94 protein-coding genes, 5 tRNA genes, 1 other RNA gene and 1 CRISPR repeat array (2 of these 101 running past the window's edge) are annotated in these 115,343 nt (G+C 51.8%); of the genes, 76 read left to right on the plus strand and 24 right to left on the minus strand.

Translation table 11 applies throughout. The annotated features are described in order from the left end of the window. The 3 genes in view from H2508_RS02850 to H2508_RS02860 are tightly spaced (at most 10 nt apart) and all read left to right on the plus strand, a layout consistent with a single transcriptional unit that may run on beyond the window. Nucleotides 1–886, plus strand: partial view of an AAA family ATPase gene (locus H2508_RS02850; RefSeq protein WP_182168876.1) — the 3' portion only. Its footprint begins 44 nt before the window's first position; only the last 886 of its 930 coding nucleotides appear in the window; its start codon lies off the left edge, out of view; it ends in the stop codon at nt 884–886. Between the two features lie 10 nt (nt 887–896). Further along, the gene (locus H2508_RS02855; protein ID WP_182168877.1) at nt 897–1,961 is read left to right on the plus strand and encodes a DUF58 domain-containing protein; all 1,065 of its coding nucleotides are present in this window, start codon (nt 897–899) and stop codon (nt 1,959–1,961) included. Continuing rightward, a complete protein-coding gene (locus H2508_RS02860) occupies nt 1,958–4,003 on the plus strand; it encodes a transglutaminase TgpA family protein (RefSeq protein WP_182168878.1) in 2,046 nt (681 codons plus the stop codon). The genes H2508_RS02855 and H2508_RS02860 overlap by 4 nt, the downstream gene beginning before the upstream one ends. Before the next feature lie 11 nt (nt 4,004–4,014). Here H2508_RS02860 and H2508_RS02865 read toward each other — a convergent pair whose 3' ends face one another. After that, entirely contained in the window at nt 4,015–5,148 is a 1,134-nt protein-coding gene (locus tag H2508_RS02865; protein WP_182168879.1) for a GNAT family N-acetyltransferase/peptidase C39 family protein, read from the minus strand. Nucleotides 5,149–5,522: 374 nt separating this feature from the next. Between H2508_RS02865 and speA the strand changes: the two genes are divergently transcribed. From speA to cas6f, 9 genes are all read left to right on the plus strand, one after another. Continuing rightward, nucleotides 5,523–7,451, plus strand: a complete 1,929-nt coding sequence (gene speA, locus H2508_RS02870; RefSeq protein ID WP_182168880.1) for a biosynthetic arginine decarboxylase — start codon at nt 5,523–5,525, stop codon at nt 7,449–7,451. 42 nt (nt 7,452–7,493) lie between these two features. Next, a complete protein-coding gene (locus tag H2508_RS02875) occupies nt 7,494–8,714 on the plus strand; it encodes a saccharopine dehydrogenase family protein (protein WP_182168881.1) in 1,221 nt (406 codons plus the stop codon). Further along, nucleotides 8,715–9,890, plus strand: a complete 1,176-nt coding sequence (gene nspC, locus H2508_RS02880; protein ID WP_182168882.1) for a carboxynorspermidine decarboxylase — start codon at nt 8,715–8,717, stop codon at nt 9,888–9,890. It abuts the gene before it with no gap. 327 nt (nt 9,891–10,217) lie between these two features. Beyond that, nucleotides 10,218–11,192: a type I-F CRISPR-associated endonuclease Cas1f gene (gene cas1f / locus H2508_RS02885; protein ID WP_182168883.1), complete on the plus strand. Its 975-nt coding sequence runs from the start codon at nt 10,218–10,220 to the stop codon at nt 11,190–11,192. Continuing rightward, nucleotides 11,189–14,533, plus strand: a complete 3,345-nt coding sequence (gene cas3f / locus H2508_RS02890; protein WP_182168884.1) for a type I-F CRISPR-associated helicase Cas3f — start codon at nt 11,189–11,191, stop codon at nt 14,531–14,533. The genes cas1f and cas3f overlap by 4 nt, the downstream gene beginning before the upstream one ends. Nucleotides 14,534–14,771: 238 nt before the next feature. Further along, on the plus strand, nt 14,772–16,127 hold the full coding sequence (gene csy1, locus H2508_RS02895; RefSeq protein WP_182168885.1) for a type I-F CRISPR-associated protein Csy1: 1,356 nt from the start codon (nt 14,772–14,774) through the stop codon (nt 16,125–16,127). After that, nucleotides 16,127–17,086 carry a type I-F CRISPR-associated protein Csy2 gene (gene csy2 / locus H2508_RS02900; RefSeq protein WP_182168886.1) on the plus strand — a complete coding sequence of 320 codons (960 nt, stop codon included), beginning with the start codon at nt 16,127–16,129 and terminating at the stop codon, nt 17,084–17,086. Before csy1 ends, csy2 begins: the two co-directional genes overlap by 1 nt. Before the next feature lie 25 nt (nt 17,087–17,111). Beyond that, entirely contained in the window at nt 17,112–18,140 is a 1,029-nt protein-coding gene (gene csy3, locus H2508_RS02905) for a type I-F CRISPR-associated protein Csy3 (protein ID WP_182168887.1), read from the plus strand. Between the two features lie 4 nt (nt 18,141–18,144). Beyond that, nucleotides 18,145–18,708: a type I-F CRISPR-associated endoribonuclease Cas6/Csy4 gene (cas6f, locus tag H2508_RS02910; RefSeq protein WP_182168888.1), complete on the plus strand. Its 564-nt coding sequence runs from the start codon at nt 18,145–18,147 to the stop codon at nt 18,706–18,708. A 128-nt stretch (nt 18,709–18,836) separates the two neighbouring features. Further along, nucleotides 18,837–25,050: a CRISPR direct-repeat array (repeat unit 28 nt; unit sequence GTTCACTGCCGCATAGGCAGCTCAGAAA). Between the two features lie 36 nt (nt 25,051–25,086). Here cas6f and H2508_RS02915 read toward each other — a convergent pair. Further along, complete coding sequence (locus tag H2508_RS02915) at nt 25,087–25,845, minus strand: SDR family oxidoreductase (RefSeq protein ID WP_182168889.1); 759 nt, start codon at nt 25,843–25,845, stop codon at nt 25,087–25,089. A gap of 186 nt (nt 25,846–26,031) precedes the next feature. On the opposite strand from H2508_RS02915, the gene H2508_RS02920 reads away from it, so the two are divergent. Beyond that, entirely contained in the window at nt 26,032–27,789 is a 1,758-nt protein-coding gene (locus H2508_RS02920; protein WP_182168890.1) for a DUF885 domain-containing protein, read from the plus strand. Between the two features lie 99 nt (nt 27,790–27,888). Then, nucleotides 27,889–28,470, plus strand: coding sequence for a beta-class carbonic anhydrase (locus H2508_RS02925; protein WP_182168891.1), 582 nt, complete (start codon nt 27,889–27,891; stop codon nt 28,468–28,470). Nucleotides 28,471–28,629: 159 nt separating this feature from the next. On the opposite strand, the gene H2508_RS02930 is transcribed toward H2508_RS02925, so the two are convergent. Beyond that, nucleotides 28,630–29,256: a PEP-CTERM sorting domain-containing protein gene (locus H2508_RS02930; RefSeq protein ID WP_235964762.1), complete on the minus strand. Its 627-nt coding sequence runs from the start codon at nt 29,254–29,256 to the stop codon at nt 28,630–28,632. A gap of 259 nt (nt 29,257–29,515) precedes the next feature. On the opposite strand from H2508_RS02930, the gene catB reads away from it, so the two are divergent. After that, nucleotides 29,516–30,148: a type B chloramphenicol O-acetyltransferase gene (catB, locus tag H2508_RS02935; protein WP_408014921.1), complete on the plus strand. Its 633-nt coding sequence runs from the start codon at nt 29,516–29,518 to the stop codon at nt 30,146–30,148. A gap of 164 nt (nt 30,149–30,312) precedes the next feature. Here catB and acnB read toward each other — a convergent pair whose 3' ends face one another. Further along, nucleotides 30,313–32,928 (minus strand): bifunctional aconitate hydratase 2/2-methylisocitrate dehydratase, encoded by a 2,616-nt coding sequence (gene acnB / locus H2508_RS02940; protein WP_182168893.1) that lies wholly within the window; start codon nt 32,926–32,928, stop codon nt 30,313–30,315. Nucleotides 32,929–33,115: 187 nt separating this feature from the next. Between acnB and H2508_RS02945 the strand changes: the two genes are divergently transcribed. Together H2508_RS02945 and miaE are read left to right on the plus strand one after the other, a co-directional pair. Beyond that, a complete protein-coding gene (locus H2508_RS02945; protein WP_182168894.1) occupies nt 33,116–33,586 on the plus strand; it encodes a DUF1289 domain-containing protein in 471 nt (156 codons plus the stop codon). Then, entirely contained in the window at nt 33,583–34,200 is a 618-nt protein-coding gene (gene miaE, locus H2508_RS02950) for a tRNA-(ms[2]io[6]A)-hydroxylase (protein ID WP_182168895.1), read from the plus strand. Before H2508_RS02945 ends, miaE begins: the two co-directional genes overlap by 4 nt. Nucleotides 34,201–34,229: 29 nt before the next feature. Here miaE and H2508_RS02955 read toward each other — a convergent pair whose 3' ends face one another. Together H2508_RS02955 and H2508_RS02960 are read right to left on the minus strand one after the other, a co-directional pair. After that, nucleotides 34,230–34,946: a UDP-2,3-diacylglucosamine diphosphatase gene (locus H2508_RS02955; protein WP_182168896.1), complete on the minus strand. Its 717-nt coding sequence runs from the start codon at nt 34,944–34,946 to the stop codon at nt 34,230–34,232. A gap of 12 nt (nt 34,947–34,958) precedes the next feature. Beyond that, entirely contained in the window at nt 34,959–35,456 is a 498-nt protein-coding gene (locus tag H2508_RS02960; RefSeq protein WP_182168897.1) for a peptidylprolyl isomerase, read from the minus strand. Nucleotides 35,457–35,649: 193 nt separating this feature from the next. On the opposite strand from H2508_RS02960, the gene H2508_RS02965 reads away from it, so the two are divergent. Further along, nucleotides 35,650–37,320, plus strand: a complete 1,671-nt coding sequence (locus tag H2508_RS02965) for a glutamine--tRNA ligase/YqeY domain fusion protein (protein ID WP_182170721.1) — start codon at nt 35,650–35,652, stop codon at nt 37,318–37,320. A 7-nt stretch (nt 37,321–37,327) separates the two neighbouring features. Then, a complete protein-coding gene (gene cysS / locus H2508_RS02970) occupies nt 37,328–38,704 on the plus strand; it encodes a cysteine--tRNA ligase (RefSeq protein WP_182168898.1) in 1,377 nt (458 codons plus the stop codon). Nucleotides 38,705–38,793: 89 nt separating this feature from the next. Here cysS and folD read toward each other — a convergent pair whose 3' ends face one another. After that, entirely contained in the window at nt 38,794–39,639 is an 846-nt protein-coding gene (gene folD, locus H2508_RS02975) for a bifunctional methylenetetrahydrofolate dehydrogenase/methenyltetrahydrofolate cyclohydrolase FolD (RefSeq protein WP_182168899.1), read from the minus strand. Nucleotides 39,640–39,844: 205 nt separating this feature from the next. On the opposite strand from folD, the gene H2508_RS02980 reads away from it, so the two are divergent. The 3 genes from H2508_RS02980 (at nt 39,845) to H2508_RS02990 (ending at nt 40,193) form a co-directional block, all read left to right on the plus strand. Further along, a tRNA-Pro gene (locus tag H2508_RS02980) sits at nt 39,845–39,921 on the plus strand. A 53-nt stretch (nt 39,922–39,974) separates the two neighbouring features. After that, nucleotides 39,975–40,050, plus strand: a tRNA-His gene (locus tag H2508_RS02985). 66 nt (nt 40,051–40,116) lie between these two features. After that, nucleotides 40,117–40,193, plus strand: a tRNA-Arg gene (locus H2508_RS02990). Between the two features lie 12 nt (nt 40,194–40,205). Here H2508_RS02990 and H2508_RS02995 read toward each other — a convergent pair. Then, nucleotides 40,206–40,634: a transposase gene (locus H2508_RS02995; protein WP_408014910.1), complete on the minus strand. Its 429-nt coding sequence runs from the start codon at nt 40,632–40,634 to the stop codon at nt 40,206–40,208. 618 nt (nt 40,635–41,252) lie between these two features. Between H2508_RS02995 and H2508_RS03000 the strand changes: the two genes are divergently transcribed. After that, nucleotides 41,253–42,941 carry an FAD-dependent oxidoreductase gene (locus H2508_RS03000; protein ID WP_182168900.1) on the plus strand — a complete coding sequence of 563 codons (1,689 nt, stop codon included), beginning with the start codon at nt 41,253–41,255 and terminating at the stop codon, nt 42,939–42,941. Between the two features lie 385 nt (nt 42,942–43,326). Here H2508_RS03000 and H2508_RS03005 read toward each other — a convergent pair whose 3' ends face one another. Beyond that, entirely contained in the window at nt 43,327–44,760 is a 1,434-nt protein-coding gene (locus tag H2508_RS03005) for a sensor domain-containing diguanylate cyclase (RefSeq protein WP_182168901.1), read from the minus strand. Nucleotides 44,761–44,958: 198 nt separating this feature from the next. Here H2508_RS03005 and H2508_RS03010 point away from each other — a divergent pair, with 198 nt between their 5' ends. The 7 genes from H2508_RS03010 to H2508_RS03040 all read left to right on the plus strand — a co-directional run bounded on the left by H2508_RS03010 (nt 44,959) and on the right by H2508_RS03040 (nt 53,383). Further along, nucleotides 44,959–45,618, plus strand: coding sequence for an alpha/beta hydrolase (locus H2508_RS03010; RefSeq protein ID WP_182168902.1), 660 nt, complete (start codon nt 44,959–44,961; stop codon nt 45,616–45,618). A 110-nt stretch (nt 45,619–45,728) separates the two neighbouring features. Then, nucleotides 45,729–48,011, plus strand: coding sequence for a heavy metal translocating P-type ATPase (locus tag H2508_RS03015; RefSeq protein WP_182168903.1), 2,283 nt, complete (start codon nt 45,729–45,731; stop codon nt 48,009–48,011). A gap of 11 nt (nt 48,012–48,022) precedes the next feature. After that, nucleotides 48,023–48,382, plus strand: coding sequence for a cupredoxin domain-containing protein (locus tag H2508_RS03020; protein ID WP_182168904.1), 360 nt, complete (start codon nt 48,023–48,025; stop codon nt 48,380–48,382). Between the two features lie 563 nt (nt 48,383–48,945). Then, entirely contained in the window at nt 48,946–49,467 is a 522-nt protein-coding gene (locus H2508_RS03025; RefSeq protein ID WP_235964772.1) for a DUF411 domain-containing protein, read from the plus strand. Between the two features lie 43 nt (nt 49,468–49,510). Further along, entirely contained in the window at nt 49,511–51,385 is a 1,875-nt protein-coding gene (locus tag H2508_RS03030) for a copper resistance system multicopper oxidase (protein ID WP_182168905.1), read from the plus strand. Between the two features lie 76 nt (nt 51,386–51,461). Then, entirely contained in the window at nt 51,462–52,142 is a 681-nt protein-coding gene (locus H2508_RS03035; protein WP_182168906.1) for a copper resistance protein B, read from the plus strand. Between the two features lie 104 nt (nt 52,143–52,246). Next, nucleotides 52,247–53,383: a PQQ-dependent sugar dehydrogenase gene (locus H2508_RS03040; protein ID WP_182168907.1), complete on the plus strand. Its 1,137-nt coding sequence runs from the start codon at nt 52,247–52,249 to the stop codon at nt 53,381–53,383. Between the two features lie 35 nt (nt 53,384–53,418). Here the strand turns inward: H2508_RS03040 and H2508_RS03045 are convergent, their stop codons facing one another. From H2508_RS03045 to H2508_RS03055, 3 genes are read right to left on the minus strand one after another with little or no spacing between them, the layout of a single operon-like run. Next, complete coding sequence (locus H2508_RS03045) at nt 53,419–54,162, minus strand: pseudouridine synthase (protein ID WP_182168908.1); 744 nt, start codon at nt 54,160–54,162, stop codon at nt 53,419–53,421. Continuing rightward, a complete protein-coding gene (locus H2508_RS03050; protein WP_182168909.1) occupies nt 54,159–57,278 on the minus strand; it encodes an efflux RND transporter permease subunit in 3,120 nt (1,039 codons plus the stop codon). Before H2508_RS03050 ends, H2508_RS03045 begins: the two co-directional genes overlap by 4 nt. A 1-nt stretch (nt 57,279) precedes the next feature. Then, a complete protein-coding gene (locus H2508_RS03055; RefSeq protein ID WP_182168910.1) occupies nt 57,280–58,404 on the minus strand; it encodes an efflux RND transporter periplasmic adaptor subunit in 1,125 nt (374 codons plus the stop codon). Nucleotides 58,405–58,563: 159 nt separating this feature from the next. Here H2508_RS03055 and ffs point away from each other — a divergent pair. The 11 genes from ffs to H2508_RS03110 all read left to right on the plus strand — a co-directional run bounded on the left by ffs (nt 58,564) and on the right by H2508_RS03110 (nt 67,520). Further along, an RNA gene (ffs, locus tag H2508_RS03060) (signal recognition particle sRNA small type) lies at nt 58,564–58,660 on the plus strand. A 130-nt stretch (nt 58,661–58,790) separates the two neighbouring features. Next, on the plus strand, nt 58,791–60,689 hold the full coding sequence (dnaX, locus tag H2508_RS03065) for a DNA polymerase III subunit gamma/tau (RefSeq protein ID WP_182168911.1): 1,899 nt from the start codon (nt 58,791–58,793) through the stop codon (nt 60,687–60,689). A 9-nt stretch (nt 60,690–60,698) separates the two neighbouring features. Continuing rightward, the gene (locus H2508_RS03070; protein ID WP_182168912.1) at nt 60,699–61,022 is read left to right on the plus strand and encodes a YbaB/EbfC family nucleoid-associated protein; all 324 of its coding nucleotides are present in this window, start codon (nt 60,699–60,701) and stop codon (nt 61,020–61,022) included. A 14-nt stretch (nt 61,023–61,036) separates the two neighbouring features. Beyond that, complete coding sequence (recR, locus tag H2508_RS03075) at nt 61,037–61,639, plus strand: recombination mediator RecR (RefSeq protein WP_182170727.1); 603 nt, start codon at nt 61,037–61,039, stop codon at nt 61,637–61,639. Nucleotides 61,640–61,672: 33 nt separating this feature from the next. Next, complete coding sequence (rnd, locus tag H2508_RS03080; RefSeq protein WP_328799300.1) at nt 61,673–62,800, plus strand: ribonuclease D; 1,128 nt, start codon at nt 61,673–61,675, stop codon at nt 62,798–62,800. Then, complete coding sequence (locus tag H2508_RS03085) at nt 62,797–63,069, plus strand: YcgL domain-containing protein (RefSeq protein WP_182168913.1); 273 nt, start codon at nt 62,797–62,799, stop codon at nt 63,067–63,069. The genes rnd and H2508_RS03085 overlap by 4 nt, the downstream gene beginning before the upstream one ends. After that, on the plus strand, nt 63,062–63,499 hold the full coding sequence (locus tag H2508_RS03090) for a YcgN family cysteine cluster protein (RefSeq protein WP_182168914.1): 438 nt from the start codon (nt 63,062–63,064) through the stop codon (nt 63,497–63,499). Before H2508_RS03085 ends, H2508_RS03090 begins: the two co-directional genes overlap by 8 nt. Before the next feature lie 11 nt (nt 63,500–63,510). After that, nucleotides 63,511–63,876, plus strand: a complete 366-nt coding sequence (locus tag H2508_RS03095; RefSeq protein ID WP_182168915.1) for a hypothetical protein — start codon at nt 63,511–63,513, stop codon at nt 63,874–63,876. Nucleotides 63,877–63,893: 17 nt separating this feature from the next. Further along, nucleotides 63,894–65,414 (plus strand): vWA domain-containing protein, encoded by a 1,521-nt coding sequence (locus H2508_RS03100; RefSeq protein WP_182168916.1) that lies wholly within the window; start codon nt 63,894–63,896, stop codon nt 65,412–65,414. Between the two features lie 75 nt (nt 65,415–65,489). Continuing rightward, a complete protein-coding gene (locus tag H2508_RS03105) occupies nt 65,490–66,335 on the plus strand; it encodes an AAA family ATPase (RefSeq protein WP_182168917.1) in 846 nt (281 codons plus the stop codon). A gap of 9 nt (nt 66,336–66,344) precedes the next feature. After that, entirely contained in the window at nt 66,345–67,520 is a 1,176-nt protein-coding gene (locus H2508_RS03110; RefSeq protein ID WP_182168918.1) for a vWA domain-containing protein, read from the plus strand. A 55-nt stretch (nt 67,521–67,575) separates the two neighbouring features. On the opposite strand, the gene H2508_RS03115 is transcribed toward H2508_RS03110, so the two are convergent. Then, the gene (locus H2508_RS03115; RefSeq protein WP_182168919.1) at nt 67,576–68,355 is read right to left on the minus strand and encodes a TrmH family RNA methyltransferase; all 780 of its coding nucleotides are present in this window, start codon (nt 68,353–68,355) and stop codon (nt 67,576–67,578) included. Nucleotides 68,356–68,367: 12 nt separating this feature from the next. Further along, nucleotides 68,368–69,270 (minus strand): IclR family transcriptional regulator, encoded by a 903-nt coding sequence (locus H2508_RS03120; protein WP_328799301.1) that lies wholly within the window; start codon nt 69,268–69,270, stop codon nt 68,368–68,370. A gap of 95 nt (nt 69,271–69,365) precedes the next feature. Here H2508_RS03120 and H2508_RS03125 point away from each other — a divergent pair, with 95 nt between their 5' ends. Further along, nucleotides 69,366–69,641: a glutaredoxin family protein gene (locus H2508_RS03125; RefSeq protein WP_182168921.1), complete on the plus strand. Its 276-nt coding sequence runs from the start codon at nt 69,366–69,368 to the stop codon at nt 69,639–69,641. Here H2508_RS03125 and H2508_RS03130 read toward each other — a convergent pair whose 3' ends face one another. Beyond that, nucleotides 69,642–70,076, minus strand: a complete 435-nt coding sequence (locus H2508_RS03130; RefSeq protein WP_182168922.1) for a universal stress protein — start codon at nt 70,074–70,076, stop codon at nt 69,642–69,644. Nucleotides 70,077–70,166: 90 nt separating this feature from the next. Here H2508_RS03130 and H2508_RS03135 point away from each other — a divergent pair, with 90 nt between their 5' ends. The 4 genes from H2508_RS03135 (at nt 70,167) to H2508_RS03150 (ending at nt 74,247) form a co-directional block, all read left to right on the plus strand. Next, a complete protein-coding gene (locus H2508_RS03135) occupies nt 70,167–70,616 on the plus strand; it encodes a hypothetical protein (protein WP_182168923.1) in 450 nt (149 codons plus the stop codon). Nucleotides 70,617–70,724: 108 nt separating this feature from the next. After that, the gene (topA, locus tag H2508_RS03140; RefSeq protein ID WP_182168924.1) at nt 70,725–73,427 is read left to right on the plus strand and encodes a type I DNA topoisomerase; all 2,703 of its coding nucleotides are present in this window, start codon (nt 70,725–70,727) and stop codon (nt 73,425–73,427) included. Continuing rightward, nucleotides 73,424–73,897, plus strand: coding sequence for a hypothetical protein (locus H2508_RS03145; RefSeq protein WP_182168925.1), 474 nt, complete (start codon nt 73,424–73,426; stop codon nt 73,895–73,897). Before topA ends, H2508_RS03145 begins: the two co-directional genes overlap by 4 nt. Before the next feature lie 98 nt (nt 73,898–73,995). Then, nucleotides 73,996–74,247, plus strand: coding sequence for a hypothetical protein (locus tag H2508_RS03150; RefSeq protein WP_182168926.1), 252 nt, complete (start codon nt 73,996–73,998; stop codon nt 74,245–74,247). An 80-nt stretch (nt 74,248–74,327) separates the two neighbouring features. On the opposite strand, the gene lexA is transcribed toward H2508_RS03150, so the two are convergent. Next, complete coding sequence (gene lexA, locus H2508_RS03155) at nt 74,328–74,930, minus strand: transcriptional repressor LexA (protein WP_182168927.1); 603 nt, start codon at nt 74,928–74,930, stop codon at nt 74,328–74,330. 162 nt (nt 74,931–75,092) lie between these two features. Here lexA and gcvT point away from each other — a divergent pair, with 162 nt between their 5' ends. Next, complete coding sequence (gene gcvT, locus H2508_RS03160; RefSeq protein ID WP_182168928.1) at nt 75,093–76,220, plus strand: glycine cleavage system aminomethyltransferase GcvT; 1,128 nt, start codon at nt 75,093–75,095, stop codon at nt 76,218–76,220. Between the two features lie 11 nt (nt 76,221–76,231). On the opposite strand, the gene H2508_RS03165 is transcribed toward gcvT, so the two are convergent. Beyond that, on the minus strand, nt 76,232–76,546 hold the full coding sequence (locus H2508_RS03165; protein ID WP_182168929.1) for a DUF6763 family protein: 315 nt from the start codon (nt 76,544–76,546) through the stop codon (nt 76,232–76,234). A 280-nt stretch (nt 76,547–76,826) separates the two neighbouring features. Between H2508_RS03165 and H2508_RS03170 the strand changes: the two genes are divergently transcribed. Continuing rightward, nucleotides 76,827–77,969 carry a mechanosensitive ion channel family protein gene (locus H2508_RS03170; RefSeq protein ID WP_328799302.1) on the plus strand — a complete coding sequence of 381 codons (1,143 nt, stop codon included), beginning with the start codon at nt 76,827–76,829 and terminating at the stop codon, nt 77,967–77,969. Next, nucleotides 77,969–78,718 (plus strand): S-methyl-5'-thioinosine phosphorylase, encoded by a 750-nt coding sequence (locus H2508_RS03175; RefSeq protein ID WP_182168930.1) that lies wholly within the window; start codon nt 77,969–77,971, stop codon nt 78,716–78,718. The genes H2508_RS03170 and H2508_RS03175 overlap by 1 nt, the downstream gene beginning before the upstream one ends. A 27-nt stretch (nt 78,719–78,745) precedes the next feature. On the opposite strand, the gene H2508_RS03180 is transcribed toward H2508_RS03175, so the two are convergent. Next, nucleotides 78,746–79,768, minus strand: coding sequence for a CsiV family protein (locus H2508_RS03180; RefSeq protein WP_182168931.1), 1,023 nt, complete (start codon nt 79,766–79,768; stop codon nt 78,746–78,748). Beyond that, the gene (gene mfd, locus H2508_RS03185; RefSeq protein ID WP_182168932.1) at nt 79,768–83,232 is read right to left on the minus strand and encodes a transcription-repair coupling factor; all 3,465 of its coding nucleotides are present in this window, start codon (nt 83,230–83,232) and stop codon (nt 79,768–79,770) included. Before mfd ends, H2508_RS03180 begins: the two co-directional genes overlap by 1 nt. Nucleotides 83,233–83,424: 192 nt before the next feature. Between mfd and H2508_RS03190 the strand changes: the two genes are divergently transcribed. The 12 genes from H2508_RS03190 (at nt 83,425) to H2508_RS03245 (ending at nt 95,541) form a co-directional block, all read left to right on the plus strand. Next, complete coding sequence (locus tag H2508_RS03190; protein WP_182168933.1) at nt 83,425–84,894, plus strand: glyceraldehyde-3-phosphate dehydrogenase; 1,470 nt, start codon at nt 83,425–83,427, stop codon at nt 84,892–84,894. 238 nt (nt 84,895–85,132) lie between these two features. Next, the gene (locus H2508_RS03195) at nt 85,133–86,482 is read left to right on the plus strand and encodes a Na(+)-translocating NADH-quinone reductase subunit A (RefSeq protein ID WP_182168934.1); all 1,350 of its coding nucleotides are present in this window, start codon (nt 85,133–85,135) and stop codon (nt 86,480–86,482) included. Between the two features lie 3 nt (nt 86,483–86,485). Next, nucleotides 86,486–87,685, plus strand: a complete 1,200-nt coding sequence (locus tag H2508_RS03200; protein ID WP_182168935.1) for an NADH:ubiquinone reductase (Na(+)-transporting) subunit B — start codon at nt 86,486–86,488, stop codon at nt 87,683–87,685. Beyond that, nucleotides 87,675–88,451 (plus strand): Na(+)-translocating NADH-quinone reductase subunit C, encoded by a 777-nt coding sequence (locus tag H2508_RS03205; RefSeq protein WP_182168936.1) that lies wholly within the window; start codon nt 87,675–87,677, stop codon nt 88,449–88,451. Before H2508_RS03200 ends, H2508_RS03205 begins: the two co-directional genes overlap by 11 nt. 2 nt (nt 88,452–88,453) lie before the next feature. After that, nucleotides 88,454–89,119, plus strand: a complete 666-nt coding sequence (locus H2508_RS03210) for an NADH:ubiquinone reductase (Na(+)-transporting) subunit D (RefSeq protein ID WP_182168937.1) — start codon at nt 88,454–88,456, stop codon at nt 89,117–89,119. Beyond that, the gene (nqrE, locus tag H2508_RS03215) at nt 89,119–89,727 is read left to right on the plus strand and encodes an NADH:ubiquinone reductase (Na(+)-transporting) subunit E (protein ID WP_182168938.1); all 609 of its coding nucleotides are present in this window, start codon (nt 89,119–89,121) and stop codon (nt 89,725–89,727) included. The genes H2508_RS03210 and nqrE overlap by 1 nt, the downstream gene beginning before the upstream one ends. Nucleotides 89,728–89,736: 9 nt before the next feature. Next, the gene (gene nqrF, locus H2508_RS03220) at nt 89,737–90,960 is read left to right on the plus strand and encodes an NADH:ubiquinone reductase (Na(+)-transporting) subunit F (protein ID WP_182168939.1); all 1,224 of its coding nucleotides are present in this window, start codon (nt 89,737–89,739) and stop codon (nt 90,958–90,960) included. A gap of 91 nt (nt 90,961–91,051) precedes the next feature. Next, nucleotides 91,052–92,038 (plus strand): FAD:protein FMN transferase, encoded by a 987-nt coding sequence (locus H2508_RS03225; RefSeq protein ID WP_182168940.1) that lies wholly within the window; start codon nt 91,052–91,054, stop codon nt 92,036–92,038. After that, nucleotides 92,035–92,271, plus strand: coding sequence for a (Na+)-NQR maturation NqrM (gene nqrM / locus H2508_RS03230; protein ID WP_182168941.1), 237 nt, complete (start codon nt 92,035–92,037; stop codon nt 92,269–92,271). The genes H2508_RS03225 and nqrM overlap by 4 nt, the downstream gene beginning before the upstream one ends. A gap of 84 nt (nt 92,272–92,355) precedes the next feature. After that, a complete protein-coding gene (locus H2508_RS03235; protein ID WP_182168942.1) occupies nt 92,356–93,618 on the plus strand; it encodes a lipoprotein-releasing ABC transporter permease subunit in 1,263 nt (420 codons plus the stop codon). Further along, nucleotides 93,611–94,294, plus strand: coding sequence for an ABC transporter ATP-binding protein (locus H2508_RS03240; RefSeq protein ID WP_182168943.1), 684 nt, complete (start codon nt 93,611–93,613; stop codon nt 94,292–94,294). The genes H2508_RS03235 and H2508_RS03240 overlap by 8 nt, the downstream gene beginning before the upstream one ends. Beyond that, complete coding sequence (locus H2508_RS03245) at nt 94,291–95,541, plus strand: FtsX-like permease family protein (protein ID WP_182168944.1); 1,251 nt, start codon at nt 94,291–94,293, stop codon at nt 95,539–95,541. Before H2508_RS03240 ends, H2508_RS03245 begins: the two co-directional genes overlap by 4 nt. A 105-nt stretch (nt 95,542–95,646) precedes the next feature. On the opposite strand, the gene H2508_RS03250 is transcribed toward H2508_RS03245, so the two are convergent. Beyond that, nucleotides 95,647–96,195: a DUF2062 domain-containing protein gene (locus H2508_RS03250; protein WP_182168945.1), complete on the minus strand. Its 549-nt coding sequence runs from the start codon at nt 96,193–96,195 to the stop codon at nt 95,647–95,649. Nucleotides 96,196–96,320: 125 nt separating this feature from the next. Here H2508_RS03250 and H2508_RS03255 point away from each other — a divergent pair, with 125 nt between their 5' ends. The 12 genes from H2508_RS03255 (at nt 96,321) to H2508_RS03310 (ending at nt 107,714) form a co-directional block, all read left to right on the plus strand. Then, entirely contained in the window at nt 96,321–98,666 is a 2,346-nt protein-coding gene (locus H2508_RS03255) for a DNA internalization-related competence protein ComEC/Rec2 (protein ID WP_182168946.1), read from the plus strand. Between the two features lie 105 nt (nt 98,667–98,771). Further along, nucleotides 98,772–99,362, plus strand: coding sequence for a MotA/TolQ/ExbB proton channel family protein (locus tag H2508_RS03260; protein ID WP_220463563.1), 591 nt, complete (start codon nt 98,772–98,774; stop codon nt 99,360–99,362). Beyond that, nucleotides 99,359–99,775, plus strand: coding sequence for an ExbD/TolR family protein (locus H2508_RS03265; protein WP_182168948.1), 417 nt, complete (start codon nt 99,359–99,361; stop codon nt 99,773–99,775). The genes H2508_RS03260 and H2508_RS03265 overlap by 4 nt, the downstream gene beginning before the upstream one ends. 25 nt (nt 99,776–99,800) lie before the next feature. Further along, a complete protein-coding gene (gene msbA / locus H2508_RS03270) occupies nt 99,801–101,633 on the plus strand; it encodes a lipid A export permease/ATP-binding protein MsbA (protein ID WP_182168949.1) in 1,833 nt (610 codons plus the stop codon). Continuing rightward, nucleotides 101,633–102,628, plus strand: coding sequence for a tetraacyldisaccharide 4'-kinase (gene lpxK / locus H2508_RS03275; RefSeq protein WP_182168950.1), 996 nt, complete (start codon nt 101,633–101,635; stop codon nt 102,626–102,628). Before msbA ends, lpxK begins: the two co-directional genes overlap by 1 nt. 92 nt (nt 102,629–102,720) lie before the next feature. Continuing rightward, on the plus strand, nt 102,721–103,479 hold the full coding sequence (kdsB, locus tag H2508_RS03280) for a 3-deoxy-manno-octulosonate cytidylyltransferase (RefSeq protein ID WP_182168951.1): 759 nt from the start codon (nt 102,721–102,723) through the stop codon (nt 103,477–103,479). Nucleotides 103,480–103,489: 10 nt separating this feature from the next. After that, the gene (locus H2508_RS03285; protein ID WP_182170736.1) at nt 103,490–103,972 is read left to right on the plus strand and encodes a low molecular weight protein-tyrosine-phosphatase; all 483 of its coding nucleotides are present in this window, start codon (nt 103,490–103,492) and stop codon (nt 103,970–103,972) included. Beyond that, entirely contained in the window at nt 103,956–104,993 is a 1,038-nt protein-coding gene (gene murB, locus H2508_RS03290; RefSeq protein ID WP_182168952.1) for a UDP-N-acetylmuramate dehydrogenase, read from the plus strand. Before H2508_RS03285 ends, murB begins: the two co-directional genes overlap by 17 nt. Nucleotide 104,994: 1 nt before the next feature. Further along, on the plus strand, nt 104,995–106,821 hold the full coding sequence (uvrC, locus tag H2508_RS03295; protein ID WP_182168953.1) for an excinuclease ABC subunit UvrC: 1,827 nt from the start codon (nt 104,995–104,997) through the stop codon (nt 106,819–106,821). 21 nt (nt 106,822–106,842) lie between these two features. Further along, nucleotides 106,843–107,397: a CDP-diacylglycerol--glycerol-3-phosphate 3-phosphatidyltransferase gene (pgsA, locus tag H2508_RS03300; RefSeq protein ID WP_182170739.1), complete on the plus strand. Its 555-nt coding sequence runs from the start codon at nt 106,843–106,845 to the stop codon at nt 107,395–107,397. Between the two features lie 101 nt (nt 107,398–107,498). Next, nucleotides 107,499–107,574 (plus strand) — tRNA-Gly (locus tag H2508_RS03305). Between the two features lie 66 nt (nt 107,575–107,640). Beyond that, a tRNA-Cys gene (locus tag H2508_RS03310) sits at nt 107,641–107,714 on the plus strand. Nucleotides 107,715–107,902: 188 nt separating this feature from the next. On the opposite strand, the gene secD is transcribed toward H2508_RS03310, so the two are convergent. Both secD and H2508_RS03320 read right to left on the minus strand, forming a co-directional pair. Then, nucleotides 107,903–110,413 carry a protein translocase subunit SecD gene (gene secD, locus H2508_RS03315; protein ID WP_182168954.1) on the minus strand — a complete coding sequence of 837 codons (2,511 nt, stop codon included), beginning with the start codon at nt 110,411–110,413 and terminating at the stop codon, nt 107,903–107,905. Nucleotides 110,414–110,482: 69 nt separating this feature from the next. Then, entirely contained in the window at nt 110,483–110,869 is a 387-nt protein-coding gene (locus H2508_RS03320; protein WP_182168955.1) for a hypothetical protein, read from the minus strand. Between the two features lie 160 nt (nt 110,870–111,029). On the opposite strand from H2508_RS03320, the gene H2508_RS03325 reads away from it, so the two are divergent. The 3 genes from H2508_RS03325 (at nt 111,030) to H2508_RS03335 (ending at nt 113,410) form a co-directional block, all read left to right on the plus strand. Then, nucleotides 111,030–111,524, plus strand: coding sequence for a thermonuclease family protein (locus H2508_RS03325; RefSeq protein ID WP_182168956.1), 495 nt, complete (start codon nt 111,030–111,032; stop codon nt 111,522–111,524). Nucleotides 111,525–111,715: 191 nt separating this feature from the next. Continuing rightward, complete coding sequence (locus H2508_RS03330; protein WP_182168957.1) at nt 111,716–112,399, plus strand: outer membrane beta-barrel protein; 684 nt, start codon at nt 111,716–111,718, stop codon at nt 112,397–112,399. Nucleotides 112,400–112,531: 132 nt separating this feature from the next. Next, on the plus strand, nt 112,532–113,410 hold the full coding sequence (locus H2508_RS03335) for an LLM class flavin-dependent oxidoreductase (protein ID WP_220463565.1): 879 nt from the start codon (nt 112,532–112,534) through the stop codon (nt 113,408–113,410). A gap of 94 nt (nt 113,411–113,504) precedes the next feature. On the opposite strand, the gene H2508_RS03340 is transcribed toward H2508_RS03335, so the two are convergent. Together H2508_RS03340 and H2508_RS03345 are read right to left on the minus strand one after the other, a co-directional pair. Beyond that, nucleotides 113,505–114,782, minus strand: a complete 1,278-nt coding sequence (locus H2508_RS03340) for an alkyl sulfatase dimerization domain-containing protein (RefSeq protein WP_182168958.1) — start codon at nt 114,780–114,782, stop codon at nt 113,505–113,507. Between the two features lie 299 nt (nt 114,783–115,081). After that, nucleotides 115,082–115,343, minus strand: the 3' end of a protein-coding gene (locus tag H2508_RS03345) for an SDR family NAD(P)-dependent oxidoreductase (protein WP_182168959.1). It continues 506 nt past the right edge of the window; the window shows 262 of its 768 coding nt (coding positions 507–768); its start codon lies off the right edge, out of view; it ends in the stop codon at nt 115,082–115,084.

Genomic DNA, 115,343 nt, shown 5'->3' on the forward strand with positions numbered 1-115,343 from the left:
GCGAGTAGTACTAGGTAAAGAGTTACAGATTCGTTTGGCTCTGTGCTGTTTGTTTGCCCGTGGGCACCTCTTGTTAGAAGACTTGCCAGGTATGGGTAAAACTACTTTGTCCCATGCCTTGGCAGATGTCTTAGGCCTGTCTTATCAGCGGGTACAATTTACTAGTGATCTGTTGCCGGCCGATATCCTTGGGGTGTCGGTCTACGATCGCAATGAGGCCAGTTTCACTTTTCACCCCGGTCCGATCTTCACCCAACTGTTATTAGCCGATGAAATTAATCGCGCTACGCCCCGCACCCAAAGCGCGCTGCTTGAAGCCATGGCAGAAAGGCAGGTAACGATTGAGGGGCAGACGCGCAAATTACCAGAACCTTTTTTTGTTATCGCCACACAAAATCCGATTCATCAATCGGGTACTTACCCTTTGCCTGAATCGCAATTGGATCGTTTTTTGATGCGACTACAGTTGGGCTATCCCACGCCTCAGGCGGAGCGCGAGATGCTTCTGCGTCAGAGTCTTGATGGCTCTCTGGGTGAAGCACTTAAACGCTGTATTAGCGAACAAGAGCTAAATCAAATACGCCAAGCCATTGCTGCAATACACGTCTCAGATAGTTTGCTGGACTACTTGCAACGACTAGTGGCCTATAGCCGTGAGTCCGCTGAGTTTGCCGTGGGCTTATCTCCGCGCGCTGCTTTGGCCTTACTCAATTGCGCCCGTGCTTGGGCCCTGATGAGTGATCGCGGGCATGTCGTGCCAGAGGATTTACAGATGGTGCTGCCAGCGGTGGCTGCTCACCGTGTTGTGCCCAGTGCTGATTATGCCGGTGATGGCATGGCCCTAGTACTGCAAATGCAGCGCAATGTGGATGTCATCCGCCGCTGAGGGCCAATCAATGCGCTCACAGCCTAAGTTTATTACGCGTTACCCTCAGGTATTGGCTCGACGCTTTTCGTCATGGCTGAGTCGCAGAATCCCTCCAGCTCGCAGTGTCACTCTGAATCAGAAAGGTATTTTCATTATGCCTTCCCGGGTTGGCTTTTTGTTCTTTATAGTTCTGTTGGTGATGTTGTTAGCCGCCATCAACTATCAGAATAATATGGCTTACGCCCTGACTTTTTTGCTCGCCACGCTGTTTGTGATTGGCATCTTGCATACCTACGCCAATCTCTCTGGCTTGACGATTCATGCAGTGCAGGCAATGCCTGCCTATCCTGGACAGCGCAGCCGCTTCGACTTGCGACTGGAGCGGGGCAGTGATCGGCCGCGCTTTGCATTGCGCTTGTGCTGGCCAGATAGCAGCGAGCACTTGCTCAACTTACAGGACGCTGAAAGTGTTTCCTTAAGCTTATTTTGCACAGTGGGGAAGCGCGGTTGGCACCATCCGGGCCGGCTGTTAGTGGAGTCAAGTTACCCCTTGGGCCTGCTGCGCTGTTGGACCTGGGTGGATTTAGATCTAAGGGCCATGGTCTACCCTCAGCCCATAGCCAGTCCCGAGCCATCTGAGCGGGTCCCTGGAGGCGGCGCAACAAATAGTGCAGCGCTACTTGATAGTGATGATTTTTTTGGTTTTCGAGATTATCGACTGGGTGATTCTTTGTCTCAGCTGCACTGGAAAGCTTATGCCAAAGGGCATGGCCTAAAAAGTAAACAGTATGCCAGTTACGCCCAGCGCAGCCTGTGGTTGAATTGGGATAGTTTTGCTGGACTAGCTACTGAGCAGCGTCTTTCACATTTGTGTTTTTGGGCACTTGAGTTTGATCGACAGCAAGCGCTCTACGGCCTGCGTTTACCCGGAGTGTTGTTAGCGCCAGCCAGTGGTGAGCGACAGCTGGAAAAGGTGCTGAGCGCATTGGCGCTCTATGGCCAAGATGAGCCGAGTGATTCGCTCTCGGTTGTGAGGCCCGATAGACCAAAGCCTAGCGCCAAGCGGGAATCTCTTGGGGAGCCAGACTGTTGAGCGTTTTGCAGCAAGTGCCGCGCAATGCGCTAGTGTGGCTAATTATCAGCATGTTTGCGCTGCTTATTCCACATCTAGAGCGAATTCCTTTTTGGGTAATAGCGCTGTACATACTCAGCGCGACTTGGCGCTTTATGGTGCATCGGGGCCGCTGGTCCTTTCCCGCTCGCAGCATGCGCTTAGTGCTAGTTGTCCTGTCCTTCGCCGGAATCTATTTTAGCTATGGCAGTTTCCTAGCTCTGGAATCGACGGTAGCCCTTTTACTGACGGCCTATGCCCTGAAGCTGCTCGAGTTAGTGCGGCGGCAAGATGCCTATGTGCTACTTTTTCTCGGTTATTTTGTGTGTACAACTGAATTTCTATTCAGCCAAGATCTGCTGATCGTTTTGTACTCACTATTGAACGTTTTACTTATCACCACAGCACTAGTGGCACTGCATCAACCGGCACAACAAGTATTTCACTTTGGCTCTTTGCGTTATGCCGGGATTATGCTGCTACAGGCTTTTCCATTGATGTTGGTGTTGTTCTTTTTGTTTCCCCGTATTGAGCCACTGTGGACTGTGCCGATTAAAAGCCATGCCGCTCGTACTGGCGTTAGCGACTTTATGCGGCCCGGTGATATTTCGCGTTTAAGCCAATCTGATGAGGTGGCCTTTAGAGTGCAGTTTGATGGCGAGATACCGCCGCCTGCAGAGCTCTACTGGCGAGGCTTAGTGTTTAGCCGCTTACAAGACGGGGCCTGGTCAAGTATACCGAGCTACGCTATTCCGGCCCAAGAGCGAGCTGCGCCCAGGCTTGAAACCAAGGGCGAGGCACTGCGCTACACAGTCTTGATGAGACCTACCCAGCAGCCATGGTTATATAGTTTGCGCTATGCGCGCTCCAGCGATGCCGCTGTCATCGAATCGGCTGACTTTCGTTTATATTCCTCGGTCGATCTTGAAGATCAGTATCGCTACCAGGTGAACTCTTGGCCGCAGACTGTGCTGGATCAGGACTTGTCAGCTTGGCGTCGGCGCAGCGAATTGCAACTGCCTGATGACAGCAATCCACGCAGCCGAAGACTAGCTCAGCAAATGCGTAGCAATAGCGCCAGCGATGCTGAGTTTGTGGCAGAAGTACTAGCGATGTTTCGTCAGCAGCCCTTTGTTTATACCCTGCAGCCGCCTTTGCTCGGCGAGCAGCCGATGGATGATTTCTTATTCAATAGCCGTCGCGGTTTTTGTGAACATTACGCTTATGCCTTTACGCTAATGATGCGCGCTGCGGGTATCCCTGCGCGGGTGGTTGCCGGCTATCAAGGCGGGGAAGTTAATCCACTCAACCGCACTGTTATCGTCCATCAGTTTGATGCTCATGCCTGGGCTGAGGTGTGGTTGGAGGGCGAGGGTTGGCGCCGAGTAGACCCCACAGCTGCGGTTTCACCCGATCGTATCGAGTTGGGCCTGGAACAGGCGATGGCCGCCGAAGGGAGTTTTTTGTCGGACTCACCCTTATCGCCGCTGCGTTATCGGAGTATTTCTTGGCTTAATTCCTTGCGTCTGCGCTACGACGCAATGAGTTACCGCTGGCAGTCTTGGGTTGTTGGCTTTGACAGCGAGCGGCAGTTTAGCTTGCTGGAAAGTGTTATGGGGCGACTGACAGCGCAAAAATTTATCGCTGTCTTTGTCGGCAGTGGACTTCTGGTTTTGCTGCCGACAGCTTGGCTACTGCTGCGCAAGCGGCGGGTATCAGCCACAGACCCTATAGATCAGCTGTATTTGTCCTGTTGCCAGGCGCTGTCTGCTAAGGGACTAGAGCGTTTTAGCGGAGAAGCGCCAGCCGACTTTGCTCAGCGTGCGGCACAGGCTCTGCCCCATGCCGCAGAAGCGATAGAGAGTATGACAAAGGTTTATAGTGGCTGGGTTTATGGGCCTCGGGCCGAGGGTGCTGAGAGTGAGGCACTGCGGCAAATGCGTTTAGCCCGCACAGACTTAATTCGTGCACTGTCAACAAGGTCTCGCGCCGCTGCCGCTCCGAGTGAAGCGCCACAGGGCTAATTAGTACTGGCTCAGCTCTTAGCCGCTGAGCTGATGACCACCACTGAGCGTAGCCGGCTACTGCCAAAGCGGCTCATGGCATTAAAGTTATCTCGAGCAATTGGCAGGTGCTGGCAATCGAGTGCGCTGCGCGCGTCTTCGTCCTGCATCGATGCCGTTGAGGTGTCACCGCGGTCGGGGTCATGGACATATAAGCAGCGATCATCATAACCACTCATTACCACCCAGTGAGGGGCTTTCATGCTGTCCATGCGGTAAGTAGAGATTAGAATCAGCACATTGGCGCCGCTTTGAAAGTGGTCAATGACTTGTTGTTGGTCCATGTCTTCATAGTGCACGGGCAGCGCCGCTGCCTCGCACTGTGATACAAAACTCTCGTGGGCGATGCGCATCACACGCTTCTTGTTTTCATCGCGCACCCCATCTAAAAACAGCGGCCCTGGGTTGTTAATCCAGGCCTGGGCATAAAAACCACGGCGCTGTGCCGCTAGTGCCAAGCCCAGCGGGTGGCAGCCACCGTGACCTGAGGTCATAAACACAGTGGTAGCTTCGCGCCACAGCTGAATTTCATCCTCTGGGCTGGGTTGATAGTCTCCAGGCAGCCCAGCCATGGCCATCATCAGCGCGCTGGGGCCACAGGTAAAAGCAGTGGTCTGGGCTAGCCAGGGTAGCGTGCGGCTATCGCCAGAAGGTGTATAGGGGTGGATGCACTTTTCCATGCGCAGCGCTGGACCGTGATCTTCGTAATAATCCTCGTAGAGACCAAACTGCTTGTAGCCTAGCTTTTTATAGAGCGTGATAGCAGCGTAGTTGGTGCTAGCAACTTCTAGTCGTAAATAGATGGATCCGGCATCACGGGCGCCGTCTTCGGAGGCTTTGATCAGTTTTTCAGCCAGCCCCTGACCTCTAGCTGAAGGCGCCACTGCCAGTGAGTAGAGTCGTGCCAGATGTGTACCGCGGCGCAAGGTTACCAACGCATAGGCAGAGACCTGCTGCTCAATTAGTGCTACGGTAAACACACAGTCGGGGTGGCTTAACCAGCGGCGAAAGCTTCGGCGACTGATGCGGTCAGTGGCAAAGCAGCTTGATTCCAGTTCCAGTAGGGCGCTAAGGTCCTTGCTTTGCGCGGGGCGAATTTCAATCATCTGGCTTGGATTCTGTGGCGGTTAGAGCTTGGACTATAGCCTGTTAGGGTGCTCGGTATCCAGTGAATCCATACTGTAAAAAAGCAGCTTTGTAAGTGCTAATAATTACCGTCATGGAGGCCTAAATAGTGCTTGCCTTATCGTATTCTCAGTCTAGAATTCACGCCGTTTCATACCCTACCAGGATTGTATGTTTCCAATATCATAGCGTTGTGCCCGGAAGCCTTGGCGATACCGGTGCAGTGTACAAAAAATACCGGATTATCGAGGACTTATGGCCGTGCTGAACCCTGCAGTTTTTCCGTGGTCGAACGCTTTATGCGTCAACGGACTGTCTTATATAAATCGAGCTCCCTATCAGGGAGGGCTCTATCATGAATGCTAACATTTCCAAAGCAGCCGAAGCTTGGGACGCGGAAGATAGCAGCGATCTCTATGGTATTGATGCCTGGGGCGCTGGTTACTATTCGGTATCCTCTCAAGGTGATGTTCAGGTCAATGTTGACCACGACGGCGAAACTGTCTCGGTATCGCTAATGGACATTGTGTCCGGAATGCGCGGCCGGCAGTTGGATATGCCTGTGGTGCTGCGGGTGCGCAATGTCCTAGACGACCGTATTGCCACTCTCAATGAGTCCTTTGCTAGTGCCATAGAGCAGGGCGGTTATAACAATGTTTACCGCGCTGTGTTTCCTATCAAGGTGAACCAGCAGTGTCATGTGATTGAAGAGATTGCCGACTATGGGCGCCGTTATAACCACGGTTTCGAGGCTGGCAGCAAAGCTGAGCTTATTATTGCCCTGAGTCAATTGCGCGATGTGGAAACCCTTGTGGTTTGCAATGGCTATAAAGACGCCGAGTTTATCGACCTAGGCCTCTACGCCCGGCGCATGGGCTATCCGGTGTTTTTTGTGCTGGAGTCACTGCATGAGCTGCGTCTCATCATCGAGCGCAGCCGTGCTCTGGACGTCGAGCCGCTGATTGGTGTCCGGATGCGCAGTTCGGTGAAAGTAGATGGCCATTGGAGTCAGGACAGCGGGGATCGCTCGATCTTTGGTCTCTCTACCACGGCCTTGTTGCAAGTGGTCACTGAGTTGCGTGAAGTGGGCATGTTGCACTGTCTACAGATGCTGCACTGTCACTTGGGTTCGCAGGTTCCAAACATTCGCAATGTGCGCAGTGGCGTGCTGGAAGCCTGCCATATTTACGCGGGACTGATTGCTGAAGGCGCCCCTATGGGCTACTTGGACCTGGGCGGCGGTTTGGCGGTGGATTATGAGGGTGCCAGTGCCAATAGCACTCACAGCATGAACTACCAACTCGACGAATACTGCGTCAATATCGTTGAAAGTGTGCGTGAAACCCTCGATCCCTTGAATATTGCGCACCCTGTGTTGGTGTCGGAATCAGGGCGGGCAACCGTGGCCTATTCGTCGATATTGCTGTTTAATATTCTCGACGTGCGCGATAGCCAGCCGGGCGCGATACCCGAGCAACCGCCCGAGGGCAGTTCTGAATTTATCGGACACTTGCTGGACGTGCTGCAGCGTGTATCGCCAGATAGCTTCCAAGAGTGTTACAACGACGCGCTGTTTTACCGCGACGAGTTGCGCGAGCTGTTTTACCGCGGACGGGCCACTTTGCGCGACCGGGCCTTGGCTGAAGATATTTGTTTGGCAGTGATGCAGCGCATCGCCAAACTGCTGCCAGAACTGGAGCGAGTGCCGCCGGAGCTAGAGTCTCTGCCAGAACAGTTATCGGACATTTACTACGCTAACTTCAGTTTGTTCCAGTCGCTGCCGGATATCTGGGCTATTGATCAAGTGTTTCCGATTATGCCGATTCACCGCCTGCAGGAGCAGCCTACCCGAGAGGGGATATTGGCCGACCTCACCTGCGACTGCGATGGGCGGATTGCCAACTTCAGTCTGCCCTCTGGACCGAGCACTACCTTGCCGCTGCACGCTTTGCGTGAAGGCGAAGAGTATTACGTCGGTGTTTTTCTGGTGGGGGCTTATCAGGAAACTCTGGGTGATTTACACAACCTATTTGGCGATACCAATGTGGTCAATGTATCGGTTAATGCGGACGGTAGTTTTGACTTTGTGGGTGAGTTGCAGGGCGATAGCATCGCCGACGTTTTGAGTTACGTAGAGTACGAACCCAAGCACATGCAGGAACAGTTCCGCCAAGTGGCGGAAGAGGCGGTGCGTTCAGGCCGCATCACACTTGAGCAGCGACAGAGCATACTCAGTGCGTTTCGCGATAGCCTGCAAGGCTATACCTATTTTGAACACCACTGATACAGTGTTGATATTTATCAGATTACAAGCTGAGGAGAATTCATGTCTAAGGTCATGATCATAGGCGCCGGCGGAGTCGGTGGAGTTGTTGCGCACAAATGTGCGCAACTGCCAGAGGTGTTTAGCGAAATCGTATTAGCTAGTCGTACCGAAGCGCGCTGTAAGGCGATAGCGGAGCAATTGCCCCGGCCGGTGAAAACCCTGCAGGTCGATGCAGATAATGTCGATGAGCTGAGCGCGGTATTAAAAGCTGAGCAACCAGAGCTGGTCATTAACGTGGCACTGCCTTATCAGGACTTGTCGATCATGGACGCCTGCTTGAACGCCGGTGTTCACTACCTTGATACCGCTAACTACGAGCCACCGGAAACGGCTAAATTCGAATACCACTGGCAGTGGGCTTATCACGATCGCTTTGTAGAGGCCGGTCTGACTGCGCTGCTTGGCAGTGGCTTTGATCCCGGCGCGACCAATATGTTTACGGCCTACCTAGCAAAGCACTATTTCGATGAGATTGAAGAGCTAGACATTATTGACGTCAATGGTGGAGACCACGGTTACCCCTTTGCCACTAACTTCAACCCAGAGATTAATATTCGCGAAGTCAGTGCCGAGTGCCGACACTGGGAAGACGGCGAGTTTGTAACTACCCCAGCCATGTCGAAGATGGCCCGCTTTGAATGTCCGGAAAATGTGGGTAGCTACAATATTTATCGCATGTATCACGAAGAGCTGGAGTCTTTGTCCAAGCATTTTCCTTCGCTTAAGCGCGCCCAGTTCTGGATGAGCTTTGGCGACAGCTACCTGAAACATTTGGAAGTCTTAGAAAATGTGGGCATGACAGGCATCGAGCCAGTGGAATACGAAGGCCAGCAGATTGTGCCAATTCAGTTCTTGGCTAAGTTGCTGCCAGATCCATCGACTTTGGGGCCGCGGACTAAAGGTAAAACCTGCATAGGCACTATTGTACGCGGGCGTAAAGATGGTCAGGAAAAGGTCATGTACTTATACAATATCTGCGACCACCAAGAATGCTATGAGGAAGTTAAATCTCAGGCTATTTCCTATACCACTGGTGTGCCGGCGATGATTGGCGCCAAGATGATCTTGGAAGGTCACTGGAAGCGGCCCGGTGTATGGAATATGGAACAGTGTGATCCAGATCCGTTTATGGCAGATATGAACCGCTATGGCTTGCCTTGGCAGGTGGTAGAGCTGGATCCAAACTTCCGTTTGGACGTGCAAAAAGGACAAGAACTGTAAATGGAAATCCACCAGTTTACTGACTTCTCGCAACTGGACACTTCGCGCCTTCCGTCCCCCTGTTTTGTGGTGGACGAAGTGGCGGTAGAGCGTAATTTACGCATTTTGTCAGAAGTGGCAGAGGCCAGTGGAGCCAAGATTTTGGCGGCGCTAAAAGCCTTTAGCATGTGGCACTTTGCACCGCTGGTCTCACGTTACCTCAGTGGTACCTGTGCCAGTGGTTTGCACGAGGCGCGCTTGGGGCGTGAGCACTACGGCGGCGAAGTGCATGTCTTTGGGGCAGCTTACAGTGAAGAGGATTTGAGCCAGATTTTGCAGATTGCTGACCACGTTGTATTTAACAGCTGTGCTCAGTGGCGGCGTTTCCAGCCATTAGTTCAAGAGGCTCTGGCTAAGCGGCCGCAATTGCGTTTTGGTTTGCGCATCAACCCTGAGCACTCAGAAGGTGATGTAGCGATTTATGACCCTTGCGCGCCGGGCTCACGCTTGGGCATTCCATTATCACAATTGGATGAAAGTGCGCTGGAAGGGATTTCTGGCCTGCATTTCCACACCCTCTGTGAGCAGGATTTCCCGCCACTGCAGCGCACCTTGGCCGCGGTGGAAGAGCGTTTTGGTCATCTCTTGCCGCAAATGGATTGGATTAATTTTGGCGGCGGACACCATATTACACGTCCCGATTACCAGCGCGATGACTTAGTGCAGTGTATCCGCGACTTTTCTGAGCGCCATGCTGTGCAGGTCTACCTTGAGCCAGGTGAAGCCGTCGCCATTGGTACCGGTGTATTGCTTGGTACAGTGCTGGACTTGAGCTGGAATACCATGGATCAGGCCATCCTTGATATTTCCGCCACTTGCCATATGCCAGATGTACTGGAAATGCCTTATCGTCCAGCTATTTACGGGGCAGGGGAGCCAGGCCAATTGGGTCACGACTACCGTTTAGGCGGTCTCACTTGTCTGGCAGGTGATGTGGTCGGTGACTATAGCTTTGCTAAAGCACTCGAGCCGGGACAGCGCATCCTGTTTCAGGATATGGCGCACTACACCATGGTTAAAACCAGTACCTTTAACGGCACTCGCTTGCCCGCGATAGCGGTCTGGAACTCTGAAACAGACGCGCTGCAAGTGATCCGCGAGTTTGGCTACGAGGACTTTCAACAGCGCTTATCCTAGCCTAGCTCTTGATCGCTGAGTACATCTTGTCGCACCAGTAAATCCTGTTCCCTGTATTACCCGGGCTAGAAATAACACTCTAGACTGCTATGTCATTTCGCCAAGCAGAGACGGCTGAAGGCTATTTTCAATAGCCTTCAGCATCTCACCTTTGAAGTGCTCTATAGTACATGTCAGCTTGAGAGCATTGTTTTTTTCAGGGGATTACTAAGTAATTTAATATGCAGTAATATGTTTTTGGTCATCATCGCGTTGACCTATTGTTGTTCCTCTCTGCTTATTGCGCTAGCCCTTGTAGGCAGCATAGTTTTATAGGGGCTGAATGTCATGGAAGACTTATCTCCTTCGGATCTAAAAAGCATCCTTCACTCTAAGCGAGCCAATATTTACTACCTTCAATATTGTCGGGTGCTTGTCAATGGTGGGCGTGTTGAATACGTAACTGACGAAGCTCGTCGAGCTTTGTATTGGAATATCCCCATAGCTAACACTACAACTTTGCTACTAGGCACTGGTACATCGATCACCCAAGCAGCTATGCGTGAGCTTGCTAAAGCTGGTGTATTGGTAGGGTTTTGTGGTGGCGGTGGTACGCCTTTATTTAGCGCGAATGAAGTTGATGTTGAAATAGCGTGGCTGAGCCCGCAAAGTGAGTATCGGCCCACTGAATACTTGCAGCAGTGGGTTAAGTTTTGGTTTGACGATGCTCTACGTTTAGAAGCCGCGAAGATGATGCAACAGGCACGGCTTGATTTTATCGAAAAACATTGGTTTTCAAATCGTCATTTAAAAGAGAATGGTTTTATCATTGAGCCTAATCAGCTTAAGCCTTTATTAGATGACTCTCGCTCAGCAATCGACACTCGACCAGATACCATGTCTTTGCTTACAGAAGAAGCCCGTCTAACTAAGCTTCTTTATAAGATTGCTGCGAATGTTTTGGAATATGGCGATTTTACCCGTGCGAAACGCGGTTCTGGTGTTGATCCTGCAAACCGATTTCTAGATCATGGTAATTACCTCGCATATGGGATGGGAGCTACAGCAACTTGGGTTATAGGTTTGCCTCATGGCTTGGCTGTTTTACATGGTAAAACGCGGCGTGGCGGTTTGGTTTTTGATGTTGCTGATTTGGTAAAAGATGCTTTAGTTTTACCACAAGCTTTCATTTCTGCGGCTAGAGGCGATGAAGATCAAGTATTTCGTCAAAGCTGTATAGATAACTTAACTCGTGCAGAAGCTCTCGATTATATGATCAAAACGGTTCAAGACGTTGCTGCGCATTTAGGTGGCAATAAATGAATATCTTATTGGTGTCTGAGTGCAATAGAGCCGCTTTAAAAGAAACACGGCGAATTTTAGATCAGTTTGCCGAAAGGCGCGGTGAGCGTACTTGGCAAACATCCATCACTAATGATGGGCTTAAAACCTTAAGGCGAATGCTGCGCAAAACCGCGCGCAAAAACACCGCGGTAGCCTGCCATTGGATACGCGGCCTTGATCACAGTGAGTTACTATGGGTTGTAGGTAATAGTCACCGTTTTAATACGGAAGGTGCAGTACCGACCAATACAACTGAGCGTGATATTCTTCGCTTAGCCGATGAAAACGGCTGGCACACAGGTGAGGCAATTTATCTATTCAGTGCTTTTGCTGCGTTGCTACATGACCTTGGTAAATCTTGCGATGCTTTTCAAGCTCGTTTAGCAGGTAAAGTACACCATGAAGGCCCAAATTTGTATCGCCATGAGTGGGTTTCTTTACGCTTATTTCAAGCATTTGTTGGCTTAGATGATGATGCAACCTGGTTGCAGCGTGTTGTTGATTTAGGTGAAGGCAAAGATAGTGAATGGCTAGGTGGATTGCAGCGAGATGGCTTGGATAGAGATACTGATAAGCCATTTAGTAGCTTGCCACCTTTAGCTGCTGCATTGGCTTGGTTGGTCGTTACTCATCACCGCTTGCCGACTAAGCCAGAAGATCAACAAGCCGTTAGGGCTGATAAGTTTGAGTATTATTTTCAACAGATTAATGCACGGTGGAATCAAGATTGTATGGATTCTGACCATGAGCTGATAAAACCTTATTGGACCTTTAGTAATGGCTTACCAACCAGTAACCCAGTGTGGCAAAAAAGAGCAGCTCGCATAGCAGCTCGATTGCTGAAATTACAAAGTAGTGTTAGAGCTCAAGCATGGCTGGATAATCTCTATGTCATGCATTTGTCGCGTTTAAGCTTAATGCTAGCAGATCATCACTATTCTAGTTTGACTGAAAAGTCACAGCGGATTACTCATAAGACGACTACAAAACTTTATGCAAATACTGACCGAAAAACAGGAAAATACAATCAGACATTAGAAGAGCACCTGATTGGTGTTGCTATTAATGCGGGCTATGTTAGCCATAGCTTGCCAGATTTAGAGCGCTCTTTGCCCACTTTAAAAAACCATAGGGGTTTACGTAAGCGTAGTACTTTAGCTCGTTTCCGTTGGCAAGATAAAGCTAGTGATTTAGCCACTTCCTTGCGCGAACGCAGCGCTAAACACGGCGCTTTTATCGTCAATATGGCTTCAACAGGTTGCGGTAAAACTCTAGCCAATGCTCGAATTATGTATGCCTTAGCCGAACCCAGCCAGGGTGCACGCTTTTCTGTCGCTTTAGGATTAAGAACTCTGACTTTGCAAACAGGGCAAGCCTACCGAAATCATAAAATGTACCTCGATGAGGATCAACTAGCCGTTAGAGTGGGCGGTTCAGCAAGTCGCGATCTGTTCGAATATTATCAACAGGAAGCAGTAAAGCACGGTTCTGAGTCGATACAAGATCTCATTGATGAAGATGGTGGGGTACTTTATGAAGGCGATTATGATGCACACCCTTTATTAGCTCGTACGCTACATAAACAAGATATTAAATCCTTAGTTTCTGCACCTGTGCTGGTTTGTACGGTAGATCACTTAACCCCAGCTACTGAAAGTAAGCGGGGTGGGCGTCAAATTGCACCTATGCTGCGATTGATGACTAGTGATCTGGTTCTAGATGAGATAGATGACTATGGTTTAGAAGATTTGCCTGCGCTAGCGCGTCTAGTCCATTGGGCAGGTTTATTAGGCTCACGGGTCATGTTGTCCTCCGCAACACTACCGCCAGCTTTAGTGCAGGGATTATACGATGCTTATCGAGCAGGGCGTGAGCAACATCAAGCGAATCGTGGAGAACCACACACTCCAATTGATATTTGTTGTGCTTGGATAGATGAGCTCCGCAGTGTTGCTAAAGATTGCCCAAGTAGCGGTCAATTTAAAACGGCTCACCTAGAGTTTGCTCAGAAACGCGCTAAAAAGCTGGCAGCAGAAGTTAAGCAGAAAAATGTGAGGCGGGTGGCTGAATTAGTAGCAGTTCAGTGTAATAGCAACAAAAAAGAAGAGGTTTATCGTTCTTTTTCAGAGCAGATGCTTAAAAGCGCCTTAACGTTGCATCAAATAAACCACACTGTTGATGATAAGACAAAAAAGCAGGTAAGCTTTGGTTTAATACGCATGGCCAATATTACTCCGTTAATTGAGATTGCACGGCTGCTTTTTAAATCTAAAGTCCCAACTGATACGCAGGTTCACCTTGCTGTTTATCACTCGCAATTTCCGCTGTTAATGCGCTCAGCAATAGAGCATGAGCTAGACACAACGCTTAATCGTGATCAGCCTCAGACGGTATTTTCACTGCCGCGCATCCACAAGCTATTAAAAGAATCTAGGCAGCAAAACCATATTTTTATTGTTCTAGGGTCGCCTGTCACAGAAGTTGGTCGTGACCATGATTATGATTGGGCAGTGGTAGAGCCTTCATCGATGCGTTCACTTATTCAGTTGGTCGGCCGTGTTAGACGTCACCGACCAGAGCCCTACTTAGAAGTTAATGTTCATTTGCTACGACGTAACGTGCGCTCTTATATAACACCACAAAAAGCTGCCTTTTTAAGGCCGGGCTTTGAAAATGATGAAGAGCAACTGGATAGCAAAGATTTGGCTGATATATTGGAGCAGCATGAGTGGGAAATTATTGATTCACGTCCACGGATTTTGGAGAGTGTAGAGTTAAAACCTAAACAGAGCTTAGTTGATATTGAGCATTATCAGTTACAGAAAAAAATGTTACCGAAGCAAGTACGTACTGGTTCACCACGCCGTCGAGCAAGTCACTCTGAAAACAAGCCCCCTCCGCTTGGTGCGCATAGTTGGTGGACAGCCCCCTACGCCACCTTGCTAGCTGTTTTACAGAGTGAGCAACCTTTCCGAAAGGATGATGGTCGGCAGGCAGATCTCGTACTGCTACCCAATGATGAAGAAGATGATTTTCTGTTGCATAGAATTGATAAGGAAAGAGGCGTCTATAAAAACATTTACACGCTCATTGAAGAGTCTATGTTGCAGCGGTTGCCTGACAGTGAGCTGCAGGGCGAGCGCATAAGCCCTTGGTTTTCAGAGGATTATTTAAGCTTGTTGATTAACCAAGCCGAGAATGAAGGGTTGGAACTTGATCGCTGTGCTAAAAAGTATGGTGTTTTGAGCTTGAACACAGTTCGAAAAGGTAATCAAGTATGGGGTTTTCATGCTGCATTAGGTTTTTTCCAGGCGACATGAAATCCCCTAGTAGCTGCTGCCTACGCGGCAGTGAAATGCTTATAAAAGCGAAGCGCTAATATTTCTGAGCTGCTTATTCAGCAGGCGTCCATTTTAGCAAAGTTTATTCCAGCTTCCTCAATCCTTATATTAATAATAGTTAATATTAAGCTAAGCGTTAATAGGTTGATTAATGCTTTAGGCGGGCTAAGATGGGGTTATTGTTGATAAGGCAGGTGCCTTTACAGCGGAGGGTAGGATGTCATCACCAGAGTTAACCAGTAGAGCTAATACACTACGTCGATTGATTTACGAGTACATAGATGAGCAATTCCAAGAGAAAGTTAAGAGTTTAGAAGTCGGTACTGATGCATATATAAAGCAGCAAGAAAAATATCAGCCCAATAATTGGTTGGCTGAAACAATGAAAAGAATTGCTGGTATTCAGGTCGTTACGCATCCTTTTAGGATGACAAACTCACAAGTTAATATACGTCACGCAAGTAGTTTTTACTGTAACCCTGATGAGTTGTTAGAGCAGAATTACGTGACAAGTCATGTATTGAAAAATGGTTACTTGGATGACCTCACAGGTAATGCCGCATCTTTCCCAGCCTACACATTTCTACAGCTCGAACATGAGGGACAAACACTCCTGCAAATGGCTGTGAGAAAGGACCAGGATCTGATTTCTGCTTTACATGAAGATAAAGAGTTAGCAGCCTTATGGGTAAAAGATATATCAGAAATTTATCTTCCGAGAACAGAAAGTGTCGCTTCACATACATCAGGCAAGCAAATTTTCTGGAACAACGGGGAAGACCCGTACGATAATGATAACTATATTTTATTGGCCCCTCTTTATTCGAGCTCGTTGTCATATGAGTTGTATAAAAAAATAAGCCACGATCGCTACAGTGAAGAAGCTGTTAAGGCTAGGGAAGCTGCTAGAGCAAATAAAATACATGATGGCGTTGCTAGAGATTACCGAAACTTAGCTGTTCTCAAATTGGGAGGATCCAATACACAAAACGTATCTCGACTAAATAACTTAATGGGTGGCCAGAATTATTTATTGCCCTCTTTACCACCCAGTTGGAAGTCTAGAAATCAGCGTCCACCGCTAAAAGTCTCATCAATCTTTTCGTTATTTGAAAAGCGCCGTGATACCAAGCAATGGCTAGACGAGTTGAAAGAGTTTTTATCTAATCAACCCCCCGCAAATAAACACACCCGCAATAAAGTTGACCTCTTAGTTAGTGGCTTACTTGATGAGCTGTATATTTTTGTCACTGCTTTTCAAGAGTTACCCGCAGGTTGGAGCAAGGATGAGTTATGCGATTTGTCAAGCGCTCAGTGTTATTGGTTAGACCCAGCTCGAGGATTAGAAGATGAAGAGTTTGCTGAGTCTTGGCTTAATAGTGATTGGGATGTGACTGTAGAGCACGACTTTGCCCGCTGGTTAAATCATCAACTAGGCAGCAAAGTGAAGCATTTAGGGGATGTTGAGTTCCGTCGCTGGGCCCGTGAGATGCGCAAAGACAGTTACTGGCAGCGTTTTATTAGCGGAAGTTTGAAGGCATTGCAGAAACAACACGTACGGAGGGAAGGCTAATGGAACTAGAACATAATGCTTACTTGGTCTTGCCTCGTTTACATGTGCAGAACTTAAATACTATTTCTAGCCCTATGACCTGGGGTGCGCCTGCAATCACTGCTGCCATGGGCTTTATGCTGGCGTTACAGAGAAAAGTTCCTTTTGATTGGGAGCTGGATTTACTGACAGTCGGCATGGTTATTCATGACTTTGAGCCGCAGGTTAATGGAGGTTTCGTTAAAAAGTTTAGCTTAACCCGCAATCCCTTAGGTAAGGATGGTAAAACGCCAGGTATTATCGAGGAAGGGCGCGCCCATGCCACCATCAGTTTAGTTTTTGGTGTTTATGTGGCAGGAGACACAAGCGATGAGCTTTTGCAGGAACGTGCTAGGACTATCTATAAAGAAGCCAGCGCCATGCGATTTGCTGGCGGATCAATTATTTATAGTTCAAACACTTGGTATAAACCGCAGATTCTTATGCTGCCTGAAGACCAAGCTGAAACGCAGCATACCTTAGCTCTTAAACGCAGTTTGTTGCCAGGTTTTGCACTGATTAGCCGCGATGATGTTTTAGTGTCCCATACAAAAAAACTCCAGGAGGAAGAACCAGAGTTAACTGCACTTGATGCATGGCTTGATTTATCCCGCATCAATAAACGTTGCGTGGTCACTCGAATTGAACAACCAAGCGGTGAAATTAAAGAGACTGTCGGCTGGCAGTCAGACCGTGAAAAGGGCAGTGGCTGGCTTGTCCCCATCCCTGTCGGTTACAGCGCTTTATCCGAGCTTTACAAAGCAGGTGAAGTACAAAATGCTCGAGATCCTCACATTCCGTTCCGGTTTGTAGAAAGTATGTACTCCATTGGCGAATGGTGTAGCCCACACCGCTTATCATCATTAAATGAGCTTTTGTGGTCCTCTCATGCCGACCATGAGGCAGGTATTTACCGCTGTATTAACCATAATTCAAATTAAAAATTAGCTTCAAGGAGCGAAAGTTATGACTAAAAATACTTTGAAAACAGCATCGGTATTGGCGTTTGAACGAAAAATTGACCCATCTGATGCTTTGTTATTCTCCGGAAATTGGTCTGAACGTGATTCTTCTTCGAGTTGGACACCAATTGCAGTGCGTGAAAAATCAGTAAGAGGGACAATTTCTAATCGATTAAAAGCTAAGGATCAAGATCCAACTAAGGTTGATGCGGCAATAGAAAGTCCTAACTTGCAGACAGTTGATATAGCGACACTAGATAGCGAGCACGATACATTGCAAGTTCGCTTTACTTTGCGAGTACTGCCGGGAACTGGCACACCCTCTGCTTGCAATAATGCTGACTACCAAGAGAAACTTGCCGAAACTGTGAATCAGTATGTACAGGCCAATGGATTTACTGAGTTGGCCAGACGTTATTCAGCTAACCTAGCGAGTGGTCGTTTTTTGTGGCGCAATCGCATCGGTTCTGAGCAGGTCGAAGTCAGTATTGCACATTTAGTCGATGGCAAAGCGGCTGCAGTCTACACGTTTAATAGCTTAGATTTCTCCCTGCGTAATTTTGACCACTCAACAGAAGGTTTAGAGCAATTAAGCCATGTGATATCTAATGGCTTATTAGGCAAAGAGCATGTTTTACTCCAGGTAACTGCATTTGCCCGAGTAGGAGCTGGACAAGAAGTATTTCCTTCGCAAGAGCTTATTTTAGATCGTGGTCGTGGTGATAAAAGTAAAACTCTTTACAGAGTAAATGGTGTCGCTGCCATGCATTCGCAGAAAATAGGCAACGCGATTCGCACCATTGATACCTGGTACCCAGTCGAGGATGACGTCATAGATTTAGGACCGATTGCTGTTGAGCCTTATGGCTCGGTGACAACTCAGGGTAAAGCCTATCGTCAGCCAAAGCAGAAAATGGACTTTTACAACCTACTCGATAATTGGTTGCTTAAGGATCAAGTACCAGCCTTAGAGCAGCAGCACTATGTCATGGCGATATTAGTACGTGGTGGTGTGTTTGGTGATGCGGGTTAATGCTATGGATTATTATCTAGATATTAAACTATTGCCCGATCCTGATTTTATTCCTAGCATGCTCATGAATGCGTTGTTTAGTAAATTGCACCGAGTGCTGGTAGAGCGGAGGGAGCTTAACGTAGCAGTCAGTTTTCCTGAGTATAGCCTAAACCCTTTGGGCTTGGGGAATTGCTTGCGCTTATACGGTAAGCAAGGTGATTTGGATAGCTTACAAGACACAGGCTGGTTAACAGGTATGCGAGACCATGTGGTTTATCGTGATGTGCAGCCCGTACCTAGTAACACTGAGTATGTAGAAGTACGACGAGTGCAAGCTAGGTCAAACGTTGAACGTCTAGTTCGACGGAGCGCAAAGCGCAAGGGTATTAGTGAAGAACAAGCTCGGGAAGCCTATCAAAATGCACAACCAAAAATGTTACGTTTGCCCTTTATAAGCCTTAACAGTCAAAGTAGTGGCCGGAGATTCTCTTTGTTTATAGAGCAAGGAAGGCCGCAAAAAGAGTCGAAAGCAGGCGAGTTTAATCGTTATGGAATAAGCCAAACCGCGACTGTTCCTTGGTTTTGACCCTTTTTTTACAAGTTGGCAGCAGGCTAAGTAAATCAATGACTTACGCCGGCTGCTTATAAGAGGGTTTTTTTATCACAAACCTCTCTGGCTCTTTAAAACTGCCGGCATAAGCCTTAAAAGCTCTAGTTCACTGCCGCATAGGCAGCTCAGAAAATCAATCCAGTTTTACGCATAAAGCAGAGCATGTTCACTGCCGCATAGGCAGCTCAGAAATTTCGGAGCCTGTCATTTTCGCTGGCCATGCCGTTCACTGCCGCATAGGCAGCTCAGAAACTATCGGCAATGTGGCCCGTAAAGCGCTTAAAGTTCACTGCCGCATAGGCAGCTCAGAAAACTCTGCTATGTCCTGCAACGCCTTTCGGAGCGTTCACTGCCGCATAGGCAGCTCAGAAAATGCGCAGATTGCTGGCAATGTCGCTAGCGCTGTTCACTGCCGCATAGGCAGCTCAGAAATAGCTTGATATGCGACCACAGCAGAAGGCCGAGTTCACTGCCGCATAGGCAGCTCAGAAAGAATACGTCTATGTTCCTGTCGAAGTTGAGGTGTTCACTGCCGCATAGGCAGCTCAGAAACGGCAGTGCTTCCCCCCTCGTGCATGTCATTAAGTTCACTGCCGCATAGGCAGCTCAGAAATCCGGTTTATTTGTTGTCGTGAATAGGCTCCTGTTCACTGCCGCATAGGCAGCTCAGAAAACTGCCTTGTTAGCTAGCGCCCGCATCCACGCGTTCACTGCCGCATAGGCAGCTCAGAAATCCGGTTTATTGGTTGTCATGTCTGGGCTCCAGTTCACTGCCGCATAGGCAGCTCAGAAAAAGCGTCTATTTCATCACTGAAGCTCACGCTGTTCACTGCCGCATAGGCAGCTCAGAAAAGCACTCAGGCCAAGCTCAGCTATGGCGTCTTGTTCACTGCCGCATAGGCAGCTCAGAAAGAGGAATCCGCCTGCTAGTGTGCTGCCGATACGTTCACTGCCGCATAGGCAGCTCAGAAAGTTCAGCATCCTTACGCAGCTTCTCGCACTCGGTTCACTGCCGCATAGGCAGCTCAGAAATTACATCACGGACGATGAAGCGCTACAGGTCGGTTCACTGCCGCATAGGCAGCTCAGAAAGCTTTGTTTTTGCTGATACAGGGAACGAACATGTTCACTGCCGCATAGGCAGCTCAGAAAATACTGACCGCTCTAGGGCGCTTAGAGACGTGGTTCACTGCCGCATAGGCAGCTCAGAAATCCTAGTGTCGCTCAGCACTTCCACTTCCTGCGTTCACTGCCGCATAGGCAGCTCAGAAAATGCGGATACCGGGCAAAAGTCAGTGATACACGTTCACTGCCGCATAGGCAGCTCAGAAACAAACCCGCTGCAATGTGTTTCCAGTAAATACGTTCACTGCCGCATAGGCAGCTCAGAAAAACAACAAAAGAATATATAGCCATTTACGAAAGTTCACTGCCGCATAGGCAGCTCAGAAAAGCTTGAAGAGTGTTTCAAGCTCGTCCATGCTGTTCACTGCCGCATAGGCAGCTCAGAAATATTAGTCTTACTCGCCCTTGGGCTGTTTCTTGTTCACTGCCGCATAGGCAGCTCAGAAACTACGTTGTTGACGAACCATGGGAGTGCAGGGGTTCACTGCCGCATAGGCAGCTCAGAAAATGTTGCCGTTGGCGGTAAACTCAGCATGATGGTTCACTGCCGCATAGGCAGCTCAGAAAAAGTGTTGCACGCTCGGCCATTCTCGCGTGGCGTTCACTGCCGCATAGGCAGCTCAGAAATAACTAGGTCATCGACTGTTATTTCATGCCGCGTTCACTGCCGCATAGGCAGCTCAGAAACTTCTTGCTTGCACTACAGGTACTCAGGGAGCAGTTCACTGCCGCATAGGCAGCTCAGAAATAGCCTCTCGTGAGACCGCGCAGCGCCATACAGTTCACTGCCGCATAGGCAGCTCAGAAAAATACGGCATTAACAAGCGGTGCCGAAGGGTCGTTCACTGCCGCATAGGCAGCTCAGAAAATCTGCACTGAGTTACCAAACTCTAAATTATTGTTCACTGCCGCATAGGCAGCTCAGAAAAAAGAAGCTAATCAAGTCTTGCAGGCTGATATGTTCACTGCCGCATAGGCAGCTCAGAAACTTTAGCTGAATGTGCTTGTCGGTGATGTTGAAGTTCACTGCCGCATAGGCAGCTCAGAAAATTGGCATTACTGATTCACAACTGTCATTACCGTTCACTGCCGCATAGGCAGCTCAGAAAATCTGAAACTCGCACTATTTGCGCAGTGTTGCGTTCACTGCCGCATAGGCAGCTCAGAAATGAGCGCGTCTTGATCAGATTAATAGGGCTAGGTTCACTGCCGCATAGGCAGCTCAGAAAACTGCACGATATGTCGCGGCGAAGCGGTCACGGTTCACTGCCGCATAGGCAGCTCAGAAACTGTGATAGATCAGATTGTTGGCGCTATGGATGTTCACTGCCGCATAGGCAGCTCAGAAAAACCTCATCAACAGTGAGGATGATGTGGCGATGTTCACTGCCGCATAGGCAGCTCAGAAAGTGAAGCTGAGACGGATTGTGTTAGTGCAATAGTTCACTGCCGCATAGGCAGCTCAGAAAGATGCGGGAACGTCGCGGCCATCTGAAACTCGCGTTCACTGCCGCATAGGCAGCTCAGAAAAAGGTCTTTGATGGGCTGGCGCGGCACATTGAGTTCACTGCCGCATAGGCAGCTCAGAAACCCTCGATAATTGCCTTCAGCTCGGCATCACTGTTCACTGCCGCATAGGCAGCTCAGAAAACTACAGCGAACCCATGTTGTAGACTCATTCTGTTCACTGCCGCATAGGCAGCTCAGAAACTGAAAGGCACCGATCAACAGTTGACGGGGTTGTTCACTGCCGCATAGGCAGCTCAGAAATACATGGGACCCCGAAGGACAGTACCGTCGCAGTTCACTGCCGCATAGGCAGCTCAGAAAAGTAGCTGGTCTATTTCCTCCAGCGCCTTACCGTTCACTGCCGCATAGGCAGCTCAGAAAAATGACCACCTTCCAGGCGGGCTAATCGAGCAGTTCACTGCCGCATAGGCAGCTCAGAAAGACTCGCAAGGGTTTATGGGTAGAGAGCGTCAGTTCACTGCCGCATAGGCAGCTCAGAAACAAAACACACGCGGGCATCGTATAAGCGTCTGGTTCACTGCCGCATAGGCAGCTCAGAAAAAGCTTCAACATGCTTGCACTGCTTGGTGATGGTTCACTGCCGCATAGGCAGCTCAGAAATCACATTGTCTTTTCGCCCCTAATGCTTGCTTGTTCACTGCCGCATAGGCAGCTCAGAAAAGATGATGAGGGGCATGTTGTTACGGTATCGCGTTCACTGCCGCATAGGCAGCTCAGAAAATCACCGCAAACAGCATGGCACTGAATGCCACGTTCACTGCCGCATAGGCAGCTCAGAAAGCGGCTGATCGAGGACGTGCCTTCGGTCACTAGTTCACTGCCGCATAGGCAGCTCAGAAAAAGGTCTGGCCTAGCTGTTCAGTATGGCATCAGTTCACTGCCGCATAGGCAGCTCAGAAAGTAACACAAGGGGCTTAAATGCTAAGCGACATGTTCACTGCCGCATAGGCAGCTCAGAAACACGCAGATACGGCACAGGAATGCCGGACTATGTTCACTGCCGCATAGGCAGCTCAGAAATCTATAAACTTGCTGCTCTTTAACCATTTACGGTTCACTGCCGCATAGGCAGCTCAGAAAAACACCCCCGCATGTTCAAATTACGCATTACAGTTCACTGCCGCATAGGCAGCTCAGAAAACAGGATACGGCGTGCTAGCTAATGGCTTGCTGTTCACTGCCGCATAGGCAGCTCAGAAAAACGCACAAGCCTACAGCCGAGCAGCGCGCGCGTTCACTGCCGCATAGGCAGCTCAGAAATAGCTGGGTCGACACAGGTTTTGATATTGACAGTTCACTGCCGCATAGGCAGCTCAGAAATTCCCGTTCATGATGATGTCTTGGAAGAAGTCGTTCACTGCCGCATAGGCAGCTCAGAAATCATGTAATCAATCTGAGCGCGCTTTTTACGCGTTCACTGCCGCATAGGCAGCTCAGAAAAGCCACCGCTATTTCTCATTGAGCGCTTGAGTGTTCACTGCCGCATAGGCAGCTCAGAAAAGCAGATGATTACACAGTAGCAATACCGACTCGTTCACTGCCGCATAGGCAGCTCAGAAATCAATTAGTGCCGCAGCGTCGCGCCCCGCGAGGTTCACTGCCGCATAGGCAGCTCAGAAAGCGAGCTGATGATTTGCGGGACTTTCGTCCTGGTTCACTGCCGCATAGGCAGCTCAGAAAGACAGGGTCTTCCAATCCCGCAGGGCTAGTGCGTTCACTGCCGCATAGGCAGCTCAGAAAGTACATTAGATGCTCTCTGCCAAGAGCTGGTCGTTCACTGCCGCATAGGCAGCTCAGAAACCCTTCTTCGCGTTGTTCCAAATCGCCTCATGGTTCACTGCCGCATAGGCAGCTCAGAAATTGGGACAACCTGCGTGATGGTGCTATGGGCGGTTCACTGCCGCATAGGCAGCTCAGAAAATTAGTAACAAGCTCAGGCCCAAGCTCAAACAGTTCACTGCCGCATAGGCAGCTCAGAAAGCTCACGATCACCCACCGGGCCGAGCACATGAGTTCACTGCCGCATAGGCAGCTCAGAAATGCAGTCAATCTCACGCTGACCACCACAGGCTGTTCACTGCCGCATAGGCAGCTCAGAAACTGTCGGGGAATCAGTTGCTTTGAAAGAATCAGGTTCACTGCCGCATAGGCAGCTCAGAAACAGATATCAAGTCTACATCGAAGAAAAACCATGTTCACTGCCGCATAGGCAGCTCAGAAAGCGAGCTGCTGCGTGAACCCTTGGTAGGTCTTGTTCACTGCCGCATAGGCAGCTCAGAAACTGTGCTTAGCCTAATCCTCGCCTATGCCTTCGTTCACTGCCGCATAGGCAGCTCAGAAAATTGCTTCGTCATCGGTGATGTACGCGCTAGCGTTCACTGCCGCATAGGCAGCTCAGAAATTAGGGCGCGCGGCGACCGGTACGGGGACTTCGTTCACTGCCGCATAGGCAGCTCAGAAACTAAGTAGTAAAAACTTAGGGACAAACACCCCGTTCACTGCCGCATAGGCAGCTCAGAAAATCAAGACCAAACATTTCCTTAAAGTGGACAAGGTTCACTGCCGCATAGGCAGCTCAGAAAAAGCTAGATCAGTTTATGTGGATACAGCTTAAGTTCACTGCCGCATAGGCAGCTCAGAAATTTCCGCGAAGCTTGAGCAGCCCTTCAGCTTCGTTCACTGCCGCATAGGCAGCTCAGAAAGTCCGGTAGGTTAACCTTCTGCCACAGTAGAGGTTCACTGCCGCATAGGCAGCTCAGAAAATTATAAGACCATTGAATCAACATGCGAGTTTGTTCACTGCCGCATAGGCAGCTCAGAAAAGACCTAATGTCGGGTATCAGCGGAACTACTCGTTCACTGCCGCATAGGCAGCTCAGAAATAACATCGTTCTCAGTTAGTTTTACCGTCATAGTTCACTGCCGCATAGGCAGCTCAGAAACACACTTTAGACTTAACAGATGCTTTTGTACCGTTCACTGCCGCATAGGCAGCTCAGAAATTCAAAGAGGCAGGGCTTACTATGTACTGTATGTTCACTGCCGCATAGGCAGCTCAGAAACTCACTTGTCCGAAAGGTCGGGAGCAAGGGTTGTTCACTGCCGCATAGGCAGCTCAGAAAAAACCTAGCGACATCAACACCGATAACGATTGGTTCACTGCCGCATAGGCAGCTCAGAAATCTACGCCGTCATCAAACTCTACTGCCATTTCTGTTCACTGCCGCATAGGCAGCTCAGAAATCAAGCTTGAACTCAATTTCTGATCTGAACTGGTTCACTGCCGCATAGGCAGCTCAGAAATATAATAGTTGCTAACGACAAATATATTCTCGGTTCACTGCCGCATAGGCAGCTCAGAAAAGTTAAAAATTGGCACATTTAATGCGGGTGACGTTCACTGCCGCATAGGCAGCTCAGAAACAGTGCTGGGCCGACCTTTTTTATCTTGCCCAGTTCACTGCCGCATAGGCAGCTCAGAAACTGGACTGTGACATCAAACTCCACAGCTGCGTGTTCACTGCCGCATAGGCAGCTCAGAAAGACGACCGGGACGTGTGGATTCGCGTCGGAATGTTCACTGCCGCATAGGCAGCTCAGAAAGTTTTCGGTACTGGTCAGGTACCGTTTTCGGTGTTCACTGCCGCATAGGTAGCTCAGAAAGCAAACTGTGGGTGAGAAATGACGGTTTTAACCCGCCTATTCTCGATGAATGGCAAACGGTGACCAGGCTTGTCTGACCGCCATCAATTCAAGTGAATTGACGTTGAGGTGTTTTGGCAGGGATGCCAGCCACCAACAGGTGTCGGCGATATCCTCTGGCTGAATGGGCTCAGCACCAGCGTATAACTTATCGTGAGCGCTTTGGTCACCGCCGGTACGCACTAGGGTGAATTCACTTTCAGCTAAGCCCGGTGCCAGGCAGCTGACGCGCACGCCAGTGCCCTGTAAATCGCAGCGCAGGGCCAGTGAAAACTGTTCCACAAAGGCCTTGGTGCCGCAGTACACATTGCCACCGGGGTAGGGCCAGTGGCCCGCCACCGAACCAATATTGATAATACTACTGCCAGCACCTTGCTCAATGACTTTGGGCAGCAGGGCATGGGTCACGGTGCTAAGGCCTTTGACGTTGGTATCAATCATTTGGTGCCATTGCTCGAGATCGCAGTGCTGGGCGGGGTCAGTACCCAGCGCCAAACCGGCATTGTTGATTAGGCAGTGAATTTGATCAAAAGGGGCAGTGAGTGCCGCGACTGCATCTTTAACAGCTTGGGTATCACAGACATCTAAGGGCAGCGCTAGTACTTTGACCGAGGCAGATAGTTCTTGGGCAATGCTGTCGAGTCGCTCTTTTCGCCGACCAGTGATGACTAAGTTCCAGCCCTCTTGAGCGAAACGTTTGGCGCAGGCGAGCCCGAAGCCCGAGGTGGCTCCTGTGATAAATACGGTTTTAGTCATAGCTCGCTCCTTGTCGTGTCAATTTTGGCTGTGGCTGGGGGGCTTGTTAGGCACCGATACTTGCCCGTCGACATCATAGCGATGATGGCGGTGCTTTGCCCAGCCTAAAGCAGAACTAGTCTTTAAGTGCCTGTCGGACTGAGTCCTGATAGGCTTAGTACAATACAAACACAGTAAGGATGTTGAATGATGCGAGTTTACTTAAGACTTATACAGCTGGCTTTGGCGCCACTGCTGCTAGTGCTGATGACAACTTCAGTACGGGCAGATTGGATCGAAGACAGTAATCGTTATGCCCTCGAGATACTCAAGCAGCAAGCGCAGTTGAGTCCCGAAGGTGTTTCAAACTATGGCCTGAGTGAGTTTGATGCCGAAGTGGCAGACCTTGGGCCCAATATCACACAACGTGAAATTGCACTGGCTCAGCAGCAGCTTAGTCGTTTAAGAGCTGCGCTTGAAAGTGAAAGTGCTGCCAGAGTCCGACAGGATCTACAGATCATGATCGATGCTTTGGAAAGTGAGATTACTACGGCGCAACTAGAGTATGAGCACCTACTGCCGTATTACGATATGCATGGCTTTATGTTCGGCAGCTTTAAGTCTTTGCTAGATCCACGCAACGATGCGGCGCGTTACCCAGCTGCTTTAGAGCGTTTGCGTAAGTACACCGGCCAGAGTGAAGGTTATCAGCCAGCTACTGAGCAGGCGATGGCTTTGACCGAAGCGCGTCTCAAAGTTGATGGCCTGATTGGGCCCTATCGCGGACAGCTAGAAGCCGACCTTGATAATGCGCCGCGTTATATCGCCGGTATCCGCAGTGTCTTTGAGAGCTCCGGATTAACAGCTTGGGAGAGTGATTTCGCAGTACTCGAAGAGCAACTGAATCAATATGAAGCCTGGTTGCGGGCGACCCTTGAGCCAAGAGCGCGAGACAATAACACCCTGCCTGAAGTGCTATACGCTAATGAGCTGCAGAACTTTGGCGTGACTGACAGCCCCGCCGAACTGATTGCTGAAGCCCAGTACAGCTACCAGCTGATTCGTAGCCAAATGAAGGCCCTAGCTCGACAGATTGCCGAGAAACGGGGCTGGAAAGAGCGCGACCTGCTGTCAGTGCTGCATCAGTTGAAGGCCGAGCAAGTGCCTCAGGAAGATCTTTTGGCACTGTATAAGCAACGCTTAACAGTGATCGAAGACATTGTTCGCAAAGAAGATCTGGTTAGCTTGCCAGAGCGCGATGCGGTCATCCGTTTAGCGACTGAAGCTGAATCGGCTGCCATTCCCGCCTCTTTTATGAGCCCACCACAGTTGATTAACAACACCGGCCAGTACGGTGAATTTGTATTAGTGCAGAGTAACCCAGCGCTGGGTGATGACGCGCAAATGGACGATTGGAGCCACGACAGTATCGTCTGGGCGCTGACAGTACACGAGGCGCGGCCTGGTCATGAACTGCAGTTTTCTCGTTTAGTAGAAGACGGAACTTCTCTCGCGCGGGCAGTATTTGCCTTTAATAGCGCCAATGCTGAGGGCTGGGGTTTGTATTCTGAGTCCATCATGCAGCAATACTTACCCCTAGAAGGGCAGCTGTTTAACCTCTATACCCGTTTGATGCGCGCCGCTCGCATGTTCCTTGACCCGATGGTCAACACCGGCCAAATGAGTCGCCAGGAGGCTGAAGATTTCTTAGTTGAACAAACGGCTATGTCTCGCGCTATGGCAAGCTCAGAAGCGGACCGCTATGCCTTTAGGGCACCGGGACAGGCTACCTCTTATTACTTTGGTTATATCCGCCTGATGCGTTTGCGTACTGAGGTGGAGATTGCCCTGGGCGATCAGTTTGAGCCCCGAGCATTCCATGACTTTATTTTGCAGCAGGGCCTATTGCCACCGAACCTTCTGCGCGAGGCTGTACTGGCTGAGTTCGTCCAGAGTGCTGAATGACTGTGGCGAGCATGAGCTATTAGAGCGCAGCTAATGCGCTGCCTTGCTGCCTGAACAAGTAATTTTGTAACACTGTCGATTAACTAGTGGAGAATGTTGATGAGTAAAATAGTGGAAGAAGTCCTCTCTGCCAATGCTGATTACGTGTCCGACTTTGGGGATAAAGGCAATCTGCCTATGCCGCCTGGAAGGCAGTTTGCAATTCTTACTTGTATGGATGCACGCTTGGATCCGGCAAAATATGCCGGTCTAGCGGAAGGTGATGCCCATGTGATTCGCAATGCGGGTGGCCGGGCAAGCGATGATGCCATCCGCTCACTCGTTATTTCTTATAAATTACTGGGCACAAAAGAGTGGTTTGTTATCCACCATACCGATTGCGGCATGGAGACATTCACTAATGAAATCATGAATGATTTGCTGTCCGGAAGCCTTAAAACCGCAACTATTGATGCCTCGGGTTGGCAGGATAGCAATGCGGGCGGTGGTACGAATGATGCTAAATTCATTAATTGGTTAACCATCAGCGATCAAGAGCAAAGCGTCTTGGAGGATGTTCAACGAATCAGAGCTAACTCAATGGTGCCAAGTGATATTCCGATATACGGTTATATCTATGACTGCAAAACGGGAAAACTGATAGAAGTTCCTGAGGCCAGTGCAGCAGGTAAGGCAAGCTAAGGCCTATAAAATATTTTCACTCGAACTAACAAAAGCCGCGCAGCCTAGCTCTGTGGCTTTTGTTATTTACTTAATCCTGTGCTGAGACAATAGTAGCGTCAAAGCTTAGGCTGAATGAAAGGTGCTCAGTGGACTTACTTGTAGCTAGCGGGCCTCATTCTATGAGCGCTTATTGCGCCTTGACCAGCCGAGGATTGCTAGCCCTAGTCCGAACAGAGCGAGAGTGGCGGGTATAGGTACAGCAGTAGAGCTGTCGATAACAGTAAAGCTAGGCCCAAAGTACTTCAAGCTGCCGATACTGTTGGTCGGGCGATCTAAGCTACCCCCGGTATCAAGAAAACGGGATTCCACGAAAGATATTTCAGGACCGATTGTCAAATAGCTAGCGTTTACGCGCATAAGATCTACGTCAAAATTGGTCGCAGCAATTACATAGCCTGATCCTACCGCTAGAACGGTATTTGAAACATCAACTAGTCTAAATAAACCATCGAGCACTGTTCCAGTACCTGAAGCTATGGTTGCTGACAGGAGTAATGCTCCGGCGGGATTCCATATGCCAATGTCGTGTGATTCTGCGAGTCCATCCAGTCCTGAATCGTAGATTGCTAAGTGGTCGACTGTTATTTGAGAGTTAACATTAAATTCCCAGCCATAAACATAGGTTCCACTGGGGTTGGCAGTGTCGGTTCCGCCATTGGGAGTGACTATAACTGCCGCAGAAAGTGGGGCAGCCATGAGCAGAAAAGTTAATATTAGAGCTGGCCTTATATAGATATTTTTCATGTCTTTCCTCGCCGATAGCTTGATCGAATACATTTATGCTTAAGCAACTTGTATGCCAATTTTATGAAAAGCTAGTAGCGCTGGGGCTGGCGAGCCATTGCATTGCTTGCTTATTCCCTAAAGTGTAAAAAAAGCTGACACTAATAAGGCTTTTCTTACATCGCGTTAATAGCACCTGCCATGGCAGGTTTGCAGGACTACAAGAGCACACAGCTGCTTCACAAAGGTGGCTGGCATATGGATTTAGGCTGAGCTAATTATTATGAATATTTTTGACTCTCCATTTTCTGGCATCCCTTTACAGGACCAGATTTCCAACCCAAATATTATCGTTGGACGTCATAGCTATTACTCAGGTTATTACCATGGGCATAGTTTTGACGACTGTGCGCGCTATTTAGCGGCAGATAGAACAGACGTTGACCAACTGATCATCGGCAGCTTTTGTTCCATTGGTTCTGGGGCCGTTTTTATGATGGCGGGCAACCAAGGTCATCGACATGACTGGGTAAGTACTTTTCCATTTTTCTATCAAGAGAATGATAGCTTCGTTGCTGCAAAAGACGGCTTTCAACGCGCAGGTAATACCGTCATAGGCAGTGATGTTTGGATTGGTTCAGAGGCCATGATTATGCCTGGAGTGGCGATAGGTCACGGGGCAATTATCGCCAGCCGGGCTGTTGTGACTAAAGATGTAGCGGACTACGAGGTGGTTGCTTCAAACCCTGCAAAGCATATTAAGTACCGTTTCTCTGAGGAGAACATAAAAATGCTATTAGAAATGCAGTGGTGGACCTGGTCCGATAGTGAATTGAAAGGCTGCATGAATTTACTCTGCTCGACAGATATTGAAGGACTGTATCAGCATTGGCTCGCTGAGATCCGCAAATAACAGGTCAAGTTGTTTCTATCAGCCGGGCTTAAAAAAAAAGGCCCCACAACATTGCCGCTGTGGGGCCTTCTTTATTTAGCAAGGACAAGGCATGTCATATCGAGAGATATTCAATGCCTTGCTACTAAGCTGGGTTTTATCGCTAAGTGTTGGCGCCTAATTGATTAGGCGCTAACTTCAGAGATTTCTACCGCAGAAATACGTTTACCTTCTTCCGCACTCTTTTGGAACTCGATGATTTGGTCGAAGTTCATATAGCGATAGATTTCAGCTGACATCGCATCCAAGTTCTTGGCGTACTCCATGTACTCTTCCGGAGTAGGTAGCTTGCCAAGTATCGCGCCAACTGCCGCTAGCTCAGCCGATGTCAGGTAGACATTGGCGCCATCGCCGAGACGGTTGGGGAAGTTGCGCGTCGATGTAGAAAGCACTGTGCTATTAGCTGCTACTCGTGCTTGGTTACCCATACACAGTGAGCAACCAGGCATCTCTGTGCGAGCACCGGCGGCGCCAAAGATGTTGTAGTAGCCTTCTTCCATCAACAGATGCTCGTCCATGCGGGTTGGCGGAGCAATCCACATACGGGTCGAGATGCCACCTTTGTGTTGTTGCAGCAACTTACCAGCGGCACGGAAATGGCCGATGTTGGTCATGCAGCTTCCGATAAAGACTTCATCAACTTTGTCGCCGGCCACTTCAGACAGCAGCTTGGCATCGTCTGGATCGTTAGGGCAGCAAACGATTGGCTCTTTAATTTCAGCCAAGTCAATTTCGATAACTTCTTTGTACTCGGCGTCTGCGTCAGCCTTCATCAGGCTGGGGTTGGCCAGCCACTCTTCCATCTTCTGCGCGCGACGCTCAAGTGTGCGAGGATCGCCATAACCTTCAGCAATCATAGAGCGCAGTAGTACGACGTTGGAGCGCAGGTACTCGGCGATAGTGTCTTCGTCGAGGGCGATGGTGCAGCCTGCTGCAGAGCGCTCAGCCGAAGCATCAGAGAGTTCAAAGGCCTGCTCAACGGTAAGGTTTTTCAGTCCTTCAATTTCTAAGATGTTGCCGGAGAAGATGTTTTTCTTGCCCTTTTTCTCCACTGTCAACAAGCCTTGCTTGATGGCGTAGTAGGGGATGGCGTGCACTAGGTCACGCAGGGTAATACCGGGCTGCATGTCGCCTTTAAAGCGCACTAGGATCGACTCAGGCATATCCAGTGGCATAACGCCAGTAGCTGCGGCGAAAGCGACCAAGCCAGAACCCGCTGGGAAGGAAATACCCATAGGGAAACGGGTGTGTGAGTCACCACCGGTGCCAACCGTGTCGGGCAGCAACATGCGGTTTAGCCAAGAGTGGATGATGCCGTCGCCGGGGCGCAGTGATACACCGCCGCGGGTCATAATGAAGTCTGGCAGGCTGTGCTGGGTGTCAATATCTACTGGCTTGGGGTAGGCCGCAGTGTGACAGAAAGACTGCATGGTCAGGTCGGCAGAGAAGCCTAGGCAAGCCAAGTCTTTCAACTCATCGCGGGTCATTGGGCCAGTGGTGTCCTGAGAGCCGACAGTAGTCATGCGTGGCTCACAGTAAGTGCCAGGGCGAACGCCCTCTACGCCGCAAGCTTTACCCACCATTTTTTGCGCTAGAGTGTAACCTTTGCCGGTGTCGACGGGCTGCTCCGGTGTGCGGAACAATGTTGATACAGGCAAGCCAAGCGCTTCGCGTGCACGAGTGGTCAGACCGCGACCAATAATTAAGTTAATTCGACCGCCGGCACGCACTTCGTCCAGCAGCACGTCAGACTTGAGCTCGAACTCACTGATGGTCTCGCCCGCTTCATTGAGGATTTTGCCTTCATAGACGCGGATATCGATCACATCGCCCATGTTCAGTTTTTCTACATCAGCTTCAAACACCAGTGCGCCGGCATCTTCCATAGTGTTGTAGAAAATTGGTGCAACTTTGCCACCGATGCAGATGCCGCCGCCTTTTTTGTTCGGTACGCCGGGGATGTCGTCACCGAAGAACCACAGTACTGAGTTGGTGGCTGATTTGCGTGATGAGCCGGTACCAACAACGTCACCTACGAAAGCAACGGGCAGTCCTTTGGCTTGAATGTCGGCAATTTGCTGCATGGGGCCAGTCACACCGTGTTCGGCTGGCTCTAAGCCGTCGCGGGTCATTTTATACATGGCCAGTGCGTGCAGCGGGATGTCGGGACGTGACCAAGCGTCTGGGGCAGGGGAGAGGTCGTCGGTGTTGGTTTCGCCGGTGACCTTAAATACTGCTACTTTAATCGACTCGGGGACTTCATCGCGAGAAGTGAACCACTCGCCTTCGGCCCAAGACTCCATAACGGCCTTAGCGTGTGGGTTGCCGCTCTTAGCCAGTTCGTCAACGTCGTGGAAGGCGTCAAACATCAATAGGGTATGCTTGAGTTCAGTAGCGGCTAGCTCAGCTAGGCTCTCGTCATTGAGCAGTTCAACCAGAGTGATGATGTTGTAACCGCCGTGCATGTTGCCCAGTAGCTTGACTGCAGTGGGCTTATCAATCAGTGGGGATTCAGCTTCGCCCTTAACCAAGGCGGCGAGAAAGCCAGCCTTGACGTAGGCTGCTTCGTCCACACCGGGGGGCACACGTTCGCTGATTAACTCCAGCAGAAATTCTTCTTCACCTGCTGGTGGAGCTTTCAGCAACTCTACCAGAGAGGCCACTTGCTCAGCATTGAGCGGCTTGGGCGGGATGTTTTGTGCGGCGCGTTCCGCTGCATGTTCACGATAGGCTTCTAACACGGTAGAGCTCCTTATCTAATGGCTGTGCGTCCAAGGGAGGGCGCATGAGGGTATAGGTAAAAATAGGGCGGCAAGTATAGCTCAGGTAGACAATAAATTAAATTAATCAAGCGCTTATACCGTGCATTCACCGGGCTGATATCGTAGACTGATAGGGTTCCTCGGCTCATTTCCTACCGCTGTTTGTATGTTTGATCAAAGCATTAAAACTCCCTGTATAGGTGTCTGTTCTACTGGCATCGGCGACACTGTGTGCCGCGGTTGCAAGCGCTTCTCTCACGAAGTGATCAATTGGAACGCCTATACCGTAGAGCAGAAGCGGGCGGTAGATGGCCGTTTGTCAGAATTTTTGTCTCAGTGTGTGAGCAATAAGCTCGTTGTGATCGACAAAGCACTGCTGGCTTGGCAGTTAGAGGTGCAGCAGGTGCGCCACCGCAGCCATCATGACGAGTATTGCTGGGTCTTCAGTTTGCTCAAAGCTGGGGCAGGCCAAATCACCAACACACTCGAGTATGGCTTTCAGGTCAATCTGCCTTTCAGGGATATGAGTTTGATTGAGCTGCGCGACACGATTGATCAGGAGTTTTATATTCTGTCTCAAGCCCACTATGACCGTTACATGCTGAGCCCCGATCTATTTGGCGGACAAAGCTCTTGAGTGCCACGGTGGATATAGGCCCGATTCGCCGCTTTTTAAGCTGCGCTACGCCTCAGGCCTGGATTGATTGGGCCTTACAGCACCCCGCAGTATTGCTGGTGGATCACGCTAATTGTGAAAAAAAAGCCGCGTCTACTGCCCTCAACCTGATGTACCGCTACACCGAGCACCCCAAATTGCTGCACAAGTTGTCTCGCTTGGCGCGGGAAGAGCTGCGGCACTTTGAGCAGGTCTTGGCTATTATGGAGCGCCGTGGGATTGACTACCCTTTTACTGAGGCTTCGCGCTACGCCGGTGAGTTGCGCAAACTGGTGCGCTCGAAAGAGCCTGGTCGTCTGGTCGATACGCTGATAGTTGGCGCGATTATTGAGGCTCGCTCCTGTGAACGTTTTGCCGCCTTAATACCGGTGTTGGATGATGAGTTAGCAGCTTTTTACAGTTCTCTACTCAAATCCGAAGCGCGGCACTTTGAAGATTATCTTAACTTGGCTCGAGAGCTGTCCTCGGCAGAAGAAGTCGACGAGCGTTTGCCGGCTTTGTTAGCAGCAGAGCAGCAATTAATTGAATCAGCAGATATTGAGTTCAGGTTTCACAGCGGTGTGCCGAGCGCTTAATAGCCAAGTCTCTGGTCCGCTTCAGTTTTTTAGGGCCTAATTGCGAAATCTATCAGCTGCATTGAGTCAGCTGTGGCTTCGATAGCCCAGCCGCGGCTGCCCCAGTCGCCCAGCACCCAGCGCTGACCATTGCGGTGCTGATGTCGTTTCGGTCGGTGGGTGTGGCCGTGAATCATGCAGGACACCTGGTGCTCTAAGAGTGCTTGTTCTACTTCGCTAGGAGTGACATCCATGATGTCTTCCGCTTTATTGCTGTTGGCTTCTTGGCTCATGCCGCGCAGCTTATCAGCTAAGGCCCGGCGATCTGCCAGCGGCTGGGCAAGTAATTGTGCTTGCCACTGGGGGCTGCGTACCATCTGCCGAAATTGCTGGTACTCCTGGTCTGCAGTGCAGAGACTGTCGCCGTGCATGAGTAGCACCGGCGAACCGTAGAGATCAATGACACTAGGGTCGGGTAGTAGAGTGGCGCCGACGCGCTGACAAAAATCTGGGCCGAGTAAAAAGTCTCGGTTACCTTGCATGAGGTAAAGTGCAGGGCCGGCAGCAGAAAAAGCGGCCAGCATATCGGCGACCTCAGCAGCGAGGGGGGCATCGTCGTCATCGCCGACCCAAGCCTCAAAGAAATCGCCGAGTATATACAGCGCTTGGCAATCTCGACGTGCATCGAGAAACTCGCCCAGGGCCCTGGTGATAGCGGGGCGGCTGGGGTCGAGGTGCAGGTCGGAGATAAACCAAGTGCTGGACACGGGCTTTGCTAATTAGCCTTCAAGGATTTCGACAGCTTCGATGATGACTGGATCCTGTGGCACATCTTGGTGGCCAGCGCGGCTGGTGGTGGGCAAGTTGCGGATTTTATCCAGTACTTCTTCACCTTCGGTTACTTTACCAAACACGGTGTAGCCCCAGCCCTGCATGTTTTTGCCGCTGTGGTTAAGGAAGTCATTGTCTTTTACGTTGATGAAGAACTGCGCAGTGGCGGAGTGCGGGTCCATGGTGCGAGCCATAGCAATGGTGCCAAAGTCATTTTTTAGGCCATTGTCCGCTTCGTTTTCAATCGGCTCAGCAGTAGGTTTTTGCTTCATGTCGGCATCGAAGCCACCGCCTTGGATCATGAAGTTGTTAATTACGCGGTGGAAGATTGTGCCATCGTAGTGTCCATTGCGGGCATAGCTGAGGAAGTTAGCGACGGTTTTCGGCGCTTTGTCAGCGTCGAGTGCCACAGTGATGGGACCAAATGTTGTACGGATAATAACCATGTTGAGCTTTCCTAGTGAAATTTCTCGGATTCTGAGGACCGGCAATGATACGTATTTTTAGGCTGTGGTGGAACACTGCCGGCTGGCCGGGCTGTTAATCTGTGGCCGGCTGGGGAGAAAGGCTGTATTTCCCTATAAGACGGACTGCGCAGCAGCTATAATGCACAACTTTTGACTATCGCAATGCGAAGGAATTATGGACAACAAACCCGCTAACAACTTTCTCCACGCAATTATCGCTGACGATCTGGCCGCAGGTCGGGTCACGGAAGTTGTGACTCGTTTCCCCCCTGAGCCCAATGGCTATTTGCATGTGGGCCACGCCAAGTCGATTTGTTTGAACTTTGGTTTGGCCGAGGCTTTCAATGGCCGCTGCAACCTGCGTTTTGACGATACCAACCCGGCCAAAGAAAGCCCTGAGTTTGTCGCCTCGATACAGGAAGATGTGCGCTGGTTGGGTTTTGAGTGGCACGATGAAGTGCGCTATGCCTCATCTTACTTTCAGCAGCTTTACGACTGGGCTCAACACTTAGTCCGCGAGGGCAATGCCTATGTCTGTGACCTCAATGCCGATCAAGCCCGCGAGTATCGCGGCACTTTGACTGAGCCGGGGGTAAACAGCCCTTACCGAGATCGCAGTGTAGAGGAAAACCTCGACCTGCTTGAGCGCATGAAAGCCGGCGAGTTTGAAGATGGCAGCAGGGTACTGCGGGCCAAAATTGACATGGCCTCACCCAATATGAATATGCGCGATCCGATCCTTTATCGTATCCGTAAAATTGAACATCATCAGACTGGCAATGATTGGTGTATTTACCCAACCTATGATTTCGCCCATGGCCAGGAAGATGCCATCGAGGGTATTACGCATTCTATTTGCACCCTAGAGTTTGAAGATCACCGCCCACTGTATAACTGGTTGCTTGACCATTTGCCGGTGCCGAGTAGGCCGCGTCAGTATGAGTTCGGTCGCCTGAACCTGAATTACACGGTGACCAGTAAGCGCAAGCTGAAACAGCTGGTTGATGAGGGCGTGGTGGATGGTTGGGACGATCCGCGCATGCCGACCATATCCGGTTTGCGCCGCCGCGGTTATACAGCACGTTCGCTGCGAAAGTTTTGTGACATGATCGGCGTGACCCGATCCGATGGTGTGGTCGATGTGGCGATGATGGAACACGCTATTCGCGACGATCTCAACGAAAACGCACCGCGAGCGATGTGTGTGTTGCGCCCCTTAAAGGTCGTGCTGAGTAACTACCCAGAGGATAAAACCGAGTACCTCAGCGCTCCCTGTCACCCCAGTCGTGAAGAACTCGGTGTGCGTGAGTTGGCTTTTACCCGTGAACTCTATATCGATGCAGAAGATTTTCGCGAAGAAGCAAACAAGAAATTTAAACGTCTAGTTCTCGGTAAACGTGTGCGCTTGCGCAACGCCTATGTCATCGAAGCCGAGAGTGTGCTGAAAGATGAAGCTGGCGAGATTGTTGAGGTTCAGGCTAAGGTTATCCCTAACACCGTTGGCAATGATCCAGAAGATGGCATCAAGGCCAAAGGTGTTATCCAGTGGGTATCTGCCACTGAGGGCCGCCGTGCCACGGTGCGCCTCTATGACCGCCTGTTTAGTCACGAGGCACCAGATAAAGGCGATAATGACTTTATGGCCTTGGTGAACCCAAACTCTCTGGAGCTTATAGAAGGTGCTTGGATAGAGGCTGGCTTGGTCAATGCCCAGCCTGAACAGAGCTTTCAGTTTGAGCGCGAGGGCTATTTTGTGGCAGACCGTCATGAGCACCGGCCGGAAGCACCGGTATTTAATATGACCATTGGTTTGCGAGACAGCTGGAACAACGGACAGAAATAGGAACACCATGAGCCTTAAGATATACAACACCATGAGTGGCAAGAAGGAGCGCTTCGAGCCGCTACAACCCAACTCTGTCACGATGTACGTCTGCGGACCCACCGTGTACAACTTGGCGCACATCGGCAATGCCCGGCCTGTGGTGGTGTTTGACACTTTGTATCGTCTCTTGCAGTGCCACTACGACGAGGTCACTTACGCTCGCAACATCACCGATGTCGATGACAAAATTATCGCAGCGGCACGCGAGGGTTCGCGCAGTATTGAGTCGGTCACGGAAGAGTTTACTCAGAAATACCGCGAGGATATGGCGCAACTTAACGCCTTGCCGCCAACGATTGAGCCCCACGCAACGCACAACATCGCGCCGATGATTGCCCTGACTGAAAAGCTGCTCGCCAAAGGCCATGCCTATGTCTCAGAGGGGCATGTTTTGTTTGCGGTTGAGTCTATGCCGGACTACGGCAAGCTCTCGGGCCGCTCTTTGGACGATATGCTCGCCGGTGCTCGGGTTGAGGTGGCTGATTACAAACGTCACCCCGGAGACTTCGTGCTGTGGAAGCCCGCTGCCGATGAAGATCCCGGTTGGGATAGTCCCTGGGGTAGGGGACGGCCAGGCTGGCACTTGGAGTGCTCGGCGATGATCCGCGAGCACTTAGGTGAAACCATAGATATCCATGGTGGTGGCCGCGATTTAATCTTCCCGCACCATGAAAATGAAGTGGCTCAGAGTCGCTGTGCTCACGGCGGCGACTACGTGCGCTATTGGATGCACAATGCCTACCTCGATATAGACGGCGAAAAAATGTCTAAGTCGCTGGGTAACTTCCGCACTGTGCGAGAGCTGTTGCAGAGTTATCGCGGTGAAGTGCTGCGCTTTGCCTTGCTCTCAGCCCATTACCGCTCGCCCTTGAACTTCTCGGCCGAGCTCTTGGAACAGGCTGAGGCGACACTGGGGAGCCTCTACAGCACTTTGCGGCAAGTAGAGGATATCCCGCTAGACATGGAAGTGCAGTTAGCTGGTGAGCCCTTCTATGAGGCGCTCAACGATGATTTAAATACGCCATTGGCAATTGCCGAGATTCACGCCCTAGCGAAGCAGCTTCACAAAGCGCCAGAGGATGAGAAGCCAGCACTAAAAGGCCGTATATTGGCCGCGGGTAATCTGCTGGGCATTTTGGAGCAGCACCCACAGGATTGGCTGCAGGGTGATCTTGATAGCTCAGATATCACTGCGGAAGAAATCGAGCAGGCAATTGCCGACCGCCAGGCCGCAAAAGCTGCCAAAGATTATGCTAAAGCAGATGAAATTCGCCAGGACTTGCTTGCCCGAGGTATCGTGCTAGAGGATTCCCGGGAAGGGACTAAGTGGAAGCGCGCCTAATCCGCTGCTAAAACCCGACCGAGCAATACGCTGTTGTCTTGGGCCAGTGCAGACTAAAGCTGCACTGGCCCAATTTGTTTCAGCCGAGCTTAAGCGAGTGACTTTTCGCCTGACTCCACACTTTGCATAATCAAGGTGTTGATAGTCATTGGCCCTACACCACCAGGTACTGGGGTGTAAGCGCTAACGCGCTCTTTCAGAGGCTCTAGCTCAATATCGCCAACTCCCCCCGGGTGGTAGCCAGCGTCGACTACAACAGCGCCATCTTTGACCCACTCAGCGCGGATAAACTCTGGTTTGCCGACCGCGCCAACTAGAATATCTGCTTGAGCCACTAAGGCGGGTAGGTCGGTAGTGCGAGAGTGACAGATCGTCACGGTGGCGTTTTTCTGTAGCAACATCATGGCCATTGGCTTACCGAGAATAGGGCTGCGGCCTACAACGACGGCATGCTTACCTTCGATCTCAATGTCATAGGCCTCGAGCAGGCGCATGATACCTTGTGGTGTGGCGCAGCCGTAGGCATCTTCACCCATCGCCATACGACCAAAGCCCAAGCAGGTCACGCCGTCCACGTCTTTGTGCAGCGCGATGGCGTCAAAGCAGGCGCGCTCGTCAATCTGTGATGGAACTGGGTGTTGTAGCAGAATGCCGTGCACTTCAGGGTTATTGTTCAGCTCTTCGATCTTGGCCAGTAGCTCCTCGGTGGTAGTCGAGGCGGGCAGCTCGATTGCCATTGAGTCCATGCCTACGCGACGGCAGGCGTTGCCCTTCATTTTCACATAAGTGGCAGAGGCGGGATCGTCACCCACTAAGAGAGTGGCCAAGATTGGCGTTTTGCCGCCAGATTTTTCTTTAAGAGCTTCAACGCGCTGTAATAGCGCAGCTTCAGTTTGTTGGGACAGTGTTTTGCCATCCAGAACTTGAGCAGACATGAAATTACCTTTGGTGACGGGTCGACAGAAAATGGGACGCTCTGCCCCAAATAAGACTTACATTCTCCCATGCCTCGCGCGGGCTAGGAAGTACATCAAACAGAAAGCTTAATAGATTTATCAAATAGCCGTTGACGAAACTGAAAACGGGGGGTAATATGCGCGACCTGAAATCGAGGTCAAGCAATGATCTCTTTATCTGTATCGGGGTATAGCGCAGTCTGGTAGCGCGCCTGCTTTGGGAGCAGGATGTCGGGAGTTCGAATCTCTCTACCCCGACCAACTTTTCCGCCACGTCCGGAAGTTGGCCACAGTGTTTCAGCATTCCAACGATGGTGGCCGTAGCTCATCAGGTAGAGCACCGGATTGTGACTCCGGAGGTGGCGGGTTCGAGACCCGTCGGCCACCCCAGTCTTGCCCGTTTTGCACACCTTCGGTGATTAGGCTGAACCGCTTCTATACACTGTATGCCACAATGCGCCCGTAGCTCAGTTGGATAGAGCATCCGCCTTCTAAGCGGATGGTCGGGGGTTCGAATCCTCCCGGGCGCGCCATTTCCACAGGCTCTACCCAATTAACGGGGGATGGGCATCCATCCGTACTCGATTGATAATCCCATCCCACCCACAGTGGCTCAGCACTCTCAATCGATAATTCTCAAAGCTCCTAAAACCATACGCTCGTCTCGAGATCATTTCCATTTTGTTGTGGAAACCCTCGGTGATGCCATTGCTTTTGCTAAACCGCCACGTGGCAACAATGGGTTCCATCCAGCTGGCCAGAGTCTTTGCCAGCGTTCGTAATGGGCTGTCACCTAACTGATCCAGCAACTCAAGCAGTTGAGGTATCTTGGTCCTTGCTCGCTTTGCTGTGAGGGTCTTAAGTAGCAGCAATCGAACTAGCTTTTGCTTGGCCACTATTGTCGCTTCGGGAAAGTAGCGGGGCGCTATGCTGCGGTAGGTTTCAGACAAATCCATCACCAGTTGCTTTTTCATTACATGCCCCTAGGCAGAGCATTAATGCTATGCAATTGGATTTTCTAGCAAACTTATAGGTAATAAGATTAGGCTTCAGGCGAGATGCTCGGGGATGATAAATGAGCCTTACAGTGTTGAGTAAGGGCCTTCACCCAGTCTGCCCAACGCTTGTCAAGGGATGGAAATTTGGGGTGATCGAGCCGGGCTGCTATCCAATGGTTAGGGCCAGGCTTATAAAGTTTCCAGTCAATCATTGTTAACTGCTCGATATAGTCCTGCCTTTGTTCGTCTTTGACTGTGGCTGGGGGGTTGTTTGACCATAAGCCAGCCAGGCTAAGGGCTGCGATAGCGCTCATCACATCGCTCGTGTCAGTGTTTTCTTTAGGGAGGCAAAGATAGAGGCTGGCATTAAGTGCATCCCCTTTGTCGTAGTACACATGGTGGTTTTCAAAAAGCGTTAGAGTATCCATGGGTTTGAGCTCGCTCTCCAGCGGAATATTGCTAGTTTAATTTATATCTATACCTTGCATTAAAAACATTTTGATGTAAATGTAATATGGTTTTTTTTGTGCGCGATTAGGACAAGTAGTGCCTAGTAGTTTGAATAATAAGGATCATGTAAACAGGATTTTCGGTATGAGCGTGTTGGATAAAAAGGTCGATGTTCTAGTTATTGGCAGTGGTGCAGGGGCTCTCACAGCTGCGTGCCGTGCTGCCGACCAAGGTGCGCAAGTGTTGGTTGTTGAAAAAGCTGGCTACTATGGAGGAACGTCCGCCAGTTCTGGCGGCGGTTTATGGATTCCTAATAACCATCTGATGAAAGCTGCGGGTATCGACGATAGTGAGGAGGAGGCACTAACCTACCTGCGTACCCTTACGGGCGATGACGTTGCCCCTGATGTGGTGGAGGCGTATGTGCGAAATGCACCGTTGATGCTGCGCTATCTGGAAGAAAATACTAAAGCGTCGTTCGAATCTATGGTGCATTACGCTGATTATTATCAGGAGCTGGAAGGCGCCAAGCCGGGCGGTCGCTCTATTGACCCGCTTCCCTATCATGCCCGCGACCTAGGGCAGTCATTTGCCACCCTGGGGCGTTCGCATATACAGACGACAGTGATGGGCTTGATGGGTTACACCAATCAGGAGGGTGCAGTACTCCTAAGCAAGGCCCCTGGTTGGCTCAAGGTGGTGCTTAAATTGGTGGTTGAGTATGGCTCAGACATTGTCGGTAGGCTCAAATCGCGGCGCTCGCGGCGGTTGGTGATGGGTAATGCACTGGTTGGCAGGTTACGTCATTCACTGGATGAGCGCGGAGTTGAGCTCTGGCTAAACTCGCCAGTGACGGAGTTGGTGGTGGAAGCGGGCAAGGTTGTTGGGGCGGTTGTAAGCAGGGGGGGTAGCAGCGAGGTGGTCCGCGCCAAGCGAGGTGTAATCATCGGTGCCGGGGGCTTCGAGCATAGTCAGGCCATGCGTGAGCGTTATCTGCCGAGGCCAAGTCAAACTAGCTGGTCTGCCGCTAGCCCAAACAATACTGGTGACTTGATCGAAGCTGCGCATAACATTGGCGCGGCCCTTCACTTAATGGATGAGGCTTGGTGGGGGCCGACTATTGTTATGCCGCAGGAAGATCGTGCACGCATGTTGTTTTCTGAGCGTTCGATGCCTGGCTGTATTATGGTGAACGGCGCCGGAAAGCGCTTTGTTAATGAGTCCGTTGCCTATACGACTGCGGTGCAAGCGATGTATAAAGATGCTAACGGCAACGCCAATTTACCAGTCTATGCAATTTTTGATTCGCGCTATCGGCGAGAATACCCCTTTGGGCCACTCCTCCCGAAGGGGATGAAGCTCGATTGGCTTCAGCCCAAACGCATACGCCATCAATTTCTCAAGCAGAGTGATACCATCGAGGGGCTTGCGAAGGAGTTGGGGGTGAATCCCGTAGGTTTGAAAAATACCGTTGAGAGCTTCAATGGCTATGCAGAAGTTGGTGTGGATAAAGATTTTCACCGGGGTGAGAATAGTTACGATTTGCTCTATGGTGACATTCGCTTGAAGCCAAATCCCTGTCTAGCGGCCATTGCCGAGGCGCCCTTTTATGGTGTGGAAATTTTTCCCGGAGACATTGGTACTAAGGGTGGCTTGCTCACCAATGCCAACGCTCAGGTGCTGGACGAAGCTGGGGAGGTTATACGCGGTCTCTACGCCATTGGGAATAGCGCTGCATCACCCATGGGTCGTTACTATCCAGGGGCTGGGGCAACACTGGGGCCAGCTATGACCTTTGGATTTATCGCTGCAAACCATGCCTGTAATACGTAAATTGAGCTATGGTGTATAGCCAAGTGGTGGCCTTGTTTATGCTTGGCTATAAAGGGCTTGTCATCAGGCGCTAGTGAGCGAGACCCTGAGGCCGCTTGTTTGGTATCTAGGGCAATAAGGCCTTGTACAGGACTCTCGACAAGGTAGAGGGGTTTCGTATTTTTGAGCGCAGACCTAATCCGACTCCGCATGCCTTTAGGTTTTTTGTAATTCAATACTTCTTTATTGATATAACTACTAAAATAGAAAGGTAATGCTGCCAGTCAATCAGGTGTTATATTGATATTGGCTACATATAAAGCTTCGAATCCTCCCGGGCGCGCCATTTCCAAACTATGCATTGGCTCTGCCGACGCCAGCCCATTAAGGGGGAATAGCAGTTCAGCTAGCCAACTTCTATGCTGTTTTTACCGTTCTCTTTAGCTCGATATAGAGCCTGATCCGCACGATTAAACAAGTCTGCTTGGCTCTCCCCAAACTGATAGCTGCTGAGGCCAAAGCTGGCGCTGGTGCTAATGCTGTGCTCATGCCAGGTGATCACTTGGTCGCTAATAGCTTGGCAGAGGTGGCGAGCTAACAACTCGGCGGCCGCTGCATCACAGCAAGGCAATAGCAGCAAAAATTCCTCGCCACCCCAGCGACAGATGATGTCGGAGTCGCGCAGCTCGGCGCGTAAAGTCTCGGCAATACTGCGAATAACAGCATCGCCTGCTAAATGCCCGTAGCGATCATTGATCGCTTTGAAGTCATCGATATCGACAATAGCTATACTGAGGGGCTCTTGGCGTCGCTCGGCTGTGCGCAGGGCTTGTAAAAAAGTATCTTCAAAAGCATGACGGTTATAAGCGCCGGTGAGATTATCTCTGGTGGCCATGAGCTCTAAGCGCTGTTGGTATTTGCCGATGGTCATGTTGACTATCAGCATCACGATCAAAGTGATGATAAGGCTGAAACTTAAGTTCACCCACAGTGTGCTTTGAATTTTAGCTGCCGGTTTGCGGACTTGTTCGACCAGTAAATACCAATTTAACTCTGGGACAAAGCGGGTGTTTAATAACACTTCTTGGCCATTATGTTGATAGCGATAGGAGTCACCTGGGCTGGCTAAAATTTGTCCGGCGATCTCCATAAGCCCTGGCTGCTTATAAATATTACTCGCGCCCTGATAACGTTTACCCTGGAGTTTTATTTGTCCAGATTTATCGACCAGGTAAACTTGTCGTTCATAGCGAGTTTGGTACATCTCAATCATGTTATTGACGACTTCTGAGGATAGACCTACTCCTATGGCACCTAAAAATGTACCTTCGCCATTGATAACCTTATGATTAACAAAGACATTGGTGCTGTAAAGGTCGGCGGTGTCTGTATCGATATTGATTTCGTAGTCACTATTCATTGCTCTGACACGAAAGTACCAGGCGTCAGCGGGGTCATGTTGTTTGACCTGCTTGAGCTTACCGCTAGGGTGGTAGTAGCTACGGCTGCTTTCTGAAACAAAAAAAGCGGTGGTGGTTTGGAAGCGTTGTTGAATGGTTTTTAGGTAGCGAATAATTTTTTGCTCATCTTCCTCGCCGCTGCCAACCCAGTCATAGACAAAGGTGTCGTGTGCCATTAGCGATGATAAGACAATTGTAGGCAATATATCGCGTTGAATCTCGGAGTAGACATTGTCACTAGTCAAAGGCAGCGCATCAGTGTAGATCTGCTGCTCCAGAGCATCATTGGCAACCTTATAGCTGATGAAGCTAGTGGTTGAGAAGCTTGCGATCAGCAGTAAAGCAATAAAAAGAATAAAACTGATTTTACGACGATTCAAAACAGCAAGCCTTGTTGTGAGCTTTGATTAATTTAGGGCAGATTTAAGCATAGTAGGCTGATTTAAGCACGATCCTATCGAAAGCTAGCGCTTTGCTGACGAATTGCGTGTTTATCTCACAGCTCTTTTCAATGAGGGCGTTTACAGTGTGTTTGTTGCTCAATCCAACCCGAGTCATTTTTTGTAAAGGTTTTTTTTATGTCTTACCTTCCCCATGAAACAGTAGAAACTGGCGATGATATTAGCGCGTCGGTTATTTGGCTGCACGGTCTTGGGGCCAGCGGTCATGACTTTGTCCCCGTGATTCCTCAACTGCAGCTGCCCGAAGAGCTTGGACTACGCTTTATTTTTCCCCATGCGCCGATGATCCCAGTAACGGTTAATGGCGGTATGGTAATGCCGGCTTGGTACGATATTTTGTCGATAGATATCGAGCGCGAAATTGATGAAAGGCAAATTTTAGCTTCAGCCGCGTCAGTCATTGCCTTAGTTGAACGTGAAATAGCCGCAGGTATTCCCAGTGAGCGCATAGTTTTGGCTGGTTTTTCTCAGGGTGGTGCGGTGGCATATCAAGCAGCGCTGAGTTACGACAAGCCATTGGCTGGCTTAATGGTGCTCTCGAGTTATTTCGCAACCTCTAAAACGATCCAGCCCAGCCTGGCAAACAAAAACATCCCCATTCAGTTGTTTCACGGCAGCATGGATCCGATGGTGCCGATCGTGATGGCGCACAAGGCGCTGTCGGATTTGCAGGCTCTTACTTACCAGGCATCCCTGCAAAGCTATCCCATGCAGCATGAAGTTTGTATGGAGGAAATTAGGGATATCTCGAGGTGGCTGCAGGATGTGCTGGCTTAGTCCACGCGCCTGATTTTTAGTATATGCTACTTATTTACCAATATATTTGTAGTCTGCCAAGGTGATGTACTGACATGGGTCAGGATGATGATGCAGGAGGGGAGTAGCTTATGAGCGCAAATGATAGGTCTTCCGCTAAAGAGCAAAACAGCAGTGCTTCTCAAGCAGTCAGCTACTTCCGTGTAGATGGTGCCTCTTGCGCTAGTTGCGTGAATAAAATTGAAAGCGCGCTGCTTGCTGTGCCAGGTGTTGAGCAGGCGAGTATGAACCTTGTTCAAGGTACTGCAACGGTCAGCGGCCATGCTCAAGCGAGCGCGGTAGTGCGAGCTATCGACGCCGCGGGTTACACAGCTGAGCACCTGGTCAACCAGTCGGATCAGCAGATATTAGAGGACAAAGATCGCAGCGAAGAGGCTTATTATCAGCGCCTTATGAAAGAGGTCTACTTTGCCCTTGGCTTGGGTGTGCCGCTGATGATTTACGGTTTATTCATCGGTGAGATGACTGTTAACACGCCGCTAGAACGTTTCCTGTGGTTACTGGTCGGACTAGCCACTTTGGCTGTGATGTACTTCTCCGGACGGCATTTCTATGTGGGTGCCTGGAAATCTTTTATTAATCACTCCGCAAATATGGATACCTTGATTGCCTTAGGTACGGGCACTGCATGGCTGTACTCAATGTTTGTGGTGTCTTTTCCAGCGCTGCTGCCGGATATGGCCAGGCACGTTTATTTTGAGGCCACTGCAATGATTATCGGCCTGGTAAATTTGGGCTTGGCTTTGGAAGTCCGGGCGCGAGGCAAGACCTCGGAGGCGATCAAACGCCTGATTGGTTTGCAGCCCAAATTGGCGCGCATTGTGCGCGATGGACAGGAAATCGATATAGCCATTGAGGATGTGCAGTTAGGCGATCAGCTGCGGGTGCGTCCAGGTGAAAAACTGGCCGTTGACGGGCGGGTACTTGAAGGCAGCTCATCGATAGATGAGTCCATGCTCACCGGCGAGCCGATACCGGTGACCAAGCAAGTGGGTGATGAGCTTGCCGCCGGTAGCATCAATAAAACCGGAACACTGCTTTATGAAGCCACCCGAGTTGGCAAAGACACGGCCTTGGCTCAGATCATCGAGATGGTCAAGCGAGCGCAAAACTCCAAACCGCCTATAGGCCGCCTCGCTGATGTGATCTCCGCTTATTTTGTACCGGCGATTATGATTATCGCCGTGTTAAGTGCTCTAGCTTGGCTGAATTTTGGGCCAGAGCCCAGTTTAGCCTTTGCCATGGTCTGTGCCACCACCGTACTGATTATTGCTTGCCCCTGCGCCCTGGGCTTAGCGACGCCTATGTCAGTCATGGTGGGCGTGGGAAAAGCTGCCGAATCAGGCGTTTTGATCCGCAACGGTGAGGCCTTACAGGCTGCCTCAAAGCTCACTACGATGGTGTTAGATAAAACGGGCACCGTCACAAAGGGGCAGCCACAAGTCACTCATATCGAGCTGGTAAACGCCAGCGATGAGGATCATGTGCTGATGCTGGCTGCTAGCTTAGAGTCGGGATCTGAGCATCCTCTGGCCCAAGCCATAGTGGCTTCGGCGCAAGCGCGAGGTCTTGCCACACAAACTCTAGAAAACTTTGAAGCCATCGCAGGACATGGTGTGCGCGGAACAGTGGCTGAGCACAGTCTGCTGTTTGGCAATGAGCGCCTGATGCGAGAGCAGGGCGTTTTGATTGAGCCACAGCTCGATCTGGCTCAGCAGTTGGCAGCCAAGGCGCAGACACCTATGTACTTTAGTATCGACGGTGAATTGGCCGCGATTATTGCTGTTGCGGATCCGATAAAAGATGACTCTGTTGCCGCGATTAAACGTCTCAAAGAAAACGGCTTGCGAGTGGTGATGTTGACCGGTGATAACCGTGCAACGGCTCAGGCTGTGGCCAAGCAGGTTGGCATCGATGAGGTTTTTGCCGAGGTCTTGCCCAAGCAAAAAGCGGAGAAAATCGCCGAGTTGCAAGCCCAAGGCGAAATAGTCGGCATGACCGGTGATGGCATTAACGATGCACCGGCCTTGGCCTTGGCTAATGTTGGTTTTGCTATTGGAACCGGTACCGATGTGGCGATTGAAAGTGCTGATATCACCCTGATGCGGGGCTCTTTACATGGCTTGGCTGATGCCATTGCGGTGAGCAAGGCTACGCTTGGCAATATCAAGCAAAACCTTTTTGGAGCCTTTGTGTACAACGCTGCCGGCGTGCCAATTGCTGCTGGAGTGCTATACCCCTTCTTGGGTGTGCTGCTCAGCCCGATCATTGCCGGCGGGGCGATGGCGCTGTCTTCCCTTACTGTTGTCACTAATGCGAATCGACTTCGCTTGTTTAACGTTAGGGAAGGTTAAAGGAGCTAGCTATGTTGATCGTTAACCTTATTGGCTTGTTAGTCATTGCGCTGATTGTGTGGTGGTTTTGGCTCTACAAGGGGGAAACTCAGGCTGCAGCAGTAGATGAGCTGGTCATTCAGGTGGCTAATGGCAGTTATCAGCCTTCGCAGATAGCTGTGCCTGCGGGGCAAGCGACCACGCTGCGTTTTTTTCGCAGCGATGAATCCCCATGTGCGGCTTGGCTAATATTCCCTGACTTGGATCTCAGCGAGGAGTTGCCTATTGGCGAAAGCAAGTCCGTGCTATTGCCACCGCTCGCCGCGGGCAATTACCCTTTTACCTGTCAGATGCAAATGTACCGCGGCAATTTAGTGGTCAGTGAGTCCTGAGTGATTGGCCCTAAAAACTACTTTAGGTTTTAGGCTAAGAACAGCTACACTTAGAGCATGTTCACGATACTGCCTCATATGCAGATGGCTTGCTGCAGACAACTTGGCCTTGTTCTTTTGTTACTGGTCTTTAGCACTCAGTCGCTCGCCTCGATTGACAGTCCTTGTCTGCATCAAAAAAGCTCGACCTCTGTAGATGGGCTGATCTTAGATTCTGTCATGGCAGATCACGCTCATCATGCGCTGCTTATGTCATCAGCAGACAGCCTTGCTGATACGCAGTGCTGCAATGATTGTGCTTGTGTTTTAGGGAGCTGTGCCTCCGCTATCGTATCGGCAGGCATGTTTTTCCTATCTCCCAAGGCTGCGCTATTAAGCAGCCCCTACAACGAATTGGCTGAAGGTGAGCTAATCGTTTCCCGCTATCGCCCGCCCATATCCTCCTAACATAGTATTGCTGCGCCTGAAATTTGGCGTAGCACAAGCCTCGATGATTGTGGGGAGTGAAAACTCTCCCAATTTGACTAAAAAATAGCAGAGCTTTTGCTCTTTCAGTGAGAATTATGATGAAACATTTACGTAAGTGTGTCCTTCAATTGAGCGCGATCTCAGCGCTATTACTAAGCCTTGCAGCCTGTTCTGAGCAGCTCGATAGTGCTGCCGCGAGTACCGAGAAAGCCCAAGCTAACTCCGCTGTGGTCAGTTTAGACGTTTATAAAAGCCCAACTTGCGGCTGCTGCGGGAAATGGATGGAGCACGCAGATGCTTCAGGCTTTGAAACGCTGGGCCACCACCCGGTCGATTTAAACCAATTCAAGATTGACAAGGGTATTACGGCGCCTTACCAATCTTGTCACACCGCTGTGTCTCAAGAAGGCTATGTCTTTGAGGGGCATATCCCCGCCGATATTATTCATCGCTTTCTGGCCAATCCGCCCGCCAATGCTCTGGGCCTAGTTGTACCGGGTATGCCTGTTGGCAGTCCGGGCATGGAAGTCGGCAGCCGTCAAGACGAGTATGCCGTCTTGGTGCTTTATAAAGATGGCAGTGATGATATCTATGAGCATATTGGCAGTGCCCAGTAAGTAGCTATTGATTTTCGCTGGAGCAATTTCTTACGAGGGCAAAATGAAAAATCGTCTATATGGGCAGCAGCCATTGACGCGCAGCTCAATGTCTCGACGTCGTTTTGTGACAGGCCTAGCCGCTACTGGTGCCTGTTTAGGTCTGGGTGCTGGCTCAGCTTTATCTATGGCCAGCCCAAACAGTCGTCAGGGGCCGGTGACCTTAAGGGGTAATCAATTTGATTTGAATGTCGCTTATCAGGCGGTCAATTTTACCGGTAAGAGTCGTGTGGCCACTGCCATCAATGCTTCGGTTCCAGCGCCTATCTTGCGCTGGCGCGAAGGTGAGCGAGTTCGCCTACGAGTCAAGAATAACCTGGCTGAAGACACATCAATCCACTGGCATGGCATTATTTTGCCGTCCGGAATGGACGGCGTGCCTGGTTTGAGCTTTGAGGGAATTAAGCCCGGTGAAAGCTTTGAGTACCAATTTGACGTTAATCAGAGCGGTACATACTGGTATCACAGCCACTCGGGCTATCAGGAACCTAGGGGCATGTACGGAGCTATCGTGATTGACCCGAAGGAACCCGAGCCCTTTAGCTATGACCGAGATTATGTCGTTATGTTGTCAGACTGGTCTGATGAGGACCCACAAGACATCTACGCCAAGCTAAAAAAGTTTAGCCATTACTATAATTTTAGCCAGCGTACGGCGGGGGATTTGTGGCGCGATATTAAAGAAAAAGGGGTGGCGCAAACCTGGCGCGAGCGTGCTATGTGGAACCACATGCGCATGAGTGAGACAGACATATCTGATGTCACGGGCTATACCTATACCTACTTAATGAATGGTGCCACGCCTGATGAAGGCTGGGTCGGGCTGTTCAAACGCGGCGAAAAGATACGCTTGCGCTTTATTAACGCTGCATCAATGACGATTTTTGATGTACGTATTCCCGGTTTGACTATGACTGTAGTTGCGGCCGATGGGCAGAATATTGAGCCGGTGAGCGTTGATGAGTTCCGTCTAGGAGTGGCCGAGACCTATGATGTGATTGTCCAGCCCAGTGATGACAGTGCCTACACTGTCTTTGCTCAAAGTATTGATCGCAGTGGCTTTACCCGCGGTACTTTGACGCCGGATCAGAGTTTGCAGGCAGTTGTGCCAGCGATGGATGCCGCGCCGATTCTAGGGCACCGCGATATGGGTATGGATCACGGCATGCACGATATGGAAGCTCAGGCCGAGCACGGCGCGCAGGCTGATCATAATCAGCATGACATGAGTCATAGGCCAGGCGCAGAACATCATCATCAGCAGCCCATGACTGGCCTGATGACAGTGGATCATTCAGCTCACTCTGATCATGCAGAGCCTTTAGCTAAAGCGGGCTTTGGTAGTAATCGTGACATAAGGCACCTAGCCAGTGAACATGGTCCCCATGTGGATATGCTGGCGGAAAGCCCTCAGGATGGCATCGCTGATCCGGGCATTGGTTTGCGCCAGCACGCTGAGCTTCACGGCAGAAAAGTTTTGACTTATGCCGATATAAGAAACCTCTATACGACAGCTGACCCACGTGAGCCATCAAGAGAAATTGAGCTGCATCTGACTGGCAATATGAGCCGCTATATGTGGTCTATGAATGGCATCAGATACTCTGATGCTGAACCCTTAGAGCTGCAATATGGCGAGCGCGTCCGCATTACCTTAGTGAACGACACCATGATGACTCACCCGATGCACTTACATGGCATGTGGAGTGAGCTTGAAACGGGGGACCCACTGCATATTCCGCGCAAGCACACGGTGATTGTGCAGCCGGGTTCAAAAGTCAGTTATTTAGTCACGGCTGATGCTATCGGTCGCTGGGCTTATCACTGTCACTTGATATACCACATGGCCGGTATGTTTCGTGAAGTGAGAGTGCGCTAGGGAGGCGATAGCAATGCAGCAATTAACTAAACCATTAATCTCTCTACCAGCAAGATTCAGTCTCCAGACTAGTTTGATGACGCTGCTTCTCATTTGGGGCAATACGTCCTTAGCTGCTGGCGATGATGACCCGCTGGTATCGAAGCTGATCATTGATCAACTAGAGCTGCGTGATACTGATGAGGATGAGACTTGGGTTCTAGATGCTCAGGGCTGGGTGGGTAAAGACCTCCACAAGCTCTGGTTCAAAGTGGATGCAGAACGCAGCGAGGGTAATAGCCAAGAGCTTGAGTTGCAGGCGCTCTATAATAAAGCTATCGCACCTTACTGGGACTTCCAGTTGGGCTTGCGCAAGGACCTTAAACCGAGCCCCAGTCGCAGTTGGGCGGTGATCGGCATTCAAGGCCTGGCGCCTTATTACTTTGAGATCGACAGTGCTTTGTTTATTGGCGAGAGTGGTCGTGCAGCCCTGCGCTTGGAGGCTGAATATGAGCTGCTGTTTACCCAGCGGCTTATATTAAGCCCGGAAATCGAGCTCAATCTTCATGCTCAAAATGATGCTGAGCACGGAATCGGTTCGGGACTATCTGATATCGAGGCGGGTCTGAGGTTGCGCTACGAAATCCGCCGAGAGTTTGCCCCTTATATGGGCATCTATTGGACTAAGCGCTTTGGCAATACCGCTGACTTTGCTCGGCAAGAGGGCTTGGATAGCAGTGAATGGCAGTGGGTGATTGGTATTCGCAGCTGGTTTTAAGTGCAGTTCAGGTCTTCGCTTGACTGCGGGGCTATGAATGGGCCGCTGCGTGGCTATGTTAGTCTATTGTTTAAAATCCACATGAAAGAATAGCGAGGCAGAGTATGAAAAGTTCATTGGTTATTTCTATTAAGCGCTTAGTCATGCTCGCGCTGCTTGGCTTTAGCGCCGCTTGTGTTAGTGAGCAGAAGCTGCCCTTTGAGCTGACTAGCGTGGCGCAGTTTGAGGAGCCTTGGGCGATGACGTTTTTGCCCGACGGTCGCCTCCTGGTGACTGAAAAACCTGGTCGCTTGCTGTTGCTCAGCCGCGATGGCCAGCAAGTGGAATCTGTTTCAGGCCTGCCGCAGGTGGATTATGGTGGTCAAGGTGGCTTAGGCGATATTGTATTGCATCCAGACTTTAGCACTAATGGCTTGGTCTACTTAAGCTATGTCGAAGCAGGTGATGACGATACCCGCGGAGCAGCTGTGGCTAGGGCTGTTCTCGATTTGAGCGAAGAGGGCGCAGCGACACTGCATGATCTATCGGTTATATGGCGACAGACACCGAAAGTGACTGGTCGCGGCCACTTTGCTCATCGCATCGCGCTCTCTGATAGCAAGGAGTTATTTATTTCCTCCGGTGAGCGCCAGGCCTTTGACCCCGCCCAAGATATGTCGGGCAACCTTGGAAAAATCGTTCGCCTGCGTGATGATGGCAGTATTCCTAGTGACAACCCCTTTGTTGAGCAGGCTGGGGTCAGCGCAGAAATTTGGTCGCTGGGCCATCGCAATCCTCTGGGCTTAGCATTTGATGCGCAGGGCCGCTTATGGAGCCATGAGATGGGGCCCGCTCACGGTGATGAGCTCAACCTGATTTTGCCGGGCAGGAATTATGGCTATCCATTGGTCTCCAACGGTAACCACTACAATGGTGATCCTATTCCCGATCACCATACACGCCCAGATCTAGAGGCCCCCAAAGCTTACTGGGTGCCGGCTATTTCACCGGCCGGTTTGATGTTCTATGACGCCGATTTATTCCCCCAGTGGCAGGGTAGTGCCTTTATCGGCAGCTTGTCCGCTAAGGCTCTGCTGCGCGTAGTGTTCGATGGCGATGAAGCACGAGAAGCCGAACGCTTTCCGATGGGCAGCAGGATTCGCGAAGTAGAGCAGGGTCCAGAGGGTGCTATCTGGCTCCTAGAGGATGATCGCAATGAGAGTAAAGGACGTCTACTGAAGCTCACGCCACGACAGCCTTAAAACGCTTTAGGGCCTAAATAATCTCAGCGCTCGGGCTAATGACTGAGCGCTGATACCCAATCAAAGCGCTCTAGTAGTTGCAAGAAACTGCCACTTGGCGGCGCCCTTAAGCAGAGCTGTTCGCCACTTATGGGGTGCTTTAATTGCAGCTCAGTGCAGCTCAGCAAGAGACGCTTTACTCCCAGCTCAGTAGCAAAAAAGCGGTTGTGTACGCCCTTGCCGTGATTGGCATCGCCGATGATGGGGTAGCCTAAATGCTTCATGTGTCGGCGCAATTGATGCTTGCGCCCAGTCAGCGGCTGTAGCTCCACCAGTGAGTAACGTGCACTAGGGTAGCGATCAACGGCATAGGGTAACTCGATGCTTGCTAGCCGGCGATAGCGAGTCAGCGCTTCCCGTGCAGGGCCGCGCGCTAAGCCGGCAAGTTTGTCGGCATCATCGCGAATGGCGTGATCGACCTCACCACTTGGCGGGCAATAGCCGCGTACGACCGCCAAGTAAGTTTTGGCCACCGAGCGCTGCTGAAACTGTTCCGATAGCGCTGCTGCAATACTTGAGTTAAGGGCAAACAGCAAGACACCAGAAGTGGGTTTATCTAAGCGATGTATTGGGTACACACGCTGGCCTATCTGGTCGCGGAGTAGTTGCAGTGCAAAGCGTGTTTCCCGGCGATCAATGGGGCTGCGGTGAACCAGTAAACCGGCGGGTTTATCGATAGCGACTAGTTGCTCGTCACGATAGATGATCGGGAGCTCAGTGGTCTCATGACAGTCATTCATGCGCTGAGCACTTTTAGAAAAACCCCGCGGCTAGCCTTCCAGCGCAGCCGATTGAGCACCACAAACAGCGGTGGCACCAAGAAAAATGACACGATGGTAGACAGTAACACGCCGCCAGCAATGGCCATCGCAAAGGGCGGCCAAAAGAGACTGTCCTCCAAAATTAAAGGCAGGAAGCCACCGAAGGTGGTGATGGTAGTAGAGACAATATGCCGGCTTGAGTCCATCACCACTTGGCGCACCGCCAGCAGTTCGCCGCGCATTGCTCTAGGTTCGAGTTGCAGGGCAGTCATAATGATAATGGCGGCATTAATCGATACACCGATGGAGCCAATCACACCGATCACTGCCTGGATGCCGAAGGGGTAGCGAAAGATTGCTAGCGCTAACAGGCTAAGGCCTAAAGAGCAGAGGCAGACCAGCATGGCGACTGCCGATAGGCGCCATGAATTAAAGGTCAGCACAATCGTTGCTAGCAGGGCAGCGAGGATCATGCCGATTGGCGCCATGATATGGTCCATGACATCGGCGCGCACATCGGAGTCGCCGCCAAAGCTAATACGGTAGCCATCGGGCAGAGCGATGGGGTCTTCGGCCAGATCGGCACGCAGAAACTTCAAAGCTTCTTCGGGTAGCACGCCGCGGGTTAAATAGGCTTGCACCGTGTTGACTCGCTCGCCGTTTTTGCGCGAGATAGGGCTGCTCGAAGGTCTGAGTGTTACTTTACCCAGCGCGCTAAGTGGCGTGCCGAAGGGCAGTGCACCGGCTGTGCTTGTGGCGCTACTGATCCGAATATTGCCAATGTCCTCAGCATTGCTCCAGCGCTGCTCCTCAAGGCGAACTCGCACTGGCAAGCGCTGTGTATCTTCCAGTAATTCGCCGGCGTGCAGCCCACGCAGGCTCGCATCCAGAGTGTCGGCGACGCTAGTCAATTGCAGTCCAGCTAACTGTGCCTGGGACTCGTCTACTTGAAATAGCAGTTTGGGTGCGCCTCCTGATAGGCTGGCATTGGTGTGGGTGACATCAGGCACCCGCTCCATGCGCTGTCTAAACTGCTCTCCAAGATGACGCAGCCGATCAAGGTTCGGGCCGTAAATCTCAACTTCTAGCGGTGCCATCACTGGCGGGCCTTGGTCGATGCCTCTAACAATGATTCGAGCCTCAGGGTAGTCGCGATCGACCTCCTGTTGTAAGCGGCGAATCAGGTCATCGGTTTGCCGGGCATCCTGTGTCATCACCAGTGCTTCAGCCCAGCTTGGGATGCCTTCCTTCATTCGATACATGTTGTAGTAGAACGCAGGCGGGCTTTCACCTAAGGTCCAATCAACACGCTTTACTAGTGCTTCCGCGCGGAGCTTTTGGTCGAGCTTGGTCACTAGTGCTTGGCTGTCGTAAATGGATCGACCATCAGGTAATTTCACCTGAATATACAGTTGGTCGCGATCGGTACTTGGGAAGAACTGAGCAGTTAAAGTACCAAAGGAGAGAAAGCCACTGAGTGGTAAAACCAGCGCGAGGGCGATTCCAGCAGCTGGGTGTGCCAGTGTCCAGTCGAGACTGTCTTGCAAGAGCCGGCTTGGTCTTCCTCCCTCTGCGCCTCGCTCCCACCAGTGGCTGTCCCATCGCAGGCCGGCCGGTAGCAGCCATGCAGCCAGTACTGGAGTGATTGTCAGTGCTAAGAGCAGGGAGGAAGCCAGCATAACCACGACCGATTTGGCAATGGTTCCCATAAAGTCGCCGGAAGGGCCGGGCAGTACAACCATCGGCATAAAAGCTAGAATGGTCGTGGCGGTACTTGATAACAGGGGTATGCGCAGCCGTGTGACGGCCGTAGTGATCGCCGCCAGTGGCGTGAGGCCGCGCTGCAAGCGTTTGCGAACTTCATCAGTCATGACAATGGAGCCATCCACCAAGAGGCCCAGTGCGACTACCATGCCGGTCACTGACATCTGGTGCAGCGCCACGCCCCAATAGTAAAGCAGGGTGATGGACATCAAAGCACATAGAGGCAGAATTACGGCGACCACAATTGCCGCGCGCCAGCCTAGGGTGAAAAGTAGTACCAGCAGTACCAGCACGACACCTAAGAGCAGGTTTTGCGCTACTTCCTTCAAGCGCTCTTGGGTATAAACACTTTGATCGTAAGTGCTCTCTAAGCTCACAGCCTGTGGCGCCGAGGCCTGCCACTGATCGGCAAAGTCAGCAAAATTTTTGCTCCATACATCGACCTGCAAACCATCGGACATAGCAATGCCAATGAGGATACCGGGTTGGCCATTGATTAAGGCCATGGCCGGTGGTGGGCTGCTGCTCGTTTTATAGACCTTGGCAATATCAGCGACTGTTACCGTATTGCCATCTTCGTTGGTGGCGACAATGGCCTTGCGAATGCGAGCGAGTGAATCAAATTCCCCGCCAATTTCTACCAATAGCTCGCTGCCTGATCCTGAGCTGCGGCCCGCCGATACCTTAGGGTCCGCAGCACTAAGGGCCTGAGCTAGGTGGCTAAGGCTCAGTCCCCGAGCGGCTAGGGCGGCCTCGTTAACGGATACTCGCACCTCTTCCTCGGGTTCACCATAAAGGTCTACCCGTTCGGTGCCGGAAACATTGCGCGCCGCATCAGCAAAGTCTTGTGCCAAACGGTTAAGCAGTGACAGAGAGATGTCATGGCCCTTTGCGGCGCGCAAACCATAGATGCGGGTATAGGCGGAGAGTCGATCATCGTCAAATACCGGGGCGCCAACACCACTAGGAAATTGACTTTGGGCATCACCTAAAGCGTCCCGTATTTCGGACCAAGCGCGCGCTATGTCACTCTTGGCCAGAGTTTCGTGGAGCGTAATATTGATAAATGACACGCCGGCGCTGGAGGTGGAGCGGAGCTCGTCGATCTCTGGTATGCGGCGCAACTGATCTTCAAGCGGTCGGGTCACCAGTGCTTCAACGCGTTCCGGCGTGGCACCGGGAAAGAATGTCGTCGCGGTTGCAATAAAGTTGGTGATAGAAGGGTCTTCTTGGCGCGCGATCGAGCGAAAGCTGCTGATACCCACGGCAATGATAATTAGGATAAAGAGGACGCAGTAGCGCTGGTTTTTGTACAGGGCTGAGGCCAGCATCTCAGCGTTCCAGTACGGTGACTGGGGAGCCCGGGGCAACCCGGTGGATGCCATCGGCGATCACTCGCTGACCATCGACCAGGGTGCCGCGCACATAGGCTTGATCGGCGCGAAGCTCTAAAACTTCAACTACTTCTCTAGCGCTTACGATCTGCCCATCTTGCTCTGTTAAGGAGAGCACATTCCAGATGCCTCGCTGTCCCTCGAGTAGCGCTGCCAAGGGCAGCCAACCGCCGGCTTGCTGCACGCTATGGGTTAGCTCTAATGTGATGGCCTCGCCATCCATAGCAGTACTATTTTCCGGCAGTGAAAAAACGGCGATTGCAGTTCGGGTTCGGGAGTCTATATCGGGTCTGATGGCGCGCAGGATGGCCGGCACTTGCTGGTCGCGCCAGTTCAACTGGTAGCTGTGGCCTATCTCAAGGTCTTCAATTAGCGGAGCTGCCACGCCAATATGCGCTTCGCGAACGCCGGATTGAATTAGGCGCAGAATCGCGGTACCAGGCGCAACGACAGTCCCTGGGTCTAAGTACCTAGCCGCCACAACCCCATCAAAAGGGGCTCGAAGCATGAGTTTATCTAGGTCGATATCGAGGCGTTTGAGCTGAGCTTGAATAGCCTTGTGCTGAGCCGCTAGGGCCTCTGCACGCAGTCTACTTTCATCATAGGCCTCACGGGATACCGCTCCTGTAGCTTGTAAGTCTTGTTGCCGCTTAGCTTTTAGGCGAGCCAGCTCTAACTCTGCTTTTAGAGTGTCTAGCTCTGCAGCGGCAGCACTGCGCTGCGCTTGCAAGCGCTGCTCATCCAAGCGCGCTAGCACTTGACCGGCGCTCACTTTGGCGCCCTCGTTGACAGTGACCTCGGCCAATAGACCGGCGGACTCGAAGCCTAGGTCGGTGCGCTGACCGGCTTGGACCAAGCCCAAGAACTGGCGTTTGCTGTCAAAGCTTTGCTCTAGTCTGTAGACAGTGCTGGCTACAGGCATTGGCTCGATCTGCTTAACATTGGGCTCAGCGCTGGCGCGCCATTGCAAAAAACTGCTAAGGGCTAGGACTAAGACCAGTGCCAGTGTGATAGCGCCGAGGTTGCTTCGCAGGGCGCCGGAGCCAGAAGAGGTATGTGGCATCGATTGGGTCTCTGGGCGAAAAGCTGCCCTATGGTATGTGTGCGAAGATCACTGTCAAGCAAAAGGATAGTAAAGCGGCTAGTCGGCCTTGCACAGTGAGTATCTTTCAGACACAATACGCGCCCTCTGCATCGAGCTGCAGAGTTGCTATGGCGGCTCGAGCGGTCCCCTCGCAACGATAGGTAGTGAACCCCGCCAGGCCCGGAAGGGAGCAACGGTAATTACTGACTCGTGTGCCGGGGTGTGGCTGTTCGGGTCGCCTCCATTATCTTGTCCCTTTGTTTCCCCAATTATAGCGCGCTTTTTAGTCACAATAGGGTGGCTTCCTTTCCCGTGTGCGGCTCGCTGGTGTATCCTAGACCTTTTGCATTAAGGCACCGATTCGCATGTCCTATCAGGCACTGGCACGCAAATGGCGGCCCAATAGTTTTCGTGAGCTGGTGGGTCAAGAGCATGTGCTCAAAGCGCTCATTAATGCCCTCGACCACGACCGCCTGCATCACGCTTATTTGTTTACCGGCACCCGGGGTGTGGGCAAGACCACTATTGCCCGCATTATGGCCAAATGCCTCAACTGTGAGCAGGGCGTGACTTCTGAGCCTTGTGGGCAGTGCGGCTCTTGCAGCGAAATTGCTCAAGGGCGCAGTGTTGATGTGCTGGAAGTGGATGCGGCATCGCGGACCAAAGTAGATGACACCCGGGAACTGCTAGATAACGTGCAGTATGCCCCAACTTCCTCGCGATTTAAGGTCTATATCATCGACGAGGTGCACATGCTGACCACGCAAAGTTTTAATGCTTTGCTTAAAACCCTCGAAGAGCCGCCAGCCCATGTAAAGTTTTTGCTGGCAACTACTGATCCGCAAAAGCTGCCGGCAACTGTTTTATCACGCTGTTTACAATTTAACCTCAAAAACATGCCGGCTGAGCAGGTGGTTGGGCACCTCAAAGACGTTCTAGATAAAGAAATGATTAGCTATGAGCTCCCAGCTCTGTGGCTACTGGGGCGGGCTGCAGCAGGCAGTATGCGAGATGGGCTGAGTCTGACTGATCAGGCCATTGCCTTTGGTGCCGGGACCTTGCGCGAAGCGGATGTGCGCAGCATGCTAGGTACCGTCGATACCAGCTTTATCTATCAAGTACTAGAGGCAGTGATCGCCTCTGAGCCGGCCGCAGTGCTCGAAGTCGTGGCGCGCATGAGTGAGCATGCCCCGGATTTTGAGTCCGCTATGGATGAGTTGGTTTCCCTGTTACATCGTGTGGCAATCGCCCAAGCGGTGCCCGATGCGGTAGATAATAGCTGGGGTGATGCAGAGCGCATTAGCCAGTTGGCTGCTGCTATGACGGCAGAAGATACTCAGCTGTATTACCAGATGGCGATCAATGGTAAGCGAGACATTCCATTGGCGGCAGACCCGCGTGGCGGTTTTGAAATGACCTTGCTGCGCATGTTGGCCTTCCGTCCAGCATTGGTGCTCGACGCTGAGGCCGCCTCAGCTGTGACCCCTGTAGACAATAAACCCAGTACTGCTAGGCCTGCCGCGCAGGAGGTCGCGCAGGACCCGGTAAAAAAGCCCCATGAGGCCCGGGTGCCGCCAGCCGCACAGCCCGAAGAGTCGGCAAGGACAGCGTCTTCAAGCCAAGCGGCGCCCTCAGCTCAAGCACTATTTGCACAAGCGCCTGCCACTGTAAGGGCATCGGCTGCATCAAGCGCTGCGCCGGCTGAGTTTGCAACAGCTAGGGTGGAGCCGGAGGCAAAGGTGAAGCCGAATCCGAATCTGACCAGCCAAGCGCAGAGCGCGGCTAATTCAGAGGCAAGGCCGGCCCCCAAGGCGCTAGATTCAGCACTGCCCGGGCAAATCGCCAGTGCAGCGAAGGCAAAAATGTCGCTGGCAGAGTTGCGCGCTGAAACATGGCATGAACTACTGGAGCAACTTGGGCTCTCAGGTATTGTCTATAACGTAGCCTCGAACTGTGAGCTGCGTAGTGTCAGTGACAAAGAGCTGCTATTTAACTTAGATGAAGATAATGCAAGCTTGTTTAATAGCGGCCACACGGAGAGAATTCGACGGGCGCTGAACCAGTATTTTGATACAGAGCTCAGCGTTCTCATTGAGCCCGCTGCATTGCAGGCTGAGAGTCCAGCACAGCGCAAACTGCGTTTTGCGGCAGAGCGACAAGCGCAGGCGGTCCACGCTATTGAGACGGACCCAGTGCTGCAGCAATTGATTGAACGATTTGATGGCGAGTTGGACCCTAGCTCCATTGCGCCTCTAGATAATTGAGGAAATACCATGAAAGGCAGTATGTCGGACCTGATGCAACAGGCCCAAAAAATGCAGGAAGAACTGCAGAAAAAACAACAGGAAATGGCTCAGGCAGAAGTAACGGGTGAAGCCGCAGCCGGGCTGGTTAAGGTGCTGATGACCGGCCGTCACGATGTCAGACGGGTCACGATAGACGATAGCGTTTTGACTGAAGACAAAGAAGTTTTGGAAGACTTATTAGCCGCGGCGGTAAACGATGCGGTGCGTAAAGTTGAGGCCAACAACCGCGACGCCATGTCAGGTCTAACAGCAGGTATGGATTTGCCTGCTGGCTTTAAAATGCCCTTTTAAGGCGGCATTCAATGATGAAGTTCAGCCCTGCGCTGATGGATTTGATCGAGGCGCTGCGCTGCCTGCCCGGGGTGGGGCCTAAATCCGCCCAGCGTATGACACTGCATCTCCTCGAGCGCGACCGCGAGGGTGCCACGGCTCTGGCGGAAGCCTTGCAATATGCCATGGCGCGCGTAGATCACTGTCAGCGCTGCCGTAATTTCACCGAGTTGGATATCTGTGAAATCTGCAGTGACAGCCGCCGTGATCGCCACATGATCTGTGTTGTGGAGACCCCGGCTGATGTCTTGGCAGTGGAGCAGAGCGGGAGCTATCGCGGTCTCTATTTTGTCTTGATGGGGCACCTTTCTCCTATCGACGGCATCGGGCCAGTGGAAATCGGCTTAGATAAATTCCAGCAGCGGGTGGTGGAAGAGGGCATTGAAGAAGTCATCTTGGCGACCAATCCCACGGTTGAAGGTGAGGCTACCGCTTATTATCTGAGCGACATGTTACTGCCACGAGGTATTAAGGTGTCGCGGATCGCTCACGGTGTACCCTTAGGTGGCGAGTTGGAGTATGTCGATGGCAGCACCTTGGCTCACGCTTTCAGCGGGCGACGTAAACTAGAACAGTGACTTTCAACTACTAGGCCAAATAGCGGAGCAAGAGTGGAAACAATAGAATGGCAATTGATCGAAGACGACGCCAGTCTGCGCGAATTATTAGCGCAGCATGCAGATGCTACGGCCGTTGCTGTCGATACAGAATTTATGCGTCAAAGCACCTTTTACCCTAAGGAGGCTTTATTGCAGCTTTGCTTTGATAACAAAGCTTGGCTGATTGACCCACTGAAAATTACTGAACTTGAGCCGCTGCGAGATCTAATGACAGCTCCAGGCATCATCAAGGTCCTGCATTCGCCGAGTGAAGACTTAGAGGTTTTTAGTCTTTGGCTTGATGCGCTGCCCAGCCCACTCTTTGATACTCAGCGAGCAGCGGCTTTGCTGGATCGGGGTTTTGGCATGGGTTATCGCGCCTTGGTGCAGGAGCTCTGTGATATCACTCTGCCCAAGGACGAGACACGCTCTGATTGGCTGCAGCGCCCGCTGACAGATGCCCAGTGTCAGTACGCAGCGCAGGATGTTCTGCATTTATTGGATGTTTATCATCAGCTGGCAGCAGAGTGCGAAGCGCAGGGCAAGCTAGATTGGGTGTTGAGTGACGGTGAGGACGCGATAAATAATCAGGCCGCGGTATCGCCGAGCTATCACACGCGGATTAAATCAGCCTGGAAGTTAGATTCGCGCCAATTAGCGGCACTGATTGCTATATGCGAATGGCGCGATCAGACAGCGCGTAGCAAAGACAAGCCTCGCTCTTGGATTATCGACGATCAAGCTTGCCTGCAGTTGGCTGCTGCGCTGCCTACAGATTACGAGGCCATGCGCGCTGCGCTAGAGCTGCCCGAGGCTGTTTTGCGACGCTATAGCGATCAATTATTAAGGCTCTTGTCTGAGCAAGCCAAGTTGCCCGAGGAGGATTTGCCCCAGCCACTGCCAGCGCCATTGTCAGCCCGTCAGCGGGGGCAGGGTAAGTACTTGCGACGGGAGGCCAAGAAAATTGCCGCGCAACTTCAGGTGGCTCCTGAGGTCTTACTCCAGGCCAAAGATTATGAGGCATTGATTCGTGAGCTTGAGGCTGATGGCAGTCAAGCGGAGCCGCTGCACTGGCAGGGTTGGCGTGCTGAGCATGTGATTGAGCCTCTGCGGCAATTGTTACAAGGCAGTAAACTATGACGCTTTTGTGCCAGATTTTTCGCAGTTCGAAAAAGCCCGAGACTTATCTCTATGTCGATAAAGACAAAGGACTTGAGGATGTGCCAGAGGTCCTTCTTAAACAATTTGGTGAGCCGGTGCCAGTGATGTCACTGCTGTTGAGCCCTGAGCGCCGCCTGGCGAGAGCGGATGCTCGGGAGGTTCTAGAGCAAATTGCAGCTCAAGGTTTTTATCTGCAGATGCCACCGACACCTGCGCAGTTATTAAATAGGGAACGTGCCAATGACTGAGTGGTGGAATACCTTAACACTGGATCAGCTCAGCACTGAGCAATGGGAAGCACTCTGCGATGGCTGTGGCCGTTGCTGTCTACATAAGTTAGAAGATGAAGAGACCGGTGAATACCATTTCACGCGGATACGCTGTCGCTTGTTAGATGAGAAAACTTCGCGCTGTTCTGATTATGCTAACCGCCTCGAAAAAGTGGCTGATTGCGTCAAGTTAAGCCCTGAAAACACGGCTGATTTTCAATGGTTGCCATCGACCTGTGCCTACCGTCTGCGCGCTAATGGAAAAGCCCTTCACGACTGGCACCCTTTGGTGAGTGGTGACCCCGAAAGTGTGCGGCGGGCGGGGATGACGGTGCGTAACAATACCGTCTCTGATGAGGATGTACGCTTTTATGAATATGAAGACCACATCATTACGTGGATTGACTAGGAGAGTATCAGGTGCTGAGTGAAGAGACTTACCAGTTAGCGATGGCCAGCTACATCGGCGCTGCGCTGCTGGCTATCCTGTGCTTGGCTTGGTGGCTGCGCAAGCACTGGCGCCCAGCTTGGATTGCAGCACTGTTGCTACCGGCGGCAGCATTATTATTGACCCCCGCTTATCCAGAAGCGGGTATCGAGACGATGGCGCCGGCCCTAATTGTCGCCGCTTTCCAGTGGTTAACGGTGGATCAGGCGGCAGCCGAACACGCCCTGCGCCCCTTGCTCTTTGTGTTTGCCGCGGCAGTGCTATTGGCTTTGATATTGGGCCTGACCATACTGCGTCACCGCCGGCAAGAGCCGGCTGATGATACGGCGCAATCTTGAGCAGAGCTCTGTTGCTGATGAGTGATTTTACTCGCCGAGCTGCTCTGCTACGGGGGCTCTTGCTCACCGCAATGATCAGCCTGCTGTGTTCAAGTGTGGCCCTTGCAGACGCAGTAGTAGGGCGCGGGCTGCAGCCCGACCTGCGCTTGCTCATTGATATCTCGGGCAGCATGAAACAGTCCGACCCGGATAATTTGCGTGGCCCAGCCTTAGAGTTAATTGTGCGCTTGCTACCCGATGGTGCTAGAGCGGGCGTTTGGGTCTTTGGAGAAGAGGCCGAGGTGCTAGTGCCCCACGGTGAAGTGGATGCCGCTTGGCGCGATCAGGCGAGGCAGGCGGTGGCCCAAATCGACAACTCAGGTCAGCGCACCAACATACCTGCGGCGCTAAGCGCTGCCACCTATGACATCGCTAGCATGAACCCAGCTTACCGCAGCAGCGTTATTTTGCTGACTGATGGCAAGGTGGACATTTCCAGCTCACCCATTCGCAATGCCAAGGCCGCCCGTGCGCTGTTAATGGATACTGCGCCAGAACTTGGGGCAATAGGCATTCCTGTACACACCATTGCTTTGTCGGATGATGCGGATTGGAGTTTTTTGCGAGCTTTAGCCGCTAGCACCACAGGCATTGCAGAGAAGGCGAAAAACGCTGGGCAATTGACCGAGATTTTCGTGCAGTCACTCGATATGGTGGCGCCCGCTGCACGGGTGCCACTGGCCGGCGCTGAGTTTGTTATTGACGATAGTGTCGAGGAATTTACCGCACTACTGTTTCACAAAGATTCCGCAGCAGCGCTCGGGCTGATCGCACCCTCCGCTCAGGTCTATCAACCTAGCGCTCAGCAAGCCGGTGTTGATTGGTTTTTAAGTGATCGCTTTGCCCTTGTTACTGTGACTGCGCCTGAACCGGGCGTCTGGCAGCTGCAGGCCCCGCGAGATGCGCGAGTTCGGGTCACCGTAATTGCGGATCTGCAGCTTGAAGTTGACCCACTGCCCAACAGCATGCCGGCACAGCGCATGGCTGAGCTTGGTATTCGACTGCGCAATGCCGGAGAGTTAATCACCGACCCGGAGTTGTTAGGGCTGTTTGATATCACGGTGGACATTAGCGGCCCCAAAGGCTTTAACAGTCGTTTGGATGTCTCAGGGCAGTATGCAGTGCCCGAGACCGGTGAGTATCGGGTCAAGGTACCAGGCTTTGTCGAACCAGGGCGCTATCAACTGCTGGCCCGGGTCAAGGGTGAAACCCTACAGCGCGAATTACCTATGTATGTTGAAGTGATCGGAGATCCTAGCTCTATTGCCTTCAATACTCGCCCACTCGACATCCCCCAGACTAGCTTGAGAGGGCCAATTCTGAGCCTAGCTGCGGTGGTTTTTCTAATCGCAGTGATATCTTGGTTGATCTCCCGCCGTCGCCGCCGCCAGCGTCTGCGCTTGTGGCAACAGCGCTTTGAGGCGGCCCAAGAAGGTCAACACAGCCCCTCGGTGGGCAGCTTAAAGGACTTGGAGGGGGAGCGAAGCGAATCCCCGTGATCTCGCTTGATAAGGCTTTACGCTGTCGCTACCCTTGTTAGCTTTGCAATTTTTACTATAGAAAATGGATGGATTATGAAATTTCAGGGGACTGAGCGCTACGTAGCTACCGATGATTTGCGCATGGCGGTTAACTCCGCTGTCATTCTAGAGCGCCCACTATTGATTAAAGGTGAGCCCGGTACGGGTAAAACCATGCTCGCTGAAGAGGTGGCGCAAGGCTTGGGTAAGCGCTTAATTCAGTGGCACATTAAATCGACGACTAAGGCGCAGCAAGGCCTTTATGAATACGACGCCGTTTCACGTTTACGTGACTCGCAGCTCGGTGATGAAAAAGTTCATGATATTGGCAATTACATCCGTAAGGGCAAGTTGTGGGAGGCCTTTGATGCTGACGAGCAGGTTGTGCTGCTGATTGACGAGATCGACAAAGCAGATATCGAGTTCCCCAACGACTTACTGGTTGAGTTGGATCGCATGGAGTTCTTCGTCTACGAGACCGGCGAAACCGTCAAAGCCAAGCACCGTCCGATTATCATCATCACTTCCAACAATGAAAAAGAACTGCCCGACGCCTTTCTGCGTCGCTGTTTCTTCCACTTCATTAATTTCCCTGACCGCGAAACTATGCGCGCCATCATCGATGTGCATTATCCCAATATTGCCCAGTCTTTGGTGCAGGAAGCCTTGGAAGTATTCTTCGATTTGCGGGCTATTCCTGGCCTGAAGAAAAAGCCATCTACCTCAGAGTTGATCGATTGGCTCAAGCTCTTGATGGCTGACGATATACCTGATGAATTACTCAAAGAGCGCGACCACAGCAAAGCGATTCCGCCACTTTACGGTGCGCTGCTAAAGAACGAGCAGGACGTCCATTTGCTGGAGCGCCTGGCCTTTATGCATCGGCGTGAAAATCGCTAGGCAGCCATTATGCTAATTAATTTCTTTCATGGCCTGCGCGACGCTGGAGTGCCGGTTACTACTCGAGAGCTGCTCGACCTGATCGAAGGTCTCACTCGGCACATTGCTTTTGCCGATATGGACGATTTTTACTATTTCAGCCGGACCTGCATGGTCAAGGATGAAAAGTATTTTGATCGTTTTGACCGGGCCTTCGGTTTGCATTTTCAGGATCTCCAGAGCCTCGATGATGTGATTGAGGCGCTGATCCCAGATGATTGGCTGCGCAGTGAGTTCCTCAAGAACTTGTCAGAGGAAGAAAAAGCCAAAATTGAATCACTCGGTGGCTTGGAAAAGCTGATAGAGGAATTCAAAAAGCGTTTAGAAGAACAGAAAGAGCGTCATCAGGGCGGTAACAAGTGGATCGGCACGGGTGGAACCTCACCCTTTGGCCAGGAAGGTTATCACCCAGAAGGTATCCGCGTGGGGCCCAATGGGCGCAATAAAAAAGCGGTTAAAGTTTGGGATAAGCGCGAGTTTAGAAACCTAGATGACAGCGTCGAGCTGGGTACGCGCAACATCAAAGTCGCTATGCGTCGCCTGCGCAAGTTTGCCCGCAGCGGTGCCGCTGAGGAACTCGATCTAGATGACACCATTAGCTCCACAGCCCGCAACGCCGGTCTGCTGGATATTAAAATGGTTCCCGAGCGCCACAATGCGGTTAAGGTCTTGCTGTTCTTTGATGTGGGTGGCTCGATGGACCCACACGTGCGGGTCTGTGAAGAATTGTTCTCTGCAGCGCGCAGTGAGTTTAAGCATATGGAGTACTATTACTTTCATAACTTCCTCTATGAAAGTGTGTGGCGCAATAACGTCCGGCGCCACAATGAGCGTACCCCCTTGCTGGATGTCCTACATAAGTACAGTCACGACTACAAAGTGATCTTTGTCGGCGACGCTGCGATGTCGCCCTATGAGATTGTGCAACCAGGTGGCTCAGTGGAGCACTGGAACGAGGAGTCGGGCGAGGTGTGGATGCGGCGCCTACTCAATACCTACGAAAAAGTTGTCTGGATTAATCCGGTGCCTAAAGAGGAGTGGCCTTATACCCAGTCCACTGAAATGACCAAACAGTTGATGGGGGGCCACATGTACCCCCTGACACTGAAAGGTTTAGAGGACGCCATGAGCTATCTTTCTAAGTAGTTGAGCTGGTCGCTTTGGCTAGCAGGATTACGCAGGAACTTAAGCCTGGGGCTTACTAGGCCCCTGCGTTGAGCTCGCTGGCGAAGGCGATCAGGCTAGCGGTGACCGCCACGTTCAGTGACTCCACGCCGTTGCGCATGGGGATGCTCAATGTGTGCGTGGCGATCTGCTGCACTTGCTTGGATACCCCTTCGCTTTCATTTCCTAAGACAAATACGCTGCCAGCACTGTGTTGGTGACTAAACAGCGAGTGCTCGGCCTTGGCATCGAGGGCACAGATTGCCATCCCTGCATCACGGCATAACTTGAGCGCATCTGGGAGCTTGTCACAGAGCAACAGCGGCGCTTTATACACTGTGCCGGCGCTGGCCTTAATGACCAGTGGGCCGAGTGCGGCGTTGCCGCGCTTAGCGTAAATGATGCCATCGATTGCGCCGGCAGCCGCCGAGCGAATAATCATGCCGAGGTTTTGTGGGTTAGTGATACTGTCTAGCGCCAGTAAGCGGGCGCCTGTTGGCAGTGAGTCTAGCGCTGTATCAATGCTTTGAAAGGCCGGGCATAAGACATCCAGTGCGACCCCTTGATCTTGCCGTCCATTGCGAGAAATACGTGCTAATGCCGCGCGCGAGTGATTCTTGATGGGCAGCTCACGTTGCTGGGCGAGCTCGCGTAGCTGCGTGATAATACCGTCTTCGCGGTTGTTGTCGGCTAGGTGTAACTGGTGGCATGTCAAGGCAGGGTCTTGTAGTACTTCAAGCACTGGCTTGCGACCGTAGACGGTGAGCACGCGCTCAAAAAATGCTTTGCGCTCGAGGTATTGCTCCGAGTCCTTCACCTTAGCTGCTCGTTAAATATTCTGTTGGCCGGAGGCTAGGGCCGTCACTCGATCTGCCGACTCTTTCATGCGCGCTGCAATCTCTTCAATTTGCGCACCGGTGATTGGCTTTTCGATGGAGCCGGCGACAAAGCACATCACCGGCGTATCGCGATAAACAAATACCGGCACTGAGATTGTGGCCACGTCGTAGCGAGCCTTGGGGTCGATCCGATCCAAGTGGTACTGTTCGTCACAGAGGCTGTGCTGATACTTATTAGTGGCGTTTTCTAGTTCGCTTAGGCTCCAGTTTTCCTGGATCCGGGTAAGCTCTTCGGTCAGCTCAGCTTCGGCTTGGGTTTTCAAGGTAACCTCGTAGCCTCTGGCGCGTATGGCAATGACTGACACGCGCAACTTTTGGTCGAGCCTTTCGTTGTAGCCCCCGCGCGTTTCGTGGGCGCGAGTGAGCCATGCCTCTAAAGCTTTAGCAGGTGAAAATGCTGTAAAACAGGCGGCAATAGGGGCCGTGTTAGGCAAGCGCAAACCGAGCTGGAAAGAGTCGATCAGTGGCGTGGCGTGGCCGTATAATGCCAACAATACTTGATGCAACTTAGAGCGTGCCGTAACCGCGAAACCTACCGGAAAGTCATGCTGTAGTCCCTCGAGTTCGGGGCGGGCGTACTCCAGGACTGGGAACTGTGCAAAGGCCGCGTTGCCGGCAGCGATAATGGATGGCCCTAAGCGATAGGCTTTGGTTTTGGGGTGCTGTACCAAGAAGCCGTAGTTGGCCATGGTGGTTAAAATGGCGTGACAGGTTGCCTTGTTCAAGTTAAGGCGGCGGGTCATTTCCGTCAGGCCAAAAGCCTGGTGCGGATTAGCCATTAACAAGTCCAATATAGCAAGCGCGCGTGCTGTGGGCTGGGAAAATAACGCCACTGAGTTACCCCCGGAGGTTCATTCAATTTTTTGATGCGGGGATTCTACATCATTCTCTGTAAGAGGTGGGACTAAACAAAACATGGAGACTATTTATGCTTGTGCAAAGTGAGCGGTTTCTGCTCTACGGCACCTCGGCTTGTCATCTTTGTGAGCAAGCACAAGAGATGCTTGAGGCGCTACAAAAGGCCGGTTTGAGCTTTGATTTTGACACGGTGGATATCAGTGAGTCAGATACTTTGTTCGAGCGCTACGGGCTGCGCATTCCCGTACTGGCCGATGCCGAGGGTGCAGAGTTAGATTGGCCTTTCGCGCTGGAGTCTCTACACAGTTTTCTGCAGCAGGGCAGTGCGGCCGATGGCTTGTCTTAGTTAGCTGCCGACTCGCACCGCGAGGACGTCACAGCTAGCGCCGTGCAATACGCCATTGGCGGTAGAGCCCATAAGTAGCGCTAGGCCGTAACGGCCATGGCTGCCAACAACGATTAAATCCGCAGCGATTTCTTCAGCCTTGCTGTGAATTTCAACTTCAGGACGACCCAGTACGATGTGCTGGCGTTCAATGGGGATGTTATTGACGTGACCAAAACTGCTGAGCTGCTGGCTAGCCTGCTGGTGAATTTCGTCCTGGATGCCCGAAAAATCCATGGGAATATCGCCACCGTAAGCAAAGCTTAAGGGCTCGATCACGTGGATCAGGTGAAGCTCTGCATTGTTGACAGCGGCAATGGAGTGGGCCTTGTGTGAAACCTCGGCGGAATCTTCGCTGAGGTCTACTGCTACAAGAATTTTACTGTAATCGCTCATTTAGTCACTCCATTTACCCGCGGAGATAAGGGTGTCTTTCCATTTATAGCATACAATGCCAGAGAAATATGCCTCTTGGAGAAGCCCCAGTTGACTTACTTGCTAATCGCGGTGATTGTTGGTCTTGCACTTGCCCCCTTGTCACACTTTTTGCCGAGCCGGCAGCAGCGCAAGCAGGCGAACTTACGCGAAACAGCTGCCTTGCAGGGCATGTTTGTAGAGTTTCGCAATTTGCCGCAGCTTGCAAAAACTCAGGCTAAGCCCGACTCTAGGGTGATCTATTACGGATTTCGGCTCAAGGCATCGCGCAGTAAAGCGCCGAGAAAAGGGGCCTGGCAGCGTGATGAGCAAGGCCAATGGCGTCCGCTCGGGCAGCGCCTTGCAGTACCTGAAGCCTTGATGCAGATGCCCGCTGAGGTCTTGGCAGCGAGCGTTGATGAAGGCTCCTGTGGCATCTATTGGCGCGAGGCGGGAGAGCAATCAACAGTCATACAAATACGGGAGAAATTGGGTGCTTGGGCAGAGCAATTGCAAACTTGAATTCGGGCTTTTGCTTGACCCGAGCCTGTTAGACACTTATATATGCCCCTTTTTCCCTCGCCGAGTAAGCCTCGGTCAGGCCCAATTAAGGGGTCTTAGCAGGAGCATATGGGTAAATCACTAGTCATTGTCGAGTCGCCGGCTAAAGCCAAAACCATTAACAAATATCTTGGCCCGGAGTTTATTGTTAAATCCAGTGTGGGTCATATCCGCGACCTGCCAACAGCGGGTAGTGGCTCAAAATCAGATCCGAAGGAGCGGGCGGCTCAGGCAGCCAAAACCCGCAAGATGGCCCCTGAAGAAAAGGCTATCTATAAAAAGAACAAAGCGCGCGAGCAGCTCATCAGGCGCATGGGGATTGACCCCGAGCAGGGCTGGAAAGCCGAGTATCAAATACTGCCAGGTAAAGAAAAGGTAGTCGCCGAGTTGCGTAAGTTGGCTGAAAATTCCGAGGCCATATATCTCGCAACTGACCTTGACCGCGAAGGAGAGGCGATCGCCTGGCATTTGCGAGAAGCTATCGGTGGCGATGATTCGCGCTATCAGCGAGTGGTGTTTAACGAAATCACCAAAAAGGCAATTGGCGAGGCCTTTGAGGCACCAGCTAAGCTAGATCTAGATCGTGTTAACGCCCAACAAGCACGCCGTTTTCTGGACCGCGTCGTCGGTTACATGGTGTCGCCATTGCTATGGGCCAAGGTGGCCAGAGGGCTTTCTGCTGGTCGCGTGCAATCAGTAGCGACCCGCTTGATCGTTGAGCGTGAGCGAGAGATTCGTGCCTTTGTGCCCGAAGAATACTGGGATATTCACGCTGACCTGAAACCTCAAGCAGGCGATGAGGTGCGCTTTGGGGTGCAAAAATATCGCGGCAATAAATTTAGGCCGGATAATGAGCAGGACACCAAAAAGGCAGTCGCCGAGCTAGAGCAGCTCAGCTACAGGGTCAGTCAGCGAGAAGATAAGCCGACTAAATCCAAGGCGCCGGCTCCCTTTATTACATCGACTTTACAACAGGCTGCTAGCACGCGCTTAGGCTTTAGTGTGAAGAAAACTATGATGATGGCTCAGCGACTCTATGAAGCGGGCTACATCACTTATATGCGTACCGACTCCACTAACTTAAGTGCTGAAGCTGTGGAGGCTTGTCGCGAATATATTAAAAGCAATTTCCCGGCCAAGTATTTGCCAGAAACGCCCAATAGTTATTCATCGAAAGAGGGCGCCCAGGAAGCGCACGAAGCGATTCGCCCCTCTGACGTCAATGTTAAACAGACCTCGCTGCAAAACATGGAGCGCGACGCAGAGCGCCTTTATGAGTTGATCTGGCGCCAGTTTGTGGCCTGTCAGATGCCGGCGGCAGAGTACTTGGCTAGCACCCTGACAGTGACAGCGGGTGATTACGAACTCAATGCCAAAGGCCGTATCGTTGTCTTTGATGGCTTTACCAAGGTGCAGCCACCGGCCGGACGCAAGGGCGACAACACGGTTTTACCTGACATGAAAACCGGTGAATTACTCGCGCTACAGGCTTTGGAGCCAGTACAGCACTTCACCAAGCCAACGCCCCGCTACGGTGAGGCGAGCCTGGTCCGCGAGTTAGAAAAACGCGGCATTGGTCGCCCTTCGACTTACGCCTCTATTATTTCTACGATTCAAGACCGCGGTTATGTACGGCTTGAAAACAAGCGCTTTTACGCCGAGAAGATGGGCGATATCGTCACCCAGCGCTTGCAGAAGAGTTTCAGCGATTTACTCGATTACGGCTTCACTGCTGCTATGGAAGAGCGCTTGGACCAAGTGGCTCAGGGTGAATTGGATTGGCGTGTCTTGCTCGATAGCTTTTACGAGGAGTTCCAGCAATTGCTAGAGCAGGCTGAAGAGCCTCAGCCCCTTGGAATGCAGCCTAATGAGCCGACCATGACGGACATTCCCTGCAGTCAGTGCGGGCGGCCGATGCAAATCCGAACGGCGAGTACCGGGGTGTTTTTGGGCTGCTCTGGTTACGCTTTGCCGCCGAAAGAGCGCTGCAAGCACACCATCAACCTGACTTCTGGGGATGAGGCGATACCAGAAGGTGATGACGAGGATGCCGAGTCACGCCTGCTGCGCAGTAAGCGGCGCTGCCCTCTGTGTAACACCGCCATGGACAGTTACTTAATGGACGAAAAGCGCAAGTTGCACGTCTGTGGTAACAACCCCGATTGTTCTGGTTTTGAAGTCGAGCAGGGCAAGTTCAAAATTAAAGGATACGACGGCCCGGTATTAGAGTGCGATAAATGCGGTGCCGAAATGCAATTAAAGACTGGTCGCTTTGGCAAGTACTTTGGTTGTACCGCTGAGGGCTGCAAAAACACCCGCAAGTTACTGCGCAGTGGTGAAGCCGCGCCGCCCAAGATGGACCCGGTGCCAATGCCTGAGTTGGCCTGCGTTAAAGTGGATGATCACTACATTTTGCGTGATGGTGCAGCAGGGCTGTTTTTGGCCGCCAGCCAGTTCCCGCGCAACCGTGAAACCCGGGCGCCTTTTGTCGACGAGTTACTGCCGCATCAGTCTGAAATCGATCCTAAGTACGCGTTTTTATTTACTGCGCCAGTGGTAGATGACGATGGTAACCGCACCCAAGTGCGTTACAGTCGGAAGACTAAAGAGCAGTATGTGATGACTGAGGTCGATGGTAAGGCAACGGGCTGGAAGGCCTTTTACGAAGGTGGCCGCTGGCAGGTGACAGCCACTGCGAAAAAAGCAGCAGCCAAGAAAAAGGCGCCAGCGAAAAAGAAAGCCGGCACCGCCACGCGCACTAAAAAAGCATGAGTTCCGCTCGCGGCGAGGCTAACCATAGCCTTTACTTAGCCTCAGTGCTGCTCAGGGCTTGGCGCCGCGAAGCTGAGGCGCAAGCCTTGCCCGAGCTGATCCTCGCTCAGGCCTATGGTCCCGCTTGTCAGGCCCACTTGCTGCGCTCCTATGGCTGGTTTTTGCTGGCTGTGCTGAACTTAGATGCGGCAGCTGCCAATCTGCCAACAGCGGTGGCCGATTTGCCACCGACACCAGCGGGTCAGGTACTGCCTGCTGAGATCCGTGAGTTCGAGCAGCTAGAGCGCTCGGGGTGGCTAGCTGATTTACTGCAGTGGCAGCCTCCAGGGACAGTCCCAGCGGGACGGCTGCCTGGAAATTTAGCCCGCAGCGTGCCCGCAGAGGACTTTAGCCCAGAGCAATTTCAGCTCTGGGCGGGGGCACTCGATGCGCTGTATCAGCGCATGGCGGATTCACTCGACGAGTATTGAAATACCACTTTGCTAGGGCCTAAAGCTGCCGCGGGTGGTAAGTGTTGCTATGGCACTGCTAGAATGGTGCCGCAATCCTGCGAATTTGAGGTTTATTAGTGTCAACATCCTTGCTGGAAATTGTCGATCTGGGCAATGGGGAAATCGTTTTGCAGCGCGCCGAAGATGATTCTGAGCCGCTGGTCCGCATTCGCTTTTCAGACGAGTCCCGTATGTATCTGATGGAGAATGGTCTAGAAGTTGCTAAGGCCATGATTCAAGCCGGTATTGAAGCGGCTTCAAATATGACGGAAGAGGGCGATACTGGATTGGAGTTTGGTGTTAATAGCAGATCTCGAGTGCTGCATTAAACGATCAAGCTGGTATTCGCGAAGGGGCCAGAGCGCTGCTAGCGCTAGCCCCTAGATTTAGACAGTGCTATCGGGGAGCTTTAGTTGCCGCGTCGCAAGACCCCGACACTCAGCCCCTCAATAGCAAAGTGCTGTTCACGCAAATCCACTTTAATGACATCGTAGTCTGGATTCTCCGGAAGGAGTTCTAGCAGGTGTTTGCTGTTGCCCCGGCGCAGGCGCTTCACGGTCACCTCATCATCAATGCGCGCCACGATGATATCGCCATTAGCCGCCACTGGTGTGCTGTGTACGGCGAGTAGGTCGCCATCGAAAATACCGACATCAATCATGCTGTCTCCCTGCACGGTGAGAAAGTAGTCGGCTTTAGGCTTAAAAAACTCCTGCGCTAAGTTGCAGTAATCTTCGATGTGCTCCTGCGCAAGTACCGGACTGCCGGCAGCCACTCGGCCAACGATTGGGATGCCAGGCTTTTCGACTAAGCGAATACCCCGTGATGCACCAGCAATCATTTCAATAGCGCCTTTGCGTGCCAGTGCTTTTAAATGCTCCTCGGCGGCGTTGGCTGATTTAAAGCCGAGCTCTCGGGCAATGTCGGCTCGCGTCGGTGGATAGCCGGTGTCATCGATGTGACGGCGCACGATATCCAACACTTGCTGTTGCCGTTTGGTCAGTTTTTCCATGTCAACTTGCCTGTCTTTATATACAGGACTGTGAGTATATACAGGGTGGCAGCAGAGGTAAACCGATCAAAGCCTTGCAATGCACTTGGGCATGGGATAATTTCTGGCCGCAAATTCACGGGTAATTTAAGGCCCGCTGCGAGTATGTCCACGGAGAAGCCCATGTCAGATACATCAAGCGAACTGGCCACCACCCCGCTCTATGATTTACACCTAGAATTAGCTGCGAAAATGGTGCCTTTTGCTGGCTATAACATGCCTGTGCAGTATCCCTTAGGGGTGAAGAAGGAACATTTGCACACCCGGGAGAAAGCAGGGCTCTTTGATGTGTCCCACATGGGCCAGATTGTACTTCGCGGCCCCGGTGCGGCAGAAGCTCTAGAGCGCTTAGTGCCAGTCGACATTGTTGATTTGCCCGAAGGCAAGCAGCGCTATGCGCTCTTTACCGATCCCCAGGGCGGTGTCCTGGATGACTTTATGGTCAGCAACTTTGGCGACTGCTTGTACTTGGTGGTCAATGCTGCCTGTAAAGCGCAGGACCTCGCCTATCTGCAGCAACACTTAGCGGATGATGTGGAGCTCGAGCTACTCGACGACCGAGGCCTGATTGCCTTGCAGGGCCCGCTAGCTGCAGAGATTATGGCCAATCTGGCGCCAGAGACAGCGGACATGGTGTTTATGGACTCACAGCGTGTTCAGATTAATGGCCATGAGTGTTTCGTCAGTCGCGCAGGTTACACCGGTGAAGACGGTTTTGAAATTTCAATGCCAGCACAGGCTGCTGAGCCTATGGTGCGCTCCTTACTGTCTCATAAGGCCGTCGAAATGATCGGTCTGGGAGCGCGTGATTCACTGCGTCTCGAGGCCGGTTTGTGTCTCTATGGCCATGACCTCGATGCGGATACCACACCGATTGAAGCGGGTTTGAGTTGGGCTATTAGCAAGCCGCGCCGCGCTGATGGCGCACGTGCCGGTGGTTTCCCCGGGGCCGAACGAATTTTCGATCAAATGGCCAATAAATCCTATGCCCGGCAACGGGTTGGATTGGTTGGCGAGGGGCGGGCGCCGGTTAGAGAGGCTACGCTGATCTGCGATGAGCAGGGTAAAGAAATCGGAGTGGTGACCTCTGGCACCTTGGGGCCAAGTGCAGGAGTGCCAATCGCTATGGCTTATTTGGACAAGCAGCACGCCGCCCTCGGCACTTTGGTATTTGCCGCAGTGCGCGGCAAACAGCTTCCCATGCGAGTCAGTAAAATGCCCTTTGTGGCGCAGCGTTACCGACGCAGCTAAGTGGCTGGTAATTAATCCTCAACACCGTACATGGCGTCTGGCTCGATCGTATTGACCGGGCTATTCCATTCCAGCGGTTGGTGGGGCAAGTCGGGGTCGAGTCGGTCTTCATCATCGAGCTCGAAAGGACTGCGCCAGTCTTCAGGGGGTTCAATTTCCCTGAGTTTCAGCTGGCGCCAGGTGTCTAAATCGTACTCGGTGACTTCACCGTCAAAAAATTGTGCTTCGATGCTCAGGGTGGCGGAGTCCCAAGCAACCACTTCAAACAGTTCGTGTGTTTCGAGATCTTTGTACCAGCCGCCTACGGTGGGGCTTAGCATTTTCATATCAATACACTCACAGTGTTGTGGGGTGTATGCTCCAAGCTACCAAGTCTAGCGCGCTTGTCCAGTGGCGGTGATTGATCTAAAGAGAGCGCTACATATACTTACTATGCTTGTATAAATTCTTTTGTTGATAGATCAATCGCTTGTGAGACTTTCACAGACTTCACTTCAAGCAATGGGGAAATTCTTATAACCTCTCCGCTATAAAATACGACCATCGATAAGCAATACGTCTAAACACACGCAGCAAGACATACACAAACAGGGAGATTTTTGGCTCGTGGAATCCATTTTAGAATTTTTTGAAACCGCAATGCAGCAGTGGGATGCCGGCGGCCCCTTATCGATAGCACTGGGTATCTTGGCTTTGGGTCTTGTCGGCCATTTGGCTCTGGGCATTACCCTGCGCCGAGTGCGTAACATCACATCGCATAGCAAAAATCGCTGGGATGATGTCTTTGTCAGTGCGCTAGAGGCGCCGGCACGAGTGGTGCTGTGGGTGGCAGTGGCCTATCTGCTGCTTAAAGGGCTGTCGCTGGGAGGGGAGTCCTGGCGTGAGACGCTGTTCAATGCCTATGACACCGCTATGATTGTGCTCTTGGCTTGGTTTTTATTGCGCTTGGTCTCGGCGGTGCAGGAGGAGTTGCTCGATGAGTCGCGCCATGGTCAGCGTCAATCAACTGATAAGGCAACAGTACACGCGGTAGCGAAATTGCTGCGTATCACCCTGGGTATAATCACTGCCCTGATGGTGCTGCAGAGCATTGGGGTTTCGATCTCCGGCCTGTTGGCTTTCGGTGGGGTCGGCGGTATCGCGGTGGGCTTTGCTGCCAAGGACTTACTGGCCAACTTTTTTGGTGCGATGAGTATTTATCTCGACCGTCCATTTTCACCGGGTGACTGGATCCGCTCACCCGATCGTGAAATAGAGGGCACGGTAGAAGAAATAGGCTGGCGCCTGACCCGTATTCGCACCTTTGATCAGCGCCCCTTGTATGTCCCCAACGCAATATTTAGCCAAATTGCTGTTGAAAACCCCTCCCGTATGCACAACCGACGGATTTACGAGACTGTGGGTATCCGCTATCAAGACAGCGCTGCCATGGATGCCATCATTGATGATGTGCGCACAATGCTTGAGGAGCATGAAGAAATCGACCTCAATAGAACCCTGATCGTCAACTTTGTTTCCTTTGGGCCCTCATCATTAGATTTCTTCATCTATGCTTTCACTAAAACAACGGTGTGGGTCGATTACCACAAGATTAAACAGGACGTGCTATTGAAGGTCTTGGCGATTGTGCATAAGCACGATGCAGATGTAGCTTTCCCGACGCGTACATTGCAATTAGAGCAAGTAATCCCCGAGCAGGCTGAGCAAGCTGAGCCCGCTGTAAACGCCGCTTCCCACAAGGTGAACTGATGAACAAGCTGGCAGTGATTGGCGGTACCGGTATTGAGCAGCTGGAGGGCTTGGTGGTCTACGAGGAACACCAGCTTGAAACACCTTATGGCCAGCCTTCGGGCGCGATTCAGCAGGGGCGCTTGGGCAATGCACAACTGTTGTTTTTGCATCGCCACGGTGGCGCTGCGACCATACCTCCTCATCTGATCAATTACCGCGCTAACTTGTGGGCGCTGCGCTCACTCGGTGCCAGCGACGTGGTTGGGATCAATGCGGTCGGTGGAATCACTAGTACTATGCGCCCTGGATCCTTGGTGCTGCCTCACCAATTGATTGATTACACCTGGGGGCGAGAGCACAGCGTAGACGAGGGCGCTGATGGGCGTTTACTGCATATTGATTTCACCGAGCCCTATGACAACCGCTTGCGTCAGTCTTTAGTCGCTGCTGCATACCACAGTGATATCGCTTTTGAAGACGGTGCCACCCATGGCGTAGCTCAGGGACCTCGCCTTGAGACCGCCGCTGAGGTGCGACGGATGGCCCGCGATGGCTGCGATATTGTGGGCATGACAGGCATGCCGGAGGCCTCCATAGCCAGAGAGTTAGGCTTGGCCTATGCCGCTATCTGTATGGTGGTTAATCCGGCTGCTGGATTAGGTGAAGAGCCCATATCGCTGGCTAAAATGCATGAAATTTTGCAGCGCGAAACCCAAGTGGTCCGCGCTTTATTGAGCAGCTTAGTCGAGAAATACTACAGCGAGTGAGTCGCTTATAGGCCTTGCTCAGCAGTGCTATAGCGCGCTCTGGGCTGCGCCTAGCTGCTGCAGGTCGCTGTCCGTTAAGGGCGTTAATTTCACCACCAGACCTAGCATTGGGTGATCGATATAGTGCACTTCATTGCTGCGCATGCGACGTGACTGTTGCAGCAACACGGCATGGCGGTAAGGGTAGTGGGGGCTGCTGTCGGTATCGTCGCCGGGCTGCTCTAGTTCCGCCGCCGGCTCGAGCCCTTCCTGAGCACTCAGGCTGCTTAGCGCTTCTTCAGCACTGAGTATCTCTTTGGCTGGCTTGACCACCTGTACTGAGCTAGGCCCTAAGGGGGGCGCCGGCATACGCCATTCACCGGATAAGTAGTCGCCCTGGGTGTTGAGCCAGAGATTGGTCTCAAGATGCAGATAGCGCGATAGGTAGAGCTTAATGCTGCCCTGAAGGGCTGGATAGGCAGCGTCATCGCCAGAGTGATCCAATATAATTGGTAGGGCCTGGGACTCACTGACTATCGGCTGCAACCAAGTCTGGTGGAATAGCGTTCGATAACTGCCGTTGCGCTCCATATATGCCGCCTTGCCGCGAAATGTTAATTCGCTAGCATCACGCAAAGCGTAAGCCTGGGGCAGCTGAGGTGCTGGCGGCTGATCAGCATTGGCCAGCTCTTGGTGGCCGCCCTCGCCATTGTCGAGCGGCTTGTCGTCACTCGCTGGGCTGTCGATGATAGGAATGTCGACAGCTGCTAGATCGCCGGGCTCGGGGAAAGTGATGCGCTGTAGGCCTCGGCTATCGATTTGGCTTTTAGCCTGTGGGTGTAGGCTTTTATTGCGCGCTATACGCTGAGGATCCAATAAGAAACGGTAGTTGTCGGGATAGCGCAGCAGGGGTTCAGGGTCCCAGCTTTCCTCTCTGGCAGCGGCGGCTCCGCCTTGGCTAAACACGAATAATTCAACTCGAAACCAGCGCTCTGCTGCTTGAGCAAGACTCGTGCAGCACAACAGTGTCATTAACAGCAAGGCTTGAGGGTAATAAATAGGGCGTTTCATTAGGCGGCATCTTCCGTAGCATCAGCGGCAAAGGTCGCCAACAATTGCTCTGCAAACTGTTGGCGTTGGGCAGGTTGTTCTAACTCGCGGTGGAAGCGCAAGCGAGTGGCCCCAGCCAGTTGGTAGGCCTTGGGGTCCGATTGCACTAAATTGACCAAAGACATGGGATTAACACGAGTATTGTCATTAAAGTCGATATTGCCACCTTGGGGCCCAACTTCAATCGCTTTGATGCCAAGACCCTGGGCCCGAATGCGCAGCTTAGCGACTTGTACTAGGTTGCTAACTTGTGGTGGCAGGAGGCCAAAGCGATCGATCATCTCAACCTGAATATCTTTGAGCTCTTCATCGCTACTGGCGGCGGCTATACGTTTGTATAAAACCAAGCGTGTATTGATATCGGGTAAGTAATCTTCAGGAATCAGCGCAGCGGTATGTAGGTTAATTTCGGTGCCTGCATCGAGCGGCGCGTCAACGTCGGGAATTTCACCGCGTCGCAGAGCGGCCACAGCGCGCTCTAGCATCTCCATATACAGGCCAAAGCCAATACTGTGGATCTGTCCGCTCTGTTCATCCCCTAGTAGCTCGCCAGCGCCGCGGATCTCTAAGTCATGGGTGGCAAGCATGTAGCCCGCACCGAGATCGCCGGCGGCCTCTATCGCCTCTAAGCGCTTTATCGCGTCTGGCGTAATGGCCGAGCGAGGCGGGCAGAGTAGGTAGGCGTAAGCCTGGTGATGCGATCGGCCCACACGGCCGCGAAGTTGGTGCAACTGGGCCAAGCCAAAGCGGTCTGCCCGCTCAATGATAATGGTGTTGGCATTAGGGATGTCGATACCGGTCTCAATGATTGTGGTGCATAGCAGAATATGGTGATGCTTGTGATAGAAGGCCGACATCACTTGTTCGAGTTGGCTTTCTTGCATCTGGCCATGTGCCACGGCAATGGATAGCTCCGGCAATAGCTCGCGTAGCTTGCTGGCGGTTTGTTCGATGGTTTTGACTTCATTGTGCAGGTAATAGACCTGTCCACCACGCAAGGTTTCGCGCAGCACAGCCTCTTTAATTAGGGCGATATTGTGTTCGCGCACAAAGGTTTTAATCGACAGACGGCGTGCCGGCGGGGTAGCAATGATCGACAGGTCTCGCATGCCGCCAATGGCCATATTGAGTGTGCGCGGGATCGGCGTGGCGGTGAGGGTAAGGATATCGACTTCGGCGCGCAGCGCCTTAATGGCCTCTTTTTGCTTGACGCCAAAGCGATGCTCTTCGTCGATGATCAGTAGGCCCAGATCTTTGTACTTGAAGTCTTGTTGCAGCAGTTTGTGGGTGCCGACCAAGATATCGATTTCGCCATCGGCGACACGCTTACTGACAGCGGTTAATTGTTTGCCGGTTTTAAAGCGCGATACAACCTCCACTGTGATCGGCCAGTCGGCGAAGCGATCGGAAAACGAGCTGAAGTGTTGCTGGGCGAGCAGTGTGGTCGGCACCAGCACCGCGACTTGTTTACCGTTGCGAGCAGCGATAAAGGCGGCGCGCATGGCCACCTCTGTTTTACCAAAGCCCACATCACCACAGACCAAGCGGTCCATGACCCGAGGACTGGACATGTCATCTAGCACTGCAGCAATTGTGCTCTCTTGGTCGAAGGTTTCTTCGAAGGGAAAGGTTGCCGCAAACTGCTGATACTCTAGGGCTGGAATCTCAAACTGGAAGCCCTGGCGAGCTTCGCGCCGGGCGTAGACTTCTAATAATTGCGCTGCGACATCAGAGGCGCGTTCGCTGGCTTTGCGTCGCGCTTTATCCCATTGATCAGAGCCCAGTTTATGCAGTGGTGCTAGCTCGGGGTCGCTGCCCGAGTAGCGGCTGATCAAATGTAGGGAGGACACGGGGACATAGAGCCGCGATCCTTGGGCATAGTCCAAGGTGAGAAACTCGTTGGCCTGACCGTCGACCTCCAGGGTCTGCAAGCCGACATAGCGGCCGATGCCGTGTTCTAGGTGAACCACGGGCACTCCTTCGCGCAGCTCGTTGAGCTCCTTGAAGATGTTGGCGCTGTGCTTGTCATCGGATTTGCGTCGGCGGCGCCGCTGGGCGACGCGGTTGCCGTAAAGTTGTGCTTCGCTGACCAGGGTTGCCTGGCCTGGGCCAAAGTACATGCCGCGGTCGAGCGGTGCCGTGGTAATGGCAAAGTCTAGCTCTGCAGCAAGGAATTCGGCCCAATTGCCTACAGTTTGAGGGTGCAACTGCTGCTGTTCGAGGCCTTCCAGCAGCATCTCCCGTCGCCCTGCGGACTCAGCGCAGAGCAGCACCGGCCCCTGGTGCTGCTCAATAAACTCTGCCAAGCGCGCTATTGGTGAGGCTTTCGGGTCGCCATCGCCGAGTTTGGGACTGGGTAGACACTGGGTTTTTACATGTACCGGTGAGTCAGTATTCTGGCGCAGCTCAAGTACTGGGTGTCGCTTGAACTGCTGGTAGAGCTCCTCCACCGGAGTAAAGCAGCGGGCAGGTGGTAGTAGCGGGCGGCGCGGGTCAATGCCGTACTCTTCGTAACGTTCGCCAGCTTCCTGCCAAAAGCGCTGAGCGGCACTGTGATGGTCGCCGATGACTACTACCGGCGCATTGTCGGGAAGGTAATCAAAGAGCGTGGCGCATTGATCAAAAAATAGCGGCAGATAGTACTCGCAGCCGCCGGGGGAGCGCCCAGCACTCACTTCAGTGAAGGTCGGGCAGGCATCGTGATCCACCTCGAAGGCCTCGTACCAATTCATCTGAAAGCGTTCCACCGCCAAAGGGTTGAGCGGGTATTCTCGCGCTGGCAGGAGGTTTATAGCCTCGACTCGCTCGACGCTGAGTTGGGTCTCAGGGTCAAAAGTGCGCAGCGTGTCGACCTCGTCATCCAGTAAGTCGATGCGAAAGGGCGTCTCAGAGCCCATAGGAAAAATATCGAGTAGGGCGCCGCGCAGGGCAAATTCACCGTGCTCATAAACCGTTTCTACATTGTGGTAGCCATTGCGCTCTAAATTACGGCGAAAGCTGTTCAGCTCAAGTTGTTGCCCAGGTTCGAGCACCAGACTCGAGCCGGCGATATATTCGGTGGGCGCCAAGCGGTGCATCAGGGTTGGCATCGGTACAATCAGCACCCCTGTGGACAGGGATGGCAGTCGGTAGAGGGTGCTCAGGCGCTCGGAAATAATATCCTGGTGCGGAGAAAAGTTATCGTAGGGCAGGGTTTCCCAGTCGGGAAAGGCCAAAATTTCAACACCGGGAGCGAGGAAAAAAGGCAGCTCACGCTCCAAAGTTAATGCCGCGCTGGTATCTGTAGTGACAACGAGGAGAAGTTTGTGCTCGCTAGCAAGTTCGGCAATACACAGCGCTTCGGCGCTGCCGTAAATCGGCCCGAGGGCAGTGCGGCTGCCGGCCTGCTGCGGCCAGGGGGTGTCGGCAATAAGGGTTTTAAACATGGGGATGATGGATGTTTTTCTGGCCAGAGTGATGTTTTCGGGGGCCCATTGTATGCCCTACAAGGGGCTCGCTCCACCCGCATTAGCCCCAAGGGGTGTGAAAATGCCCGCAGTGCCTTGCACCGCGACAAGCAGAAGTTGATAATGGCGCGCCTGATCTCCACCCAATCCCAGCGTAAAAGGTAGCCTGTAGTGAGCGAACGAAAGAGAGAGCGTCCAGACGACTATTTCAAAGACTGGAAACAGCGAGAAGCCCTGGCGGAAGGCATGATCCCTATTGTGGGTCGTCTATCCCGTGAACGTAACGTGAAGTGCTATGTCTATGGCAAGTCACTCGTCAATCGTTCCGTACTGGAGATCATGAAAGATCACCGCTATGTACGGCAGGTGGAAGAGAACGAATTATCCGAGTTTGAAACCTTCCCGGTACTGGAAGAGTTAGCCAAGCTTGATCTGGGCCCCGCGCACATCGATATTGGCCGTCTCGCGGTTAATTACTTCGACCACGGCCACGGTAAGGATCAAAGCCTTGCCGAGTTTGTGCAGGAGCAAGTTGCCTACTTAATTGGCGCGACAGAAAAGCCGGTCGACGAGCCGCGCGATGTCGTGCTCTACGGTTTTGGCCGTATCGGGCGCTTGATGGCGCGCATCCTGATCGATAAAACTGATGGCGGTGAGAGCCTGCGCCTCAAAGCTATTGTGGTGCGCAAGGGCGGTGCCGCTAATGACCTGATGAAGCGAGCTAGCCTGCTGCGCCGCGATTCTGTACACGGCGCCTTTGCCGGCACGATTCGCGTGGATGAGGAGCGTCAGTCCTTCGTTGCCAACGGTAACGAAATTAAGGTGATCTACGCCTCTTCGCCAGATAGCATCGACTACACCGAGTACGGCATCAATAATGCTATTGTGGTTGATAACACCGGTGTGTGGCGCGATAGCGAAGGCCTGTCTTTACACCTGAAGTCTAAAGGTGTGAGCAAAGTCATTCTTACCGCTCCTGGTAAGGGCGATATGAAGAACATAGTGGCTGGTATCAACAATGACATCATTGAAGATACTGACACCATTATTTCTGCTGCATCCTGCACCACCAACGCCATTGTGCCGCCACTGAAGGCCATGGATGATGAGTTTGGAATTGTCAGTGGTCACGTTGAAACCGTGCACGCTTACACCAACGACCAGAACTTAATCGATAACTACCACAAGGCAGATCGTCGCGGCCGCAGTGCAGCCTTGAACATGGTGCTGACTGAGACTGGTGCAGCTAAAGCTGTAGCCAAGGTCTTGCCACAGTTGGACGGCAAGTTGACTGGCAACGCAATTCGAGTGCCGACGCCTAACGTGTCTATGGCTATTCTTAACCTTAATCTAAGTCGTCCGACAGATAAGGAAAGCTTGAACGAGTTTATGCGCAATATGGCGCTGCACTCATCGATGCGTAAGCAGATTGATTTCTCTAATTCACCTGAAGTGGTGTCCTCTGACTTTGTGGGCTCGCGTCACGCCTGCATCTTCGACGCCCAGGCGACGATTGTGAATGGCACTCAAGCCGTTCTTTACATGTGGTATGACAACGAGTTTGGTTACAGTTGTCAGGTGTACCGCATCTTAGAGCAGATGGCTGGGATTAAATACGCAACTTATCCAAAGGAAGGATAAGTCGCCTCCTAGCGAATAATTCTGTTCAAAATCAAGTGGCTGTCCCCTCATGTAATGTAGCGTGTCGAGGGGGCATTCCGCTATAATGCGCGCGGCTTGGATTCGAATGGTCGATTTTGTCTATTTTTATGACAGAATCGCTTAAGACAAAGGGGTTTACTTCGCTATTTTGCGCGGTGAAGTCTTGTTTGGTTTCCAGCCATACTACTTTTGTATTCTCAATCTTTAGGCAGATCGTATGATCAAAATCAAGCGGGGCCTGGACATTCCTATACAGGGTGCGCCCCAGCAAACCATAGAAGATGCCCCCGCTGCACGAGCTGTCGCACTGGTGGGCTTTGATTACGTCGGTATGAAACCCACCATGGAGGTGGCAGTAGGCGACAGGGTTAAGACCGGTCAGCTCTTATTTACCGATAAGAAGACCGAAGGCGTACGCTACACAGCCCCGGCAGCTGGCACCGTTAGCGCGATTAACCGCGGTGCTCGACGTGTGCTGCAGACGGTGGTGATTGAAGTGGCGGCCGATGAAGCTGCAGAAAGCTTTAGCGCCTACGACGCCAGTGCCGCTAAGGCTCTCGATGCGGCGACGATTCGCCAGCAGCTGATCCAAAGTGGCCAGTGGACGGCACTGCGCACCCGGCCCTACAGCAAGGTGCCGGCAGCTGATGCTGAAGCTGCGGCAATATTTGTGACAGCGATTGATACTCAGCCCTTGGCTGCCGATCCAAGTGTCATTATTGCCTCACAAAAAGAAGCATTTGGCTTAGGTTTGGATCTGCTGGCCAAGCTCAGCAAAGGCAAGCTCTATCTGTGCCAAGCGCCAGGCAGCGATTTGCCCAAAGGCAGTGCCAGCAATATTGAAACGGCAGAGTTTAGTGGGCCACATCCAGCGGGCCTAGCTGGTACCCATATCCATTTCTTGCACGGTGGCGTTACCGCTGATGCACCAGTGTGGACAGTTGGCTATCAAGATGTCATCGCGATTGGCCGTTTGTTCCTCGATGGCAAGCTCTATACAGATCGCGTGATTGCGCTAGCTGGTCCACAGGTTGAGCGCCCGCGTTTGCTGCGCACTCGGCTTGGCGCTGATTTAGAAGCACTCTGTGCTGGACAGCTCAAGGCAGGAGAAAACCGAATCATCTCTGGTTCAGTACTAGGTGGCCGTCAGGTACAGGGCCCCACTGCTTACTTAGGGCGTCACCACAACCAAGTGAGTGCTTTGCTAGAAGGTCGTCAGCGCGAGTTACTGCGCTATCTTTCGCCCGGTGCCAAGCGCCACTCCAACCTAGGTATTTACCTCAGCAGTCTGTTTGGCAGCAAACCATTGCCAATGACGACCAACACCAATGGTAGTCAGCGGGCTATGGTGCCGGTGGGTAGCTACGAAACCGTTGTGCCAATGGATATCTTGCCGACCCATTTACTGCGCGCACTGATTGTTGGTGACACTGAGATGGCTCAGGCACTGGGTTGCCTTGAGCTCGACGAAGAAGATCTCGCGTTATGTACTTACGTTTGCCCCGGCAAATACGAGTACGGCCCAATTCTCAGGGACAACCTGACGCGCATCGAGAAGGAGGGCTAAGCCGTGGGACTTCGTAAAATCCTAGACAATATGGAACACCACTTCCAAGAGGGTGGCCGCTATCAAAGCTGGTATCCCCTTTATGAAGCCTTGGACACCATGCTTTATTCGCCTGGATCGGTCACTCGCTCCAGCGCACACGTACGAGATGGCATTGACCTGAAGCGTATTATGATCTCGGTGTGGCTCTGTGCCTTCCCCGCGATGTTTTACGGCATGTACAACTTGGGCTTCCAGGCCAACGATGTGCTCGCAGCGACCGGCGGCGAAGTCGGTGGCTGGCGCGGGTCATTAATAGCCACCTTTGGTGGTTACGATGCCAGCAGCCTGTGGGATTGCTTTTGGTTTGGTGCACTGTATTTCGTACCGATCTACTTTGTGACCTTTGTGGTGGGCGGCTTCTGGGAAGTGCTCTTTGCCATGAAGCGGGGCCATGAAGTTAACGAAGGTTTCTTCGTCACTTCTATTCTCTTTGCGCTCATTTGCCCTCCCGATTTACCTCTGTGGCAGGTCGCACTAGGCATTAGCTTTGGTGTGGTCATCGGCAAAGAGGTCTTCGGTGGTACCGGTAAGAACTTCCTTAACCCGGCCCTGACTGGTCGTGCCTTCTTGTACTTCGCCTATCCGGCGCAGATCTCGGGTGACGCAGTTTGGGTGGCAGTCGACGGCTATACCAGCGCAACTCCGCTGTCAGTAGTAGCAGCCGAAGGTATGACTGCAGTTCAATCACAGTGGACTTGGATGGAAGCCTTCCTCGGCGCTATGCCGGGCTCTATCGGTGAGACCTCAACACTGGCTATTTTGATCGGCGGCGCAGCATTGTTGCTGATGCGCATCGCCTCATGGCGTATTGTTGCCGGTGTCTTCTTGGGCATGGTGGCGCTGTCGACGCTGTTTAATATGGTTGGCTCTGATACCAACTTGGCTTTTGCCATGCCTTGGTACTGGCACTTGGTCACCGGTGGCTTTGCTTTCGGCATGATGTTTATGGCCACTGACCCCGTCTCAGCGGCGATGACTAATACCGGTAAGTGGGCCTACGGGATCTTGATCGGTCTCATGGCAGTGCTGATCCGAGTCATGAACCCGGCATTCCCCGAAGGCATGATGCTGGCCATCCTATTCGCCAACATCTTTGCTCCGCTGATGGATCACTTTGTGGTTCAAGCCAATATCAAACGGAGGCTCGCCCGTGTCCAGTAATAAAGACAGTATCAAGAAAACGCTAATTGTTGCGCTTTCTTTGTGCATCGTGTGCTCGGTGGTGGTATCCACTGCCGCAGTACTGCTCAAGCCAGCACAGGAAATCAACAAGACCCTTGATCGCAAGCGCAATATTCTGGCAGCCGCTGGTATGTTGGAAGAGGGCGTTTCGGTCGAAGAGCAGTTCGAGAAAGTCGAGACGCGCATTGTTGATCTGCGCAGCGGAAAGTTCACCGACGAAGTGGACCCCGAGCGTTACGATCAGCGCAAAGCCTCTAAAGACCCTGCTCGCTCGACTAAACTAAGTGTCGAACAGGATCTAGCAAAAATTAAGCGCCGCGCTGATTTAGCTGAAGTCTACTTGGTTCAAAATGACCAGGGTGGACTGGATAAATTGATCCTGCCCGTCCACGGCTATGGTCTGTGGTCCACGCTCTATGGCTTTTTGGCCTTAGAGTCAGATCTCAACACAGTGGCCGGTTTAGGTTTTGCCGAACACGGTGAGACGCCCGGGCTAGGTGGTGAGGTGGATAACCCCAGCTGGAAAGCTAAGTGGCCTGGTAAGAAAGTGTACCGTGAGGGTGATGTTGAGATTGGCCTGATTAAAGGCACCGTTGACCCATCTAGCCCAAAGGCTAGCTGGCAGGTTGATGGTTTATCCGGCGCTACACTTACTTCCAAAGGCGTATCCAACCTAGTGCAGTACTGGTTGGGTAAAGAGGGCTTCCAGCCCTTTATCGAAAACCTGAAGTCCGGGGAGGCCTGATCATGTCGGCAATGAAAGAAACACTGGTTAACCCGATTTTCCGCAATAACCCCATTGCGCTGCAAATCTTGGGTATTTGTTCCGCACTGGCGGTAACTACCTCAATGCAAGTTACTGTGGTGATGTGTATTGCACTGACCTTGGTAACTGCATTTTCAAACTTTTTTATCTCTTTAATTCGTAATTTTATTCCCAGCAGCATCCGCATTATCGTGCAGATGATCATTATCGCCTCTTTGGTGATCGTGGTTGACCAGGTGCTAAAAGCTTATGCCTACGGCATCAGCAAGCAGCTATCGGTCTTTGTGGGTTTGATTATTACGAACTGTATTGTGATGGGCCGCGCCGAAGCCTATGCCATGAAGAACCCACCTTTACCGAGCTTTGTCGACGGTGTCGGCAATGGCTTGGGCTATAGCGTGGTACTGCTGGCAGTGGCTTTCTTCCGCGAATTGCTCGGCGCAGGTAAATTGTTCGGCTATGAAATCCTTCCAGTGGTCACTGAAGGTGGTTTCTACAACCCGAATGGTTTGATGCTGCTAGCTCCTAGTGCCTTCTTCTTGATCGGCCTGTTCATCTGGGCCCTGCGCAGCTGGGATAAGTCACAAGTGGAAGAGCCCGACTTTAAAATTGCCAACCACGTTAACGTCGAGGAGGCGGCATCATAATGGAACATTACCTGAGTCTATTTATCCGCGCGGTGTTCATCGAGAACATGGCGCTGGCCTTCTTCCTTGGCATGTGTACGTTCTTGGCAATTTCCAAGAAAGTTCAGGCTGCTATTGGTTTGGGTATTGCCGTGGTGGTGGTACTGACCATTACCGTGCCGGTCAACAACCTGATCTACAACTACTTGTTGGCTGATGGTGCCTTGGCTTGGGCCGGTATGCCAGATGTCGATCTCAGCTTCTTGGGGCTGTTGTCCTACATCGGTGTGATTGCGGCAATTGTTCAGATCATGGAAATGTTTTTGGATAAATTTGTGCCCGCACTGTATAACGCACTGGGCGTGTTCTTGCCACTGATTACAGTGAACTGCGCGATCTTAGGTGCTTCGCTGTTCATGGTTGAGCGTGACTATAGCTTTGGTGAAAGTGTGGTATTTGGCGCCGGTGCTGGCGTGGGCTGGGCCTTAGCAATCGTGGCACTGGCTGGCATCCGCGAGCGCCTGAAGTACTCCGATGTGCCTCATGGTCTGCAGGGCTTGGGCATTACTTTTATCACTGTGGGCCTGATGTCGCTGGGCTTCATGTCCTTCGGCGGCATCGATATTTAAGGGATCACTATGGATATGACAATTGTTCTAGGCGTAAGCATGTTCACTGCGATCGTGCTGACGCTGGTAGCCGTTATCCTCTTTGCCCGTTCACGGCTAGTTAGCACTGGTGACGTGAGCATCGAGATTAACGGTGAAAAAACTATTACCGTCCCAGCCGGTGGTAAACTGCTACAGACGCTTTCTGAAACAGGCCTGTTTTTACCTTCTGCTTGTGGCGGTGGCGGTACCTGTGCGCAGTGTAAGTGCATTATTAATGAAGGCGGCGGTTCTATGCTGCCAACTGAAGAAGGGCATTTTACTCGTCGCGAAGCCAATGAAGGTTGGCGTCTGAGCTGTCAGACCTCAGTCAAGCAGGACATGAAGATTGAGGTTCCCGAAGAAGTCTTCGGTGTGAAACAGTGGGAGTGTACCGTTGAGTCCAACCCCAACGTGGCGACCTTTATTAAAGAGCTGACCTTGCGTCTACCAGAAGGTGAAAACGTCGATTTCCGTGCCGGTGGTTATGTGCAGCTAGAGTGCCCGCCACACGTAGTGAAGTACGAAGACTTTGATATTGAAGAAGAGTACCGTGGCGACTGGGAGCGCTTTGGCTTCTTTAAAATACAGTCTGAGGTTAAGGAGCCAGTTGTTCGGGCTTACTCCATGGCCAACTACCCAGAAGAGAAGGGTATTGTTAAATTCAATATCCGTATCGCGACGCCGCCTCCTGGCAGCGAAGGGATCCCCGCTGGGCAAATGTCTTCTTGGGTTTTCAACCTCAAGCCAGGCGATAAGGTAACGGTCTACGGTCCCTTTGGTGACTTCTTCGCTAAAGATACCGATGCCGAGATGGTGTTCATCGGTGGTGGTGCAGGTATGGCCCCGATGCGCTCGCACCTCTTCGATCAGCTTAAGCGCCTCAATAGTAAGCGTAAAATTTCTTTCTGGTACGGCGCCCGTTCAATGCGCGAAATGTTCTATCAGGATGAATACGATAAGTTGGCTGAAGAAAATGACAACTTTGAGTGGCACGTGGCGCTGTCTGATCCCCAGCCAGAAGATAATTGGGATGGTCTGACAGGCTTTATTCACAACGTACTCTATGAAGAGTACCTCAAGGACCACCCGGCACCTGAGGACTGTGAGTACTACATGTGTGGGCCTCCGATGATGAACGCTGCGGTGATCCAGATGTTAACGGATCTTGGTGTTGAGCCTGAAAATATTATGCTCGATGATTTCGGCGGATAAGCCTAAAAGCCACTCTTCGGGGTGGCTTTTTTGTATTCTATTTGCCTCTTGTGTCTTTCTGCAGGCCTGCAGTGCTGACTCTCAGGACATTGTGCGCCTTGATGGCCACACCATGGGCACCACATGGAGTGTGACTTATCTGGCAGCTGAAGGTGGCCCATCGCCCGAGACTGTAGAGCGAGAGCTGCAAGCTGCTTTGGATGCGGTTAACGCGAGTATGTCTACCTACCAGGATGACTCGGAGATCAGCCGCTTTAATCGCCTGCCTGTAGGACAGTGGCAAGCACTTTCTGAGCATTTTTATCGCGTGCTCAGTGAGGCCCTGCGCATCGGCGAACTCAGCGAGGGTGCTTATGATGTGACCGTAGGCCCGCTGGTCAATCTCTGGGGCTTTGGCCCTGATGGCCCGGTCAATGGTGTGCCAGCGCAAGAAGAGATCGCGCTACAACTTGCAGCGATCGGCCAGCAGCACTTGCTAGTCGATAAAGATCAGCAGCGGCTCGCTAAGCAGGCGCCCGTCAGTCTTGATTTTTCCTCCATTGCCAAAGGCTATGGGGTTGATCAATTAGCCAATTATTTATTAACGCAACAAATCAGCGACTTTCTGGTCGAAGTAGGTGGTGAGATGCGTTTGGCTGGCAACAGTCCCCGCGGTGACAGCTGGCGGATAGCGGTAGAGCGGCCGGTAGCGGGTGCTCGTGCGCCACAAGTCACCTTGGCGCTCAGCAATATTGCAGTGGCCACCTCGGGTGACTACCGCAATTATTTTGAGGTCGACGGGCAGCGCTATTCTCACAGTATTGACCCGCGCACAGGCTATCCGGTAGCCCATGACTTGGTGTCGGTGACTGTTCTCGCTGACAGCGCCTTAGAAGCCGATGCTTGGGCGACAGCACTGGATGTACTGGGTGGCAAGCAAGCGTTGTTGCTGGCTAATGCGCACAACTTGGCGGTATATTTGATTCGTAGACAGGGCGATGAATTGATCGCTACTTACAGCGAGGCAATGCTGCCTTATCTACCAGCTAACGAATCTTCTACAACTGAGGGGCAGAGTGTCCCCGAGAGGCTCCCATGACAGTATTTCTTATCACTGTAGTGATTTTTGCTTTAGTTATCACCGCTATGTCGGTGGGAGTCTTGGCCGGCCGACAGCCAATTAAAGGCTCCTGCGGCGGTATAGGCGCCACGGGCATTACTCAGTCCTGTGAGATCTGCGGTGGTGACCCCCAGCGCTGTGATAGTGAAGAAGCGATGGACAGTAGCGAGCCACAACCAGCCCCACAGTTTTATTCGGCCGACAAGCAATAAGCTCCGCTTTGCTTGCGCTCTCTGTAGCGATTCACTGTAAAACGCTATCACGCTGCCACTGGTATTAGATAAGGACGCGAGGCTTTGCGCTCAGTTCGGGGCTTACTTGATCATTACGCGCTTTTTGTTGGGCTGCGCTATAGCTTTAGCCGTAAACGCAATCGTTTCACTAGCTTAATTGCCTTGATGTCGATGCTCGGCATGGTTATCGGCGTGGCCAGTTTGATCACTGTACTGTCAGTGATGAACGGCTTTTCAGCTGAGTTGCGCCATCGTATTTTATCCCTTGTGCCACATGGTTATGTCGAGTCAAACGGCCCGGGCATAAGTGATTGGCGTCAGCTCGCCGCTGATCTTAAGCAGGCGCCTGCTGTGCTAGCTGTATCACCCTATATCAGCGATAAAGTCATATTCGGCGGTCGTCACCTATTACGTGGTGGGGTCTTGACTGCCATCGATCCACAAAGTGAAGCAGAAGTTTCACGCATGCCAGAGTCGATCATCCTTGGCTCCCTAGATGAGTTGACTGAGACGCCGTTCTCCGTCGTGCTTGGAGCCAGTCTCGCTCGAGTACTGGGCGTCGGCCTTGGGGACCGTCTGGAAGTGACCATTCCTCGTCTCACGGTGAGTCCATTAGGGCTGTTCCCGCGCAGTAAGCGCTTAGTGGTGGTGGCATTGTTCGAAGTGGGTGCTGAGCCTGATTCCTACCAAGCGTATGTATCTTTGCGCACTGGTCAAAAGCTCTTTGGCGGCGGTGATCGAGTGGCGGGTTTACAGCTTAAAACTAAGGATTTGTTTAGCGCGCCGCAAACCCTCAATGCACTCGCCAGCACTCTCCCAGCAGGTCTTAGCGTACGCGATTGGAGCCAGACCCAGGGTTCACTGTTTCGCGCGGTGAAGATGGAAAAGATAATGGTCAGTCTCCTATTGCTCAGCGTGGTTGCGGTGGCGGCCTTCAATATTGTGTCAACCTTGGTCATGTCGGTGGCTGAAAAGCGTCGAGATATCGCGGTGCTGCGCACCATGGGTGCAAGAGCAGGTGGTGTGATGGCCATCTTCGTAGCCCATGGCCTTGGCTTGGCGGGTGTGGGTATTGCCTTGGGCTGCGCTGTCGGCGTGCTCTTAGCCAGTTATATCGCCGAGGTGACTCGTTTCTTTGAGCAATTATTGGGAGTGAAATTGTTCGATCCAAGCGTATATTTCATTAGTGAGTTGCCTTCACAGCTACAGTGGAGTGATGTTGTGACGGTGGTCTTTGCTTCATTCCTGCTGAGTTTGATCGCTACCTTGTACCCCGCCTGGCGGGCGGCCCACATCGCACCAGCTGAGGTCTTGCGCTATGAGTGAAGCGGTGTTGCTGTGTGAGGGACTGAGCCGAGTGTATCGCGACGGCGATCGCAGCGTGCAGGTGCTTGATAATGTGGAGTTTCATTTACGCCCGGGCGAGCGAGTGGCCATTATTGGTGCCTCGGGCTCTGGCAAGTCAACCTTGCTCAATCTCTTGGGTGGGCTCGATGAGCCCAGCTCTGGCCGTGTGGTCATGTCTGGCCAAGATATGGCGCAGCTCTCTGAAGCCGAGCGCTGCCGCCTGCGCAATGAGCGTTTAGGCTTTGTCTATCAGTTTCACCACTTGCTGCCTGAATTCGATGCCCGTGAAAATGTGGCTATGCCATTGTTAATTGGCGGCACTAGTCGCAAGCAGGCCCTCGCCAGTGCCGATGCTATGTTAGAGCGGGTGGGCATGGGGCACCGCCTGAGCCATCGCCCAGGCCAGCTCTCGGGTGGAGAGCGCCAGCGGGTGGCTATTGCTCGCTCCTTGGTGACTCGCCCCGACTGCGTGCTAATGGATGAACCTACAGGCAACCTCGATCCCAAATCCGCCGAGCAACTCTTAGCCCTTATTGATGAGCTGGGGCAGGAGCGGGCGTCTTTTGTTGTGGTTACCCATGATCCGGCAATTGCAGCGCGTATGCACCGCACCCTAGAACTACAGCATGGCCGCTTATTGGAGCTGTCCCAGTGACAAGTGGCGAGTTAGTGCGCGTGGCATGGCGCTATAGCTTCGCCTTTGGCAAGGGGCATCTCTCGACCTTCCTGTCGATGCTCTCCACTTTGGGGCTTATTTTGGCCATCACACTGTTGATTACGGTGTTGTCCGTGATGAATGGTTTTGATAAAGAAATGCGCGAACGGATTTTGTCCCTAGTGCCCCATGTGTCGCTATTGTCTTATCAGGGCTTAGAAGATTGGCCAACGATGGCCCAGCACTTGCTGCAGCAGCCAGAAGTACTCACAGCGCAGCCTTTTGTTCAGTTTGACGCCTTATTTCTCCGCGGCAATGAAATAGAGACTACCCGAGGCTTAGGTTTAGCCGTGGGGGCTACGGCAGAGCCCCAGCAAGGCTTACTCGCAGCTCTCAATGCCACAGAGCTGGAGCGCTTTCGCCAAGATCCCAATGGTTTGATCCTTGGCAGAGCCGTGGCGGAAAACCTATCAGCACAAGTCGGCGACAGTCTCACTGTCATTGCGCCATCTCTTGAGCGCCCAGGTAGTGCGCAGTCAGCTCGTTTTGCCACAACCACGCTCTCCGCGATTCTTGATACCGGCACTGAACTCGATCAGATCACCGCCATAGTGCACATTGAGCAGGCATCAGAGATTGCTGGTTTACATGGTGCTGTGAGTGGGCTGCAGCTCAGTGTTAGTGATATTTTTTCTGTTACCCGCATTGCTTGGGAATTGGTTCAGGAGCTGCCGCCAGGCTTTTATGCCAGCAACTGGATGCAAACCCACGGCAACCTCTATGCGGCGATTCAACTATCTCGCGATTTGGTTTCTATTTTGCTGTTTTCCATTATCGGCGTGGCGGCATTCAACGTGGTGTCATCGCTGGTTCTAGTGGTCTTTGACAAGCAAGGCGATATCGCCATTTTGCGTACACTGGGTGCTTCCAGTACTGACATTGCATGGATTTTTGTTCTGCAAGGGGGCTTGATTGGCCTTGTCGGTGTCGCAGTGGGTTGCACTTTAGGTGTGCTCAGCAGTCTTCTGGTGCCCAGTGCCGTCGCGGCTTTGGAGCACTTACTCAATTTACGCTTCTTAAGTACAGATGTCTATCCAGTGTCTTTTCTGCCAGTTGATGTCTTGGCTAGCGATGTACTGATAGTGGGGGGAGTGGCTTTTGCTATGTGTGTCTTAGCGGCAATTTACCCCGCACGCCGTGCAGCAGGCTTGGCGCCAGCGCAGATTCTGAATCAGGAAATCAGCTAAGTAGCATGCTCTTTAAGTCTTAGCGATGTAGCGGACTGTATTATGAGCCTTGGCTGCTTGCCATCACAGTGTGCAGGGCTGATTGAGTCAACCTTGCTGTAGCCGTTATTTGCCTTCATTGGCATGCCCTGTAGTGCGCGCCTTGCGTTTTGCAGCGCGGACTTTCCACATGGATACCACGCGCCAGCGCCACAGCATGCTGATGATAAAATAGCCCATGGAGCCAAAAAATAAGCCACAAATCAGGCAGCCCAGTAGAAACGGTTCCCAAATGGCGAGCAAGTTGCTGGAGAGCCATTCCCAGCTAAGATCAAACTCCACCGATTGCACTGGCACATCAATTAATAAGGCGCCGACTTTGTAGGCCATATAAAAAATTGGTGGCATGGTCAGTGGGTTAGTCACCCAGATTAGGCTGATAGAGATCGGCAAATTACAGCGCAATAGGATAGCCAGTAGCGCGGCGATTACCATCTGCCCGGGAAGGGGAACAAAGGCAACAAACAGGCCGACAAAAAAAGCCATAGAGGCTGAATAGCGGTTGATGTGCCACAAATTCGACTCATAAATCCATTCCCCAAGCACACCTAATGCTTTGATCTCACGTATGCGTGCAGGGGAGGGCACCAATTGTTTCAGGGTATGCTTGGGCATCAGTTGGTTGAAATGGACGTGTGATCTCAGTGCGGCAAGTGTTTGACTGTTATCACGATAGCGAATCGTGTTTAACAGCCGACATGGACGCCTATTATGCCCCTTAATTTCATCCATTCATACAGATGCAAGTTTGCTTAGCTAGCTTAGCCCTTGGGCTCTTAATCAGTGCTTGGCTCAGTGAACTGCCATCGCTGCCATGGGCGGTATTGGCAGCTCTGGGCTCAGTGCTGTGCTGCTGGCTCGGCCGAATAGCTATCAAGGCCGAACAGTGGGCCGCCCCTTATCTAGTCGCCTGCTCTTTTATCACTGGCTTAAGCTTGGGTTTATTAATGGGCGTGCTGCATGGCACTCAATTACTGAGCCATCAACTACCGCAGGACTGCGTGCGCAGCCTGCTGCAGGTCCAAGGGCGCATCATCTCACTGCCACGTGTCACTGTGTTTAGAGAGCAACAGCGCCAGCAGCGTTTTGAGTTTGCGGTGGAACACTTAAGTCCCGCTTACTGCAGTGCTCCGAAACGTCTGCTGCTAGCTTATTACGGCGATGCCGACTTGCTGCCCGGTGAGCGCTGGCAATTTGAACTGCGCCTTAAAAGGCCTTGGGGTATGGTCAATCCTGGCTCCTTTAATATGCAGTCTTGGTTCGCCAGCAGTGGTATCCATGCCACAGGCAGTGTTCGCAAAGCTACGGCAGTAAAACTACCATCTAGCCTGTCGTTGGCAAATTTTCACCACCGCGTCAGAGCAGGTATTACGGCCAAAATAGCCGCCCTGGAGTTAACACCCGAATCACGGGCGGTACTACAAGCAGTGACTGTGGCAGACCGCAGTGGCATCGATAGCAGTTTGTGGCGCCTATGCCAGCATTTTGGCGTCAATCACCTCTTAGTTATTTCTGGCCTGCATATTGGCTTAGTGGCCCTGGTGGGCTTTGCTCTAGGGCGAGTACTGGCGCTGCCCCTCTTGTTAATGGGCTACCAGCGCAGTGCACTTATCTTTCCCAGTGTCTTGGCTTTACTCTTAGCCACGGCTTATACCGCTCTAGCGGGCTTTAGTTTGGCCACAGTGCGCGCGCTTACTATGTTGGCTTGTGTTGTAGTGGCAAGCTTGTGTGCTCGCGCCGCCGGATCTTGGCGCAATTTATTGCTAGCAGCAGCGCTGTTGCTGATTGTTAATCCTTTAGCAGGGCTCAGCAGTGGCTTCTGGCTGTCCTTTGCTGCAGTGGCCTGCTTACTCTGGCTGGCGCTATGGCAAAGCCAGACTCGACTTTGGTGGCAGGCGGCTGCGACCCATGGCTATATGGCCTTGGCAATGCTCCCTTTATGCGCGTGGTGGTTCGGTGGCTTTAGTCAGCTCGCAGCGCCGTCTAACTTGTTGCTGGTGCCCTTATTGGGCTTTTATGTGGTGCCGCTGGCCCTCTGCGCCACGGCACTATCTCTGGCTGGCTTGGCAGCTGCGCAGACACTCTGGCTGTGGGCTGCATGGCCCTTAGAATACTTAATTCCAGCGGCATATGCGCTCGATAGTGCACAACCACAATGGCTCTATCGAAATCTCAGCCCTGGGCCACTGGCCGCCTGCATTGGCTTGGCTGCGGTCGCGATGGCTGCGCTTCCCAATAACTGGCGTATGCGCTTATTACTGCCGGTCTTTTTGCTGCCCTTAGTGATCATGCCGCGGCAGGCTCGACTGGCAAATGATGAAGCTGTTCACTTACTATTTATTGATGTGGGGCAGGGCAATGCGGTGTTGTTGTATAACAAGCACCATGCCTTGTTGTATGACACCGGAGGTGGCGTGCCAGGCAATTACACAGTTGCCGAGAGCGTTATTATCCCGCTATTGCGTGAACGGGGTATTGCCAAACTCGACACCTTGATTGTCAGTCACGCCGATAGTGACCATAGTGCAGGCCTCCTAGATCTAATGGATCGAGTGCCGGTTGCAGCCTTAAAAACCGGCATAGAACCGCTCCATAGCTTTCCTCAGCAAGCCTGCCGAGCGGGTTCTGCCTGGCAGTGGCCCGGCAGCTCGGTCAGATTTCGTGTTTTGGCCCCAGCCAATGAGCGCGGCTTGAGTCGCAATAACGGCTCCTGTGTTTTGCAGATCCACATTGCTGATCGAGGCATATTGCTTGCGGGTGATATTGATGTCGATCGAGAGCGGGCATTAGTGCGCTATTGGGGCGAGGATTTGCGCAGTGATTGGTTGTTAGCAGCCCATCACGGCAGTGCTTCGTCGAGCGCTTACGCGTGGCTGAAAACAGTCCAGCCACAGCACATAGTGTTTAGCCATGGCTATGCCAATCGCTTTGGGCACCCGCACCCGGAGGTCTTGCGTCGTAGTCGGCAAATTGGAGCAGAGCTACATTCAACCGCAGAGCAGGGCGCCATAGAGTTAATCTTTGCAGCAGACTTTCCCCCGCAAGTCATTAAACACCGCCACTTGCGGCGCTTTTATTGGATGTAGTGCTGCCTTAGTTTCTCCCCATCTAGCGCTATGCGTATAATGGGCCCATTATTTATGTGATGGGGCCTAGGTGTGCTTGAATTAGTGACGGCCGGGGGTTGGCTAATGCTGCTAATCCTGTTTTCTTCGGTGCTGGCAGTGGCAATTTGTATAGAGCGACTGTATACACTGAATCCGAAAAAAATTGTTCCACCACACCTGCTAGCTACGGTGTGGAAACAGCTCAAAGCGGGTGAACTGAATGCCGCGAAAATCAAAGCTCTCAAAGAGTCATCGCCTCTAGGCTGTATTCTCGCGGCGGGCTTAAGTAATGCTCGCCATGGCCGTGAAGTGATGAAAGAGAGTATCGAGGAGGCGGCCAGTCATGTGGTTCACGACCTCGAGCGCTATTTAAATACTTTGGGTACGATCGCTGCTATCGCGCCCTTGTTAGGCCTACTTGGCACGGTTGTAGGCATGATCAAGGTATTTGCCGAGATCATGGCTCAGGGTACGGGCAATGCCAGTGCTCTGGCAGGCGGTATTTCTGAAGCCTTGATTACAACAGCCGCCGGTCTCTGTGTGGCAATTCCTGCACTGGTTATGCACCGCTATTTTAGTGGTCGCATTGACGGCATTGTTGTGGGCCTGGAACAGGAGACCATCAAATTGGTCAATGCTTTGCATGACAGCGAATTTCAGGATGTGCGCAGTTGAAGTTTCGTCGCCGAGCTCAAGAAGACCTAGGGCTCAACCTGACACCACTGATTGACGTGGTATTTCTTCTGCTCATATTTTTTATGGTTTCAACCACTTTTACGCGTGAAACCCAATTGAGCATAGATCTACCGCAAGCGACCGGTTCTGCTCGGGAAAGCCATGACAAGCAAGTCGAAATCTTAATTGATGAAGCCGGCCGCTACCGAGTCAATGGCCAGAAATTAGTGGATCAGCGCCTGCGCACACTGCAGGCGGCCATTTACAAGATCGCTGCCGGTGATACCACACTGCCCATGTTAATCACTGCCGATGCGCAGTCTTCACATGAGTCGGTGGTGCGAGCCATGGATGCCGCTGGGCAAATGGGCTTTATACATTTGAGTATTACTACACAGCAACCCGCAGATTAGCCTGCGGCATTAGAGTGAGATTTTAATGGCAAGTAAACACGGCCACGGCCGGCAGCCACAAGCAAATGACTGGCAGCTCTATCGTCGTTTAATGAGCTATGTGCTGCCTTACTGGTACATATTTGCCTTCAGTCTTGGCGGATTTATCATTTATTCGATGGGCAACGTCTTGCTGGCGGACTTGATGCAGTTTTTGCTCGATTCGCTCAATGACTCCGACCAAGCTGACTCAGGCATTGTGGCTGGCTTTGCCTATCGGGTCTGGGACATCGGCGATATGAGCAAGCTTGAGTTTGCCCGGGTTGCCGTGCCGGTCGCTATGGTGGTGTTGGCATCGACCCGGGCCATGGGCTTCTTTGTCGGCACCTACTTTATGAACCACATCGCGCGCAATTTAGTTCACAAGCTGCGCTGCCAGCTCTTTGACAAGATGCTTCAGGCTCCTAGCGCCTATTATGACACCTATAGCCAGGGCGTGTTGATCTCCAAGATTACCTACAACGTTGAGCAGGTCACTGGCGCAGCAACTAAAGCACTGAAGATCGTTGTGCGTGAAGGTCTCACAGTGGTGGCTTTGCTGGGCTACATGCTCTACTTGAACTGGCGTTTGTGCCTAGTGTTTTTTGCCGTAGCTCCACTGATTGCCTTGGTTGTGACAGTGGTCGGCAAGCACTTCCGTCGCTATAGCCGGCGTATCCAGTCATCGATGGGCGATGTCACTCAGGTGAGCAACGAAAGTATCGGCGCTTATAAAGAAGTGCGGCTCTTTGGCGGCCAAGCTCAGCAGGGTGAGCGCTTTCGCAGTGCCAGTGAATACAATATTAACCAGAGTTTGAAACTGGCTTTTGCTGACGCACTGAGTACTCCGGTAATTCAAACCTTGCTGGCCACAGCCCTCGCTGCGCTGGTGTGGTTCGCCTTAAACCCTAGTATTTTAAGTGGTTTCAGCGCCGGTTCACTGGTCGCTTTTTTAACCGCCGCTGGCCAGCTGGGCAAGCCGATTCGTCAGCTCAGTGGTATACAGAGCGTCATTCAGCGCGGCTTGGCAGCTTGTGAAGATATCTTCGATCAGCTCGATCAAGAGTCTGAAATTGACAACGGCAGCTATCAAGTTGAACGAGCCGAGGGGCGCATTGAGTTTCGCGACCTTAGCTTTGCTTATCCAGGTACTGAGCAGAATGTCTTGTCGCAGATTAATCTTGAGATCCCTGCTGGTGACACAGTGGCTTTGGTGGGGCGCTCTGGCAGCGGCAAAAGCACCATCGTGCAATTGCTGGCCCGTTTTTATCCGGTGGAGCAAGGCACTATCCTTTTAGACGGAAAGCCCTTGCCAGACTACCAACTGGCCAACCTGCGCCAGCAGCTGGCCATGGTGTCTCAGGATGTGACCCTGTTTCACGATACGGTGTATAACAACATTGCTTATGGCTGTTTGGCTGATACCGATCGCGATACCGTGATGGCCGCGGTGGAGTTGGCCAACGCAAAGCACTTTATTGAGCAGTTGCCCGAAGGCTTTGACACTATGCTCGGTGATGATGGTGGCGGTTTGAGTGGCGGTCAGCGTCAGCGCATCGCTATTGCCCGAGCAATTTTAAAAGATGCCCCCATTCTGATCTTAGATGAGGCGACATCAGCCCTAGATAATGAGTCTGAACACCGTATCCAGCGCGCTTTGGAAAATGTGATGTCCGATCGCACCACAGTGATCATCGCTCACCGCCTATCGACGGTGGAGCGAGCCGACCACATTGTGGTGATGGATGAGGGGCGTATTGTTGCCAAGGGCAGTCATGCCGAATTGCTGCAGCAAAACGGTCTCTATGCTCAGCTTTATCATCAGGAGTTTAGCGATTAATGTCTGTGGCCCATCGCTTGGAGAGGGCTTGGTACGCTAAGGCTCCTTGGTTATGGCTGCTGCGGCCTCTAGAGTTTTTATTCCGCGCCATTACTTATTTGCGACGCAGCTTGTACCGCCGAGGCTGGCTCAGTAGTTACCGGGCTTCGGTACCAGTGGTGATAGTGGGCAACATCACTGTCGGTGGCACCGGCAAAACCCCTATCGTCATTGCTCTACTGGAAGCTTTGCAGGCGGCAGGCCTGCGCCCAGGAGTTGTCAGTCGTGGTTACGGTGCCAAAGTGGGCAAGACCCCACATGTCCTGAGCCAATCCAGTACCGCTGAACAGGCGGGAGATGAACCACTACTCATATACAAGCGCACCGGAGCTCCTTGTGTGGTAGCCCCTAATCGGGCAGCAGCGGTAGCTGAGTTAGAGCGCCGCTTTAGTCCCGATATTATTATCTCTGACGACGGCCTGCAGCATTATGCTTTGCAGCGCGACTTTGAAATAGCTGTGCTGGACAATGAGCGGCGTGTTGGCAATGCCATGTGCCTACCTGCTGGGCCTTTGCGGGAGTCTGCGCAGCGCCTATCAACGGTGGATGTTGTCCTCTATCGCGGTAGTAGCTCTGCAGATAATGGTGTGCAATATATGCCAGGAGCGCTAGTTAATTTAGCTGATCAGCGCAGCCTGGCATTTAGCCAGCAGTCGATAGCATCCAAAGTCTATGCTGTGGCAGGGATTGGTCAGCCGGAGCAGTTTTTTAGCAGCTTGCGCTCTGCGGGTTTTGAGCTGATTGAGCGGCGCTTCCCCGATCATCATCTGTATCAAGCGGCTGAGCTAGAGGCCTTGCAGGATCACCCAATTATCATGACTGAAAAGGACGCGGTAAAATGTCAGCACTTAGCGCAGGAACTCATCGCTCAAGCTTGGTTTTTACGCATAGATGCGCGCCTACCGGAGTCACTTTGCCAAGCAGTGCGGGGTTTACTTCCTGAGCAGAAAGGCTGAGCTGGGCCTAGTGCATGGTTAATATATGGCGCGATTGATTATTTTATTCCTGTTTCACTGGGAATCCACCGCAAGTTTTTAAGAGAGAGTCCATGTCCTTCACTGTTGTTATTCCGGCCCGCTTTGGGTCAAGCCGATTACCCGGTAAGCCTTTGCTGGAAATCGGCGGCTTAGCTATGATTCAGCGCGTGTGGCAGCAGGCTAAAAAAAGTGACGCTCAGCGGGTGATTATCGCCACAGATGACCAGCGCATTTATTCACATGCTGAGTCTTTTGGCGCTGAGGTCTGTCTCACTGATAGCGAGCACCCTTCGGGGACTGACCGCTTGCAGCAAGTGGTCAGCATGATGGCCTTCGAGCAGGATCAAATAGTGGTCAATGTGCAGGGTGACGAGCCATTGATACCCCCTGCAGTAATTAATCAGGTGGCTGCCAATCTACAACAGCATAGAGACGCATCTATTGCGACACTGTGTGAGCCGATTGACTCTGTCGAGGTCCTCATGGACCCCAATGCGGTAAAAGTTGTTGCGGATGAGCGAGGCAGGGCACTGTATTTTAGCCGTGCGCCGATACCCTGGCCCCGAGAGCAGTTTAGCGCTGTTGATAAGACGATGCCCGCGGGCCAACATTGGTTTCGCCATATCGGCATCTATGCTTATCGCTGCGGTTTTTTACAGCGTTACATCACTTGGTCGCCCGCGCCACTGGAACAGCTGGAGCAGTTAGAACAGTTACGCGCCTTGTATCATGGCGAAATTATTCATGTGAGCACAGCCTGTGAGAATGTGCCTGCCGGCGTTGATACTCCGGCGGATTTAGCACGGCTGCAAGCTTTGTTTAAGGAGTAGTAAATTGAGTCTGTCACCAACCACTGTACTCTTTGTTTGCCTGGGAAATATTTGTCGCTCGCCCACCGCTCATGGCGTATTTGAGCAATTAGTGATGGAGCGAGGGCTCGGCGATCAGATCACTGTGGACTCTTGCGGAACGGCCGACTGGCATAGTGGTAAGGGGCCAGATCCTCGCACTGTGGCTGAAGCGAAGAAGCGCGGCTATGATCTGAGCTCCTTGCGTGCTCGGCAAGTCGAGGCCAGTGATTTTAAAGATTTTGATTACATTATCGCCATGGATAGCAGTAACTTGGCTGATTTAAAAGCCATGCAGCCCGCTGATTTTAGCGGTCGGCTCGCTTTATTCTTAGATTTCGCCCCCGAACTTGCCGAGCGGGAAGTACCTGACCCTTACTATGGCGAGCACGAGGGTTTTAGCCATGTGCTGGACTTGGTAGAACAGGCCAGCGCCGGCTTGCTAAGTGATATTTTGAATGCACCTGGAAACTAATTTCCCCCTAGCTGGCAGCAACACTCTCGCTCTACACGCCACTGCTAAGGCTTTTGTCCGGCCCAGCAGCGATGCGCAAATTAGCCAGGCCTTAGACTGGGCCAGGGCAGAGGGCCTTGCAGTATTACCCTTAGGTGAGGGGAGTAACATTGTACTTGCCGGTGATTTGGACCTTAGCGTGCTACAACTTGCCACCCAAGGTCGGGAACTGCTCAAGCAGAGTGAGCAGGACGTCTTGCTGCGTGTGCAGGCAGGTGAAAATTGGCATCAATTGGTGCAGTGGACTTTGCAGCAAGGCTACTATGGCTTAGAAAATCTAGCTCTCATTCCCGGTACAGTTGGCGCCGCGCCGATACAAAATATTGGTGCTTATGGGGTCGAATTAGAGCGTTTTGTCTCTGCTGTTCACGGCATCGATCTTGTTAGCGCTGAGCGCTTTTCCTTAAGTGCCAAGGAATGTTGCTTCAGTTACCGAGACAGCATTTTTAAACAAGCACTGCGTGACAAAGTACTGATTACCGCGGTAGACCTGCGGCTTTCCCGACAGGCCTCTGCCGAGCTTAGCTACCCGGCACTGCAAGCTGCTTTGCAAGAGCGCGGCTTATGTGAGCCCACACCATTAGAGATATTTAGCGCTGTGGTCGCACTGCGGCGATCGAAATTACCCGATCCGGCAATCGAAGCCAATGCCGGAAGTTTTTTTAAAAATCCACAACTTGATGCCTCGCAGTTTCTGAGACTACAGCAGCAGTTTCCACAGATGCCTAGTTATCCCTTGCTAGATGGCGGCGCAAAAGTCCCCGCGGCTTGGTTAATTGAGCACTGTGGCTGGAAAGGTAAGAAAAGTGAGGGGGTCGGAGTCCACCCGGGGCACGCTTTAGTCTTGGTTAATTACTCCGCTAAAGATGGCAAGTGCATACTCAATTTAGCTGCGAATATCGTAAAGTCAGTAGAGCAGCGCTTTGGAATTAGGCTAGAGATTGAGCCGCGGGTATACGGCGCAGAAACAGGAAGCCCTTAGTTTGGAGAGCTTCGATCACAAATCCTTCGTGCAGCGCTTAACCACGCGCCCTGGCATTTATCAGATGTATGATGCTGATGGTGAGTTGCTCTACGTTGGTAAAGCTAAAAACCTGCGCAATCGAGTGGGTAGCTATTTTCGCGCTAGTGGTTTGAGCACTAAAACCATGGCTCTAGTGAGCCGTATACAGGACATTCAGGTGACAGTGACATCCACCGAAGTGGATGCACTGCTGCTAGAACATAATCTGATTAAGTCCCACCGGCCGCCCTATAACATCCTGCTGCGAGATGACAAATCTTACCCTTATATCTTTCTTTCTACCGAGGATAAATATCCGCGCTTAAGCATGCACCGTGGGCCAAAGCGCCGTAAAGGCAGTTACTTCGGGCCTTACCCCAGCGCCGCTGCAGTGCGCGATTCACTGCATTTTCTACAGAAAGTATTCAAGGTGCGCCAGTGCGAGGACAGTTATTTTCGAAATCGTTCCCGGCCTTGCCTGCAACATCAAATCGATCGCTGCACCGCGCCTTGTGTCAATTTGGTCAGCCCGGAAGATTATGCTGAACAAGTCGAAAACACTCGATTGTTCCTTAACGGGAAGTCCAATGAGCTGATGGTGCGCCTAGCTGATGACATGGAGCAGGCCGCGGCGGCTTTAGAGTATGAAAAGGCAGCGATCTATCGCGATCAGCTAGGTCAGCTCCAGCACGTGCAGGCCACCCAAGGTATTGAGGGCAGTAGTGGTGATCTCGATATATTAGCGGCTGCCGTCGATCGCGGCCGAGCTTGTGTACAGGTTCTTTTTGTCCGCAATGCACGAGTGCTCGGCAGTAAAAGCTATTATCCCCCCTTAAAGTTGGAAGAGACTGACAGCGAAGTCCTAGCGGCTTTTCTACCCCAGTACTATCTCTCAGCTAGTCGCCCGATTCCTGCGGATATTATCGTTAACGCACTGCCGGAAGATGTAGATACCTTAATTGAAGCATTTTCCGCTGAGGCGGGTAGACAAGTGCGAATTCGCCAGCGAGTCCGTGATACCCGCGCCCGATGGTTGCAGTTGGCCCTGCAAACAGCCCAAACTAACTTGGTGGCCCATCTCGCGGGCCGTCAATCCACTTTAGAGCGCGTTCAGTCTCTGCAGGATGTCCTGCAACTGCCGGACTTGCCTGAGCGCATGGAATGCTTTGATATTAGCCACAGCTCAGGTGAGGCGACAGTGGCCTCCTGTGTGGTCTTTGATCAAAATGGCCCGCGCAAATCGGATTACCGTAAATTCAATATCGAGGGTGTTGCCGCGGGGGACGACTACGCGGCTATGCAACAGGCTCTGGAGCGGCGCTACAAGCGTTTGCAAAGTGGGGAAGGGGCTTTACCGGATATTCTCTTTATCGACGGCGGCAAGGGGCAGGTGTCCCAGGCCATGTCGGTACTAGAAGACTTGCAGATCAAGGGTGTTATGGTAGTGGGTGTTGCCAAAGGGCATACTCGCAAAGCGGGTTTTGAAACCCTCGTAATGGGTGACAGCGGTCGCGAGCAACAATTGCCAGGTGACAGTGCCGCTTTACACTTAATACAGTATATTCGAGACGAGGCGCACCGTTTTGCCATTACCGGACACCGAGCGCGTCGTGATAAGACCCGTAAACAGTCCTTACTTGAGGGTATTCCCGGCGTCGGGGCTAAGCGTCGTCGTGAATTGTTGCGACATTTTGGTAGTGCGCAAGGGGTAAAAAATGCCAGCGTGGATGAGCTAAAGAAAATCACTGGTATCAGTGCCACACTGGCGCAACAAATATATGACCATCTGCATGGCAGCGCAGATTAGTTAAGGAGATATGGCTTGACGATTAACGTACCCAATGCGCTAACCATGATGCGGATAGTGCTTATCCCCGTACTGGTTGTGGTGTTTTATTTGCCGTTCCAGCATCATTTATTAGTTGCTGCCGGTATTTTCACGGTTGCTGCTATCACCGACTGGTTTGATGGTTACCTGGCGCGACGACTTGGCCAAATGACCAGTTTTGGTGCCTTTTTAGACCCAGTAGCTGATAAATTAATGGTGTCGGTAGCCTTGGTGTTATTGGTGGAGCGCCACGACACCATGATTTTTACTTTGGCAGCCTGCGTAATCATTGGTCGCGAAATAGTTATCTCAGCTCTGCGTGAATGGATGGCTGAGCTCGGTCAGCGTACTTCCGTTGCTGTCTCTTACATAGGTAAAATAAAAACCACTTTTCAGATGTTGGCCATTATTGGTTTGCTGGCAGTCGATCCCGCAACGGACGAGGGCTGGTTACTGGCACTGTCCTATTTAATGCTCTACAGCGCAGCGGTCTTGACTTTATGGTCGATGATCATCTATCTTCGCGCCGCACGAGATGTGATTCGTGGGCAATAAATTCAGAAATATCAGCCAGTTATAAAAATATTCTGACTTTATCCTTGACTGTTGCGGCGTAATTCATACAATAGTCGGCCTTCACCCAGTGAAGCGTGTTTGCGGGAATAGCTCAGTTGGTAGAGCGCAACCTTGCCAAGGTTGAGGTCGCCGGTTCGAACCCGGTTTCCCGCTCCAATTTCCAGATGCAACATCTTGCTCTGGTTCGGTAGAGAACAAGTTCTCAGTTCTCCATCTCTTAAAGGCTCGGTGGTAGAGTGGTTATGCAGCGGACTGCAACTCCGTGTACGCCGGTTCGATTCCGGCCCGAGCCTCCATTATTTATTTGTTAGCACATCAGTAATTTTTCAAAACCAATCACGCCTTTATTGGTGACGAGATTGGTCTTAGTCCATTAGTTAAAAAAATTGCGATCTTAGCGCAGGCTCTAGCTTGTCTTGGCAGCTTATGCTCAGTATTAGCGCCCGAATACGCGGTGACTATAGCTGCCAAGACATGAGGCTATTTAGGGGAGTAGTGCTAGCTCCCGTTGAATTTCCTCTGCTGTTGGTCTTAATTGGGCCAGCCCCTTTCGCTGCCGGCGTAGTCCTAGGTAGTAGAGAATTGGTGATGCAATAAAGATTGATGAACTGGTGCCAATAACTACAGCGAAAAGCATGGGTATAGCAAAGCTCGAAACTGCCGCTCCACCGGCAATCGCCATCGGCAGAAGCGCCAAAATAGTGGTTAGCGAGGTAAATACGGTGCGAGTTAAGGTTGAAGAAATGCTTTCGTTTAAAAGTTCTAGCATTGGTTTTTGTGGTGTTAATCGCATATTTTCACGGATTCGATCAAATACAACCACTTTGTCGTTCACCGAGTAGCCCATCAAAGCCAGTAGCGCAGCAACAGCCGTCAGGTTGAATTCAAGCCCTGATAGTGCGAAAAAGCCGATCGTTTTGGTCAGGTCTAATGCAATTGTCACTGTCGCTGCCCAAGCGAAATGCGATTCAAATCGCAGCCATAGGTAGGCGAGCATGCCGGCGCCGGCGAGTATAATTGCTAAAATCGTGGCATCGCTGAAACCTCCGCTCACCTTCGGCCCGACCATGTCCACTTTAGGGAATTCTGCACTTGGCTCTATGGAGCTGACTGCTTTCTTGAGCATGACGACCGAACTTTCTGAGCCATCCTGTGCTGTTGCTAGACGGATGAGAAAGCGGCCCTCAGTGCCTACTTCTTGGATAGCTGCATTATTTAAATGGTGACTCTCCAGCGAGCTTCGCAGTTGCTCCACGCTAAGGCTTGAAGCCTGTACTTCAACGACAGTACCACCGGTAAAATCAACGCCGTACTTGAGCCCAGGCTGCACAAATAAAACCACTGCCGCAATGGATAGTACTGCCGAGGCACAGAGGCCTAGCACGCGCCCTCGCATGAAGTTCAGGCCTTGCTCACTTAGTCGATCAACAAAAGCAAGCCCTGAAATTATCAAAGGCTCCCGTTTGCGATCACGGATCAGCCACTCCATGGTTAGGCGAGTGATAGCAATTGCGGTAAATAGCGAGGTCACTAAGCCGATACCAATAGTGACGGCAAAACCGCGGACTGGGCCACTACCAAAGAGGAATAGTAAGCTCACTGCAATCAAGGTAGTAAGGTTGGAGTCGATAATAGTTCGGTAAGCTTTGCCAAAACCCTCTTGGAGAGCTAGGAAGGCTGCTTTACCCTGGCGCGATTCTTCCCGTATCCGCTCATTAATCAGGATATTGGCATCAACCGCGATACCGATAGTAAGGATGATCCCGGCAATGCCTGGCAGCGTTAGCGTTGCGCCAAGACAGCTCAAAACACCAAAGATTAAGCCTATATTTAGTAGCAGTCCTACACAGGCAATGAGTCCCCAGCGCCCGTAGAGGCCTAGCATGAAGGCGAAAACTAAAGCTGCACCTAGCAGACCCGTACTGAGCCCCATAGCAATGGCATCACTGCCCAGGTCGGGGCCAACACTGCGTTCTTCTACAACCTGTAAGGGGGCGGGCAAGGCACCGGCGCGGAGCAGTAGGGCTAACTTACTGGCTTCTGCAGTGCTAAAAGCGCCACTGATTTCTCCGCTGGCTCCAATAGCACTGCGAATGACTGGAGCTGTCAGTACCTTTCCATCGAGCACAATGGCTAGGGCCCGGCCAATATTGTCTCGGGTCATATTGCCAAATATTCGCGCTCCTTGGTCATCTAGTTTGAAAGTGACGACTGGCTGATTGCTCTCAGGGTTAAAGGCCATACGCGCATCACGGATATGTTCCCCGGTCATAGCAATATGTTTTTCTAAGCGATAGAGCCGGTCCTCATCAGCCCCTGCTAGGGTGATCGTTGCCTGAGCTTGAGATGTCGGGCGGGCGACCCACTGAAAGGTCATTTTGGCCGTGGTGCCGAGTAAGTCACGGATCTCGCTCGGGTCTGCCACGCCCGGCATCTGCACTAGAATGCCGTCGCTGCCCTGGCGAGTGATGCTGGGTTCTACTAAGCCCGTTTCATCGAGCCTTCTTCTGACAACCTCAAGGCTTTTCTCGACCGCATCTTGAGCAATACGGCTCTGCCAAGTATCAGTCATCGTTATAATAAGCTTGTTAGCGCTGGAGCTGAGATTAAAGCGCCTGATGCCATCCGCTTCCGATTGAATTACATTGCGCGCAATGTTGAGTGCCTCAGGCAATCGTTCAGCTTGCATAACTTGTAGCTCAAGCCCCTGACTCTTACTTTGGGCGGCCTCAAAACGAATACCTTTCTCGCGAAGAGCTCTGCTAAGTTCTGTACTCAGTGCAAGGTATTCACTTTCAAATAGTTCTTGGCTATCTACTTCTAAGAGTAAGTGTGAGCCACCCCGAAGGTCTAAACCTAGGGACAGCGTGTTTTCTTGGTACCAAAGGGGCAATTTGCTCAATAAGTGACTGGGAAGAAGGTTCGGCAATGCGCTCAGTAAGCCGAGCACAACTACCAGGCTGTAGATAACAGCCCGTGATCGAAGTGATTTCATTGAAAATCCTCAAAGAAATTTAACTATCCAAGATGACTGCCAAATGCACAGCCATAGCTATAGGGGGAGTTAAACGAGAGGAGGTGCGCGCAGCTGTGGGCTCAGAAATAGGACGAATGATCTGAGCGCTGGCGCATAGGCAGTAATCGCGCCCGAGGCCGCGCTAAGCTCAGCGAATAAGAGCAGGGAGCCCTGATGCCATAAATCAGGAAAATCAGAATGATCATCAGCTGAGTTGTTGCTCTGCAAACGAGCATTGATAAGCCTGATCGATTGCTGATGATTGAGCAGAGCCAGACTACTGGGCTCGCCATCAAAGCCATGCTTTGACTGGGGAAAATAAGACTGCTGATAGCTAAGGGAACTGAGAAAAATAAGCAGCAATGCCAGTAGTGGCGTCACTACAAGTGGCAATCGGGCAGGCCCGCCATCTAAACGGCAATGAGTGTTAGACACGCTGCAATCTCAAAGAGCTAAGTTGTGCTTCAGTATCAGAGTAACCTAAGCGATCATGCTTTTATAGCTGGTAAGAGAAATATCTTGTCTAGGTGCTTAGCCTCTTACTAGTATTTACTAAAACCAGCCCTCTAAAACCCCAGGTAGTGGATTTATAACCATGCATCAACTCATCTTGATCGCCTTACTCATAGGTATTTTGAGCCTGCCCAAAGCAACGCTGCCAGACTTTATAGCAGAGGTGGTAGCGGTTGATGCCGGTGATTGCGTCGAAGTCCTTGATCAGAGCAGGACTCGGCAAACTGTGTGCTTGCTTGGTGTCCTTGCACCAGAAGTGGGGCAGCCCTATGGCGATGAGTCGAGAGCGCGCCTTAATTCGCTAGTACTTGGCAGAGAGGTTTTGATCGAGTCGGTGCGCAAGAAAGCTCCGGCTTTGCTGATGGCTAAGGTCTGGGTGGAGCCGGCGGATTGTGCTTCCTGTGGCAAGACCCTTGATGTGAATCACGCCCAGTTGTTGGCCGGGATGGCACGCTGGAATCCCTCTCATGCAAAACTGCTCTCAGCCGAGGAGGGCGGCCGCTATCCTTCAGCTGAAGAAGAGGCTAGAAAGCGACAGTGGGGGCTGTGGTCTGACGCAGAGAATGCGGCCCCATAAGTAGCTTTACAGACTTGATGCGCTCCTCATTCATCATTACTGCTGGTAAGTGCAGAAATAATGCTGTTTTTTTGGCATTTCAAAGCCCAGCGTTATTAGCTAACCTGTAGTGATAGCTGCTTTTTTATAGTTAAGTAAGCGGCGAAACTTGCCTTTACCTAAGTCATCAAACTTGTTTAAGGAATTGCTGAATGTTTAAGAAAACTCTTGCCCTTGCGGTGCTGACAGCTTCAGTGGGTTCATATGCTCAGACAGCTGACTCAGGTTTTTATCTACTGACAGATCTCGGTTATGGTAAAGCTAGGGATGTGGCAAGTAAGTCTGATGTGGACGCGATGCTGGTGGGGGGCTTTGCCGATTTTGGCATTGCTGTTTTTGACGGCAGGTCAAGTCTTGATGATTCAGATTTTACCTTTAGTGTCGGTGCCGGCTACCAATTTAACCGCTATTTTGCGCTCGAGCTTGCCTATGTTGATCTCGGTGAGTTCGAGTACAAGGCTAGGGGCACTATAAGTGATGGTGTTGCGACAGAGCATACTAAAATTTCACTTAGTCATGAGGTTCAGGCGATTTCTCTTTCAGCCATTGGCTCTTACCCATTTAGCGATAGCTTGAGTGGCTATGTCAAAGGCGGGGTGATGGTCTCAGACATGGATCTTAAGGCTAAGGTCTCACTGCCTGGTTTAGGAGTTTCAGAAAGCTTTAAGGATGATGAGACAGACGAAGATTTCCACTTAGGCCTTGGCATGCAGTACGACGTGAATGAACTGTGGGCAATCACTGCGGAGTATTCTCGGATTTTTGATCTTGGTACACGCGATCTAGGAGAGTCAGATTACGACCGCTTCAGCATTGGTTTTAAGTACCGCCTATAAGGTATGAGTATCTTCACCGAGCAAGCTTTTTAGTTTGCTGGTTGTTGTTTGCTTGTAGCTCATATTGACTTGCTGCTCTGCTCAACTCAGGCTAAGTAGCCCTAAGGCACAGTCAATTAAGGATAAAAAATAATGCAAATAGGTATGACGCTGCCATTGATGGAGCCCGAGGTGGACGGGCCGCTTTTGGAAGCATGGGCAAAAGCCGTCGATGAAGGGCCATTTTCTTCGCTCTGCTTTGGTGAGCGGATGGCCTTTGATAACCCTGAAGTTATCACGCTATTAGGTGCCTGTGCCGCATGGACTAAGCGCGTACAACTTAAGACCACAGTGATCGTCGCACAGCTACACAACCCTGTGATGTTGGCAAAGAGTTTGGCTACTGCCGATATGCTTAGCCAAGGTAGGCTCTCTGTTGGCCTTGGCGTTGGCGGGCGAACTGAAGATTATCTGGCAGTTGGTGCAGACCCCGCGACTCGCAAGCAGGCCGATCTCGCAGAGCGGGTGGCGATTATGAAGCGGGTATGGGCTGGGGAAAAAGTCGTTGATACATTGAAACCCATCGGCCCCCCACCATATCGTAAAGGCGGCCCTGAACTGCTAGCAGGTGCCCAGGGCCCCAAAGCAATTCGTGCAGCAGCGCAGTGGGCCGACGGTATATCAGGCTTTAGTTTTGATCTGAATATTGACACGGCTAGTGATTCAGTCGAACAGGTGCGGGCAGCATGGAGTGAAGCGGGGAGGCCAGAACCGAAGCTGACAACAGCCTTTTGGTTCGCCCTGGGTGATGATGGTCGCGTGCAATTGCAGCGACATTTACGCCACTATTTCAACTGGATTGAAGCCGATGCGCTGGAGGCAATGCTGCCGACGGTGGGTTTTTCAGGAAGTTTGTCAGAACTAAAAAGCCTGTTAAAGCAATTTGAGGATATAGGCCTTCATGAGGTACAGCTGATCCCGACTAGCGAAGATATCGCTCAGGTCCATCAGATTGCAGAGCTCATCTCTTAGGCCATTTATCGACTTCGATTAGTTTTACTTTAGCAATGACATGGCAGCAGCCTAGTGCAGATCAACTTGTCTGACACTAGGCTGCAGAAAGCGGCTAGTCGTAGGCTAAAGGTGTGGTTTTACCACCTTTTAACAGCTTTATTTGGTTTTCAAGCCAGCCGTTTAGCCAGAAATTATCCGCATCCTTGAGCAGTTTCTCGTGGACTTTAATGGCCAGTTCAATCGCTTGTTCCTGCTTGGGTTGCTCTGAGAAGATAATGTCGAGCAGATGTAAGGACTCCTCTAACTTACCTTCCTTGAGTTTTTGCTGGGCCCGCTCAATAAGTGCATCAATACCCGCTAATTCGATGAGGTCAGCATGCACTGATTTTTGCGGTACGCTGTAAAGCTCGGTTGTGGAGTTATGGTGGAACCAACCTGCGTAGTTCTCCCATATTGCTCTAACACTCCAAGACACCTTGCCATAGCCTTGGCCAACTTCCAGCTCTGGAGGCAGCTGAATCTCCTGCATCAGGGTATGAAGCTCCTTGCCCTCATTCATACCTTTAACAGTTTCGTTGTGTACATAGTGAATAGCATCTCGATAGGCGCAGAGCTCGCTCTTAATCAGCTCTTTACCGAGCACTGGAGCATGGTGGCCGTAGAGGATTGTCTCGGCCTCTAGATCCAATACTGTTTGTGCCGCGGCCGCACAGGTGAGGGCGTCTCGATAGCGGTCGCCGCGGATTGTCACTAGGTTAGGGAAGTGACCAAAAGGGCAGCCGAAGAGGTTTCCTGTGAGACAAATTTTGTGTTGAGGTAGCCAAACAATTAAGGAGTCGTTGGTTTCTGCGCCTTTGACTGCAATCAGCACAAGATCGAGCCCGCCTAGACTCAGCTCATAACGCTCTTCAAAAGTGATGTCTGGACTAGGGCGGTCCTGTGGGTTGAAGTCGCTATAACCTTCAGCGGCGTAATAGCTAAAGGCATTGTTAAACTCATCTAAAAAGCGGAAAGATGAACGACGAGCGCGGAATTCGCTCAGGCGTGCATCATAGCTTTGGTGCTCTTCAATCCCAGCCTGCGCGATGTACTGTAATCCGGGGTTTTTATCCCGGAAGTACTGCACTCCGCCAACGTGATCTACGTGTCCTTGGGTGGTGATTACATACTTGATGCTATCTTTAGCCGAAGAGTGCGTTTCATAATTTTTAAAGTGCACTGGCGCTTCAAAGCCCATGCCAGTGTTGATCAATATATTGCCTTCCGAGGTCTCTAGTAGGTAGCTATTAGAGCAGCCTTCTGACATCACGATAAAATCATTGATTCTTTCTCCGCCAAAGCGCGCAGCAGAAGGGCCGTAAGGGCGTGATTTGTAAATGGGAGTTCTCATACTTGCCTCTTTTATATCGAGCTTAACGCAGGACTTATTAATTAATGAGTAAGCATTAATTGTAGGGCGCCGTCACTAGAAAGGCAATTGCTTAATGCTGCCACTCGAGCGCTGGGGCTAATGTCCTAGCCGGGACAAGGAAGCGGCGAGAAAATCTGCATTTAGGCAGCTTTGCTCAGGGAGAGCACAGCGCCGCAGTCCGGTGAATAGCATTATCGACCAGCAGCATTTCATTGCTGTCGACAGAGCGTCATCCATGTTGTCATGCTGCGTAAGCAGGGCCCTGCGTTTTGTCACTGCTATCTAGGACTTTGGCCATCATCCACTTTAATAACAGTTCCGGTTACGGCATCCGATGAAGGGGAGACAAGATAAAGCAAGGTGCTGTCCATTTGCTCGGTCTGGCAAATGCGCTTGCGTGGAAAGTGCTGTGAGATATCTCCCATGCGATCGAGCATACCGTCTAGCATTTCTGTGGAGAAAGCCCCGGGAGCAATGGCATTAACGTTAATAAAAAAACGCGACCACTCAACAGCGAGTGCTTCGGTCATGCGAGCTAGA

This window comes from Sediminihaliea albiluteola (genome assembly GCF_014077625.1).
In the GTDB taxonomy this organism is placed as follows: domain Bacteria; phylum Pseudomonadota; class Gammaproteobacteria; order Pseudomonadales; family Halieaceae; genus Sediminihaliea; species Sediminihaliea albiluteola.

Coding starts and splice junctions, on each gene's coding strand:
- H2508_RS02855 (WP_182168877.1), top strand. CDS start 897: ATGCGCTCACAGCCTAAGTTTATTACGCGTTACCCTCAGGTATTGGCT.
- H2508_RS02865 (WP_182168879.1), bottom strand. CDS start 5,148: ATGATTGAAATTCGCCCCGCGCAAAGCAAGGACCTTAGCGCCCTACTG.
- speA (WP_182168880.1), top strand. CDS start 5,523: ATGAATGCTAACATTTCCAAAGCAGCCGAAGCTTGGGACGCGGAAGAT.
- H2508_RS02875 (WP_182168881.1), top strand. CDS start 7,494: ATGTCTAAGGTCATGATCATAGGCGCCGGCGGAGTCGGTGGAGTTGTT.
- nspC (WP_182168882.1), top strand. CDS start 8,715: ATGGAAATCCACCAGTTTACTGACTTCTCGCAACTGGACACTTCGCGC.
- cas1f (WP_182168883.1), top strand. CDS start 10,218: ATGGAAGACTTATCTCCTTCGGATCTAAAAAGCATCCTTCACTCTAAG.
- cas3f (WP_182168884.1), top strand. CDS start 11,189: ATGAATATCTTATTGGTGTCTGAGTGCAATAGAGCCGCTTTAAAAGAA.
- csy1 (WP_182168885.1), top strand. CDS start 14,772: ATGTCATCACCAGAGTTAACCAGTAGAGCTAATACACTACGTCGATTG.
- csy2 (WP_182168886.1), top strand. CDS start 16,127: ATGGAACTAGAACATAATGCTTACTTGGTCTTGCCTCGTTTACATGTG.
- csy3 (WP_182168887.1), top strand. CDS start 17,112: ATGACTAAAAATACTTTGAAAACAGCATCGGTATTGGCGTTTGAACGA.
- cas6f (WP_182168888.1), top strand. CDS start 18,145: ATGGATTATTATCTAGATATTAAACTATTGCCCGATCCTGATTTTATT.
- H2508_RS02915 (WP_182168889.1), bottom strand. CDS start 25,845: ATGACTAAAACCGTATTTATCACAGGAGCCACCTCGGGCTTCGGGCTC.
- H2508_RS02920 (WP_182168890.1), top strand. CDS start 26,032: ATGATGCGAGTTTACTTAAGACTTATACAGCTGGCTTTGGCGCCACTG.
- H2508_RS02925 (WP_182168891.1), top strand. CDS start 27,889: ATGAGTAAAATAGTGGAAGAAGTCCTCTCTGCCAATGCTGATTACGTG.
- H2508_RS02930 (WP_235964762.1), bottom strand. CDS start 29,256: ATGAAAAATATCTATATAAGGCCAGCTCTAATATTAACTTTTCTGCTC.
- H2508_RS02945 (WP_182168894.1), top strand. CDS start 33,116: ATGTTTGATCAAAGCATTAAAACTCCCTGTATAGGTGTCTGTTCTACT.
- H2508_RS02960 (WP_182168897.1), bottom strand. CDS start 35,456: ATGGTTATTATCCGTACAACATTTGGTCCCATCACTGTGGCACTCGAC.
- cysS (WP_182168898.1), top strand. CDS start 37,328: ATGAGCCTTAAGATATACAACACCATGAGTGGCAAGAAGGAGCGCTTC.
- folD (WP_182168899.1), bottom strand. CDS start 39,639: ATGTCTGCTCAAGTTCTGGATGGCAAAACACTGTCCCAACAAACTGAA.
- H2508_RS02995 (WP_408014910.1), bottom strand. CDS start 40,634: ATGAAAAAGCAACTGGTGATGGATTTGTCTGAAACCTACCGCAGCATA.
- H2508_RS03000 (WP_182168900.1), top strand. CDS start 41,253: ATGAGCGTGTTGGATAAAAAGGTCGATGTTCTAGTTATTGGCAGTGGT.
- H2508_RS03010 (WP_182168902.1), top strand. CDS start 44,959: ATGTCTTACCTTCCCCATGAAACAGTAGAAACTGGCGATGATATTAGC.
- H2508_RS03015 (WP_182168903.1), top strand. CDS start 45,729: ATGAGCGCAAATGATAGGTCTTCCGCTAAAGAGCAAAACAGCAGTGCT.
- H2508_RS03020 (WP_182168904.1), top strand. CDS start 48,023: ATGTTGATCGTTAACCTTATTGGCTTGTTAGTCATTGCGCTGATTGTG.
- H2508_RS03025 (WP_235964772.1), top strand. CDS start 48,946: ATGATGAAACATTTACGTAAGTGTGTCCTTCAATTGAGCGCGATCTCA.
- H2508_RS03030 (WP_182168905.1), top strand. CDS start 49,511: ATGAAAAATCGTCTATATGGGCAGCAGCCATTGACGCGCAGCTCAATG.
- H2508_RS03035 (WP_182168906.1), top strand. CDS start 51,462: ATGACGCTGCTTCTCATTTGGGGCAATACGTCCTTAGCTGCTGGCGAT.
- H2508_RS03040 (WP_182168907.1), top strand. CDS start 52,247: ATGAAAAGTTCATTGGTTATTTCTATTAAGCGCTTAGTCATGCTCGCG.
- H2508_RS03045 (WP_182168908.1), bottom strand. CDS start 54,162: ATGAATGACTGTCATGAGACCACTGAGCTCCCGATCATCTATCGTGAC.
- H2508_RS03050 (WP_182168909.1), bottom strand. CDS start 57,278: ATGCTGGCCTCAGCCCTGTACAAAAACCAGCGCTACTGCGTCCTCTTT.
- H2508_RS03055 (WP_182168910.1), bottom strand. CDS start 58,404: ATGCCACATACCTCTTCTGGCTCCGGCGCCCTGCGAAGCAACCTCGGC.
- dnaX (WP_182168911.1), top strand. CDS start 58,791: ATGTCCTATCAGGCACTGGCACGCAAATGGCGGCCCAATAGTTTTCGT.
- H2508_RS03070 (WP_182168912.1), top strand. CDS start 60,699: ATGAAAGGCAGTATGTCGGACCTGATGCAACAGGCCCAAAAAATGCAG.
- recR (WP_182170727.1), top strand. CDS start 61,037: ATGAAGTTCAGCCCTGCGCTGATGGATTTGATCGAGGCGCTGCGCTGC.
- H2508_RS03085 (WP_182168913.1), top strand. CDS start 62,797: ATGACGCTTTTGTGCCAGATTTTTCGCAGTTCGAAAAAGCCCGAGACT.
- H2508_RS03090 (WP_182168914.1), top strand. CDS start 63,062: ATGACTGAGTGGTGGAATACCTTAACACTGGATCAGCTCAGCACTGAG.
- H2508_RS03100 (WP_182168916.1), top strand. CDS start 63,894: ATGAGTGATTTTACTCGCCGAGCTGCTCTGCTACGGGGGCTCTTGCTC.
- H2508_RS03105 (WP_182168917.1), top strand. CDS start 65,490: ATGAAATTTCAGGGGACTGAGCGCTACGTAGCTACCGATGATTTGCGC.
- H2508_RS03110 (WP_182168918.1), top strand. CDS start 66,345: ATGCTAATTAATTTCTTTCATGGCCTGCGCGACGCTGGAGTGCCGGTT.
- H2508_RS03125 (WP_182168921.1), top strand. CDS start 69,366: ATGCTTGTGCAAAGTGAGCGGTTTCTGCTCTACGGCACCTCGGCTTGT.
- H2508_RS03130 (WP_182168922.1), bottom strand. CDS start 70,076: ATGAGCGATTACAGTAAAATTCTTGTAGCAGTAGACCTCAGCGAAGAT.
- topA (WP_182168924.1), top strand. CDS start 70,725: ATGGGTAAATCACTAGTCATTGTCGAGTCGCCGGCTAAAGCCAAAACC.
- H2508_RS03145 (WP_182168925.1), top strand. CDS start 73,424: ATGAGTTCCGCTCGCGGCGAGGCTAACCATAGCCTTTACTTAGCCTCA.
- lexA (WP_182168927.1), bottom strand. CDS start 74,930: ATGGAAAAACTGACCAAACGGCAACAGCAAGTGTTGGATATCGTGCGC.
- gcvT (WP_182168928.1), top strand. CDS start 75,093: ATGTCAGATACATCAAGCGAACTGGCCACCACCCCGCTCTATGATTTA.
- H2508_RS03165 (WP_182168929.1), bottom strand. CDS start 76,546: ATGAAAATGCTAAGCCCCACCGTAGGCGGCTGGTACAAAGATCTCGAA.
- H2508_RS03175 (WP_182168930.1), top strand. CDS start 77,969: ATGAACAAGCTGGCAGTGATTGGCGGTACCGGTATTGAGCAGCTGGAG.
- H2508_RS03180 (WP_182168931.1), bottom strand. CDS start 79,768: ATGAAACGCCCTATTTATTACCCTCAAGCCTTGCTGTTAATGACACTG.
- mfd (WP_182168932.1), bottom strand. CDS start 83,232: ATGTTTAAAACCCTTATTGCCGACACCCCCTGGCCGCAGCAGGCCGGC.
- H2508_RS03195 (WP_182168934.1), top strand. CDS start 85,133: ATGATCAAAATCAAGCGGGGCCTGGACATTCCTATACAGGGTGCGCCC.
- H2508_RS03210 (WP_182168937.1), top strand. CDS start 88,454: ATGTCGGCAATGAAAGAAACACTGGTTAACCCGATTTTCCGCAATAAC.
- nqrE (WP_182168938.1), top strand. CDS start 89,119: ATGGAACATTACCTGAGTCTATTTATCCGCGCGGTGTTCATCGAGAAC.
- nqrF (WP_182168939.1), top strand. CDS start 89,737: ATGGATATGACAATTGTTCTAGGCGTAAGCATGTTCACTGCGATCGTG.
- nqrM (WP_182168941.1), top strand. CDS start 92,035: ATGACAGTATTTCTTATCACTGTAGTGATTTTTGCTTTAGTTATCACC.
- H2508_RS03240 (WP_182168943.1), top strand. CDS start 93,611: ATGAGTGAAGCGGTGTTGCTGTGTGAGGGACTGAGCCGAGTGTATCGC.
- H2508_RS03250 (WP_182168945.1), bottom strand. CDS start 96,195: ATGCCCAAGCATACCCTGAAACAATTGGTGCCCTCCCCTGCACGCATA.
- H2508_RS03255 (WP_182168946.1), top strand. CDS start 96,321: ATGCAAGTTTGCTTAGCTAGCTTAGCCCTTGGGCTCTTAATCAGTGCT.
- H2508_RS03260 (WP_220463563.1), top strand. CDS start 98,772: ATGCTGCTAATCCTGTTTTCTTCGGTGCTGGCAGTGGCAATTTGTATA.
- msbA (WP_182168949.1), top strand. CDS start 99,801: ATGGCAAGTAAACACGGCCACGGCCGGCAGCCACAAGCAAATGACTGG.
- lpxK (WP_182168950.1), top strand. CDS start 101,633: ATGTCTGTGGCCCATCGCTTGGAGAGGGCTTGGTACGCTAAGGCTCCT.
- kdsB (WP_182168951.1), top strand. CDS start 102,721: ATGTCCTTCACTGTTGTTATTCCGGCCCGCTTTGGGTCAAGCCGATTA.
- murB (WP_182168952.1), top strand. CDS start 103,956: ATGCACCTGGAAACTAATTTCCCCCTAGCTGGCAGCAACACTCTCGCT.
- secD (WP_182168954.1), bottom strand. CDS start 110,413: ATGAAATCACTTCGATCACGGGCTGTTATCTACAGCCTGGTAGTTGTG.
- H2508_RS03325 (WP_182168956.1), top strand. CDS start 111,030: ATGCATCAACTCATCTTGATCGCCTTACTCATAGGTATTTTGAGCCTG.
- H2508_RS03330 (WP_182168957.1), top strand. CDS start 111,716: ATGTTTAAGAAAACTCTTGCCCTTGCGGTGCTGACAGCTTCAGTGGGT.
- H2508_RS03335 (WP_220463565.1), top strand. CDS start 112,532: ATGCAAATAGGTATGACGCTGCCATTGATGGAGCCCGAGGTGGACGGG.
- H2508_RS03340 (WP_182168958.1), bottom strand. CDS start 114,782: ATGAGAACTCCCATTTACAAATCACGCCCTTACGGCCCTTCTGCTGCG.